General features: G+C 46.2%; 113 protein-coding genes, 1 tRNA gene, 1 pseudogene and 2 riboswitches (2 of these 117 running past the window's edge). Of the genes and pseudogenes, 83 read left to right on the top strand and 32 right to left on the bottom strand.

All coding sequences use genetic code 11. The features are described 5' to 3' along the window. The 10 genes from BLQ44_RS08845 to BLQ44_RS08890 all read left to right on the top strand — a co-directional run. Window positions 1-720, top strand: the 3' portion of a protein-coding gene (locus tag BLQ44_RS08845; protein WP_093193530.1) for a sensor domain-containing diguanylate cyclase. The gene continues 222 nt to the left of window position 1, outside the view; the window shows 720 of its 942 coding nt (coding positions 223-942); its start codon lies beyond the left edge, outside the window; the stop codon is at window positions 718-720. Further along, a complete protein-coding gene (locus BLQ44_RS08850) occupies window positions 717-1,364 on the top strand; it encodes a cobalamin B12-binding domain-containing protein (RefSeq protein ID WP_093193531.1) in 648 nt (215 codons plus the stop codon). The genes BLQ44_RS08845 and BLQ44_RS08850 overlap by 4 nt, the downstream gene beginning before the upstream one ends. Before the next feature lie 163 nt (window positions 1,365-1,527). Then, entirely contained in the window at window positions 1,528-2,037 is a 510-nt protein-coding gene (locus BLQ44_RS08855; protein ID WP_093193532.1) for a DoxX family protein, read from the top strand. A 60-nt stretch (window positions 2,038-2,097) separates the two neighbouring features. Beyond that, the gene (locus BLQ44_RS08860) at window positions 2,098-2,547 is read left to right on the top strand and encodes a hemerythrin domain-containing protein (RefSeq protein ID WP_093193533.1); all 450 of its coding nucleotides are present in this window, start codon (window positions 2,098-2,100) and stop codon (window positions 2,545-2,547) included. Window positions 2,548-2,654: 107 nt separating this feature from the next. Further along, a tRNA-Gly gene (locus BLQ44_RS08865) sits at window positions 2,655-2,728 on the top strand. A gap of 139 nt (window positions 2,729-2,867) precedes the next feature. Continuing rightward, window positions 2,868-4,574 (top strand): ABC-ATPase domain-containing protein, encoded by a 1,707-nt coding sequence (locus BLQ44_RS08870; protein ID WP_093193534.1) that lies wholly within the window; start codon window positions 2,868-2,870, stop codon window positions 4,572-4,574. A 16-nt stretch (window positions 4,575-4,590) separates the two neighbouring features. After that, window positions 4,591-5,724: a tRNA epoxyqueuosine(34) reductase QueG gene (gene queG / locus BLQ44_RS08875; protein ID WP_093193772.1), complete on the top strand. Its 1,134-nt coding sequence runs from the start codon at window positions 4,591-4,593 to the stop codon at window positions 5,722-5,724. A gap of 16 nt (window positions 5,725-5,740) precedes the next feature. Further along, window positions 5,741-6,262: a methylated-DNA--[protein]-cysteine S-methyltransferase gene (locus tag BLQ44_RS08880; protein ID WP_093193535.1), complete on the top strand. Its 522-nt coding sequence runs from the start codon at window positions 5,741-5,743 to the stop codon at window positions 6,260-6,262. A 40-nt stretch (window positions 6,263-6,302) separates the two neighbouring features. Next, the gene (locus tag BLQ44_RS08885; RefSeq protein ID WP_093193536.1) at window positions 6,303-7,073 is read left to right on the top strand and encodes an amidase domain-containing protein; all 771 of its coding nucleotides are present in this window, start codon (window positions 6,303-6,305) and stop codon (window positions 7,071-7,073) included. Between the two features lie 43 nt (window positions 7,074-7,116). Next, on the top strand, window positions 7,117-7,593 hold the full coding sequence (locus tag BLQ44_RS08890) for a tRNA (cytidine(34)-2'-O)-methyltransferase (protein WP_093193537.1): 477 nt from the start codon (window positions 7,117-7,119) through the stop codon (window positions 7,591-7,593). Between the two features lie 496 nt (window positions 7,594-8,089). Here the strand turns inward: BLQ44_RS08890 and lipA are convergent, their stop codons facing one another. Both lipA and BLQ44_RS08900 read right to left on the bottom strand, forming a co-directional pair. Beyond that, a complete protein-coding gene (gene lipA / locus BLQ44_RS08895; protein ID WP_093193538.1) occupies window positions 8,090-9,076 on the bottom strand; it encodes a lipoyl synthase in 987 nt (328 codons plus the stop codon). After that, on the bottom strand, window positions 9,054-9,890 hold the full coding sequence (locus BLQ44_RS08900; RefSeq protein ID WP_176757482.1) for a lipoate--protein ligase family protein: 837 nt from the start codon (window positions 9,888-9,890) through the stop codon (window positions 9,054-9,056). Before BLQ44_RS08900 ends, lipA begins: the two co-directional genes overlap by 23 nt. A gap of 132 nt (window positions 9,891-10,022) precedes the next feature. Here BLQ44_RS08900 and BLQ44_RS08905 point away from each other — a divergent pair, with 132 nt between their 5' ends. The 12 genes and pseudogenes from BLQ44_RS08905 (at window position 10,023) to BLQ44_RS08960 (ending at window position 27,261) form a co-directional block, all read left to right on the top strand. Beyond that, on the top strand, window positions 10,023-11,918 hold the full coding sequence (locus BLQ44_RS08905) for a PrkA family serine protein kinase (RefSeq protein ID WP_093193540.1): 1,896 nt from the start codon (window positions 10,023-10,025) through the stop codon (window positions 11,916-11,918). A 351-nt stretch (window positions 11,919-12,269) separates the two neighbouring features. Continuing rightward, entirely contained in the window at window positions 12,270-15,080 is a 2,811-nt protein-coding gene (locus BLQ44_RS08910) for a 2-oxoglutarate dehydrogenase E1 component (protein ID WP_245688147.1), read from the top strand. After that, the gene (odhB, locus tag BLQ44_RS08915) at window positions 15,077-16,408 is read left to right on the top strand and encodes a 2-oxoglutarate dehydrogenase complex dihydrolipoyllysine-residue succinyltransferase (RefSeq protein ID WP_093193542.1); all 1,332 of its coding nucleotides are present in this window, start codon (window positions 15,077-15,079) and stop codon (window positions 16,406-16,408) included. The genes BLQ44_RS08910 and odhB overlap by 4 nt, the downstream gene beginning before the upstream one ends. A gap of 112 nt (window positions 16,409-16,520) precedes the next feature. Further along, complete coding sequence (yhbH, locus tag BLQ44_RS08920) at window positions 16,521-17,672, top strand: sporulation protein YhbH (protein WP_093193543.1); 1,152 nt, start codon at window positions 16,521-16,523, stop codon at window positions 17,670-17,672. Window positions 17,673-17,846: 174 nt separating this feature from the next. Continuing rightward, on the top strand, window positions 17,847-19,322 hold the full coding sequence (locus BLQ44_RS08925) for a potassium/proton antiporter (RefSeq protein ID WP_093193544.1): 1,476 nt from the start codon (window positions 17,847-17,849) through the stop codon (window positions 19,320-19,322). Window positions 19,323-19,540: 218 nt separating this feature from the next. Beyond that, window positions 19,541-20,350 (top strand): pyrroline-5-carboxylate reductase, encoded by an 810-nt coding sequence (gene proC / locus BLQ44_RS08930; RefSeq protein ID WP_093193545.1) that lies wholly within the window; start codon window positions 19,541-19,543, stop codon window positions 20,348-20,350. A gap of 132 nt (window positions 20,351-20,482) precedes the next feature. Then, a complete protein-coding gene (safA, locus tag BLQ44_RS08935; RefSeq protein WP_093193773.1) occupies window positions 20,483-21,058 on the top strand; it encodes a SafA/ExsA family spore coat assembly protein in 576 nt (191 codons plus the stop codon). A gap of 132 nt (window positions 21,059-21,190) precedes the next feature. Further along, entirely contained in the window at window positions 21,191-22,141 is a 951-nt protein-coding gene (locus tag BLQ44_RS08940; protein WP_093193546.1) for an ABC transporter substrate-binding protein, read from the top strand. A gap of 70 nt (window positions 22,142-22,211) precedes the next feature. Continuing rightward, the gene (locus tag BLQ44_RS08945; RefSeq protein WP_093193547.1) at window positions 22,212-23,210 is read left to right on the top strand and encodes a FecCD family ABC transporter permease; all 999 of its coding nucleotides are present in this window, start codon (window positions 22,212-22,214) and stop codon (window positions 23,208-23,210) included. Further along, window positions 23,207-24,172 (top strand): FecCD family ABC transporter permease, encoded by a 966-nt coding sequence (locus BLQ44_RS08950; protein ID WP_093193548.1) that lies wholly within the window; start codon window positions 23,207-23,209, stop codon window positions 24,170-24,172. The genes BLQ44_RS08945 and BLQ44_RS08950 overlap by 4 nt, the downstream gene beginning before the upstream one ends. 191 nt (window positions 24,173-24,363) lie before the next feature. Next, window positions 24,364-25,497 (top strand): annotated as a pseudogene (locus BLQ44_RS08955) (NupC/NupG family nucleoside CNT transporter). A 333-nt stretch (window positions 25,498-25,830) separates the two neighbouring features. Beyond that, the gene (locus BLQ44_RS08960; RefSeq protein WP_093193549.1) at window positions 25,831-27,261 is read left to right on the top strand and encodes an aldehyde dehydrogenase family protein; all 1,431 of its coding nucleotides are present in this window, start codon (window positions 25,831-25,833) and stop codon (window positions 27,259-27,261) included. Window positions 27,262-27,309: 48 nt separating this feature from the next. Here BLQ44_RS08960 and BLQ44_RS08965 read toward each other — a convergent pair whose 3' ends face one another. Next, window positions 27,310-28,656: an MATE family efflux transporter gene (locus BLQ44_RS08965; RefSeq protein ID WP_093193550.1), complete on the bottom strand. Its 1,347-nt coding sequence runs from the start codon at window positions 28,654-28,656 to the stop codon at window positions 27,310-27,312. A 64-nt stretch (window positions 28,657-28,720) separates the two neighbouring features. Here BLQ44_RS08965 and BLQ44_RS08970 point away from each other — a divergent pair, with 64 nt between their 5' ends. Genes BLQ44_RS08970 through BLQ44_RS08980 form a run of 3 tightly spaced genes read left to right on the top strand, consistent with a single transcriptional unit; the run spans window position 28,721 to window position 30,985 of the window. Continuing rightward, complete coding sequence (locus BLQ44_RS08970) at window positions 28,721-29,794, top strand: undecaprenyldiphospho-muramoylpentapeptide beta-N-acetylglucosaminyltransferase (RefSeq protein WP_093193551.1); 1,074 nt, start codon at window positions 28,721-28,723, stop codon at window positions 29,792-29,794. Window positions 29,795-29,797: 3 nt separating this feature from the next. Further along, window positions 29,798-30,142, top strand: coding sequence for a hypothetical protein (locus tag BLQ44_RS08975; protein ID WP_093193552.1), 345 nt, complete (start codon window positions 29,798-29,800; stop codon window positions 30,140-30,142). Window positions 30,143-30,154: 12 nt separating this feature from the next. Further along, window positions 30,155-30,985 carry an aldo/keto reductase gene (locus tag BLQ44_RS08980; RefSeq protein ID WP_093193553.1) on the top strand — a complete coding sequence of 277 codons (831 nt, stop codon included), beginning with the start codon at window positions 30,155-30,157 and terminating at the stop codon, window positions 30,983-30,985. Window positions 30,986-31,031: 46 nt separating this feature from the next. Here the strand turns inward: BLQ44_RS08980 and BLQ44_RS08985 are convergent, their stop codons facing one another. Genes BLQ44_RS08985 through BLQ44_RS08995 form a run of 3 tightly spaced genes read right to left on the bottom strand, consistent with a single transcriptional unit; the run spans window position 31,032 to window position 34,746 of the window. Further along, the gene (locus BLQ44_RS08985) at window positions 31,032-32,168 is read right to left on the bottom strand and encodes a Ger(x)C family spore germination protein (RefSeq protein ID WP_176757483.1); all 1,137 of its coding nucleotides are present in this window, start codon (window positions 32,166-32,168) and stop codon (window positions 31,032-31,034) included. Beyond that, the gene (locus tag BLQ44_RS08990; protein WP_093193555.1) at window positions 32,165-33,274 is read right to left on the bottom strand and encodes a GerAB/ArcD/ProY family transporter; all 1,110 of its coding nucleotides are present in this window, start codon (window positions 33,272-33,274) and stop codon (window positions 32,165-32,167) included. Before BLQ44_RS08990 ends, BLQ44_RS08985 begins: the two co-directional genes overlap by 4 nt. Next, window positions 33,271-34,746 carry a spore germination protein gene (locus BLQ44_RS08995; RefSeq protein WP_093193556.1) on the bottom strand — a complete coding sequence of 492 codons (1,476 nt, stop codon included), beginning with the start codon at window positions 34,744-34,746 and terminating at the stop codon, window positions 33,271-33,273. The genes BLQ44_RS08990 and BLQ44_RS08995 overlap by 4 nt, the downstream gene beginning before the upstream one ends. 115 nt (window positions 34,747-34,861) lie before the next feature. On the opposite strand from BLQ44_RS08995, the gene BLQ44_RS09000 reads away from it, so the two are divergent. The 3 genes from BLQ44_RS09000 (at window position 34,862) to BLQ44_RS09010 (ending at window position 37,782) form a co-directional block, all read left to right on the top strand. Further along, on the top strand, window positions 34,862-35,653 hold the full coding sequence (locus BLQ44_RS09000) for a S1 family peptidase (RefSeq protein WP_322787525.1): 792 nt from the start codon (window positions 34,862-34,864) through the stop codon (window positions 35,651-35,653). Window positions 35,654-35,872: 219 nt separating this feature from the next. Further along, the gene (gene sigI / locus BLQ44_RS09005) at window positions 35,873-36,610 is read left to right on the top strand and encodes an RNA polymerase sigma factor SigI (RefSeq protein WP_093193557.1); all 738 of its coding nucleotides are present in this window, start codon (window positions 35,873-35,875) and stop codon (window positions 36,608-36,610) included. Beyond that, the gene (locus BLQ44_RS09010) at window positions 36,607-37,782 is read left to right on the top strand and encodes an anti-sigma-I factor RsgI family protein (RefSeq protein ID WP_093193558.1); all 1,176 of its coding nucleotides are present in this window, start codon (window positions 36,607-36,609) and stop codon (window positions 37,780-37,782) included. The genes sigI and BLQ44_RS09010 overlap by 4 nt, the downstream gene beginning before the upstream one ends. A gap of 83 nt (window positions 37,783-37,865) precedes the next feature. Here BLQ44_RS09010 and BLQ44_RS09015 read toward each other — a convergent pair whose 3' ends face one another. Continuing rightward, a complete protein-coding gene (locus tag BLQ44_RS09015) occupies window positions 37,866-38,588 on the bottom strand; it encodes an SDR family oxidoreductase (protein ID WP_093193559.1) in 723 nt (240 codons plus the stop codon). 328 nt (window positions 38,589-38,916) lie between these two features. Here BLQ44_RS09015 and BLQ44_RS09020 point away from each other — a divergent pair, with 328 nt between their 5' ends. The 10 genes from BLQ44_RS09020 (at window position 38,917) to BLQ44_RS09065 (ending at window position 48,110) form a co-directional block, all read left to right on the top strand. Continuing rightward, entirely contained in the window at window positions 38,917-39,375 is a 459-nt protein-coding gene (locus BLQ44_RS09020; protein ID WP_093193560.1) for a hypothetical protein, read from the top strand. Window positions 39,376-39,444: 69 nt separating this feature from the next. Beyond that, window positions 39,445-39,996, top strand: a complete 552-nt coding sequence (locus tag BLQ44_RS09025) for a YhcN/YlaJ family sporulation lipoprotein (RefSeq protein ID WP_093193561.1) — start codon at window positions 39,445-39,447, stop codon at window positions 39,994-39,996. A 132-nt stretch (window positions 39,997-40,128) separates the two neighbouring features. Continuing rightward, complete coding sequence (locus BLQ44_RS09030; protein ID WP_093193562.1) at window positions 40,129-41,352, top strand: SpoVR family protein; 1,224 nt, start codon at window positions 40,129-40,131, stop codon at window positions 41,350-41,352. Between the two features lie 58 nt (window positions 41,353-41,410). Further along, window positions 41,411-41,457, top strand: a riboswitch (PreQ1 riboswitch). A 70-nt stretch (window positions 41,458-41,527) separates the two neighbouring features. Continuing rightward, a complete protein-coding gene (queF, locus tag BLQ44_RS09035; protein ID WP_407690371.1) occupies window positions 41,528-42,019 on the top strand; it encodes a preQ(1) synthase in 492 nt (163 codons plus the stop codon). A 40-nt stretch (window positions 42,020-42,059) separates the two neighbouring features. Then, window positions 42,060-42,683, top strand: a complete 624-nt coding sequence (locus BLQ44_RS09040; RefSeq protein ID WP_093193775.1) for a queuosine precursor transporter — start codon at window positions 42,060-42,062, stop codon at window positions 42,681-42,683. 126 nt (window positions 42,684-42,809) lie between these two features. After that, the gene (gene dat / locus BLQ44_RS09045) at window positions 42,810-43,694 is read left to right on the top strand and encodes a D-amino-acid transaminase (protein WP_093193564.1); all 885 of its coding nucleotides are present in this window, start codon (window positions 42,810-42,812) and stop codon (window positions 43,692-43,694) included. A gap of 79 nt (window positions 43,695-43,773) precedes the next feature. Beyond that, the gene (locus tag BLQ44_RS09050) at window positions 43,774-44,217 is read left to right on the top strand and encodes a hypothetical protein (protein WP_093193565.1); all 444 of its coding nucleotides are present in this window, start codon (window positions 43,774-43,776) and stop codon (window positions 44,215-44,217) included. A 205-nt stretch (window positions 44,218-44,422) separates the two neighbouring features. Next, window positions 44,423-45,412 (top strand): TAXI family TRAP transporter solute-binding subunit, encoded by a 990-nt coding sequence (locus BLQ44_RS09055; RefSeq protein ID WP_093193566.1) that lies wholly within the window; start codon window positions 44,423-44,425, stop codon window positions 45,410-45,412. Window positions 45,413-45,501: 89 nt separating this feature from the next. Continuing rightward, window positions 45,502-46,011, top strand: a complete 510-nt coding sequence (locus tag BLQ44_RS09060) for a DUF1850 domain-containing protein (protein WP_093193567.1) — start codon at window positions 45,502-45,504, stop codon at window positions 46,009-46,011. Next, window positions 46,008-48,110, top strand: coding sequence for a TRAP transporter permease (locus tag BLQ44_RS09065; RefSeq protein WP_093193568.1), 2,103 nt, complete (start codon window positions 46,008-46,010; stop codon window positions 48,108-48,110). The genes BLQ44_RS09060 and BLQ44_RS09065 overlap by 4 nt, the downstream gene beginning before the upstream one ends. A 223-nt stretch (window positions 48,111-48,333) precedes the next feature. On the opposite strand, the gene BLQ44_RS09070 is transcribed toward BLQ44_RS09065, so the two are convergent. After that, window positions 48,334-48,966 carry a YczE/YyaS/YitT family protein gene (locus BLQ44_RS09070; RefSeq protein ID WP_093193569.1) on the bottom strand — a complete coding sequence of 211 codons (633 nt, stop codon included), beginning with the start codon at window positions 48,964-48,966 and terminating at the stop codon, window positions 48,334-48,336. Window positions 48,967-49,044: 78 nt separating this feature from the next. On the opposite strand from BLQ44_RS09070, the gene BLQ44_RS09075 reads away from it, so the two are divergent. Beyond that, window positions 49,045-49,803 (top strand): (S)-benzoin forming benzil reductase, encoded by a 759-nt coding sequence (locus tag BLQ44_RS09075; RefSeq protein WP_093193570.1) that lies wholly within the window; start codon window positions 49,045-49,047, stop codon window positions 49,801-49,803. Window positions 49,804-49,850: 47 nt separating this feature from the next. Here the strand turns inward: BLQ44_RS09075 and BLQ44_RS09080 are convergent, their stop codons facing one another. The 3 genes from BLQ44_RS09080 to BLQ44_RS09090 form a co-directional block, all read right to left on the bottom strand. Beyond that, window positions 49,851-50,741: a DMT family transporter gene (locus tag BLQ44_RS09080; RefSeq protein WP_093193571.1), complete on the bottom strand. Its 891-nt coding sequence runs from the start codon at window positions 50,739-50,741 to the stop codon at window positions 49,851-49,853. Between the two features lie 96 nt (window positions 50,742-50,837). Further along, entirely contained in the window at window positions 50,838-52,466 is a 1,629-nt protein-coding gene (locus tag BLQ44_RS09085; RefSeq protein WP_093193572.1) for a putative ABC transporter permease subunit, read from the bottom strand. Beyond that, the gene (locus tag BLQ44_RS09090) at window positions 52,459-53,181 is read right to left on the bottom strand and encodes an ABC transporter ATP-binding protein (protein WP_093193573.1); all 723 of its coding nucleotides are present in this window, start codon (window positions 53,179-53,181) and stop codon (window positions 52,459-52,461) included. Before BLQ44_RS09090 ends, BLQ44_RS09085 begins: the two co-directional genes overlap by 8 nt. Before the next feature lie 143 nt (window positions 53,182-53,324). Between BLQ44_RS09090 and map the strand changes: the two genes are divergently transcribed. Next, entirely contained in the window at window positions 53,325-54,077 is a 753-nt protein-coding gene (gene map / locus BLQ44_RS09095) for a type I methionyl aminopeptidase (RefSeq protein WP_093193574.1), read from the top strand. Window positions 54,078-54,178: 101 nt separating this feature from the next. Here map and BLQ44_RS09100 read toward each other — a convergent pair whose 3' ends face one another. The 3 genes from BLQ44_RS09100 to nhaC form a co-directional block, all read right to left on the bottom strand. Further along, window positions 54,179-54,379, bottom strand: a complete 201-nt coding sequence (locus BLQ44_RS09100; protein WP_093193575.1) for a cold-shock protein — start codon at window positions 54,377-54,379, stop codon at window positions 54,179-54,181. Window positions 54,380-54,467: 88 nt separating this feature from the next. After that, window positions 54,468-55,241, bottom strand: coding sequence for an MBL fold metallo-hydrolase (locus tag BLQ44_RS09105; RefSeq protein WP_093193576.1), 774 nt, complete (start codon window positions 55,239-55,241; stop codon window positions 54,468-54,470). 90 nt (window positions 55,242-55,331) lie between these two features. Next, window positions 55,332-56,726 (bottom strand): Na+/H+ antiporter NhaC, encoded by a 1,395-nt coding sequence (gene nhaC / locus BLQ44_RS09110; RefSeq protein ID WP_093193577.1) that lies wholly within the window; start codon window positions 56,724-56,726, stop codon window positions 55,332-55,334. Between the two features lie 201 nt (window positions 56,727-56,927). On the opposite strand from nhaC, the gene BLQ44_RS09115 reads away from it, so the two are divergent. Continuing rightward, a complete protein-coding gene (locus BLQ44_RS09115; protein ID WP_093193578.1) occupies window positions 56,928-57,662 on the top strand; it encodes an AzlC family ABC transporter permease in 735 nt (244 codons plus the stop codon). Next, window positions 57,659-57,964 carry an AzlD domain-containing protein gene (locus BLQ44_RS09120; RefSeq protein WP_093193579.1) on the top strand — a complete coding sequence of 102 codons (306 nt, stop codon included), beginning with the start codon at window positions 57,659-57,661 and terminating at the stop codon, window positions 57,962-57,964. The genes BLQ44_RS09115 and BLQ44_RS09120 overlap by 4 nt, the downstream gene beginning before the upstream one ends. On the opposite strand, the gene BLQ44_RS09125 is transcribed toward BLQ44_RS09120, so the two are convergent. Next, window positions 57,952-58,818 (bottom strand): cation diffusion facilitator family transporter, encoded by an 867-nt coding sequence (locus tag BLQ44_RS09125; protein WP_093193580.1) that lies wholly within the window; start codon window positions 58,816-58,818, stop codon window positions 57,952-57,954. The genes BLQ44_RS09120 and BLQ44_RS09125 overlap by 13 nt on opposite strands. A gap of 153 nt (window positions 58,819-58,971) precedes the next feature. On the opposite strand from BLQ44_RS09125, the gene BLQ44_RS09130 reads away from it, so the two are divergent. The 5 genes from BLQ44_RS09130 (at window position 58,972) to BLQ44_RS09150 (ending at window position 62,828) form a co-directional block, all read left to right on the top strand. Continuing rightward, window positions 58,972-59,190, top strand: a complete 219-nt coding sequence (locus BLQ44_RS09130) for a hypothetical protein (protein WP_093193581.1) — start codon at window positions 58,972-58,974, stop codon at window positions 59,188-59,190. A gap of 122 nt (window positions 59,191-59,312) precedes the next feature. Further along, complete coding sequence (gene wrbA, locus BLQ44_RS09135) at window positions 59,313-59,915, top strand: NAD(P)H:quinone oxidoreductase (RefSeq protein WP_093193582.1); 603 nt, start codon at window positions 59,313-59,315, stop codon at window positions 59,913-59,915. A gap of 153 nt (window positions 59,916-60,068) precedes the next feature. Continuing rightward, window positions 60,069-60,311 (top strand): IDEAL domain-containing protein, encoded by a 243-nt coding sequence (locus BLQ44_RS09140; protein ID WP_093193583.1) that lies wholly within the window; start codon window positions 60,069-60,071, stop codon window positions 60,309-60,311. 197 nt (window positions 60,312-60,508) lie between these two features. Continuing rightward, complete coding sequence (locus tag BLQ44_RS09145; protein WP_093193584.1) at window positions 60,509-61,969, top strand: methyl-accepting chemotaxis protein; 1,461 nt, start codon at window positions 60,509-60,511, stop codon at window positions 61,967-61,969. Window positions 61,970-62,045: 76 nt separating this feature from the next. Further along, complete coding sequence (locus BLQ44_RS09150) at window positions 62,046-62,828, top strand: M15 family metallopeptidase (protein ID WP_093193585.1); 783 nt, start codon at window positions 62,046-62,048, stop codon at window positions 62,826-62,828. A gap of 64 nt (window positions 62,829-62,892) precedes the next feature. Here BLQ44_RS09150 and BLQ44_RS09155 read toward each other — a convergent pair whose 3' ends face one another. Further along, window positions 62,893-63,513: an NAD(P)-dependent oxidoreductase gene (locus BLQ44_RS09155; protein ID WP_093193586.1), complete on the bottom strand. Its 621-nt coding sequence runs from the start codon at window positions 63,511-63,513 to the stop codon at window positions 62,893-62,895. 151 nt (window positions 63,514-63,664) lie between these two features. Between BLQ44_RS09155 and fumC the strand changes: the two genes are divergently transcribed. From fumC to BLQ44_RS09195, 8 genes are all read left to right on the top strand, one after another. Beyond that, a complete protein-coding gene (fumC, locus tag BLQ44_RS09160; protein WP_093193587.1) occupies window positions 63,665-65,056 on the top strand; it encodes a class II fumarate hydratase in 1,392 nt (463 codons plus the stop codon). Between the two features lie 98 nt (window positions 65,057-65,154). Continuing rightward, entirely contained in the window at window positions 65,155-65,364 is a 210-nt protein-coding gene (locus tag BLQ44_RS09165) for an alpha/beta-type small acid-soluble spore protein (protein ID WP_093193588.1), read from the top strand. 302 nt (window positions 65,365-65,666) lie between these two features. Continuing rightward, entirely contained in the window at window positions 65,667-70,313 is a 4,647-nt protein-coding gene (gene gltB, locus BLQ44_RS09170; protein WP_093193589.1) for a glutamate synthase large subunit, read from the top strand. After that, entirely contained in the window at window positions 70,282-71,769 is a 1,488-nt protein-coding gene (locus BLQ44_RS09175) for a glutamate synthase subunit beta (RefSeq protein ID WP_093193590.1), read from the top strand. Before gltB ends, BLQ44_RS09175 begins: the two co-directional genes overlap by 32 nt. A gap of 438 nt (window positions 71,770-72,207) precedes the next feature. Further along, window positions 72,208-73,242, top strand: coding sequence for an N-acetyl-gamma-glutamyl-phosphate reductase (gene argC, locus BLQ44_RS09180; protein ID WP_093193591.1), 1,035 nt, complete (start codon window positions 72,208-72,210; stop codon window positions 73,240-73,242). A 24-nt stretch (window positions 73,243-73,266) separates the two neighbouring features. Continuing rightward, entirely contained in the window at window positions 73,267-74,484 is a 1,218-nt protein-coding gene (gene argJ / locus BLQ44_RS09185; protein WP_093193592.1) for a bifunctional glutamate N-acetyltransferase/amino-acid acetyltransferase ArgJ, read from the top strand. Further along, window positions 74,447-75,253: an acetylglutamate kinase gene (gene argB / locus BLQ44_RS09190; RefSeq protein ID WP_093193593.1), complete on the top strand. Its 807-nt coding sequence runs from the start codon at window positions 74,447-74,449 to the stop codon at window positions 75,251-75,253. The genes argJ and argB overlap by 38 nt, the downstream gene beginning before the upstream one ends. Then, a complete protein-coding gene (locus BLQ44_RS09195) occupies window positions 75,250-76,398 on the top strand; it encodes an acetylornithine transaminase (protein WP_093193594.1) in 1,149 nt (382 codons plus the stop codon). Before argB ends, BLQ44_RS09195 begins: the two co-directional genes overlap by 4 nt. A 42-nt stretch (window positions 76,399-76,440) precedes the next feature. Here BLQ44_RS09195 and BLQ44_RS09200 read toward each other — a convergent pair whose 3' ends face one another. From BLQ44_RS09200 to BLQ44_RS09210, 3 genes are all read right to left on the bottom strand, one after another. Then, a complete protein-coding gene (locus tag BLQ44_RS09200) occupies window positions 76,441-77,919 on the bottom strand; it encodes an aldehyde dehydrogenase family protein (protein ID WP_093193595.1) in 1,479 nt (492 codons plus the stop codon). A 387-nt stretch (window positions 77,920-78,306) separates the two neighbouring features. Next, window positions 78,307-79,404, bottom strand: coding sequence for an ABC transporter ATP-binding protein (locus BLQ44_RS09205; protein WP_093193596.1), 1,098 nt, complete (start codon window positions 79,402-79,404; stop codon window positions 78,307-78,309). Between the two features lie 123 nt (window positions 79,405-79,527). Further along, window positions 79,528-80,409: a PucR family transcriptional regulator gene (locus tag BLQ44_RS09210; protein WP_093193597.1), complete on the bottom strand. Its 882-nt coding sequence runs from the start codon at window positions 80,407-80,409 to the stop codon at window positions 79,528-79,530. Between the two features lie 87 nt (window positions 80,410-80,496). Between BLQ44_RS09210 and BLQ44_RS09215 the strand changes: the two genes are divergently transcribed. The 5 genes from BLQ44_RS09215 (at window position 80,497) to BLQ44_RS09235 (ending at window position 84,316) form a co-directional block, all read left to right on the top strand. Beyond that, window positions 80,497-80,778, top strand: coding sequence for a metal-sensitive transcriptional regulator (locus tag BLQ44_RS09215; RefSeq protein WP_093193598.1), 282 nt, complete (start codon window positions 80,497-80,499; stop codon window positions 80,776-80,778). A gap of 133 nt (window positions 80,779-80,911) precedes the next feature. Next, complete coding sequence (locus tag BLQ44_RS09220; RefSeq protein ID WP_093193599.1) at window positions 80,912-81,310, top strand: hypothetical protein; 399 nt, start codon at window positions 80,912-80,914, stop codon at window positions 81,308-81,310. A gap of 63 nt (window positions 81,311-81,373) precedes the next feature. Then, on the top strand, window positions 81,374-82,513 hold the full coding sequence (locus BLQ44_RS09225) for a DUF445 domain-containing protein (protein ID WP_093193600.1): 1,140 nt from the start codon (window positions 81,374-81,376) through the stop codon (window positions 82,511-82,513). 72 nt (window positions 82,514-82,585) lie between these two features. Then, a complete protein-coding gene (locus tag BLQ44_RS09230; RefSeq protein ID WP_093193601.1) occupies window positions 82,586-82,945 on the top strand; it encodes a YlbF family regulator in 360 nt (119 codons plus the stop codon). Window positions 82,946-83,548: 603 nt separating this feature from the next. Then, a complete protein-coding gene (locus tag BLQ44_RS09235) occupies window positions 83,549-84,316 on the top strand; it encodes an enoyl-CoA hydratase (RefSeq protein ID WP_093193602.1) in 768 nt (255 codons plus the stop codon). 41 nt (window positions 84,317-84,357) lie between these two features. Here the strand turns inward: BLQ44_RS09235 and BLQ44_RS09240 are convergent, their stop codons facing one another. Further along, a complete protein-coding gene (locus BLQ44_RS09240; RefSeq protein WP_093193603.1) occupies window positions 84,358-84,543 on the bottom strand; it encodes a YhzD family protein in 186 nt (61 codons plus the stop codon). A 116-nt stretch (window positions 84,544-84,659) separates the two neighbouring features. On the opposite strand from BLQ44_RS09240, the gene BLQ44_RS09245 reads away from it, so the two are divergent. The 5 genes from BLQ44_RS09245 (at window position 84,660) to BLQ44_RS09265 (ending at window position 88,689) form a co-directional block, all read left to right on the top strand. After that, entirely contained in the window at window positions 84,660-85,556 is an 897-nt protein-coding gene (locus BLQ44_RS09245) for an ABC transporter ATP-binding protein (protein ID WP_093193604.1), read from the top strand. Continuing rightward, the gene (locus tag BLQ44_RS09250; RefSeq protein WP_093193605.1) at window positions 85,549-86,778 is read left to right on the top strand and encodes an ABC transporter permease; all 1,230 of its coding nucleotides are present in this window, start codon (window positions 85,549-85,551) and stop codon (window positions 86,776-86,778) included. The genes BLQ44_RS09245 and BLQ44_RS09250 overlap by 8 nt, the downstream gene beginning before the upstream one ends. A 161-nt stretch (window positions 86,779-86,939) precedes the next feature. Then, window positions 86,940-87,503, top strand: coding sequence for a GbsR/MarR family transcriptional regulator (locus BLQ44_RS09255; RefSeq protein ID WP_093193606.1), 564 nt, complete (start codon window positions 86,940-86,942; stop codon window positions 87,501-87,503). Continuing rightward, the gene (yhaM, locus tag BLQ44_RS09260; RefSeq protein WP_093193607.1) at window positions 87,500-88,447 is read left to right on the top strand and encodes a 3'-5' exoribonuclease YhaM; all 948 of its coding nucleotides are present in this window, start codon (window positions 87,500-87,502) and stop codon (window positions 88,445-88,447) included. The genes BLQ44_RS09255 and yhaM overlap by 4 nt, the downstream gene beginning before the upstream one ends. Window positions 88,448-88,506: 59 nt before the next feature. After that, a complete protein-coding gene (locus tag BLQ44_RS09265; protein WP_093193608.1) occupies window positions 88,507-88,689 on the top strand; it encodes a sporulation YhaL family protein in 183 nt (60 codons plus the stop codon). Between the two features lie 62 nt (window positions 88,690-88,751). Here BLQ44_RS09265 and BLQ44_RS09270 read toward each other — a convergent pair whose 3' ends face one another. Next, a complete protein-coding gene (locus BLQ44_RS09270; RefSeq protein ID WP_093193609.1) occupies window positions 88,752-89,714 on the bottom strand; it encodes a peptidylprolyl isomerase in 963 nt (320 codons plus the stop codon). 167 nt (window positions 89,715-89,881) lie between these two features. On the opposite strand from BLQ44_RS09270, the gene BLQ44_RS09275 reads away from it, so the two are divergent. Beyond that, on the top strand, window positions 89,882-89,965 hold the full coding sequence (locus tag BLQ44_RS09275) for a YjcZ family sporulation protein (RefSeq protein ID WP_093193610.1): 84 nt from the start codon (window positions 89,882-89,884) through the stop codon (window positions 89,963-89,965). 148 nt (window positions 89,966-90,113) lie between these two features. Here the strand turns inward: BLQ44_RS09275 and BLQ44_RS16715 are convergent, their stop codons facing one another. Beyond that, on the bottom strand, window positions 90,114-90,302 hold the full coding sequence (locus BLQ44_RS16715; protein WP_093193611.1) for a hypothetical protein: 189 nt from the start codon (window positions 90,300-90,302) through the stop codon (window positions 90,114-90,116). 82 nt (window positions 90,303-90,384) lie between these two features. Beyond that, entirely contained in the window at window positions 90,385-90,936 is a 552-nt protein-coding gene (locus BLQ44_RS09285; RefSeq protein ID WP_093193612.1) for a DUF3267 domain-containing protein, read from the bottom strand. Between the two features lie 198 nt (window positions 90,937-91,134). On the opposite strand from BLQ44_RS09285, the gene BLQ44_RS09290 reads away from it, so the two are divergent. Beyond that, a complete protein-coding gene (locus tag BLQ44_RS09290) occupies window positions 91,135-91,464 on the top strand; it encodes a DUF1878 family protein (protein ID WP_176757484.1) in 330 nt (109 codons plus the stop codon). A gap of 45 nt (window positions 91,465-91,509) precedes the next feature. On the opposite strand, the gene BLQ44_RS09295 is transcribed toward BLQ44_RS09290, so the two are convergent. Then, complete coding sequence (locus BLQ44_RS09295; protein WP_093193614.1) at window positions 91,510-92,034, bottom strand: GbsR/MarR family transcriptional regulator; 525 nt, start codon at window positions 92,032-92,034, stop codon at window positions 91,510-91,512. Window positions 92,035-92,299: 265 nt separating this feature from the next. On the opposite strand from BLQ44_RS09295, the gene BLQ44_RS09300 reads away from it, so the two are divergent. From BLQ44_RS09300 to BLQ44_RS09310, 3 genes are all read left to right on the top strand, one after another. Next, window positions 92,300-93,502, top strand: coding sequence for a quaternary amine ABC transporter ATP-binding protein (locus BLQ44_RS09300; RefSeq protein ID WP_093193615.1), 1,203 nt, complete (start codon window positions 92,300-92,302; stop codon window positions 93,500-93,502). After that, a complete protein-coding gene (locus BLQ44_RS09305; protein WP_093193616.1) occupies window positions 93,486-94,337 on the top strand; it encodes an ABC transporter permease in 852 nt (283 codons plus the stop codon). The genes BLQ44_RS09300 and BLQ44_RS09305 overlap by 17 nt, the downstream gene beginning before the upstream one ends. A 63-nt stretch (window positions 94,338-94,400) precedes the next feature. Continuing rightward, window positions 94,401-95,354 carry a glycine betaine ABC transporter substrate-binding protein gene (locus BLQ44_RS09310; protein ID WP_093193617.1) on the top strand — a complete coding sequence of 318 codons (954 nt, stop codon included), beginning with the start codon at window positions 94,401-94,403 and terminating at the stop codon, window positions 95,352-95,354. A 127-nt stretch (window positions 95,355-95,481) separates the two neighbouring features. Here the strand turns inward: BLQ44_RS09310 and BLQ44_RS09315 are convergent, their stop codons facing one another. From BLQ44_RS09315 to BLQ44_RS09325, 3 genes are all read right to left on the bottom strand, one after another. After that, on the bottom strand, window positions 95,482-95,871 hold the full coding sequence (locus BLQ44_RS09315; protein WP_093193618.1) for a YtxH domain-containing protein: 390 nt from the start codon (window positions 95,869-95,871) through the stop codon (window positions 95,482-95,484). Between the two features lie 124 nt (window positions 95,872-95,995). Continuing rightward, complete coding sequence (locus tag BLQ44_RS09320; protein ID WP_093193619.1) at window positions 95,996-96,523, bottom strand: tryptophan transporter; 528 nt, start codon at window positions 96,521-96,523, stop codon at window positions 95,996-95,998. Window positions 96,524-96,624: 101 nt separating this feature from the next. Beyond that, window positions 96,625-97,047, bottom strand: a complete 423-nt coding sequence (locus tag BLQ44_RS09325) for an HIT family protein (RefSeq protein WP_093193620.1) — start codon at window positions 97,045-97,047, stop codon at window positions 96,625-96,627. 124 nt (window positions 97,048-97,171) lie between these two features. Here BLQ44_RS09325 and BLQ44_RS09330 point away from each other — a divergent pair, with 124 nt between their 5' ends. The 5 genes from BLQ44_RS09330 to BLQ44_RS09350 all read left to right on the top strand — a co-directional run bounded on the left by BLQ44_RS09330 (window position 97,172) and on the right by BLQ44_RS09350 (window position 102,388). Beyond that, window positions 97,172-97,915, top strand: coding sequence for an ABC transporter ATP-binding protein (locus BLQ44_RS09330; protein WP_093193621.1), 744 nt, complete (start codon window positions 97,172-97,174; stop codon window positions 97,913-97,915). Continuing rightward, window positions 97,908-99,122: an ABC transporter permease gene (locus BLQ44_RS09335; protein ID WP_093193622.1), complete on the top strand. Its 1,215-nt coding sequence runs from the start codon at window positions 97,908-97,910 to the stop codon at window positions 99,120-99,122. The genes BLQ44_RS09330 and BLQ44_RS09335 overlap by 8 nt, the downstream gene beginning before the upstream one ends. 84 nt (window positions 99,123-99,206) lie before the next feature. Further along, a riboswitch (SAM riboswitch) is annotated at window positions 99,207-99,313 on the top strand. A 76-nt stretch (window positions 99,314-99,389) separates the two neighbouring features. Further along, a complete protein-coding gene (locus tag BLQ44_RS09340) occupies window positions 99,390-100,508 on the top strand; it encodes a methionine biosynthesis PLP-dependent protein (RefSeq protein ID WP_093193776.1) in 1,119 nt (372 codons plus the stop codon). Further along, on the top strand, window positions 100,505-101,557 hold the full coding sequence (locus BLQ44_RS09345) for a homocysteine S-methyltransferase family protein (RefSeq protein WP_093193623.1): 1,053 nt from the start codon (window positions 100,505-100,507) through the stop codon (window positions 101,555-101,557). Before BLQ44_RS09340 ends, BLQ44_RS09345 begins: the two co-directional genes overlap by 4 nt. Before the next feature lie 117 nt (window positions 101,558-101,674). Continuing rightward, window positions 101,675-102,388: a phosphatase PAP2 family protein gene (locus BLQ44_RS09350; protein WP_093193624.1), complete on the top strand. Its 714-nt coding sequence runs from the start codon at window positions 101,675-101,677 to the stop codon at window positions 102,386-102,388. Between the two features lie 49 nt (window positions 102,389-102,437). Here the strand turns inward: BLQ44_RS09350 and BLQ44_RS09355 are convergent, their stop codons facing one another. Together BLQ44_RS09355 and BLQ44_RS09365 are read right to left on the bottom strand one after the other, a co-directional pair. Beyond that, window positions 102,438-103,613, bottom strand: a complete 1,176-nt coding sequence (locus BLQ44_RS09355) for a M20 family metallopeptidase (RefSeq protein WP_093193625.1) — start codon at window positions 103,611-103,613, stop codon at window positions 102,438-102,440. A gap of 1,098 nt (window positions 103,614-104,711) precedes the next feature. Continuing rightward, window positions 104,712-105,137 (bottom strand): ferritin-like domain-containing protein, encoded by a 426-nt coding sequence (locus tag BLQ44_RS09365; protein WP_407690372.1) that lies wholly within the window; start codon window positions 105,135-105,137, stop codon window positions 104,712-104,714. A 171-nt stretch (window positions 105,138-105,308) separates the two neighbouring features. Here BLQ44_RS09365 and BLQ44_RS09370 point away from each other — a divergent pair, with 171 nt between their 5' ends. Next, a complete protein-coding gene (locus BLQ44_RS09370) occupies window positions 105,309-105,719 on the top strand; it encodes a disulfide oxidoreductase (RefSeq protein ID WP_093193628.1) in 411 nt (136 codons plus the stop codon). A gap of 7 nt (window positions 105,720-105,726) precedes the next feature. Beyond that, window positions 105,727-106,200, top strand: coding sequence for a thioredoxin family protein (locus BLQ44_RS09375; RefSeq protein WP_093193629.1), 474 nt, complete (start codon window positions 105,727-105,729; stop codon window positions 106,198-106,200). Window positions 106,201-106,315: 115 nt separating this feature from the next. Here the strand turns inward: BLQ44_RS09375 and BLQ44_RS09380 are convergent, their stop codons facing one another. After that, a complete protein-coding gene (locus BLQ44_RS09380; RefSeq protein ID WP_093193630.1) occupies window positions 106,316-106,822 on the bottom strand; it encodes an antibiotic biosynthesis monooxygenase family protein in 507 nt (168 codons plus the stop codon). An 82-nt stretch (window positions 106,823-106,904) separates the two neighbouring features. On the opposite strand from BLQ44_RS09380, the gene BLQ44_RS09385 reads away from it, so the two are divergent. The 4 genes from BLQ44_RS09385 (at window position 106,905) to hemY (ending at window position 112,533) form a co-directional block, all read left to right on the top strand. Then, window positions 106,905-109,064: a transglycosylase domain-containing protein gene (locus tag BLQ44_RS09385; protein WP_093193631.1), complete on the top strand. Its 2,160-nt coding sequence runs from the start codon at window positions 106,905-106,907 to the stop codon at window positions 109,062-109,064. Window positions 109,065-109,166: 102 nt separating this feature from the next. Then, a complete protein-coding gene (hemE, locus tag BLQ44_RS09390; protein ID WP_093193632.1) occupies window positions 109,167-110,204 on the top strand; it encodes a uroporphyrinogen decarboxylase in 1,038 nt (345 codons plus the stop codon). A gap of 15 nt (window positions 110,205-110,219) precedes the next feature. Continuing rightward, on the top strand, window positions 110,220-111,155 hold the full coding sequence (gene hemH, locus BLQ44_RS09395) for a ferrochelatase (RefSeq protein ID WP_093193633.1): 936 nt from the start codon (window positions 110,220-110,222) through the stop codon (window positions 111,153-111,155). A 1-nt stretch (window position 111,156) separates the two neighbouring features. After that, window positions 111,157-112,533 carry a protoporphyrinogen oxidase gene (gene hemY / locus BLQ44_RS09400; RefSeq protein ID WP_093193634.1) on the top strand — a complete coding sequence of 459 codons (1,377 nt, stop codon included), beginning with the start codon at window positions 111,157-111,159 and terminating at the stop codon, window positions 112,531-112,533. A 565-nt stretch (window positions 112,534-113,098) separates the two neighbouring features. On the opposite strand, the gene BLQ44_RS09405 is transcribed toward hemY, so the two are convergent. Beyond that, entirely contained in the window at window positions 113,099-113,602 is a 504-nt protein-coding gene (locus BLQ44_RS09405) for a peroxiredoxin family protein (RefSeq protein WP_093193635.1), read from the bottom strand. A 179-nt stretch (window positions 113,603-113,781) separates the two neighbouring features. Further along, window positions 113,782-113,910 carry a protein YhfH gene (gene yhfH / locus BLQ44_RS09410; protein WP_176757485.1) on the bottom strand — a complete coding sequence of 43 codons (129 nt, stop codon included), beginning with the start codon at window positions 113,908-113,910 and terminating at the stop codon, window positions 113,782-113,784. Window positions 113,911-114,030: 120 nt separating this feature from the next. Between yhfH and BLQ44_RS09415 the strand changes: the two genes are divergently transcribed. Next, window positions 114,031-114,765, top strand: coding sequence for an MBL fold metallo-hydrolase (locus BLQ44_RS09415; RefSeq protein ID WP_093193636.1), 735 nt, complete (start codon window positions 114,031-114,033; stop codon window positions 114,763-114,765). A gap of 62 nt (window positions 114,766-114,827) precedes the next feature. Then, a protein-coding gene (locus BLQ44_RS09420) for a lipoate--protein ligase (RefSeq protein ID WP_093193637.1) crosses the window boundary here: on the top strand, window positions 114,828-115,343 show its 5' portion. 483 nt of this gene lie beyond the right edge of the window; 516 of the gene's 999 nt are visible here — the first part of the coding sequence; it begins with the start codon at window positions 114,828-114,830; its stop codon lies beyond the right edge, outside the window.

A 115,343-nucleotide genomic window follows, 5' to 3' on the forward strand; every position in this document is an offset into this window, starting at 1 on the left:
GAAGATGAGACGGTTGAGACGGAATTGAATCTTTACAGTAAAAGCGATGAGCAGAATTCCTACTATGCATTTGTGAAAGTGGTCGCTCAAAAGCAGACACTCTATATGTTCATTCCGGTGTCTACGGAGTACTTCCAGATTACCGAGCAGTTGCTGGAGATCAATTCTGATTTCTCCAATTTGTATTCAGAGCTCTACAAAAAGAATGAGATCATCGAACAGCAAAAGCAGGATTACTATATGTTAAGCGTCACTGACTCCTTGACGAAGCTATTCAATCGACGATATTTTTATGACATCGTAGAAGAAGAAGTGAAGAATTCCTGGAAGGAGCAACGATCACTAAGCTTTTTGATGATTGATATCAACGATTTTAAGAAAGTGAATGATCAGTACGGCCATCATGCTGGAGATAAACTTCTTGTATCTATTGCCGATATGTTACTTGAGAACCTTCACGAGGAAGAGAAGGCTTTCCGTTTCGGGGGAGACGAGTTTTTGATTGTATTGCATCGTTCCAGAGAGGATAGCTTGAAGTGGGCAGGACATATCAGTGCAATTTTTACTACGCTTACTTCGATCGCCACTCTTTCTTATGGAGCGGTCGAATATACAGGAGAGATAGAAGATATTCCTAAACTGTTGAAAGAAGCGGACAAGCACATGTATGTATTCAAGAAGAATGCGAAAGGAAGATTGGAAGGGAGGAAACGCTCATGAATCAGGCTGAGTTTTCAGAGGAATACTTGGGATATATCATGGATTCAGATAAACAGGCGGTATTTAATTTGGTGAAGAACGAGCTTGAGAACGGGGTACCAGTGGAAAAAGTTTATCAGGGAATCGAAGAAGCGATGTATGAAGTAGGAAGGAAGTGGCACAAGAATGAGATTTCGATTGCTCACGAACATTTAGCCACAGCTATTACGCAGTGGGTACTGATGACGGCTTTCCCTCAGCTGATCCATGATTATGCGAGTGAACAACCGAATAAGAAGGTGATGTCCTTCACGGTAGCAGGAAATAATCATGACTTAGGGATTAAGATGGTCAATGATATTTTAGAGAACAAAGGTTTTTCCGTGACGTATCTCGGTACCAACCTTCCTATCAAAGGGGCTCTGGAATTCATTAAAGCTCATGGACCGGATTATATTCTCATTTCAGTAGCTCTTCCTGTAAATGTTCCTTATGCCAAAGAAGCTACTCAAATCATCAGGGAGACAGAAGGGTTGAAGAGTGTAAAGATTATCGTAGGGGGATACTGCTTTAAACAGTTCCCTGATTTACTGGACAAGATGAATTATGACTATTATGCATCTGACCTCGACGAATTCATCGAGCTTGCCGATAAACTAGGATAGAAAGAGGTTCACAAGTTGTTCACAAAGTGTTGAACAACTTGTGAAATGTTGAACAATATTATTTTTTTTATAAATTCCTGTGCTACACTGTAAATGTAATAAGAAATCATCACATCCAATCATGTGAAACATTGAGCAAGTAAAAAACAAAGGAGGAATCGAAATGTTTACAGATGTCCTAAGAAACAACAAGGTAGTGGCGGCGGTTCTTACGTTTTTGAGAGTGTATATCGGATATCAGTGGATGGTCGCGGGCTGGGGTAAAATTACTGGAGGACAATTCGATGCGAGTGGATTCATTCAAGGAGCCATCGGAAAAGCAGGTGGGGAACATCCGGCTGTTCAAGGCTGGTGGGCAAGCTTTCTTGATGCGGTAGCTCTACCGAATGCAGGGCTGTTCACGTACATGGTCATGTGGGGAGAGTTACTGGTAGGGATTGCGCTTATTCTTGGATTATTCACGAACTTCGCAGCATTGATGGGGATTGTCATGAATTTCGCTTTTCTATTCAGTGGAACCGTCAGCACGAATGCTCAAATGGTAGTATTGACGATTTTCCTTCTCGTTGCAGGATTCAACGCAGGAAGATACGGGCTGGATCGATGGGTCATCCCTTTCCTTCGTACCCAGACAGAAACCAGAATCAGAAAGCACAAAGTTCAGACAGCATAAGCGGGTGGTTCACACCCGCTTTTTGCGGGTATAGAAACGAGTGGAAGGAGGTGACAGGATGTGAAAAGGCATGAAGCGCTGATTCCTTTATCACATCACCATCATCACGGCCTGGTGCTTGCTCAGAAGCTGAAGAAAGTGGAAGAGAAAGATAAGTTCCGGGAATTTATGAAAGAAATCGATGCTTTTTGGGAGAAAGATGGGCGGGCTCATTTTCGGGAAGAAGAAGAGATTCTGGTTCCACTTTATAGCTGCTATGCTTCGATTGAAGACGATTCCGACATACAAAAGATGCTTACCGACCATGCTGAGATCCGCGGACTTATCAAGAAGATTAAAAGAACAGAAAGGTATGACCATGAATTATTCAAGGAACTCGGAGAGAAATTACACGACCACATACGACTCGAAGAAAGAGTGATTTTTCCGAAGATGGAAGCAGCAATTCCCGATAAAGAACTCTATAAAGCCGAAGGGCAGTTCCACATCGATTCTCATAGTGGCAGGTAGAGCAACTTTCATAAAAGTTGCTTTTTTTTCTGAAAAAAGGTTGCAACCCTTAAGTTCGATTGTTACAATGATAATTGTCATTTCGAAAGTTGTTCATACATCTACACGCGGGTGTAGTTTAGTGGTAAAACCTCAGCCTTCCAAGCTGATGTCGGGAGTTCGATTCTCCTCACCCGCTCCATTACTATTTGAATTAATAATTCCATACCACGTGCCAACGCAGTGTTTCGTTTAAAAAGAACGAAGCATTGCGTTTTTTCTTGAGGAAAAAAGGAAAGATATACTGTAGCGAAAAAATAAGGAAAAGGAGTGTCCACCACATGCAACAGTTGAAAAAACAACTCCAACAAATAGATGGAAAAAGCTATAAAGGGTATAAGCAGATCCAGGGGACCTATTCGTTCCAAGATTACAAGCTTCATATAGATTATGTACAGGGAGATCCTTTTGCGGCTCCTTCTAAAATAAGATTGCGCATTCCTGATGCGAAGCGTACCATCAAAAAGGAATGGACAAGCACAAAATCGAGAAGGATTTTCACAGAAGACATTATCACTCGTCAAGTTGCAGCAACGGTGAAGAAAAATAAATCCGACGTCAAAGGGTCCGGAAAGAGTGGGAATGTCGGAGTCGATCAGCCTGGCCAGGAAGTTCTTGAGCGGACGGCAGTTATGATCGAGCAGGATTCCACGGTGATCTGTTTGACTGTAGGACTACCGGCGAATGGACGTCGGATCAATGGAAAAGAAGCGGAAAAGTTGTTCTTCGATGTTCTTCCGTCTATCGTCAGTCAGTCGATCATGGCCATGAAAGATGAAGAGATAGAGGAAGCTTGTGAATTGGCGGATCAATACGACGCCATCCGTGAAGAAATGAAAAAGAATGAATGGGAAGCATTTATCGCAGACGGCTCTATTTTGCCAAGAGAGAGTGGTATCAGCCAACGTCCGATGAAAAATGCTGTTCCATTCGAAAGCCCGGAAGAGAACCGCGTATCTATTTCTATTCCACACAGGAAAGAGCCGATCACCGGAATGGCTATCAAAAAGGGAATCACGCTGATCGTCGGTGGCGGTTATCACGGGAAGAGTACGCTGCTTCAGGCTATTGAGCGAGGAGTATATCCGCACAAAAAGGGAGATGGCAGAGAGTACGTCATCACCGATCCGCAAGCGGTGAAAGTGAGAGCGGAAGATGGACGGAAAGTGTCGAACGTAGATATCTCTTCTTTCATCAAAAATCTCCCTCATGGTACAGATACATCCACCTTTACGACCGAAGACGCAAGCGGTAGTACATCCCAGGCAGCCAATGTCGTCGAAGCGCTGGAAGTCGGAGCTAGTGCTCTCTTGATTGATGAGGATACGAGTGCGACCAACTTCATGATCCGTGATGAACGGATGCAGGAATTGGTAGCGAAAGAAAAAGAGCCGATTACCCCATTTATTGATAAAATAGAACAAATGAGAGATGAACTCGGAGTCTCTACGATTCTTGTCATGGGAGGATCAGGAGAGTACTTCCATGCTGCGGACCACGTCATCATGATGGATCAATACGTGCCTCACGACGTGACAGGTCAGGCGAAAGATATCGCCTCCCGCTATCCGAGTGAACGGAAGAAAGAAGAGAATGAGTTCGGCAGACTCCCTGCGCGTTCTTTCCTTCCTGCTACCATCCAGGCTCAACGTGGCAAGAAAGATAAAGTACAGGCGAAAGGGCTGTACCATATCATCATGGGTAGGAATGATATTCAGATCGAGGGGCTTGAACAGCTCGTGGATCCATCACAGACAAGGTTCATTGCGGATCTGCTCGCTCACATGAACAAAAAAGGAATGCTGAAGAAGAAGCAGACATTGAAGGAACTTGTGCAGGCGATCGATAAAGAAATTGATGCACAGGGACTATCGTTTGTTGCTCCATTCCAGGGTCAGCATCCCGGGGAACTGGCAAGGCCGAGACCGTTTGAAATTGCAGCTACGCTGAACAGAATCCGCACAGCCAGGGTGGATGATTTTAGATAAAGGAGGCAACCGAATGCTGGATGTTCATCAGTTGAAAGAAGACATCATCGCTTATAGTAAGGACATCGGTATCGATAAAATCGGTTTTGCGAGTGCGGATGTATTCGGGGAATTGAAATCCCGACTTATTCGACAGGAGCAGCTCGGGTATCAGTCCGGATTTGAGAAGGGGAGTGTAGAGGAGCGCACGGAGCCGGAGCGCCTTCTGCCTACTTCCCAGTCCATCATTTCGATTGCTCTCGCTTATCCTTCAAAGATGAAAAACCCTCCTAAGAACGAAAAGGGAGCGCGACGTGGCCAGTTTGCCCGTGCTTCCTGGGGAGAGGATTATCACACGGTGCTGAGGGAAAAACTGCAGCTTCTCGGTACATTCCTTCAGGAGAAAGTGCCGGATGTCGACCTGAAATGGATGGTGGATACCGGAGAGCTGTCTGATCGGGCGGTAGCTGAAAGAGCCGGGATAGGGTTCAGTGGGAAAAACTGTGCCATCATTACACCGGAGTACGGTTCCTACGTCTACTTGGGCGAACTCGTCACCAATGTACCTTTTGTGCCGGATGAGCCTATCCAGGACGGTTGTGGTGACTGCAACATCTGTGTGGATGCCTGTCCCACCGACGCACTCGTCCAGGGGGGACAGCTAGATGCCAATCGCTGCATAGCCTTTCTTACGCAGACGAAAGGCTTCCTCGAGGAGGAGTATCGGACGAAGATCGGTAACCGGCTTTATGGCTGTGACACATGTCAGACCGTTTGTCCGATCAATCGTAAGAAAGATTTTCATAATCACGAAGATTTTGAGCCGGATCCCGAGAAAGTGAAGCCGAAACTCCGTCCACTTCTCCGTATATCGAACCGTGAGTTCAAAGAACGGTTCGGACGTATGGCAGGGTCCTGGAGAGGGAAGAAGCCGATTCAGCGGAATGCCATTCTGGCGCTCGGTCATTACAAGGAAGTAGAAGCTGTCGATGACCTTATTTTCCTTATGGAGAACGACCCGCGTCCGGTCATCCGTGGTACAGCGGCCTATAGTCTAGGCAAGATCGGCACATCCCGCTGTTACGAAGCGATCACGGAGGCTTTGGATAAGGAGAAGGAAGAAGAAGTGAAAGAGGAAATGGAAAAAGGACTCGCCTTTCAAGTGTCCTGAGAAAGGGGAAAGACATATGAGGCAGTTTTACCAACAGAAAATACGTACGCCACTGGGTCCGATGCTCGCAACAGCAGATGAAGAGAAGCTGATTCGTCTGGATTATGGGAGTTTTTCAGACAAAGGAGAGCTCCATGAAGCACATATTCGTAAATTCCTGGACGATGATCCTCACTTTTCAGAAGAGAAGATCGGGGTGCTTCAGGAAACAGAAAAGCAGCTGGCTGAATATTTCCATGAAAACCGTCAAATCTTTTCTCTTCCGTATGAATTTCACGGAACTACTTTTCAAAAAAAGGTATGGGAAACCCTGGCAGAAAACGTGCCGTTTGGGCATACCTGTTCCTATAAAGAGCTTGCAGCATCTGCGGGCAATGAAAAAGCGATCCGTGCTATTGGAGGGGCGATGAACAAAAATCCTTTCTCCATCATCGTCCCCTGCCACAGGGTGGTAGGACATAACGGGAAACTGACCGGTTATGGCGGCGGTGTCGATAAGAAAGTATACCTTCTGGATATGGAAACCACTCGCATGTAGCGGGTGGTTTTTTCGTAAAGATAAAGCAGGAGGGAGAGCGATGACCGATTGGTTGTGGAGAAAAATTGCCTGTTGGGAAAATAGAGGAGCCAGTCCTCAGCGACTCACGTATGAGCACGTCCCTTATTTGAGAGTACGAAGAGAAGAGGGGGAGGATATCTTTTCTTCGATATCTTTTGAACTGCTGGTGAAAGACGGCCGAGAAATGTTTCTCGAGGAAGGTCGTTTTTTTCAAAGAAATGAAGAGATGTACGAGAAGCGGGCTTTTCTGCATGACCCTGCATCAAGAGAGAACTCTTCCAGCTATCGACCACAGCGTGCTACGTATAATCGCCGTCAAGCGGTCCGCTATGCGGAAAGGTGGTGGGACGGAAGAAATCCTGCTTATCCGGAATTCCAGAATGACTGTACGAATTTCATTTCCCAATGCTTGCGTGCCGGTGGAGGGGAAATGTGGGGGAGTCCTGATCGAAGCAGAGGGTGGTGGCTGCAAGAAGGGAATTGGAGCTATAGCTGGTCGACAGCTCATGCTCTGAGGTGGTATTTGAGTGGAGCAAGACAGGGGTTACGTGCAAAAGAGGTGGAGACTCCCGAACAGCTCAGACCTGGAGATGTAATATGCTACGATTTTACGGGGGACGGCAGGTTCGATCATACAACCATCGTCGTCAGGAAGATGAATAATGGGATGCCTCTCGTCAATGCCCATACGACAAACAGTCGACATCGTTACTGGTCTTATGAAGATTCAGCGGCTTATACGGGAACGATCCAGTATAAATTTTTTCAAATCATCGATTGGGAGATGTGATATAATAACCGGGTTGAACAAATAAATGTCAGAGGTGAAACAAATGCCGAACCATGTGGTATTATTTCAACCGGAAATCCCGGCGAATACCGGAAATATAGCGAGGACGTGCCTCGCCACAGATACCTCTCTTCATCTGATCCGCCCCCTCGGCTTTTCGACAGAAGATCGGATGGTGAAGCGTGCCGGGCTCGATTACTGGTACGATGTCACGATCCATTACTATGATTCTCTCGAGGAGTTATATGAGAAATATCCGGAAGGAGAATTTTATTACATTGAGAATTTCGGAGGGAAGTCTTTCACGGATGTAGATTATACGGACACTTCGAAAGATCAGCTCTTTGTATTCGGAAGGGAAAGTGATGGGATTCCGCATGAATTGTTGGAAGGGCTGGAAGAGCGCTGCCTTCGTATTCCGATGACGGATAAAGTGAGATCTCTGAATCTCGCAAATACCGTATCGATCATGCTGTTCCATGCATTGCAGGAGCAGGGATTTCCAGGGCTTATCAAGTGATGAATTTTATTAAAAAAAGATCGCCTTTTCAGAGGGCGATCTTTTTCTATAGAAGCGGGCCTTCTCCGCTTTTCTTATTGTCTAGCTCCATCACCCAGAAACTCGAGCCATAAGCAACTCGGATCAAAGAAAGGAAGAGCGCCTTTCGTTGACCAAGTTGCTTATGACTGAAGTTTCTAAGCGGGGTGATGCCGCTTTTCATTATGTCTAGCTGCGAAGCCCAGAAACCCCGAGCCATAAGGAGAACAGATCAGAAAAAAGAAAGAGCACTTTTTGTCTGACAGTTCTCCTTATGGCTGAGGTTTCTAAACAGGGCTTCTCCGCTTTTCTTATTTAGGTGCGCCAGGTTTTTGGTCCCGGCCCGCAGAGAAGATAGATGCGAGGAATGAAATGCAAACCATCATAATCAATGTCATTTTCATGAGTTATGCCTCCTTCGTATTCCGATCAGTCTTCCTACATTATACATGAGGACATTTAGAAAGGGAATGACCCTCTAGAAATTCGTGCTGGACAACTGTTCGCCTGATGTCTCTTCATACCCTTTGGCATATTCCATTCTTCTTTGAGCGGTCGTTTTGTTCACTTGTTCATCCGCATGGTAAGAGGAACGTACGAGCGGTCCTGCTTCACAGTGACTGAATCCTTTTTCGAGTGCGATTTGTTTCAGCTCTTCAAATTCATCCGGATGGTAGTATCTTTCCACATTCAAATGCTTTTTCGTCGGCTGCAGGTACTGGCCGAGTGTGACGATATCCACGTTATTGGCCCTTAAATCGTCCATCGCTTCGATCAGTTCTTCTTTCGTTTCCCCGAGACCTACCATGATACTTGATTTCGTAGGTGTATTCGGACGCAATTCTTTCACGCGACGAAGCAACTCGAGGGAACGGTCGTACATAGCGATAGCCCGGACACGTTTAGTGAGGCGGCGTACCGTTTCGATGTTGTGGTTGAAGATATCCGGCTCCCCTGCAAGAAGCGTAGACAAACTCTCATAGTCGCCTTTCATATCAGATGGCAGGATTTCCACGGAACAGCTTGGGACCCTTCTTCGGATAGCGCGTACCGTTTCACCAAAAACGGCAGCCCCTCCGTCGTTCAAATCATCACGTGCAACAGAAGTGACAACTACGTGTTTCAGTCCCATGATTTCAACGGATTCGGCGACACGCTCCGGCTCGCCCCAATCGAGCTCGTTCGGAAGCCCGGTTTTGACAGCACAGAAACGACAGCCACGCGTACACGTATCTCCGAGAATCATGAAGGTAGCTGTCTTCCGTTCACTCCAGCATTCGTGGATGTTCGGGCATCTAGCTTCTTCGCAGACTGTGTTCAGCTTTTTGTCTTTCATCAGTTTCTTCAGTTTCATGTAGGATTGGTTCGTGTTCAGTTTGATTTTCAGCCATTCAGGTTTTCTGATGTGTTCGTAATATTTAGCCATGTTCCCGCTCCTTTGTTTATCGTTTGAGGTTCCATTCATCCGACGCATACTTGGTTTCTGCTAACGCTTCGACTTCTTTCCAATCATCCTTCGTAAGTTCCAGAGGTTCAAAGGCTACCTCTAGTCCTTCACGGAATCCTTGTAAAAATGCATCGTGGACGTATTCTACCGTTACCTCTTCGTCCATAGCGTCTTCAATGCTGACAGCTTTATGTTTGAAGCCGTTTTTCGCCCGTTCTTTCACTCGTTCACTCGGGTATGTGAACATATCGAAGAGTTTGGCTTCATCTGTCCGGATCGGTATGGATCCGTGTTGAAGAAGGACACCTTTCTGTCTGACCTGCGCACTACCTGCCGCTTTTTTCCCATGGATGGTCAGTTCATACCAGGACGGCTCTTCGAAGCAGACGGCCGATTGATTGTTCATTCGTTCTTCTTCCGGGATGGCATACTCCGCTTCGATTCCGAGTCTCGAATATCCTTTCATAAGACCTTCGGATAATACAAGGTACGCTTCTTTTACTGTGTTCGGAATCATTGGATGATCCTCTGCTATGATTACGCTATATGTAAGTTCATCGTCATGAAGAACCGCCCGTCCCCCGGTGAGGCGTCTTACTATGTCTACCTGATGCTCGCTTACCCCTTCTTTACTGATACGCCCGTCCGTTTTCTGGAAGTGACCGACGGAAAGTCCGGCGGGACTCCACGTGTAAAAACGTAATACGGGAGCGATTTTTTTCTCCCGGTGCCATTTCATCAAGCTTTCGTCCAAAGCCATGTTCATGGCAGGTGTCAAATCTGGGGTGTAAAGGAAGCTCCATGTGTCCAAACTATTCACTTCTTTCTTCATTTAAAGGATTAAACGCTTCGATTCTAACAGCCTATGTAATAGATGTCAAAAGAAGGTAAAAGACTTCTCGGACATGAATAGGTTTCTCCTTACATAAGATAGAGTAACTCAAATGTCCAAGGAGGGGTGGCCGTGGATTTATTAAAGAAGGTACAGGATTTTCGGAAACGTGCAAACGAATTGAGATGGGAAGGGACATTTGCTGAATATTTACGTTTATTGAAAGAAAAACCATATTTGGCTCAGTCAGCCCACTCACGTGTATATCAGATGATCAAAAGTTCAGGAATCCGTGAAGAAGGTGGACAGAAGCATTATAACTTTTTCGATGAAGAGATCTATGGGCTCGAAGAATCGATGGAACATCTGGTGGAGGAATATTTTCATCCGGCAGCCAGAAGACTTGATGTGAAGAAGCGTATTCTCTTGCTCATGGGCCCTGTGAGTGGAGGGAAATCGACCATCGTGCAGCTTTTGAAAAAAGGGCTTGAGCAATATTCGTACACAGACGAAGGTGCCGTTTACGCTATAAAAGGGTGTCCTATGCATGAAGATCCACTGCATCTTATTCCGCATTCCCTTAGGAAAGATTTCGAAGAGGAGTACGGAATCCGTATAGAAGGTAGTCTTTCTCCATTGAATACGATGAGACTCGAGGAAGAATATGGAGGGCGCATGGAAGATGTGATGGTAGAGAGAATCTTTTTCTCCGAAGATAAGCGCGTTGGAATCGGAACGTTCAGTCCTTCCGATCCTAAATCACAGGATATCGCTGACCTTACGGGGTCGATCGACTTCTCTACGATAGCGGAATATGGATCGGAATCAGATCCGAGAGCGTATCGGTTCGACGGGGAATTGAACAAAGCGAACCGCGGGATGATGGAATTCCAGGAGATGCTTAAATGTGATGAAAAGTTCTTATGGCACTTGCTGAGCCTTACACAGGAAGGGAATTTCAAAGCTGGACGGTTCGCACTGATTTCTGCAGATGAGTTGATCGTGGCCCATACGAACGAAGCGGAATACGAATCGTTCATCGCCAATAAAAAGAATGAGGCGCTTCATTCGCGGATGATCGTCATGCCTGTGCCTTATAATCTGAAAGTCAGCGAAGAAGAGCGGATTTATCATAAGCTTATCGATGAAAGCGACATGAGGGACATTCATATTGCCCCGCATACCCTGAAGGTGGCTGCGATTTTCACTATTCTCACCCGTCTGAAAGATTCGAAGAAAGCGGATGTGGATCTACTTAAGAAAATGCGCCTCTATAATGGGGAAACGGTAGAAGGATTCAACGATAATGATGTGGAGGAACTGAAACGGGAGTACACGGATGAAGGAATGAGCGGAATCGACCCGCGTTACGTGATCAACCGTATTTCTTCGACGATCATCAAAAAGGAAATGTCCTCCATCAATGCTCTCGACGTGCTCCGGTCACTGAAAGAAGGGTTGCATACGCATCCTTCTATCACAAGTGAAGACCAGGAGAGGTATCTTGATTTCATTTCCCTTGCAAGGAAGCAGTATGACGATATTGCTAAGCGGGAAGTCCAGAAAGCTTTCGTATATTCGTATGAAGAATCGGCAGTGACCCTCATGGACAATTATCTGGATAATGTGGAGGCCTACTGCAATCAATCGACGATCAGGGATCCGCTCACAGGAGATGAGGTGACTCCGGACGAACGGCTGATGAGGTCAATAGAAGAGCAGATCGGGGTATCGGAGAATGCGAAGAAAGCATTCCGTGAAGAACTATTGATAAGAATCTCGGCATACGCAAGAAAAGGGAAGAAATTCGATTATCGTTCACATGAGCGATTGAGAGAAGCCATCCAGAAGAAACTGTTCGCCGATCTGAAAGATATCGTGAAGATAACGACGACGACGAAGACACCGGATGAACAGCAGTTGAAGAAGATCAATGAAGTGGTCGCTACCCTTATTGATGAACACGGCTACAATTCGACCTCCGCGAATGAACTGCTTCGGTACGTAGGAAGTCTGCTTAATCGTTAGTTCAGGGCCCTTTCCAAGGGCTCTTTTTCTTTCTGTTTATCTTCCGTGTTTAAACGGGAAAGAAAAAGGGTTAAGTAATAGGTGTAGAATTTGTCATTTCGTGTTCACATTATCCTTTTCTTGTTATAATGATAGAAGAAATGGCTATAGTAGGATAGTAATCAGGAAAAGCGCATGAAAAAAGAAAAAAGTGCTAATAGCTATTGAAGGTTCATGGTTACAATTCTATAATAGAGTTTGAATTTGCAAACGTTTACGTTTTACACATCATCCAAGACAAATTTGGGGGTAATTTTCGTGTCGAATCCAGAATCCAAAGAAACATTTTGGTCTACATTTCATGGTCCCAATATGGGATACATAGAAGAACAATACGAGCGCTACCAGGAAGATGAGACAACGGTCGACGCTTCACTGAAAGAGCTCTTTGATAAGCACGGAGCACCGGTGCAGGCGAATGGTGCAACGACGCAGACCGGAGAAGGGTCAGCTCCGTCATCTCAGGATATAGTGAAAGTCTCCGCAGCATTGAAGCTTGTAGAGGCTATCCGCCGGGACGGTCATTTGGCTGCAGATATTTATGCAGTAGGGGGATTTGACCGTCCGGACGCAGAATTGTTGGAACCGGAAACGTATGGAACATCGAAAGAAGAACTGGAGCAACTGCCTGCAGAATGGGTTTGGCCGGAAGCGAACGTCAAGCTTGAGAACGCATGGCAGGCGATTCAGACATTGAAAGAGAGATATGCGGGAACACTCTCGTTTGAATACGAACACGTACACAACGAAAACGAACGTTCCTGGTTGAGGGACCGTGTGGAATCGGGATCTTTCAACGTCAACCTTTCCAATGAAGAGCGCAAGCAGCTTCTATACCGCCTCGTGGAAGTGGAAAATTTCGAGCATTTCCTTGCCAAGACATTCGTAGCTCAGAAGCGTTTTTCTATCGAAGGTCTCGATGTCATGGTTCCGATGCTTGATAAGATGATCCAGGGAGCAGCAGGCGATCATATTCAGCACGTAATGATGGGGATGGCCCACCGCGGGCGCCTCAACGTATTGGCGCACGTTCTTGGCAAGCCTTACGAAAAGATTTTCTCTGAGTTCAATCATTCTCCGGAGAAAGAATTGATGCCTTCAGAAGGTTCTCAGGGAATCAACTACGGTTGGACAGGCGATGTGAAATATCACTTCGGTGCCAAGCGTGAAGTGAAAAACGGTGACGATAAACACTCCACGCGCGTAACCTTGAGTCATAACCCTTCTCACTTAGAGTTCGTGAACCCTGTTGTCCAAGGGTTTACAAGAGCTGCTCAGGATTACCGGGAAGAACCGGGTAATTCTGTCATCGACGAAGACGCTGCGCTCGGTGTATTGATTCACGGGGACGCTGCATTCATCGGCGAAGGTGTCGTTGCAGAGACATTGAACTTAAGTGACCTTGAGGGGTACCGTTCGGGTGGAACGGTGCATATTATTGCGAACAACCTGGTCGGATTCACAACGAATAGAAAAGATGGAAGATCCACGCGGTATGCCAGTGACCTGGCCAAAGGCTTCGAGATCCCTATCATGCACGTGAATGCAGATGATCCGGAAGCTTGTCTTTCTGCTATGGCGCTTGCCTATGAATACCGTCAGAAATTCCATAAAGACGTATTGATCGATCTCGTGGGCTATCGTCGTTTCGGACATAACGAAATGGACGAACCGAGAGCGACACAGCCTCGTCTTTATAACGAAATTGACGAACATCCGACAGTGGCGGACGTTTATGGCGAACGACTTCTTAAACAGGAGGTCATTGAAGACGGGGAGCTGGATGAATATAAAGAGAAAGTGACCTCGAACCTGAATGACATCTATAACAGTATGAAAGAAGAAGAAACCCATGAGCCGGATGTCCAGAGCCGTCCTCAAGGGGTGGAACGGTCCCTTCAGGAATTCGACACAGTAGTCGAATTGGACCGGTTGAAAGCATTGAACGAACAGATGCTAAAACGTCCGGAAGGGTTCAACGGCTTCAAAAAACTCGAAAAAATTCTCCAGAAACGACAGAATATGCTTGAAGAAGGCAACAAAGTCGACTGGGCTACAGCAGAAGCTCTCGCTTTTGCGACCATCCTCGAGGAAGGTCAGCCGATCCGGGTGACCGGTCAGGATACACAGCGCGGAACATTTGCACACCGTCATATGGTACTCCACGATGTGGAAACAGGGGAAACCTACTGTCCGCTTCATGGCATCGAGCAGGCGAAAGCATCTTTTGATATATTCAACAGCCCCTTATCGGAAGCAGGAGTGTTAGGGTTCGAATACGGATATAGCGTCCATTCTCAGGAAACGCTCGTTATTTGGGAAGCGCAGTTCGGTGACTTCGCTAACGCCGGACAGGTGATTTTCGACCAGTTCGTATCATCGGGCCGTGCAAAGTGGAACGAACAGTCGAATATGGTGTTCCTATTGCCACATGGCTATGAAGGGCAAGGACCGGAGCATTCCAGTGCCCGTTTGGAACGTTTCCTCCAATTGGCTGCTGAGAACAACTGGACGGTGGCTAATGTTACATCAGCCGCCCAGTATTTCCATTTACTTAGAAGGCAGTCAGCCATCAGCTGTAAAGAAGAAGAACGACCGCTTGTGCTGATGACACCTAAGAGTCTGCTCCGGAATCAGCGGGTAGCTTCGGCAGCCGATGAGTTTACGGAAAGTGGCTTCCATACGATTGTCAGACAGCCAGGTCTTACGAAAGAGAAGAAGAAAGACAAAGAGAAAGTGGAAACCCTACTTCTCGGAAGCGGGAAGATTATGGTAGATATCGAAGACCGCACGGAGAAAGAAGAGGCTTCTTTCGAGAAAGTGGATGCTGTACGTGTCGAGCAGATCTATCCTTTCCCTAAAGAGAAACTGAAAGAAATCATGAAAGAATATCCGAAACTGAAAGAGCTTGTATGGGTACAGGAAGAACCGCAAAACATGGGAAGCTGGTACTTTGTGGAAGGCATCCTGTATAATTTGCTCGGAGAAGGACAGATTCATCGTTATGTAGGACGCCCACATCGTGCTTCTCCTTCTGTCGGTGAGCCGAATATTCATAAAACAGAACAGAACCGCATCATTCAGGAAGCTCTTCAAATCTCTAAAGGAGGCAATGCACAATGAAGGAAATAAAAGTACCGGAACTGGCAGAATCAATTACAGAAGGAACGATAGCGGAATGGCTCGTAGGCGAAGGGGACAAGGTAGAGAAAGGCGACCCTGTTCTTGAACTTGAGACGGATAAAGTGAACGTGGAAGTCAACGCAGATACAGGTGGTGTCATCACGGAACTCCTTAAAGGGGAAGGGGATGACGTCGAAGTCGGCGACGCGATTGCCAAGGTAGACGAGACTGGGGAAGCTTCCGGGGATTCCGGATCCGACAGTGGCTCCTCTGAAGAGGATACTTCTAAAGAAGAAAAAGAGGAATCCGATCAGGAAGAGAAGCAGGAGGCAAAAGAAGAATCTGAGCAGGAAGAAAAGAAAGAACAGAAGGAACAGTCGAAAGAGGATGACTCTTCCGGGGACGATAAGAAGAAAGAAGATGTCATCGCTACACCGGCAGCCCGTAAACGTGCGCGCGAATTGGGAATCGATCTCAGCGAAATCTCTGCCCGTGATCCTTATGGCCGTGTTCGTCCGGAAGACGTGGACGAACATGCCAAAGGCGGTTCGAAGAAAGAAGAGAAACAGTCCTCTAAGTCTTCTTCTGATAAGAAAGAAAAAGAAGAGCCGAAAGAAGAATTCGATAAGCCGGTAGAGCGTGAAAAAATGTCCCGTCGTCGACAGACAATCGCTAAGCGTCTCGTAGAAGTGCAGCAGGAATCTGCTATGCTTACAACGTTCAACGAAGTGGACATGACCAACGTTATGAAACTTCGTAAAGAGCGGAAGGAAGCGTTCCAGGATAAACATGGCGTGAAGCTTGGATTCATGTCCTTCTTCACCAAAGCAGCCGTCGGAGCTTTGAAAGAATTCCCGCTTTTGAATGCGGAAATCCAAGGCAAAGAAGTTGTGAAGAAGAAATTCTATGATATCGGTATGGCTGTATCAACAGATGAAGGCTTGGTAGTACCTGTCGTTCGTGATGCTGACCGTATCGGCTTTGCAGGTATCGAAAGTGAAATCATCCGCTTGGCAGAACGTGCCCGTAATAAAGAACTCGGACTGGAAGACCTTCAGGGAGGTTCTTTCACAATTACGAATGGTGGTATTTTCGGTTCCATGCTCTCTACACCGATTCTGAACTCTCCGCAGGTCGGAATCCTTGGACTTCATAACATTGAGAAGCGCCCGAAAGTCATGCCTGATGATTCCATCGAAGCGCGTCCGATGATGTACATCGCGCTTTCCTACGATCACCGCATTGTAGACGGAAAAGAAGCGGTGCAATTCCTGCGCCGCATCAAAGAAATGATCGAAGACCCATATGACCTTCTTCTTGAAGGGTAAATGACTTAAGGTTACGTGAAGACGACCCATCTCCGGGTCGTCTTTTTTTGTATAAGTTTTTCTTCCCCTTGCATAGAATGGAGTAAGCTATGACGATAGGGAGGAAATATAAATGGGAGGAAAAGTAGTCGTCACCGAAGATGATTGGTCCCTGCACCGAAAAGGGTACGATGACCAGAGACGCCATGAAAAGAAAGTGAAAGAAGCATGGAAGAAGCAACTCCCTGACTTGATTACAGAAGAAAACATCATCATGTCTCATGGAGATAAGATGATCAGAATCCCGATTCGATCGTTGAATGAGTATAAAATCAAATACAATGATGAAAAACGGAAACATGCCGGACAAGGAGATGGAAACAGTGAGGAAGGAGATGTGCTGGGCAAAGCAGATACAGGAGGAGATAAGGGTCAGCAGGCCGGTGAGGAAGAAGGGAAAGATTATTATGAAGCAGAGGTAACGATATCCGAGATAGAAGAAGCGGTATTCAAACACTTATCTCTGCCGAATCTCGAAGATAAAGAAGTGGATATGATCTCCGAAGAATCTTATGAATTTACTGATGTCCGGAAAACCGGCCTTGAAGGGAATATGGATAAGAAACGGACGCTCATCGAAGCATATAAGCGTAATGCACGGACCGGGAGTCCCGAGTTCACTCCGATCCTGCCGGAAGATCTACGTTACAAAACATGGAGAGAAGAAGAGAAGCCGATCCACAAAGCTGTCGTTCTGGCTATGATGGATACCAGCGGGTCGATGGGGAAATGGGAAAAATATATGGCTCGCAGCTTTTTCTTCTGGATGACCCGTTTCCTCAGAAAAGAATACGAAACCGTGGAAATCGAATTCATTGCCCACCATACAAAAGCGAAGGTGGTAACGGAAGATGATTTTTTCTATAAAGGAGAGAGTGGAGGAACCGTATGTTCTTCCGCTTACGAGAAAGCACTTCAACTGATTGAAGAAAAATATTCTCCTTCCCGCTATAATATTTACCCGATCCATTTTTCAGATGGTGATAATTTATCCTCGGATCTGAATAAATGTTTATCCTGTATTGAGCAACTGATGCAGAAATCACAACTGTTCGGTTACGGAGAAGTGAATCAGTACAATCGTCTTTCGAACCTGATGCAAAGTTACCGCAAGATTGATGATGACAAATTCCGTTCTTACATCCTCCGTAAGAAGAAAGATGTGTTCTACGCTTTGCAGGCAATGTTTTCAGAGACAGGAGAAGAACTTAAAGTCCAGAGATAAATGTAGCGCTCCGCACACAGGGAAAACGTGTCCGGGGCGTTTCTTTTGCTTTTGAAAATAAGTCTGTTTTCCCGTCCGAAGAAAGGGGAATTCTATGTGGTAGGAAAAGGGGAGCAAGCCCCATTTTCTGAAGCGGATTATAATAGAGAAACAAGGGTGATGGGAGATACATAAATGATACAGGAGCTTTTGGAATCGAATCAGTTTTTGTTGCTTATTGCTTTACTTTTGATCATCAGTGTCGTCGTGACGAAGTTCTCAAGCCGTCTCGGCGTACCGTCGCTTGTCCTGTTCATCGCTGTCGGAATGATCATCGGCAGTGATGGTCTCAAGATCGTTTACTTCGATAATGCGGAAGTGGCACAGTTGATCGGGGTAATGGCGCTGGTGGTCATACTCTTTGAAGGGGGAATGCAGACGGACTGGAAGGATATAAGAGCGGTGGCTGTCCCCTCCGTGGCACTGGCGACCATAGGGGTGCTTCTGACGACTGCGATTGTTGCAGTGACGGCAAAGTTCATCATCGATCTCACCTGGCTGGAGTCCTTCCTCGTAGGTTCTATTGTCGGTTCCACCGATGCAGCGGCAGTATTCGCCGTTTTAAAAGGGAAGAATATTCGTGAAAAAGTCTCTTCCACGTTGGAAGCGGAATCAGGGACCAACGATCCGATGGCAGTGTTTCTGACTGTGACATTTATTCAGTTGTTAGCCTTTGAAGATACCAACGTTTGGGTCGCGATCGGTTCTTTCTTTTGGCAGATGGGAGCAGGGGCTCTTACCGGGGTACTGATCGGGTACGCAGCCAGTAAGGCGCTGAATCACATCAATCTGGATTCGAGCGGTCTGTATCCGCTCTTTGCCCTGGGATTCGCCTTTCTCGCTTACAGTGTAAGTTCCCTTATTGAATCGAGTGGGCTTCTTGCCGTCTATGTAAGTGCTGTCGTTATCGGAAACGGGGAGCTTGCTTATCGTTATTCCATCCTTCGTTTCCATGAAGGATTCGGGTGGATGGCTCAGATTCTCATGTTCATTCTCCTGGGGCTGTTCGTTTTTCCTTCCGATGTGTTTACAGGGAACGTGATGTGGAATGGTATTATAACGGCACTTGTTCTCATCTTCATCGCTCGTCCGATCGCGGTCCTTTCGATCCTGAGTTTTTTCAGATTTACGGTAAAAGAAATGCTGTTTCTTTCCTGGGCCGGTTTGCGGGGAGCAGTGCCGATTGTTCTTGCCATCTTCCCTATGCTCGCAGGAATTGGGAATAGCCAGACGATTTTCAATATTGTATTCTTCATCGTGTTGATATCCGCCCTGTTCCAGGGATCGACGATTATGTGGGTGGCTGAAAAGTTCCACCTTGTATCCGAGAAGAGGATCAATCCGATTCATTCTCTTGAAGTCATCTCTATAGGGAAAGCGAATGTAGAAATGCTGGAGTATGAGGTGACTGAACAGAACCAGATCGCAGGAGAAACGCTCGAGGACTTATCGCTGCCGGACCGGGCGCTGATCAATGCTATAATACGAGATGGGGACATGATTACCCCATACGGACAGACGATCATCCAGCCGGGGGATACGCTTTATATACTTGTTGCACGCAAGGCAAAGAAACAATTGAAGAAAAGGCTCCAGGCCGAGAAGGAATAGAAGGCATAAGTAAGAGCCAGGTGTAGAAGGGTACCTGGCTCGATTGCAGTGGTTATGATATTTGGGGTGAAGCATTATGATATGATTACGGTTTCTATTATAAAGGTCCCCCTACATTTTGTAAACCTTTTCTCAGAAATTATAACTTTTTCCGAGAGGAGATTGTTATGGCAATCATAATTCGTTAAAATGAAAATCATTAAAGGAGGCGATCGATTTTGGTAAAAAACATAGGCTTTATTGGCTGCGGTAACATGGGGCAGGCAATGATTCAGGGAATGATCCGATCAGGAAGCGTCTCTATCGATCAGATTGCAGCAACTGCAATTACGGAAGAAACGATTGATTTCGTCAGTGGAGAGATTGGTATACGCATTTCGGATGACAACAAACGACTGGCTGCCGAAAGTGATATTCTGTTTCTCGCTGTCAAGCCATATATCTACCAGGGAATCATCGAAGAGATCAAGTCTGAGCTTTCAGAAGATACCATTATCGTTACGATAGCTCCAGGTATTAATCTTGAAACCATGAGGAAATACTTAGGTAAACATGTGAAAGTCATCCGGTCGATGCCGAACACCCCGTCTCTTGTCGGAGAGGGAATGAGTGTATTATGTCCGAACAATCTGGTTACAGACGAAGAGCTGAACCAGGTATTAGAGTTGTATGAAAGCTTCGGGGAAGCGGAAGTCATCAAGGAGAACCTTATGGACGCTGTGCCTGCCGTGAGTGGTTCTTCTCCAGCTTTTGTCTATATGTTCATCGAAGCGATGGCGGACACTGCCGTGCAGCAGGGTTTCCCGAGGGACAAAGCCTATAAGATGGCAGCCCAGGCGGTGAACGGTGCAGCCAAGATGATATTAGAAACAGGAGAGCATCCTGGGAAATTGAAAGATGATGTCTGTACACCAGGAGGAGTGACGATCGAAGGTGTCACTGCTCTTGAAAAACACGGACTGAGACGAGCTATCATCGAAGCCATGAATGCCACGACGGAACGCTCCGAATATTTATCAGGACACTGATTGGAAGAACCTCTCTTTTAGAAGAGAGGTTTTTTGTATAAAATTCCTTCCCTTTTCCAAACTAAGCGTAATGTTTTTGGAAAAGGAGAGACTACAGTGAAAATATGGTGGTTGTTAGCGGCCGTACTCACGATGATGGTAGCTGTACCAAGTGTTGACGCGGCTGAAGATACGTACACGGTAAAACGAGGGGATACGCTATGGAAGATCTCTGTCAGATATGAAATAGGTCTTTCGGAAATCATTAATGCCAACCCTCAATTCGAAAACCCTGATCTCATTTATCCTGGAGATGAAGTAACGATCCCGCTGAAGACAGAAACGAAATCGATCGAACAGCTGGCGGTGGAGAAAACGAATGAACAGCGAAGGGCGAATGGACTCGCTCCTCTGGAGATCGATTGGCAGCTGGCAAGGGTGGCGAGATATAAATCCCAGGATATGAGGGATAAAGGATATTTCTCGCACCAGTCTCCTACCTACGGTTCTCCTTTTGAAATGATGAGGCAGTTCAACATCTCTTACAGAAAAGCTGCAGAGAATATTGCTGCAGGGCAATCTACAGCGGAAAGAGTCGTGAATGGCTGGATGAATAGCCCGGGACACAGGAAAAACATCCTGGATCCTGATTTTACTACAATCGGTATCGGATATGTGGAAGGCGGATCATACGGTCATTATTGGACGCAAATGTTCATTACGAAATAAGTCGGCAGATGCCGGCTTATTTTGTGTTTTACGTTGCCGAGGTTAAAATGTTAAAAAACACCTTTACAATTAGGGGTGGAGCGCTTACTATGTTATTGATAATGATTTTCAATTAAACGGGGAGGAAAAAGGATGAAACGTTATGTTGCACTTTTAAGTATGATTGCTTTTGTACTATTCCTTGCTGCTTGTGGAAGCAGTAATGATAATACTTCTAACGACTCTGGTGACGATTCCTCAGAGGAGAGCGAAGAATCTCGTAAGATTGAACACGAAATGGGAGAAACGGAGATCACAGGAACTCCTGAGAATATTGTAGCTCTTGAGTTTTCTTTCGTAGATAACTTAGCCTCCCTTGGGATCACTCCTGCGGGAATCGCTGACGACGAAGATTCCGAACGGATTATCGAACCGATTCGGGAAAAGATCGGAGACTATACGTCTGTAGGTACGAGGAAACAGCCATCACTCGAGGTGATAAGCTCCCTTCAACCGGATCTGATCATAGCTGATTACCAGAGACACCAGGATATATATGACCAACTTTCAGAAATTGCTCCTACCATTATTCTTCCATCTTTGGCTGCGGACTATCAGGGAATCGTTGATAGCTTCGAGACAGTAGCGAAAGCGGTAGGAAAAGAAGAGGAAGGTCAGGAAGTTTTAGAAGAACACAAGAGTAAAATGGAAGAACTCCGCTCTCAGGTTCCTGAGGATGAGTCACGCACCGTTCTACCGGCCGTCGTAGCAGATAGTGGTTATTTCGCCCACAACTTCGAGTCTTATACAGGTTCTCTTCTCGAATCGATAGGATTAGAGAACGCTATTCAAAGCGGGGATGCAAGATATAATAAGATAAACCTCGAGCAGATTGTCGAAATCGACCCGGATGTCATGTTCCACATGGTTGCCGGCGATCAGACAGTCGTCGATGAATGGAAAGAGAATGATCTATACCAGCAGGTAAGTGCCGTTCAGGAAGAACAGGTCTACGAAGTGGACCGTAACATGTGGTCAAGGTTCCGCGGCCTGATTTCCTCCGAGCAGATCCTTGAGGATGCTATCAATCATTTATACGAATAAGCAGTAAGAGCGGAGACGAGTGCTCCGCTTTTTCTTGGTTACATAAGAAGTTTGAATAGGGTGGATGTTTATGAAGAAATCCAATCGAATGATTGCAATGACTGTGTTTTCGGGGGTTCTGCTTTTGTTTCTGTCCCTGTTCTTCAGTCTCAGTATCGGTGCTTATACCGTGCCTTTTTCTGACTTATGGGGAGGTCTGACAGGCACCTCTTCCACAGAAGCGGCTGAAGTGATCAGGACGTTGAGGTTACCGCGTGCTCTTGTAGCTATTCTGATAGGAGCAGGGCTTGCGGTGGCCGGCGCTATTATGCAAGCCATGACGAATAACCCTTTGGCTTCGCCTCAGATTTTTGGTGTGAATGCTGGGGGGTCCCTTTTGGTTGTTATAGCTGTCGTGCTTTTCCCGGATTTCTCACCTTCCGAAATCGTCTATTTTGCATTCATTGGTGCAGCTCTCGGAGGAGGACTCGTCTTCTTCGCCGCTTCTTCCGGAGGAGGGATGACTCCGGTGAAGTTGGCGCTAGCGGGAATTACGATTCATATGTTCCTTACTTCTCTCATCCAATCAGTTGTCATTTTCAACGAAACCTCTACAGAAGATGTACTGTTCTGGCTTGCCGGCGGAGTGGATGGAACGAATTGGGGAGATGTACAGCTTCTATTGGTATGGGTTGGAATCGGTCTTCTCATTGCATTAATGTTTTCCCCGTCTTTCACCATCATGAGCCTGGGGGAAGAGGTGGCTCGCGGCCTGGGACAGCGCATTGCACTGATGAGGATCGTTGCCTCCCTCATCGTGGTACTCTTAGCAGGGGCTGCAGTAGCTGTAGCAGGACCGATCGGATTTGTAGGACTGATTGTACCGCACATTGCCCGCAAATTGGTCGGGACTGATTATAAAATCGTGCTTCCTGTCTGTGCGTTATTCGGAGGGATTCTCTTATCAGTGGCCGACGTTTTGTCCAGGTTCATCGCGTTTCCTGCTGAATCACCGGTCGGTATCGTAACAGCATTGATCGGCGCTCCATTCTTCTTATATCTCGCCCAGAGAGGAGGACAAGCTTCATGAAAACAAAATCTCCTTTCTTCATCATCAGTGTACTGATCGGAACCGTCATCGTCACCGGATTGTTATCAGCGGGAGTAGGGGCCGTGTATGTATCGCCTGTAGCGATTTTGAGTGGAGAACAATCATTCCTGTTCATGAATTTCCGCTTGCCCCGTATTGTTCTTGCTCTTCTCGTGGGAGCGGGACTGGGGATCTCCGGAGCTATTCTGCAAGCAGTGATCCGGAACCCACTTGCTTCTCCTGATGTGATCGGAATTACCAAGGGTGCCGGTTTCGCAGCGGCAGCTACGATTATTCTATTTCCAAGTTTGCCACCTGTAGCTCTTCCGGTCGCTGCATTTTTGGGAGCGGGACTGGTCACGGTCGGACTTTATCTGTTCGCTTTTCGGCAAAAGGTGCAGCCAGCTACGCTCGCCCTGGTAGGGATAGCGCTCGGAGCCATTTTTCAGGCGGGCATACAATTTCTCACGGTTCGTTACCCTGTAGAGACGAATGCGGCACTCGTCTGGTTGACTGGCAGTCTGTGGGGAAAAGACTGGAGCGACATCTGGATGTTATTGCCATGGATTCTCGTATTTTTCGGAATAGCCATGTTTCTGACAAAGAAAATGGATCTATTACAGCTCGGGGATGATGTTGCCGAAGGTCTCGGGGAAAGTGTCAGAGGAGCAAGGATTCTTCTGCTTCTCGTATCCGTCGTCCTGGCCGGTGCTTCTGTGGCTATTGTGGGTACGCTCGGTTTCGTAGGTTTGATAGCTCCGCACATTGCACGGCAGCTTGTCGGAAACAAGCATGTGGTACTGCTTCCGGCTTCCGCCCTTACAGGTATGGCCTTGCTACTTGTTGCCGACGGGTTGGGCAGAGGGCTGTTTCCACCTACAGAAATACCGGCTGGGATCATTACAGCAGTGATCGGGGCTCCGTATTTCCTATATTTGCTAAGAAGGATCCAAAAGACTTAAGTAATATTAGAAAATTGAATCTATTTATTTATTTCTTGCATGACGTCTGACAACCTGATAAAATTCTCTATGAAAGCGTTGCATGAAAGTGTTTTCATTTTGATCTATAAATTATTAAGGGGGATGTACACGTGGTCAGTATTCTACTAGGCTTAGCAGCCATCGTTGTCGTTATCGGGATTGCCTTTCTCATGTCCAATGATAAGAAAAACATCAACTTTGTAGGCGTCGGTGTTATGCTTTTGGCTCAATTGGTTACGACTTTCTTCATGTTCCAGACACCATGAGGAGAAGCGTTGATTAAGGGAGTCTCTGCTGTTTTCAATAAATTGATCGAGTTCGGAACGGAAGGGGTCAACTTCATCTTAGGAGGAGTTGCAGTCGAAGAAGGAGGATCCGTATTCTTCTTCAACGTCCTATTGTTGATCGTATTCTTCTCAACTATTCTTTCCGTTCTTACACACTTGAAAGTGTTACCATTCATCATCAAATATTTGGGACTCGGACTATCTTTCATTACCCGTTTGCCGAAAGTTGAATCGTTCAACGCCGTGAACAGTATCTTCTTCGGTCAGTCCGAAGCGATCATCGCGATCAAATCACAATTCCAGCACTTGAACAACAACCGTCTTTATATTGTAAGTGCTTCGGCAATGGGCTCTGTATCGGCTTCGATTGTAGGGGCTTATCTTGAAATTCTGCCTGAACAGTTCGTTCTTGTAGCTCTGCCACTTAATATGTTCAGTGCTCTGATTGTAGCTTCGATCATCGCACCTGTGAAAGTTCCGAAAGAAGAAGACCACGTGGATATCCAGGAGGTTTCCAATTCGAAAAGTATCTTCGAAGCCATGGGTAACGGTGCACTCGATGGTGGTAAAATCGCCCTTATCGTTGCAGCGATGCTTATCGCATTCATCGCGTCTCTAGAGCTGGTGAACTTCGTCATCTCCGGTATCTTTGCAGGCGTAACATTGCAGGAGATTCTCGGTTACGTTCTAGCTCCTATCGGATTCTTGATGGGGATTCCAGCATCTGAAGTTGTTGAAGCAGGATCCATCATGGGTACGAAGATCATCACGAACGAATTCGTAGCTATGCTTCAATTCCAGGGAATGCTTGAACAGGTATCTGATAAAACTATCGGAGTGGTAACGGTATTCCTTACAAGTTTCGCTAACTTCTCCTCGATCGGTATCATTGCCGGTACGGTTCAGGGGATCGACGCCGAAAAGGGTGCGAAAGTATCCGGTTTCGGTATGAAACTTCTTATCGGTGCTACACTCGGATCCATCCTTTCCGGTACTATGGCCGGTCTATTCCTATAATGGACAAGAACCTGACTGCCTCGCGGGCGGTCAGGTTTTATTTTTGCCGGGAATGAGGTAGTTTTTGAACGGTGAGAAGTAATTTTTGTCTTATATTACCAAGTACAATGCAATTTTGGTTCCCCGCGGAGAAAAAATGTAGGTTTCTCTGATTTATCAGATGTTTTCTTCGCTGACCCCGGGAAAAATCACCGCATAACTGAGACACGAAATCTTCAGAACGATCTTCTTCACTTTTTTGATCAGTGTGATTCCGCTTTCAGTCATTTGTTTACTCCATAAGAAATAAGGAAATATAACGACTATAAACAAATGGATCAAAGGAGTGGAACCATGGAAGAATTCAAACTATACATCAACGGCGAATGGACTGCTACGAGTGAACAGTCAGACGTTCTCGATAAATATTCAGGGGATACTTACGCAAGTGTGCACCAGGCTTCCGAGAAAGAAGTGGATCAGGCTGTGAAGGCTGCGGATGAGGCGTTCCGTGAAGGACCTCTCCCTCCATACGAGCGGTTCAAAGTGTTAAAAAGGGTCAGTGAGCTGATGCAGGAGAGGAAAGAAGACCTGGCGCAGACCATCACGAAAGAGGCCGGCAAACCTTTGAAGCAGGCACGTACAGAAATCGATCGTGCCACCCAGACGGTAGAACTCTCCGCAGAAGAAGCGAAACGGATCAACGGGGAAGGGGTCCCGGTAGAGGCCGCTCCCGGGTCTGAGAATAGAATGGCCTTCACCATCCGCGTACCTGTAGGAGTGGTCGGTGCGATCAGTCCTTTCAACTTCCCACTCAATCTTGTCTGTCATAAGATAGCACCGGCTATTGCAGCGGGGAACGCTGTCGTACTGAAACCTGCGAGCAAGACACCAATTACAGCACTTAAGCTGGCTTCGCTTCTTCATGATGCAGGTCTTCCGAAAGGATTCTTCAACGTTGTAGTCGGCTCAGGCTCTACGGTCGGGAATCAGATGATGAAGGATGAAAGGATTTCCCTTTACACATTCACAGGGAGTGCGGAAGTCGGACTGAAGTTGAAACAGAACACCGGTATGAATAAACTAATTCTCGAACTGGGCAACAACTCTCCGGTCATCATAGACAAGCATGCGGATATCGAGAAAGCAGCGGAGAACACGGCAGCGAAGAGTTTTGCGTTCGCCGGTCAGGTATGTATTTCCGTTCAGCGTCTCTATGTCCATGAAGAGGTACGTGAAGAATTCCAGAAGAAATTCATCGAAGCGATTAAGAATCTCAACGTCGGCGATCCGAATGACCCTGATACCGATGTCGGACCGATGATAGGGGAGGACGAAGCGAAGGGTGCTGTCGAGTGGATAGAAGAGGCGAAAGAGAACGGGGCAAAAGTGCTTCATGGTGGTAAAAGAGAAGGAGCACTCCTCGAACCGACAGTACTTACAGATGTGGATGAATCGATGAAAGTCGTCTGTGAAGAGATCTTCGCCCCGGTCGTCAGTATTTTGCCATTTTCCGATATCAAGGAAGGTGTCAAAGAAGTGAATAAGTCGAAATACGGGCTGCAGGGTGGCATCTTCACCCAGGACGTGGACACCGCTTTTTATGCTGCGAAGAACGTACAGGTCGGCGGATTCATGGTGAATGATTCTTCCCAGTACCGTGTGGATCTCATGCCGTATGGCGGAGTGAAAGAAAGCGGCTGGGGGAAAGAAGGTCCGAAATATACTATCGAAGATATGACAGAAGAACGGCTGATTGTGATGAACTTGAACAATCCATCTTAAAGGGTAAGGCAAAAAAGAGAACGCTGTTGGTGCGGGCAGCGTTCTCTTTCAATAGTTTGTTTTAGACTGAAGACGTATCATCCTTAAGAGGAGGACGATAGCTCCCACAGTCAATCCGATGATGAGACTCATCCAATAGCCATAGGGACCAAGAGTCGTATAATTGGCCAGCAAATAGCCACTGGGAAGACCGATGATCCAGAAAGAAACGAAGGCCATCACAAGGGTGATATTCACATCTTTGTATCCTCTGAGCACTCCCTGGATCGGAGCCCCGATAGCGTCAGAGAGCTGATAAAAGATGGCGAGGAACAGGAAGTTTTTCGTCCATTCCATCACTTTGTCGTCATTACTGTAGAGAGCGGCTATCTGATCATCTAATACATAAAGGATCAGCCCGGCAAATACAGATAACAGGATGGCTCCTGTGATGCCGATCCATGAGTAGGTTCTTGCTTCTTTGTGTCGTCCCGCCCCAGCTTCATAAGCTACAGCAATCGTAAGAGCAAAAGAGATGCTGAGCGGAATCATATACAATAGAGAAGCGAAGTTCATAGCTGCCTGGTGTGCGGCAATTATGGTAGTGTTATACACAGTCATGAATAAAGTGACCGCGGCAAAGATACTCGTTTCAAAGAAAATGGCGAGACCGATTGGCACTCCGATTTGTAATTGTTCTTTGAAATGTGGAAGGGAAGGACGGTGCCAGTCACGAAATACCCGGTAGGATTGCAGGGATGAAATAGTCTGGATACAGATGAATGCAATGAATAGAGCTGTCCAGTAAGTCAGGGAGGTAGCAATCCCCGCTCCGATACCGCCTAAGGCAGGAATCGGCCCTTTCCCGAAAATCAGCAGATAGTTGAATAGGAAGTTCAGAGGCACAGTCATAAGAATGATCATCATGGAAATCCGCGTTTTCCCTAAAGCATCAATGAACGAACGGAGCAAATTGAACAGAAATAATGGTATAATACCAGTGCCTAGAGCAATCAGATAATAGTAGGCGATGTGTCTTACTTCAGCCTCGAGCGAAAACCATCCGAGCACTGTTTCAAGAACGGAGTACCCGATGAGGCTGAGCAGCAGAGCCAGGATGAGGGATAGATATAACCCCTGTTTGATGGAAGAGGAAATGCCTGCTTCTTCTCCTTTTCCTTTTAACTGGGATACGATTGGGGAGATGGCGATAATCACTCCGTTGAAGAAGGTGAAGACGGGCATCCACAAATTCGAACCTACAGCGACACCCGCGAGATCCTGAGCGCCGAACTGTCCGGCCATCACCGTATCGAAGAAATTCATAGCATACATACCGACCTGTGTTATTAGAATCGGAAGTAGCAAATGAAAAAGTAACTTTATTTTTTCTTTGTTTGTTTGAGTCGGATACATAACCACTGCCCTCCTGTAAGCATAGAGGATTATAGCAGAATAGATGAGGAAAGGAAAGATTTTCATGAAACGGATTTTATTCACCGGTGGAGGAACAGCCGGTCATGTCATCGTTAATACAGCTCTCATTCCTTCTTTCCGGGAAAAAGGATATGAGATTGATTATATCGGTTCTTATGAAGGAATCGAGAAGGAATTGATCGGACATATGGACGATGTCACTTATCATGGCATCTCCACAGGGAAATTGAGAAGGTATATGTCGAAAGAGAATGTGAAAGACCCCTTCAAAGTGGCGAAAGGCATCCTGCAGTCCCTATCTATCATTAAAAAAAGAAAGCCCGGAGTCATTTTCTCCAAAGGAGGATTCGTCAGTGTTCCTGTCGTCATCGCAGCGAAATTGGCAAGGGTTCCTGTCGTCATCCATGAATCGGATTTCACTCCGGGACTCGCGAACAAGCTTTCTTTCCCATTTGCCAACCGTATTTTGACCACGTTTCCGGAGACGACAGAACATGTACCGGAGAAAAAGGCGGAATACATCGGTGCGGTAATCCGGGATGAACTTTTTCAGGGAGAGGAAGAGAAAGGGAAGGAAATGACCGGGTTCAAAGACGGCAAACCGGTACTTCTCGTGATGGGAGGAAGTTCAGGCTCTGAGAATATCAACGAAGCCATACGTCATAACCTTGAAGCACTGACGGAGAGATATAATATTGTCCACCTTACAGGAAAAGGACATAAAGACGATTCATACAGCCGAAAAGGGTATGTGCAGTTCGAATATGTCACGGATGAATTGAAGGATTTATTGAAACTTGCCGATTTAGTCGTGTCACGTGCCGGGGCCAACGCCATTTTTGAATTCGTGGCCCTCAAAAAACCGATGCTCCTCATCCCCTTGTCCAGAAAGGTGAGCCGGGGCGATCAGATCCTTAATGCAGAATCTTTCGAACGCCAGGGGTTTGCCCATAGTTTGGATGAGGAACAGATAACAGATGAAACATTTCTGCAGGCAGTGAACAAACTGGAAGAGGATAAGGAGAAGTTGAAGGAGAACATGAACCGGTACGAGGTGCAGAAGTCCAAGGACCGGGTGATAGAGTTGTTGCAGCATTATGAAAAAAGGAAGGGGTAAGCGATGAGCCACGTTTGTCACTATTGTAAAAAGGAGATACGTGACAGGGATGAACTGGTCACAGCCTCGAAATGGTTGAGTATCCGTCCTTATCACTATCGCTGTTATGATCTGGCCATTCAGGAAATAGAAACGATAGGAAATAACGAAAAACCATTGAATAACATCCCGAATACTGTCATTTCTATCGTAATGCTGGTTGTAGCTGTATATTTTCTTGCTACAGCTGCCCTCGGTTCTGTCGGAGATCTTCTCGGTGTTCTCTCCCTTTATCCGATAATCATGAGGTTGATCTCTTACTTCAGGTACGAACGCTCTCTGCCTGCATTTGTGGAAAATAAACGCTAGAGGAGTGGTCATTTGAATATTGCATCTACCGTTACGTTATCAAATGGAGTGAAAATCCCCCAATTGGGACTTGGTGTATACAAAGTCGACGAATCAGAAGCGAAGGATACGGTTCTATCTGCTCTGGACCTTGGTTATCGTCACATCGATACGGCATCCTTCTACGGAAATGAGCGTCAAGTAGGTGACGCGCTTCAAGAGACCGATATCCCAAGAGAAGACATCTTCGTCACGACGAAAGTGTGGAATGACGAGCAGGGATATGAGGAGACGATGAAAGCTTTCGAGCGAAGCATTGAGAAATTGCAGACCGATTATGTTGATTTGTACCTCATTCATTGGCCGGTACCCGGTAAATTCCAGGATACGTGGCGCGCGCTCGAACATCTGTATGAACAGGGGCGAGTCCGGGCAATCGGTGTCTGTAACTTCCAGGAACATCACTTGGAGAAGTTGCTTGAGACAGCCGAAGTCACTCCAGTCGTCGATCAGGTGGAGTTTCATCCCCGTCTTTACCAAAAAGGTCTTCTCGATTTCTGCCGGGAGAAAGAAATGCGGGTGGAAGCGTGGGCGCCACTTGGAAGAGCTAAATATTTTGACGCTCCTGTGCTGCAGTCTCTTGCAGAAAAGCATAAGAAAACCCCGGCTCAAATCATCCTTCGCTGGGAACTTCAACATGGAATCATTACCATTCCAAAGTCCACGAAGCGACAGAGACAAAAAGAAAATGCCGAGGTCTTCGACTTCGAGCTCAGCCCTGAGGATATGAACGAAGTCGATGAAATGAACCGGGATGAGCGTTTGAGCAAGCACCCGGACGATTTTCCTTACAATCAGTCATAGAAAGTATATACGAAATGAGAACCGTCCGTGACCTATGGACGGTTCTTTAGTCTATAATGCCGTATCTTTGCAGTTCCACATTTACTTCGAAGGTAACGTCCAAATCTTTGATCCGGCTCCGCCATTCTTCATCGTTCAGAAGATTCTTCCCATGGGCGGAACGATAACGTTTGCCGAAACCTATAGGGTCGGTTTCGTGGTCCTTCAGTATCTCCATGAATTCCTCCAGTTTTTCTTTCACTTCTTCTTCAATTGCTTGTTCAAGTTTTTTGATTAATTGTTCATCCTGAAAATGAAGCTGTAATGTCGACTCCAGCAGTCGCTGTTTCAAACTGATACGAACAGTCTGCTTCGCAGGTTCCCCTTTTCGGGAATGAAAAGTGGATGAGCTTCTGATTTGCTGTAGAGCGATATCTAGAGGTGTATCTTTATTTTCTTCATAAGATTCCTCGCGTATATAATCTTTGAAATCTTCTGCATCAAGAGAAAGTTGCAATTTCCCTTTTCTGTAGGGATTTTTGAGAAGGAGCAAGTAGAAAATCATATCTGGATCAAGGGCTGTCACCATCCTGTCGTCCTGAAAAAGAGCTACGCTGTAGACTTTTGTTTTCTCTTCTTCAATATCCAACAGAGGTAGTACAGGATCGATGCCTATATCGTATAAGTCATGGTTGAATTTGTGCAGGTTCGATTCCGGTAACTGCTCATTCGCTACGTTTTTTTCGATAAGCCTTTGGATATAGTTACCCGGAGTAGGTGCCCCTTCAGTACTTTCTGGCTGTAACAGTTTTCCTGCCTCGCCTTTGGCTATGGTTAGGTAAAGCAAATCTGTGATATTGGGGTCTCTAGCCAGTGTATCCGTCAGAGAAAGCAGGCCGTTCTCTGCAAGTGCCGTACTATAGAGAACCACACGTAACTGGCCCATGACTATCTCGTGACTGGCTTCACGATCTGCATGAATGCGTATTCCTTTAGTCGTATCATTTTCCCCGGTAATGATATGAGAGATATTCGGAGAAGCGGGATCGAATTGCAAAATGGACAATGTTCCTCTAAGGAGGTTTTCTTCCCCTTTATCATAAGCGATTCCTGTAACAATACTCATTTTTTCAAGATAATTTTTATCTGCACATCCACTGACAAGAATGCAGATGATACATAGGGTGATGGTCGTTTTCTTCATGACGATGATCTCTTCTTTCTGAAGCGGAATGACAAAGAGACGACGAGAAATAAGAAAACAGGGTATATGAATACAAGCCAGAGTCCTGCCAAAGAAGCCCATTCGCTTATTCGAGTAATCGTCTGTCTGGTATCTATTATAATCGTACTTGTAATAAGGAAAGTCGCAGTGGCAATCATAGAATACATGGGCTTGATATTTTTCAGGCGGCGCAGATTTTCCGTTATTATCCATAAGAATAAAGTGATGTTCGGAAGGATGACCGCCATCCATAATGCGACTGCCACAAAATCGAATCGTTCAATGAACGTATAGTGAATGATTTTAAACATGGAGAGTGTCGGCCATACCGTGTGCTTAAGCTGATCCTGACTGAAATAACCGATGGATGCGACGGTTACGAGTATCAGTATAGAAATGGTTGCTATAATCGCGATGTGAGCATAGCGTCCGACTTTATCTTTGTTTAAGATGTAAGGATATACGAAGAAGAGCACTTCTATTCCAAGGAGCGAATACACTGATTTATGTGCGCCTCTAAAAATGTTCTCCCACGGTTGCTGAAGAATAGGTGTAAAGTGGTTCCATTCCATAAGACGGATGGGTTCAGCTATAGTGAAAGTAAGCCAGATGGCACCGAAGAAGAGTAAGAAAGCGATACCCGTCACGACCCGGAACCCGCCGCTCACCCCGTACACGGCCAACGTGAGTATAAAGGTAGCAACCAGCCAAGTAGGAAGCGAAGGGAAAATGAATACCTGGACCACTTCTATATAATTCATCATTACGGATAGAAGAATCAAAAAAATATAACCTGTAAATAGAAGGGTGAGCATCGCGCCTATCCATTTTCCGAACACATCCGCATGAATACCTGCAAGGTCGGCATTATCATAAAAACGAAGTGTTTTTATGATAATCCAGGCGATGAAATGGACATACACTGCTGCAATCAAAAGAGCTGCCCAGGCATCGGGACTCACTTCATCAGCAATCGTTCTGGGCGCAGTCATGATCCCGGCTCCTACCTGGAGGGTATGAACGAGAAAAAATATATACAAGGCATTTACTTTTACGTCTTTGGAAAGTGTAACGTTAACTTTCATGTCCGTCTCACATCTTTTTTCGCCTTCGCCTTATCGAAGTTAGCTTTGTAGGTGTCTTTAGGCATATTCGTGTAAGGACGATTTATATTCCGGGAAGGCGGCAGGCGGAACAGGGATTTATTTAAATCTTTCCATTCAAAAGGATATAACGGAGCAAGGTAAGGTCGCCCGAGGGATGTAACTTTCAAAAGATGAATTATAAGGAAGCATAGACCGAACACGGTACCGAGAAACCCCCACATTCCCGCCAAGATAATCATCGGGAAACGTATGATGCGGATTGCCGTTCCCATTAAATAGCTCGGAGCGGTAAAAGAAGCGAGAGCACTTAAGGCCACGATGATAATCAGGATATTACTGGTGAACCCTGCTTGCACAGCTGCCTGACCAAGTACGATACCTCCCACGATACCCATCGTCTGTCCGACTTTTGTGGGCAGACGTGCGCCTGCTTCACGTAATAACTCTATAAGGAGTTCAAGTAAAAGAGCCTCAAATACAGGAGGAAAAGGGACAGTGGCTCTGGATTGGCCAAGGGATACAAGTAAAGAGGCGGGAATCACCTCGTAATGGAAGGAAAGGGCCGCTACGTATAAAGGTGTCAAAAGCACAGAAACAAACATGGCAACGAAACGGAGCATGCGAATGAAACTTCCCATATTCCATCTCATGTATGTGTCTTCTGTCGATTCAAAAAAACTGAAGAGAGACATAGGAGCAATCAATGATGTCGGACTTTTGTCGACCAGTATTCCTATCCGTCCTTTCTCAAGACTATGGCAAAAGCGGGAAGGCAATTCCGTAACAAGAATCTGAGGAAAGATGGACAGCGAACTGTCTTCGAGCATCTGCCCGAGAACGGTCGTGTCTTCAACTGTATCGATTTCAAGATCTTTGATCCTCTGTCGGCACGTATCCACATTCTCTTCATTCGCAAGAGACTTCATATAGATAAGCCGTACTTCTGTCGGAATGCGTTTTCCCACTTTGAACTTCTCTATGTGAAGATCATTTGTATGAATGCGCCAGCGGACAACATTGAGGTTGGTTCGCAAAGACTCTGTGAAAGCCAGTTGCGGTCCAAGAACGAGAGATTCCGTTTCTGCTTTTTCAAGGGCCCTGCTTTCTCTTTTCTCCATACCGAATAATACTACAGAGGGAGATCCTTCGATATAAACGCTGACACCGCCCCGTAGGAGTTTGCTGATGATTTCATCTATATCTGTAACAAGAGCGCTGTCCGCAATCGGAGCTGTATTCTTCAATTCTTCTGACGTCCACCGCTTTCTCGAAGACGTAAGGAACGTCAACAACTCTCTTTCTAGTTTCTCTTTGTTTGTCTGGTAGGAGATAAAATGGACGAGGATGGTGATTTGTTTATGTTTCAGTTTCAATGTTTTTAAATCGCATCCATCCATTTTAGCCTTCATAAAATTATCGTATGTTTGCACATCCATTGGAAATATACTCATCGCACGCTTCCTTTCCCGGGAATTGAGACGATTATACAAGTAGTATTTCCCGGGAAATGTTTGTTTATGTAGAAAGCTTGTAAGATGATAAACTGAAGGAAAGAGGTGAACCCAAGTGCGTAAAGATGACATGGATGAAGATCTGAAAGAAAATATTGACGAAGAAGAAATGCTGGAACTGATAGAAGAAGAACGCCGAAAAGCTTGGGCGAAGAAAGAAGAGGCGAAAGAGGAGAAGCGCCCCTTTCCGAAATGGCTCATACTGCTGATAGCGTTCTCTATGTTTTTCAGCGTCATGAGTGCTATTCCTCAGACATTTTCTATCCCTGCTATAGACTTTCTTATAACCTCAGCGAAGCTGTATACGGATGAAGACGTAAGAGAATACAAACAATCGGTCGTGGTCGTCGAAGCTGGAGATAGCAAAGGGACGGGCTTTGCTTATACGCCGGGTGGGAAAATTCTCACGAATCATCATGTAATCGAAGGAGAGCCGAGGATTTCTGTTTCTTTTGAAGAACAGGGATTGTACCAGGCTGAAGTAGTGGAGGAATATGAAGATATCGACCTCGCAGTCCTGGAAGTGGAAGCCGAGGATCTTCCTCACTTGTCGTTGGCGGAAGAGGCTGATATATCCGAAACTCCCCCGATCACGTTCATCGGAAATCCTCTCCGTTTCATTCGTATTGCGAATGAGGGCGAAGTGATAGGGAAGAGGGACCTGAAGGACTGGTCGAAGAAAGTGATGGTTCTCGATGCTCCTATTTATAGAGGGAACTCAGGAAGTCCGGTCATCAATGAGGAAGGGGAAGTGATCGGTGTCGTATTCGCGACCCTTCGAACGGATAAGGAAGGGAAAGTTGGTCTGGCGGTTCCCATCGATTACTTTCATGAAATGAATAAGTAAAAGGGATTATTTTTTGCAATCGAAAATTAAAAAAATGTAATCCCTATGTACTCGCTTGTCCTTTCGCCATTCAGTACAATAGTCGTGTTCTGGAAAACACACATCCCTTACACGCTTCATCTGATACGAAACTGTAATCTCATTGAAATATTTTTGATAAAGACCACCATAAATACGTTGCTCGCAACGAAAATTCTTAATAGTCGGGGGTGAAAAAGGTTGATCAGACGTCTGTTTAAAAAAGAGGACACCTCCCTGCACAATCAGGTGATCGCTGCCCAGGAAGGCGATGAGGAAGCACGGGATGACCTGATTTCCAAATATCAACCTTTTATAGCCAAATGTGCTTCCGAAGTATGCAAAAGATATATCGATCCTAATCAGGATGACGAGTTCAGCATTGGACTCATCGCTTTCAATGATGCTATAGACTCTTATGCGAAAGACAAAGGAGCTGCATTTTTGTCATTTGCGAAACTGATTATAAAAAGAAGGATCATCGACTTTATTCGACAGCAGAAATCCCATGTAATGTTCACCTCCCTTGATGAAACACAAGAAGATGAAGAACAGATGGAAAATTCCGCGGAGGTACGTCTTTCCAAAGAGAAATTCTCCGAAGAGATCGAAGCCTGGTATCGACGTGAAGAAATACAGGAATTCCAGAGTCACCTGCAAAAGTTCGGACTAACTTTTCTGGACGTGACAGAGGCTTCTCCTAAACACGCAGATGCCAGAGAATCTGCTATTCGTGTCGCTTATATCGTTTATGAGGATAAAGCATTACGGTCGAAAGTCCTTGAAAAGGGGCGGTTGCCAATCAAAGAACTTGATGCAAAAGTCGACGTCAGCAAGAAAACACTGGAGCGGAATCGTAAATATATCATCGCTCTTGTACTCATCCTATCGGGAGATTACGTTTATCTGAAAGATTATCTGAAGGGGGTGAAGGTGTGAGGAAAGGTGTGGTCCTGGAACATAAATACCGCTCTACTATAGTGATGACGAAGCGTGGAGAGTTTATCCGTGCAAAAAAGGTCACTGGAGCGGATGTAGGGGAAGAAGTGACGTTTGAACCGAAACCGTCCCCTTCATTGGGATTTTTCACCCATAAGAAAGTAAGTGTAGCCACCATAGCAATCATAATGATATTCAGTATGTTTCCTGCTTATTTCTGGTATGGGAATAACCAGGCATATGCTTCTGTAAGCATTGATATAAATCCGAGTATTGAAGCGAAAGTGAATCGTGATATGGAAATCATCTCTATCCGTTCTATGAATGAGGACGGTAAATCTTTACTTGCAAACCTTCCTGATTTTGAAGGCGAAAAACTCACTGCGGTGACATCGAAGGTTTTCCGTTTTGTGGAGGAAAAGGGGCTTTTATCAAATGGTAAAAGTGCACTTATAGGGGTTTCTTATCTTACAGATCATAAAAAGGTAGATGTCTCTGAAGAAATACAAGGGTTTTTTGATAAAGCGAACGACTCGTTCAAAGTAGCTACTTATACCATTCCTTATGAGTGGATGGAAGAAGCTGAAGAAAAAGGAACATCCGTCCATTCCGTTGTGAATGAGCGAATGGACAATGACAGAAAGATGATTGACCTCGAAGAAGACGATCGGGAACTGATCCGTTCCTTTTTTCAAAAAGATGATGATTCCGAAAAGCTGAAGGACACTACAACGGAGGAATCGACTCCTGCGAAAGAAGATGGAGAGAAGGAAAAGAATCCAACTCAAGAATCTACCGAGCAGCCTTCGACTGATAGAGAGGAAGTACCTGCTAAGCAGTCATCTGATGCCGAGGAACAGAAGCGGGAGACATCGCCATCGAAAGCGAATTCTTCTTCCGTAGAAAAGGAAAACAAGGGAAAAACGACTCCTGAACCCGATTCAAAAGGGAAAGACCGTTCGAAAGAAGAGAAACAACCGGAGAACAACAATGGAAACGGAAACGGTCCACCTTCAAAGAATGGAGATCACCCGGGTAATAATGGAAATGGCCACGGTCCTCCAACTGAAGGGGAAGATCATCCGAGTAAGAAAGGGGAAAACCATCCCGGCAACAAAGGGAAAGATCATCCGAGTAGCAATGGAAAAGGGAATGGTCCTCCCCATAATTGATATCCCGTTGTTCATTATAATAATAGAAAGCCTCACGGGTGCAATTTTTCCGGGAGGCTTTCTTTTTGATGTCTATGGTATTGTCAGGTGCGCGGGTAGTCCTGGATCATCGGGTGAAGGTGCATTTCATCGATTTGCATGTGTTTCGGAGCGGAAGCCATATGAAGGAGTCCTGCTGCAACATCATCCGGCTTTAGCCAGTCTTTCTTGGATTCGTCCCCTTCCGTACCGCCTGCGAAATAGGTGTCCGTCATCCCTGGATTGATGGTGCCGGCTCTGATTCCGAATGGTTTCAGTTCCTGGGCGATAGAACCCATGAATCCCTGAACGGCATATTTCGTTGAAGTATAAAGAGCTCCGTTTTCAGGAATGGTATAGCGGGAAACATCAGAAGCCACAGTAAGGATGGTACCTGATTTCTGTTTCTTCATTTGCGGAAGTACAGCTTTCGTAGCAAGAAACACACCCTGCACGTTGATTTCGAACGTTTTCTTCCATTCTTCGAGTGTCACTTCTTCGACAGGTTGAAATTTCCCTACTCCTGCATTGTTAATGAGTGTATCAATACGACCATACGTATTAAGAGTGGAATGGATGGCTTGTTCAATTTCCTCCTCGCTCGTTACATCTCTTGTCAATGCCACAACTTCCGGGAATCCGGCTTCTTCTAGCGAAGCCTTCGTGTCGTGAATGTCATCAGAACTCCCGATAATCGTAAGTTTAGCTCTTGCTTTGGCAAAGTGGAAAGCAGCAGCTCTCCCAATCCCTCGGGAAGCTCCAGTGATTACGACTACTTCATTATTCATACCTTTGTTCCTCCTACTCCTTGGATTGTTATCAAAAATAATTTTTCAGTAGCTCTAATTTTTACGGACTCCGTTCTGCCTTATCATGTCACTTGTAGCAGGCTTGTAATCGTTAACTCAGAATACCTTCATTTTATCATTACAATGTATCAAATAATAGTGGAGAGCGATTCATGAGTGACACTTCCTCCCGCAAATGGAAGGCTTGTCACGGTTAGGGAAAAACGAGGTTTAGTCAATAAATAGTAAGGGGAAGAAAATAAGGAAAATGTCGGATTTCCTGTGATATAATGAATGAAGTTTGTATGAGTGAGGGGGAGACTAACGTATGAAGGAAAAGAACTGGCTGTGGCTGGTCGTTGCAGGCGTTTCTTTGTTCGGGATATTTGTGATTCTAAGTGTAGTGACGCTGAACACTGATACGGTTCAAAGGGTTTTTGTCATTCTTAGCGAAGTGTTCGGTGTAGTGACTCTTGCTTTTTCTATCTGGGGATGGGTCAAGATTCCATCTCAAAAATGGTTATATATTGCTCCGGTCGCTTTTTTGGGCAGTTGGCTCATGATCGGAATCGCTTATGAAATCGGGTTTGATGCCACGATGGATCATGGATGGGTCTGGTTCCTCGTGTATTATATTGTAGCAGTTGCCAGTAGCGTGCTGCTTCGATTTTCCATAGGAAAAACAGAAGGGAAACAGGCGCTGATGCCGATTTCCATGTTGTTCGTTCAGAGTATACAAATCGTTTATGTCATCATAATACATATTATCTGGATGCTTCCGTTTTAGCTTTTTTTGTAAAGTATATTTCTTTCTTCCGCGCTCAAACTAAGCACAAGCTGCTTAGGAGGTGTAGGAATGAATTGGAAAATACCGATGATTGGACTCTTGTCCCTTTCAGCTCTGACGGCATGTCAGGCCGATCAACAGGCCACGGACAATGACGCGGGCTATCAAGGTGTAGAAAACACCAGGTTCGAACGTATGGCCGACGATTTGACCGATACGAATAACGGGAATAATCGGGCGGATACGGATCTCGACCGTACGAACGCAGGTGATAATAATTATCAGCTTGCAGATAAAGCCGCTGATAAAATTGAACAGGATGTCAAAAGTGTGGAAGGCGCATCTGTCCTGAAGACAGATAACAACGCCTATGTAGCTGCCGAAATCGACAATGAAGGCGGCGACGAAAATGTCTCCGATCAGGTGGAACAGCAGATCATAAAAATCGTCAAAAGTGTCGATCAGGACGTCGATCATGTCTACGTGTCATCGAACCCTGATTTTGTCGACTTGACGAACCAATATGCAGATGATGTAGATAATGGGGAGCCGATGGAAGGGTTCGCCCGTCAATTCGGAGAAATGGTCGACCGCATCTTCCCGGATGCAGACCGTGGATAAGAACTTTCAGATGAGCAGCTCTCGACTGTCGATGGAACAGTTCGGGAGCTGTTCTTAATTAGTGAGGAGGGAGCAAGGTATCTCATTTTCAGGAAGTCTGCTTCATATAGTGGAAGCAGGAGGGGAACTACCATGGAAAAACTTGTACAGGCGATTGAAGAAATTACGGAGATTGCGGACGACTTCGGCCTTGATTATTTTCCGATGCGATATGAAATATGTCCGGATGATGCGATATATACATTCGGAGCTTATGGCATGCCGACACGCTTTTCCCATTGGAGCTTCGGTAAGCAGTACCATAAAATGAAAGTGCAATACGACCTTGGGTTAAGCAAAATTTATGAACTGGTAATCAATTCTGATCCATGCTACGCGTATTTACTAAATTCGAACAGTCTTGTGCAGAATAAGATGATCGCTGCCCACGTACTTGGTCATTCGGACTTCTTCAAGAACAATGCGTACTATGGCAGAACGAACCGGGAAATGGTGACTAGTATGGCGGCGACGGCGGAGCGGATACAGGCGTATGAGTACGAATATGGAAAGGATGAAGTGGAGCAGTTTCTCGATGCTGTTCTATCCATCCAGGAACACATAGATCCTTACCCTCGAAAGGAAAAAGATAAGGAACTGCCGGATAAAGACCTGTTGTATTACATCCAGGAGAACAGCAGATACCTTAAGGATTGGCAAAGGGATATCATTACGATGATGAGGGAAGAGATGCTTTACTTCTGGCCTCAGATGGAAACGAAAATCATGAATGAAGGCTGGGCGAGCTTTTGGCATTTGCGTATCATGCGGGAGCTTGATCTTACAGAAGAGGAAACGGTTGAATTCGCTAAACTTCATGCAGGGGTCATTTCTCCGCAACAGACTTCGATAAACCCTTACCGCCTCGGTCTCCGGATTTTCGAAGACATAGATGAAAGGTACGGGCGTGAGAAAGTATTCGAGGTGAGGGAAGTCGAATCTGATACATCTTTCCTCAGGAATTACCTGACGAAGGAGATCGTGGAGGAAGAGGACCTCTATTTATTCCAAAAGCAGGATGACAAGTATGAAATCGTAGAAAAACAATGGGAATCCGTTCGGGACGAATTGATTGATATGAGGGTGAACGGTGGTTTCCCCTATCTTGTCGTCGAAGACGGAGACTATTGTAAAAACGGGGAGCTTTATATCAGGCATGCATTCGAGGGGATAGAGCTTGACGTATCCTATCTCGAAAAGACGATTCCCTACATCTATGAACTGTGGGGACGAACGGTCCATATCGAGACGGTCATCGATGATCGGGAGGTCGTTTTTTCAAGTGGAGGAGGAGACGTAACGAAGCGATACATCTGACTTATTGACATGCAGGGAACGGATGATATACTTGATTGGAAAAACGGAATACCCCGCTTCGGGAGAGGTTCTTAGCCGAAACCCTCTTTAAAAAACTAAGGATGTATGACGCCATATCCCTTAGGATGTGGTTTTTTTTATAGTAAATACTACATATCGTTAAAGGAGAATTTTCATGAAAAGAGATGAAGAATTGAAAGATCTGTCCCTGCTTGGAAGTCAGGATACCGCGTATTCTTTTGATTATACACCTGAAGTACTCGAGACGTTCGACAATAAACATCCGAATCGCGACTATTTCGTAAAGTTCAACTGTCCGGAATTCACGACCCTTTGTCCGAAGACGAACCAGCCTGATTTCGGAACGGTCTATATCAAGTACATTCCGGATGAGAGAATGGTGGAGAGTAAATCACTGAAGCTTTACTTGTTCAGCTTCCGCAACCATGGAGATTTTCACGAGGACAGTATGAACATCATCATGAACGATCTCATCGAACTTATGGAACCGAGGTATATCGAAGTACTGGGGAAATTCACTCCCCGCGGCGGAATCTCCATCGATCCGTTCTGTAACTACGGGAGGCCGGGGACGAAATATGAAGAAATGGCGGATTACCGTATGATGAATCACGATCTATACCCTGAAAAGGTGGATAACAGGTAACACTATATATTTTCTCTAAAAGAAGAAAGGGTTAAGAATGATGCTTTTATATTTGAATGCGCTGTTCGTAGGATTGCTTGTGGTCTCCAATATACTCGGTGTGAAATTATTCAGTATAGGGGAGTTCGTGCTGCCGGCAGCGGTAATCGTTTATGTGGTGACGTATATAATAACGGATGTCATCGGAGAAGTATATGGGAAAGATGCGGCAAGACAGACGGTCCAGGCCGGCTTCTTCACTCAGCTTGTCGTGCTTGTGTTCATATTGATAGCGATTGAACTTCCGGCCGCTCCCGTATTCGGTGCTCAGGAAGAGTTTTCGACGATACTGGGAGGGAGTTTCCGGGTGATGGTTGCAAGTCTTCTTTCCTACCTGGTGAGTCAGCATCTGGACGTTTCCCTTTTCCATGGCCTGAAAAAGAAACATGGTTCCCGTAAGCTGTGGCTTCGTAATAATGTGTCTACAGCGAGCAGTCAATTGGTGGACACGTTCATCTTCATAACAGTGGCTTTCGCCGGCACGGTACCACTCACAGTATTGATAGGCATGGCAGTTACTCAATATGTATTTAAACTTATTGTGGCTATCGTCGATACGCCGATCACTTACTTGCTCGTCAGAATGGCGAAGAAGGAAAAGCAGCCATACGAACGTGCCGCATAACGTTCTCTTTTTCATAATAGAATCAGAACAGGGAAGTTGCTCTTTAGAGTAAAAATACCCTGTGCAGGTGCTTCTCTTCTGGTAAACTGGGAGGTACAACTACGAAGAGCAGAAGGAGGAGAAGGAATGGGACTTTATGATGTAATGTTGACCGAAAAAGGATTCGTACAAAAGGAAGAGCTGACGTATCCCTTCGAAGAGAGAGGTTTGCAATTCGGGGACGGGGTTTATGAAGTCATCCGTATCTATGAAGGAAGGTATTATCTCTTAAAGGAGCATGTGGAGCGTCTGTATCGTTCTATGGCAGCGATAAAAATCTATCCGCCGTTTTCCGAAGCGGATCTGTATGACTACCTCGATCAATTGTTGAAGAAGAACGGTGTAGTTTCGGACGCTAAGCTATACTTGCAGGTGACGAGAGGGTCTGCACCGAGGAATCACGAATTCCCATTGAATACAGGCGCTAACCTGTATGCGTATGTGAAAGATTTCTCCCGGAATACGGACTTGATGCGTAATGGGATCAACACGATAACCCTTGAAGATATAAGATGGGAATGGTGCTATATCAAAAGCCTGAACCTCCTTCCGAACGTCATAGCCAAGCAGGAAGCCAAAGAGAACGATGCCCAGGAAGCCATTCTCCATAAAAACGGTCTGGTTACGGAAGGAAGTTCCTCGAATGCTTATCTCGTCAGGAACGGGAAGGTTTATACCCATCCTGCGACGAAACGTATCCTCGGCGGGTGCGTCCGCATGAAAATCGAAGAATTATGTAACAGGCATCAGATTCCATTCATCGAAGAGGCGTTTCAGGTGGAGGATATCGCGTATGCGGATGAGGTATTCATGACGAGCAGTACGGCTGAAATCCTTCCTGTTCTGAAAGTCGATACTGTCACTGTCGGAGATGGAGAGCCAGGAAGGATAACGAGAGAGCTACAGCGTCTGTACGAAGAGGACGCAGGCATCCGAACAGAGAAATCGTTGTTCTCTAAGAACGAGTCTTAGAGGAATATGGTTTTTTTATGTGTAATTGTATAGGATTGGAAAGGAAAAAATAGTATAATCAAACAAAGGAGGGAAGAGTGTGACGTATCATACATTGGAAATCACGAAAGACCAACTTCGTACCATGGTAGCCTCCATGTTTCTATCTACATGGGTAGTGAATTATCCGAAACAGGAGTTGGACGAAGAATTCGAAGAAGTACGTAACCTCGTTCTTAGTAAGTATCATGAAACTGATCCTCAGGGAGAAGTGGAGTATCAGTCGTTTGCTGATGTGTATGAAGTAAATCAGGAAACAGAGAACGGTTGGATGGAGAAGTACATTCAGGAATACGAAGAGCACAGTTTCTGGGATCAATTGATCGAAAAATTGACTCAGAAAGAAATGGTGGACGAACTCGGAGAAGAAATTCTGAACCGCCCCCTTTCTGAAGAGGAAGTACAGAAGCAGTTGCAGATAGAACAGAAGGTGGAAGAGAAGCTCGAAAGGAATGGTTTATGGGCGCTCACGTGGGATGAGTGAATCGTCGAATATTCAGAAGATTATCTCTTATTTCGTGTGTGCGGTTTCACCGAAAAAAATACTTTTAAACTGGTGCAATTTCGTGTAGAATATTGCTTGTTGCCGACGTCTACCATTTGGAATCGGTGACTATATTTTTTATTTGCTCAACCGTTTATACCTCGAAATGAGCGGTTTAATCATTTTATTATAGGAGGGTTTTTTTATGAAAAAAGGTTGGTTATCAATCTTGCTTGTGACAGCGCTTTCCGTTATTCTTGCTGCCTGCGGAGGCGGTACAGCGGATAATAGCGGTGAAGACTCCGGAGACGGAGAAGGAAGCAGTGAAGGCGGTACGGAATTCGTTCAGATTCTTACTGGTGGGACACAGGGTACATACTACCCGCTAGGTGGAGCTTTTGCGAACATTCTTAACAGTGAACTTGATAATGTAGAAGCGAACGCAACATCCACAGGTGCATCCGTTGAAAACATGAAGTCCATGCGTGATGGAGATGGACAGCTTGCATTTACTCAGACAGACATCGCTTCTTATGCGAAGAATGGAGAGGTTATGTTCGAAGAGCCTGTAGAAAATCTTCAGGCGATCGGTACGCTTTATCCTGAGACGATCCAAATCGTAACGACAGCGGATACAGGTATCGAATCCGTAGAAGATCTTGAAGGGAAAGTCGTTTCTGTAGGAGCTGTAGGTTCAGGTACACGTGCCAATGCCAACAACATCCTTGATATCCATGGCCTTTCCATCGAAGATGATATTGAAGCGCGTAACCTTGCTTTCGATGATTCCACTTCCGGTATCCAGGATGGCACGATTGATGCAGCGTTCATCACATCCGGTACGCCTACAGGTGCGGTAGAAAGCCTTGCTGCGACTTCCGACGTGAACATCGTTCCTGTTACAGAAGAGAAGGTTCAGGAATTGATCGATGAGTATGGCTACTATGCCCAGGACAGAATCGCCGAGGGCACTTATGGACTTGAGTCTGAAGTGAGCACAGTCGCTGTTCAGGCGATGCTCGTGACAGATTCCAACTTGAGCGAAGACCTCGTCTACAATATGACGAAAGCGATCTTCGAGAACACGGATCAGGTCCAGCATGATAAAGGTGAACAGATCACTGCTGAAAGTGCTCAGGAAGGTGTAGGAATCGAACTTCACCCGGGAGCGCAGAAGTATTACGATGAACAATAAAAAATAGCTATAGGGTAATAAGAAAGGGACTGTCAGACAGGGTACTGTCCGATACAGTCCCTTTTCTTCTCTATAGGAAGGTATGAGATATGAAGAAATTTGGGATTATCGCACTCATTGTCGTGTCAGGAATCGCCGGCTGGTGGTGGATCTTCTCCCCGTCTCACTATATCCTGGCGATTGAACCTATGCCTGAAAAAGAAGAATTGTATTTTTTGCCTGTATCGGAAAGTGATCACTTTCAATTGCAATTCATCCACTCTGTCCACCTATCCGAAGTCGTGGAAGAATATGAATTGCAGAAAGACATGCTGGACCCTGTCCGGCTCATCTACGAAGACACAGCTATTGGAATGCCTTCCAATGCAGGCGAAGGAGAAACGTTTGAAATGAAAAACGGGAAATATTACATTTCCGATCTTCAGGGAAGTCATTCCAGTCTGGATTTGAATATCGGGCAAGTGGAAGCTGAACATACGATCAATTATAAAGGTCGTTCCCACTTATTGAAGGACACCATCGAGGCAGGATCCTGGGTGCGAATAGAACCGAAACGAGTATCTTATTGGGAGTTGTGGAGAGGAGTGGAACTCAAGTGAGTGAAAAAAATGAAGCGATAGAAAAACAACAGGAAGTGATGGAGAAATACGACCCGGATTCCAGTGTCCGAAAGTTATCCGGTAAGATAGCGAAAGTGGTATTCGTATTATTGCTTGCGTTTTCTCTGTTTCAATTATTGACATCAACCGTTTATCCGATACAGGCACAGATTTTGCGATCTGTTCACGTCGGTTTTGGTCTCGTTCTCATTTTCCTTTTGTATCCCGCAACAAGAAAAAACAGGGATAAAGGAAAAATCGGATGGTATGATATCAGCCTCTCCATATTAGGAGCAGGCGTCGGATTATACTGGCCATTATTTTACGAAGACATCGTTCTTCGTGCAGGTGATATGACACAGCTCGATTTCTATGTTGGAGTGCTGGCTGTCGTGCTTGTACTCGAAGCCACAAGAAGAGCTGTCGGCATACCCATCACCGTCATAGCGATTTTGTTCCTCGCTTATGCTTATTGGGGAAGGCAGATGCCTGGTTTCCTTGTCCACCGGGGAGTGGATCTCGATAATCTCGTGCAGGCTATGTTCTTCACGACAGAGGGGATTCTCGGCACACCGATCGCCGTATCCTCGACCTTCATCTTTTTATTCCTGTTGTTCGGTGCGTTTCTCGTCAAGACGGGAGTAGGCCAGTATTTCAATGATCTGGCGGTCGCCCTGGCAGGAAGAAGGACCGGGGGACCTGCGAAAGTAGCTATTTTCTCGAGTGCTCTACAGGGAACGATCAGCGGTAGTTCGGTAGCGAACGTTGTTACATCCGGGTCTTTCACCATCCCGATGATGAAAAAACTCGGCTACCGTCGTGAATTTGCAGGTGGGGTAGAAGCTGCCGCTTCCACCGGGGGACAATTGATGCCGCCCATCATGGGTGCAGCCGCCTTTCTGATGATCGAGTTCATCGGTATCGACTACTGGTCGATTGCCAAAGCGGCTCTGATTCCTGCAATCCTTTATTTCACCGGTATTTGGATCATGACTCACTTCGAAGCTAAGCGAACGGGCCTCAGCGGACTTCCGGAGGAAGATATTCCGGATAAGAAAGAAGTATTGAAGAAGCTGTACCTATTGCTTCCTATCGTTGCCACCGTCGTGTTCCTTGCTAGTGGACTGAGTGTCATGCGTTCTGCTCTTTACGGAATTCTGACGGTGATACTCGTCGGCCTGCTGCGGGAGGAGAAGTTCAGGAAGATTTACCTGATCGCTTTTGCCGCAGGGTTCGTAGGGTTCGGCATCTACAGCATGACTCAGGGCGGATTCTCCATACTGAATTCGCTTGTAGCTGCTACGATTGTCACGATCGTCGTCAGTTACTTCTTTGATGGAAACTTCACGGATTCCATCGAGGCGCTGGTCGATGGTGCAAGAACGGCTCTCGGGGTCGTTGCAGCTACAGCCGCTGCCGGTATCATCGTCGGGGTCGTTACGAAGACCGGCCTCGGTCTGAAGATGGCGAACAGTCTTGTATCGCTCGCGGACGGGCAGATCCTGATTACGCTATTCTTTACGATGGTAGCAGCGATCATCCTAGGGATGGGATCCCCGACGACGGCTAACTACGTCATCACTTCGACGATTGCGGCACCTGCCGTCATTCTTCTGGGAGTCCCTGATCTCGCGGCTCACTTGTTCGTGTTCTATTTCGGAATCATCGCGGACATCACGCCGCCGGTAGCTCTTGCAGCATTCGCGGCATCCGGGGTCGCTTCTTCGGAACCGATACGGACCGGGGTGAATGCGGCCAAGCTGGCGATTGCCGCGTTTATCATACCTTATATGTTCGTACTATCGCCGGAACTACTGATGATCGACACGAATATCGGAGAAGTTTCCTGGATTCTCTTCACCGCCATTTCCGGTATGATGGCGATCGGCGCCGGTCTGATCGGATACTGGTTCAGAAAAGTGGAATGGTATGAACGGATTCCAGCTGTTCTGGGCGGATTGACACTCATTTATCCAGGGTTGTGGAGTGATATCATCGGTTTGAGTGTATTCGTCATTCTGCTTGCCCTGCAGTTCCTTGTCAAAAAGGACCAGCTCGGTGTCCCTGTCAGCAGACCGAACCGTGAACCTGCCAAGTAGACAAGAAACAAATCGTTTGTGAATGGTTTAAGAGGTGTTTTTGCACAATTCGAAAGTCGAAAGCATCTCGTGAAAGTAGCAATGGAATACTTTCCGTTTTCAATCACTGGTAACTATCTCATTAAAATGTTTATGCGATAGTTCTCCCTGGGATTTACTGAAACTCACCGCATAAATGGAAAGTGTTTCTGAGAGATTATAAAAAAGCAAGGGATGCAGAAAATTATTCTGCGTCCCTTGCTTTTTGTGCATCTGTCCATAAAAAGGCGACTGGTCGCGCCAAAGGAAAAGACCACTGGATGAGAGGACCGAGTAAAAATACGACGAGCACTGTCCCTACGCCTACCGGACCACCTAACAAGTAACCGGTCAGTGCCATAGCCCCTTCCATCAGGTTCCGGACGACGCCTTTCGACTGCTTCGTCTTCGTGTTCATGACCATCATGAAATGATCGAGAGGAATCCGGGGGAATGGCGTGCGCAAATAGAACGAAATGCCGACAGCGGTAGCCAGGATTCCGATGGCGAAAATCAACGCCTGCATATACCAAGTTTCAGGATTTACGTTTTCGAGGGAGCCATAAAGGAAAATATCTAGTGTACGTCCCCGAATAATGCTAGGAATCAGTGATTCATACTGAGGTCGTTTTTTCTCTACAATCGCATTGACGATGACGAGAATCGCGAATGCGATAATCATGAACGTTCCGACCGTAACAGGTGTGTGATAAGATAATCCTACAGCGATGCTGTCGCCGGGACCTGCACCCAGGTTGGACTTGATGATCAGGGCGAGTCCAAGACTCGAAACGAGAAGCCCTGCTGTATATATCAATGCTAAAACGAAATAGACCATAGACGACTCCTTTAAGATTAGCTGATAATAGCATACTTATTTGCAAGAAAAATGTAAAGGAAAGAGGAGGAGAAGAACATGAATTTTGTCATAATTACCGGAGATTCGAAAGGACTTGGAGAGTCAGCTGCTAAACGTTGGCTCGAAGATGGGAATCATATCCTGGGGATTTCCCGTACGTACAATGAAGAATTAGAGAAGGTCGCCAAGGATAACTATGTTTCTTATAATCATTTCGAGTGTGATCTGACGGATGAAGCAGAAACGAACAACACCCTTGCTTCCATTCATAACCTGCTTCAACGAGAAGAAGTCGAATCACTTACGCTGATCAACAATGCCGGGATGGTCGAGCCTATAGAAAGAGTAGGGAGCCTTGATATACCTACCGTAGATCGACATGTCAGGCTGAATGTCTCCGTACCTATTTTATTTTCCAATTACATTCTCGGTCTCGCTGACGAATGGGAAGTTCCTCTGACACTTGTGAATATCACTTCAGGAGCTGCAGAGAAGACCACGGAAGGGTGGAGCGTATATAGCGCTGGAAAAGCGGCCATCAATCGCTTCACGGCTGTCACTGCCAAAGAGCAGGGAGGAAAAGGTCACACAATCATCGCATACAGTCCGGGAGTGATGGATACAGAAATGCAGGAAGAGATACGCTCCGCTTCGAAAGATTCTTTCAAAGATGTAGATAAGTTCAGGGAGTTGAAAGAGTCAGGAAAGCTTACTTCCCCGGACCGGGTGGCAGAAGTATTGAAGAATCTGTTGAGTCAGGAACCTATCCAAAACGGAGAAGTGTACAAGCTTTATGATTATATCGATAAGTATTAATGAAAAATCATCCGCCGGCCCTAAAGCCGTGAGCGGATGATTTTTTGTTACGAGGTTTTGGTTTTCACTTTGTTTTCGACTTCCTGTTTCGCTACATGATTGTTTTTCAAGAACATATAAAATGAAGCGCTGAAAATGATGACGTACCCGAGAACGCTCCAAAGTGTCGGAATCTGACCGAATAGAATGACACTCAAGAGGGCGGAATAAACGACGGTGGAGTAAAAGAAAATGGAGATTTCACTTGCCGGAGCGTACTTATAGGCAAGCGTCACCCCGAATTGACCAACAGTCGCGAATGCCCCTGCGAGTAACAGGAAGACCCACTGAGTCAGACTCATCGGCTCGTAGAAGAAAATCGTAAACGGTAGTAAAAGGACGGTTGTAAAGAAAGAGAAATAGAACACGACTGTATAGTGTTTCTCTTTATTCCCCAGGACCCTCAGCATCGTATAGGCACCGGCTGCAAAGACCGCACCAAGCACACCGACGATATAAGGGATGATTTCCACTGAAAACTCGGGCTGAATAATGAATAACGTCCCGATGAATGCGACAATGATGGAAATGATCTGATATCTTCTTGCATGCTCCTTCAAAAAGATGGCAGAGAAAATGATCAGAATGAACGGGCTCAGCTTATTGAGCATCTCGGCGTCCGACAATACCAGGTTGTCAATGGCGTAGAAATTAAGAACGATTCCGACGGCACCAAGAGCAGACCTGGATAGAAGAAGTTTCTGGTTCTCTTTCTTTCCGAAGACCCGCTCTTTATGCTTCAGAACGAAACCGAGTGTAATAGCTGCAGCGACGATATTACGGAAGAATGCTTTCTGAGTAGTGGGCACATCCCCCGATAATTTTACGAAAGCTCCCATCATCGAAAATCCGAGAGCTGAAATTAGTAGTAGTAAGATTCCTTTATTTCGATCGGACATGGCTCGTCCCTCCTGTTTCTAGCCTGTCGAAAAATCACTTTTACTATCCTAGTACAAAACAGGAAGAATGGAAAGGGATTTGCTTCTTCTGACAGGTCATCCGCTCATCCGTTCAAAGGAAAGGCGTGCCCGTTTTTTCAGTATCCTTGTTCCGATATAGCTATAGAGAGATAGCGCAATAAAAACGAATGGCAGGGAAACCAAAAGGTGCTCCATATAAGGAAGTTTCCATAATAAAAGGAGCATCGGTGCAAAAGCGAAAGCCGCGAACAGTAATAGAAGCAGATTGATGAGTCGATGCTGAAACACTTCTTCTTCGCTGGACCAGTGGAGCTTCGGATTATCAGTATCAAGGGCCACTCCTATCAAAGTAGTGACAAACAGGATCATATAAGAGAAGAGAAGCCAGCTCACCCATAATATAAGCGGCAAAGGTACAAAGACCAGGAATGCGACACCGAATAAACTCATAGCCAGTGCAGGCACCGTCCATGCTACAGCCACTTTACTGTAAAGAAGCTGTTCGAAAGTCACTGGAACGTAACGGAAGTGCGCAAGCGTCTGACCCTCTCTCGAGAAGGAACTTGTTGATGCTGTGCTCGTCGCTCCGATGACCGCGGAAAACCCGAGAAGAATGGCGAGTACAGCATTTCCATTCAGGTCGTCAGCTCCCGCTCTCCAGAAAGAGAAGGAGTTGCTTTCAAGGAAAAGCAATACGAGTAAAAACAGAGGAGCGAAGAACTGATGACCGATGATCTGGGTGAAGAACACAGGGGTGCGGATGATCGTTTTGATATCCCGGAAACTCAGTGTGAGGAAAATGCTCTGCTGTTTGCTTCCCCGTTTCTTGTCAGAGGACGAAGAACGATTACCTCCGGATAGCCCCCGTACTCCCTTGAAGTACAGTTTTTCACTGAAATACAGAAAGAAAAATATGCCAAGAACCGTTATACTTAGAAATCCGACGAAAGCCAGAAGTCCTTGCAGCGATAAGGGGTTACCCAGAGCGACAGCTGCAAGTTCTGCATTCGGAACATATGTCGTAATATAAGAAAGCAACCCGCCTTCCTGTAACATAGGAGTAAGTACATCTTCATCATTACCCCCGTTGTCCTGTCGTATTACGATATTGATGCCGAGAATGAATAGAAAAGAAAGAATACCTCCCATCGCTTTCGCCCGGTCTTTATACTTCGAAATGTTGATAAACCGCATCACAATCATCAGTAAGGTACTAAGCAGCACGAAAGGAAGAATCGGAAGTGTTGCCCAGATGACAATCACATAAAGGAAAAAGACGACTCCGCTATCGGCCTGAAGCATATACATAAGCAATAAGGGAGCAGTAATGGTCAAATTCCACAGATATATCGTCAATAAAGGGTTAGCGGCCTTCCCTAACATAATCTGATAAGGCTTCAGTGGTAAAGGGAGATAGGCTTCCACATTTTCTGATAAATAAAAGGAGTTGATAGCCGGGACGAACCCTGTGAAGATAAAAAGAACGGTCATCATGAGAAAGATCAAGCCGAGTAACGCGGTTTCGTTTCCTGTGACGGCAAGCGTCTGGTACATATCTTTGAATAAAGCATAGAACAGATTATATAATAAAATAGCGAACGGTATAGCAAGCACAAGGAAAAGCCCTCGCCACACCCCTCCTTTTTCCTTCCGTAAGAACTCCATTTTGACCATGATCTCCATCAAAAGATAAGCGTTACGCATCTCCGGTCAGCTCCAGGAACAGGCTTTCCAGGTTTCTTCCTTCCCGGAATTCTTCTTTCAGTTCATGCATGTCTCCCTGGAAGCGGAGGGTCCCCTTGTCGATGATCGCCACTTCATCACACAATTGTTCTACCACTTCGAGAACGTGAGAGGAGAAGAAGACGGTTTTTCCGGCATCCGCCTGTTCTCTCATCAGTTTCTTTAATGTGTGCGCCGATTTAGGATCGAGTCCGGTGAGCGGCTCATCCAGGATCCAGACGTCCGGTTGATGCAGCAGAACACCACAGAGGACGGCTTTTTGGCGCATGCCGTGTGAATACGTATGAATCTGGTCCTCGAGCGCATCGTGGATTTCAAGTTCCTCCGTATAGTAGGCGATTCGCTCTTTCCGCTTTTCTTCTGTCACGCCGTAGAGATCTGCAATGAAATTCAAGTACTCTCTCCCTTTCAGTCTAAGGAAGGAATCCGATTTATCCGGAACGTATCCGAATTGACGTTTCGCCTTCAGCGGCTCCTCTGTTATATCTGCACCGTTAATGACGATATGTCCTGTGTCCATCGGGAGGACGCCGGTCATCATTTTGATCGTCGTCGATTTCCCTGCTCCATTAGGTCCGAGAAACCCGAATATTTTCCCGTCCGGAACATGGAGATTGAGGTTATGTACAGCGGTTTTTCCGCCATAATCTTTAGTGATATCGGTGATTGTAATCATAGAAGACTCCTTTCTCTTCCCTAAATAATACGATTTACGTAGGCGATGGTTTCAATTCTCGCCCGGATATTATAATATAAGTAATGGAATAATTGTTCAAAATGAATAAACCATAGAGAGAAGATTAAGAAAGGATGGGAGTCATGATTAAACGTAAAAGCAAGAGAGAAATCGAAAAGATGAAAGAAGCCGGAGAATTGCTCGCTTCTGTTCACAAAGAATTGCGTTCGTTCATTAAGCCTGGGGTAACTACGATGGAAATCGAACAATTCGTAGAACGCTATCTGAAGAAGCATGGAGCGACCGGGGAACAGAAAGGGTATCAAGGGTACGAATTCACGACATGTGCCAGTATCAATGATGAAATCTGTCACGGGTTCCCTCGTAAAGAGAAGCTTGAAGACGGAGATATCGTAACCGTCGATATGGTCGTCAATTTGAACGGCTTTCTTGCAGATTCTGCATGGACTCATGCAGTCGGAACTATCAGTGATGAGGCTCAAAAGCTGATGGACGTATCGAAGCAGGCCTTGTACAAAGGGATTGAAGCTTCCAAGGTCGGTAATCGAATCGGCGACATCGGCCATGCGATCCAGTCTTATGCAGAAGGGGAAGGATACTCTGTGGTTCGTGATTTTACTGGTCATGGAATCGGTGAATCGATCCACGAAGATCCTTACATCCCTCATTTCGGAGAAGCAGGGAAGGGTGCCCGCTTGAAAGACGGTATGGTCATCACAATCGAACCGATGATCAACATCGGTACCTGGCAGAGTAAGATGGACGATAACCAGTGGACGGCAAGAACGGTAGATGGGACGCTTTCTGCACAATATGAGCACACCATAGCCATTACGAAAGAGGGACCGATCATCCTTACAGAGCAGGATGACTAAAAGGACATTCGAACAGCCCAATCGGAGAGAAAGCGGTTCTTCCTCTGGTTGGGCTGTTTCTATGGATTATTGAACAAAAGAAAAAACTGCTGGAACAGCAGTCATTTTTGGACGTTGGAGGCCTGCAGGCCACGGCGTCCTTCTTCGATTTCGAATGTTACGGTTTCTCCCTGTTTTAATGTCTTGTATCCATCCTCATTGATAGCGGAAAAATGAACAAAAATATCCTCATCCTGGTCATCAGATTCGATGAACCCGAAACCTCTGTCATCACTGAACCATTTAACCCGTCCTTTCAGCATGAGAATTTCCCCCTTTGTTCCTGATTGATAATTATTTTAGCATTTTTTTCGTCAAATAGGAACGAAATTTTTCAGTATTTTCAAAAAATTAATCAATATTTAAAGAAGGATTGACTCCGGCGAGAGCATCGAGTTCCTGTTTCATCTTTTTGCCTTTCATCGGTGTTCCGTGTCCGGGAACGACTATGGATGGGGAAAGCTTCTGGAGTTTCTGAATGGAATGTTCGGCTTCCGCTTCATCCATCGTGAAGTAAGCAGGAGGACCATGCAGGTGCTGGTACTGAGTAATGACAGAAAGAAGTGATTCCTGATTTACGGTAAGTAGCGCATCCCCACTTATTAGCAGGCGGTCCCTGGAACGGAACAATGAAATGTGTCCCGGCGTGTGACCAGGTGTTTCAATATATTCCCACTCATCAAGAAAGGGAAGAACTCCTCCCGGGGACAGATGTTCTACGTGTTTTAGATGTTTCGGATTCGTAGGGTAAAAGGGGGAGAGTAATGTAAAAACTCCACCGCCTACGGTCGCATTTCCGACGGGGTAATGTTTTTTTCCGGTAACATAAGGTTCTTCTTTTTCATGGACATAGATAGGAACTTTCCAGTGGCGGGATAGCTTAGCTGCGGACCCTGAATGATCGAAGTGTCCGTGGGTCAACACTATAGCTCTTGGGGCAAGTGTTCCATAGCGTGATTCTGCTGCGTGTATGATTCGTTTTTCATATCCTTCGATCCCTGTATCGACAAGGATCCACCCAGGTGTGTGTTCTTTTCCTATAAACACGACATTGACGATCCGTGCCCGATAAAACGCGACGTCATCGGTGACCGGTTCTGCTACAGCGTGCGACATGTGATCCATGATTACTCCTCTTTTCCGTTCTGTGATCTGAATCGTTCTATGAACAGTTTGACCGTAATAAAGAGGAGTTATACAACAAAAGCAGAAGCTCTAGGAAGCTTCTGCTTTTGATTCAGACTTTTTTGTAAGTGTTTTTCCTGTAAAGCCGAAGATGATGGTAAGGATCGGTGATAACAGGCAGAAAAAGGCGAATGGAAGATATTCAAGAACAGGTACCCCCAGTACGCCGGAAAGAAAGACTCCGCAAACACTCCAGGGTACGAGCGGATTGATGACGGTTCCTGCATCTTCGAGAGTTCTGGAAAGGTTCTTCTTGGCAAGGCCCGTTTTTTCATAAATATCCTGGAATGCTTCTCCGGTCAGAAGAATGGATAGATATTGTTCTCCTACGGAAATATTGATTCCGATGGCGGTGAAGGCAGTAGCCAGCGTAGCTGAACGAGCTGTCCGCAGTCCGTCCTGAACGTTTCTGAGAATGCTCGGAATGATACCTGTCGTAAACAGCAGCCCACCGAGAGCCAGTGCGAGTATCACGATAGAGATGGTGAAGAACATGCCATTCATCCCTCCTCGAGAAAGCATCTCCGTTACTGCTTCGTTTCCGGACTCGGCCTGGAACCCACTAAACCAGGAACCGAACAGAGCACCCCATTCCATGGTTCCGCGTACCCCTGCAATGACTGTAGCTGTGATGCTTGTAACGGCCAGGGAGATGAAAGCGGGTTGTTTGGTCACTGTGAAAAGGATGAGAACGACGAGAGGAATCCATGAACTCCAATGAATCAGTCCCGTTTCTGCAAGCCCCTGCTCGAAAGGTGACAGAGCCGACTCCTGGTTTGCGTCAGGAGAGAGGAAGATGAACAGGATGAAAGTGATGACAAAGGCTGGAAGCGTCGTCCACGTCATATTTTTGATGTGTTCGAACAGATCGACTTTAACCACGGTGGAGGCAAGGTTCGTCGTATCAGAGAGCGGAGACATTTTGTCACCGAAGAAAGCCCCGGACACGATTGCACCGGCCATGATCGGAAGCGACAGGTCCATGGACTGCGCGACTCCGATGAATGCCACACCGACAGTTGCTGCAGTAGTGAAAGAACTGCCGAGGGCGACTCCTGTAATAGCTGTAATGGCAAACACCAGAGCATAGAGCCATGGTCCTCCCGTCAAAGAAAAAGCGACGTCCATCAATGCAGGGATCGTACCACTGGCCATCCAGCTGGCGATAAGAATGCCGATGACGAAGAACAAAAGAACAGCAGCCATGCCTGATTGGGCACCCTGGATCATGCCGTGCTGAAGGTTGTCAAAAGTGAATTTCCTGATCAGTCCGTAAGTGATAAGAATAAGAATCCCTATAAGAATCGGAGTATGGGGGCTGGTCCCCACACCGATGATGAAATAGCTTATAACTGCAAGCACCAGAGCAAGCATAAGAATCGATTCTGCAAGTCCTGGGAGTTTTTTTGGTTGTAGATGAAGCATAAAATCCCTCTTTTCGAAAAATTCACACGCCTTTTTTACTTAGACGCTTTTATGTAATGAAGAATATGGTGTAACTATAGAGCAGGAAGGCAGGTATGTCAACGACTCCGACAAATTCTTTCCTTCTTTCGAAAAATTTTTTTCTGTATGTATTTCTTAATGATGTATAATAGTAGAAAATTTCAAGTTAGGAGGGGGATTATGGATACATACGAAGAATCACTCCCTTCCTCCGGCAGAATTCAAATGTTCAGAAAAGGAATGGCCGCAGGGTCTCCGATTATTCTCGGTTATATACCTATCGCCCTGACATACGGAGTGCTTGCTTATCAGGCGGGTTTGTCGTTGTGGGAGCTTACGTTCATGAGCATAGCGGTATTCGCAGGGGCTGCTCAATTCCTCGGGGTCTCGATGATTGCAGCAGGTGTCACAGCCGCGGAAATCATTATCGCTGTGTTCGTATTGAATTTCCGGCATTTCGTCATGAGTCTTTCTTTTGTGAATCAGATACAAGCCGAAGGAAAGAAAAAGCAGTTCCCATTAACTCTTTTATTGACGGATGAAACGTTTGCCATGTCTTCGATCCATAAAAGAGAAGCCAACAAAGTGGATGCCTTCTGGTTTTATGGAGGGATCATGATTGCTGCTTACAGCTCGTGGGTACTCGGCTCCCTCGCTGGAGGGCTCCTTGGAAATGTCATGCCTCCGTCGCTGAGTGACAGTATGGGCATTGCTCTTTATGCTATGTTCATCGGGCTTCTTGTCCCTTCTATGAAGAACTCGCTTGCTGTTACTGGCATTGCGCTCACAGCTATGGCTATCAATAGTTTGGGGCAGTGGGCCGGAATGACGTCCGGATGGGCGATTGTCGCCGGTACGATCCTTGGGGGAGCTTTAGGGATTTTCGTGTTGCCGGATGAGGAGGGTGAAGAATGATGTTGTGGACTATTGTAGGAATGGCACTCGTTACTGCCGTGCCGAGAGTTGTGCCTGTGTTCATTATGGAGAAGCTTAATCTTCCCGGGTGGGGGAGAAAGTGGCTTGCCGCTATTCCCTATGCTGCACTCGGGGCCCTCATTATCCCGGGTATATTCACCGTCATCGAAGGACAACCGTGGATCGGTATGGCAGGAGGCGGAGCTGCTTTGACAGTAGCATGGCTCCGGGCTCCGATTATGGTGGTCGTTCTGGTAGCGATAGCTATAGTATTCATTTTGAATGGATTTCAATCGTTGTAAGGTTCAGTGTGGATGTGAGCGTAATGGATATGATGTTTCTGTTCGAGAAGGATTTCAATTTCATCCGTAATGTCATGAGCCTTTTGTACAGTAATGCCTGGTGATACGAGGATGGTGGCGTCTACGAGCGTTTCATTACCTTGAAGTCTCGCCTTCACATCTTCCACTTTCTTGACACCGGGGTGGGCGTCGATCGTCGCTTTTATTTCTTCGAGTTCTTCTTCGTCAAAGCCATCTGTCAATAGGTGGGTGGCATCTGTGAAAATGTCCCAGGCCGTTTTCAGAATGACGACCCCTACGATGGTAGCTGCTGCAGGGTCGAGCCAAAGAATCCCTGCCATTGCACCGAATATACCGACGGCCGCTCCTATGCTGACAAGGGCATCGGAGCGGTTATCCTGAGCCGCCGCATACAATGCGCGGCTTTTCACTTGTTTTGATAGTCTTAAATTGAACCTGTACACCCCGTACATAATGAAAGCGGAAATGATAGCTGTCCATCCGGTCAGCGAGGAGGGAGTGCCGAATTCCTGATTGATGATCGTTTCCCCGGCTCCGATCAGCACTTCGATCCCTATCGTGGTCATAATGAAAGCAGCTATCAGAGAGGAAATGGTTTCAGCTTTCGAGTGACCATAATGGTGGTCGCTGTCCGCAGGTTTCCTGGATATACGTAACCCGATGAGAACAGCCAGTGAGGCGATGATATCCGTTGTATTGTTGAGCCCATCAGCGCGAAGAGCATCAGAAGTACCGATTTCTGCGATGATCAATTTTGATACAGCGAGGATAAGATAGGTGATGATACTTACCCAGGCCCCTATTTCACCTTTTTTCCATTGGTTATTTGCCATGGCTATACATCTCCTTGTCATCTCTTCATCATAGCAAATATTTACTTTCGAAGCCATCTGACTGATAAAAGACAGAATAAATAGAAGCTTCTAAAAAAGATTAATATTTCCTTTTACGGGGTAATAATATGGAAGAAGAGGGAGGGATCTTTGATGAGGAGAGAATCGATCGTCATTGAAGGGGAAGTCAACGGCATGCGATTTGAGAAGTATATCAATGTTTATGTCGAGGGCTGGGAAGATGTGGAACATGCTATACTCCGGTTTTACGGATCTTCAGCTGATTCGTTCTCGAAGCTGATGATGGAACAAGGTTGGAGAAATGGTGTATGGACCTATGCGATGGAAGAAAGGATTTCCGTTGTTCAGTAAAAAATCTCGATGACGAGTGTTTTTAATTTGAGATTAACTACTCTAAGATATATAATTGTGTATGTATCCATATAAGAAACAGAAACTAAAATCAGAATGAGGAAATTCAAGGAGGATTATGCATGACAACAAAACTGGCAATCATTTACTACAGTTCAACAGGAACGAACTACCAGATGGCGAAATGGGCCAAGGATGAAGCGGAGAAACAAGGGGCGGAAGTGAAACTTGTACGTGCTCCTGAACTTGCACCAATGGAAGCTATTGAACAGAACCCGGCATGGAAAGAACATTTCGAAGCTACCAAAGATGTAGTACCGGAAGCGAAAGTCGATGATCTCGAATGGGCGGATGCTTTCATCATAAGCGCTCCGACCCGTTTCGGAAATGTACCGGCACAAATCAAGCAATTCTTTGATATGGCCGGAGGACTCTGGGCTCAAGGTAAACTCGTGAATAAAGTAGCGAGTGCTATGTCGTCTGCGCAGAACCCTCACGGTGGTCAGGAAGCTACGATTCTGAACATTTACACGACGATGTACCACTGGGGAGCGATTGTCGTTTCTCCCGGTTATTCCGATGACGCCATCTTTGCTGCGGGAGGAAACCCGTACGGCACAAGTGTGAGTGTAGACGGAGAAGGTAACATGAAGGAAGATGTAGAAGGAGCAGTTCGTCATCAGGCGAAGCGTACACTTGAGGTAGCAACGAAATTGAATCAGTAATGGATGAAGCCGGCAGATGTTATTTCGATCTGTCGGCTTTTCTGACGTTTCAAAAATATAATTCGGGGAATATTATAATTAAATATTCAGAAAATTGTTGCTAAATCACTCGTTATCTTGCATAATGAAAAAAAGAGTTGAGGGGGTAATCTCATGAGGAAGCAAAAAAGTGTTTATGTCCTTCGTCGTTTCCCGTCTTACAGGGGTAGAACTATTACTGCGAAACGTGAGTTGTCCTATGGAATTAAGTTAGCCTCCCGGTTGTTTCTTGATCAAATGATGTATGAATTCAATAAATCCCGTTTAGACGCTGCTATCAACGAAGCGATTGACAATGAGGACAGAGAAGCGTTTGAGAAGCTTTCTGTCCACTATCAGCCTTATACGTGGGAATAGCATTACGTTCGGTCAACAAAAAGTGTACCTGCATGCAGCGGGTGCACTTTTTGTTTTGCGGAAAATGCGGATTTTGATGAATTCCGTTAGAGTTTGTAGACCTTTGTAGTATCATAAAAAAATCCAAGGAATTTTATTGAAAATAAATGAATGTTCATTCAAATTGATATACAATAGGTGGAAAGGAGGGGGAAGAAATGAGTGAATTGAAGAGAACATTGATGGAAAGGCAGAACAAGGTATTGACGAATATTTTGGTAGTGTCTGTCATTTTGGGTTTAACGGTAGAAATACTTGTAGGAGCTCCACTCCCAGTTATGATGACGATAGGTGTGGGAGGCGGCGTAAGTATACTACTTATACTTTTGATGCAAAAGTATAAGAAATATGAGACCTTGGTGCCCGCGGTCATCATTGTAGGAGAAGCGAGCGTCGCGTTTATGGTCGTATTGAATTCTTCATATGTGACGAACATTCTTTTTGCATTTTTCCTTATCGCTATTGGAGCGCTCTCTGTTTCCAACCGATCTCTTTCTCTCTCCGCTTTGTTCAGTTCAGGTATTCTTTATAGTTTTTACATATTCCAGGGAGAAGCGGCAGGTTTCAATACAAGAGCATTATTTATGAGCATGTTGTTCCTTCTGCTGGTTTATCTTGTCTTGTTTATGCAGGTGAAAATTACCGGCACATTAGTGAGAGACGTAGAAACACGTGCTACAGAGAACGATCGACTGCTACGACATAATGAAGATAGAACAACCCGTCTGCTTCATGTCTCCGAGGAAGCAGGAGTGCAACTGAACGAAATGGAGCAAGCCGGAGATAATCAAAAGCAGCGAATGAACAATATGCTCCATGCCTTCCGGGAAGTAGCGGAAGCTTCTTCGTCACAGGCTTCTACAGCACAGACGATAACAGAAGAATCATCCCGGACAGACCAGGTCGCCAAGGGGATGATCCGATCTTTCGAAGAAGTGAAAAAGCAGGGAGAACGTGCCAATGAGCAAACACAAATCGCTGAGGAGAATCTGGAGAAATTGAACGAAGTCATTCATGACCTGAAAAGCATTTTCACGATGATGCAAAGAAGAACGTCCGAATTGAGTCGTGAAGTGTCGGAAAGTGTGTCCTTTACGACTGAGATCCAGAACATTGCGGATCAGACGAATCTTCTGGCGCTTAATGCGAGTATAGAAGCAGCTCGTGCCGGAGAGGCAGGGAACGGGTTCGCTGTCGTGGCAGAAGAAGTGAGAAAGCTTGCTGAAACGTCGAAAGGGACAGCGGATAAGATCAGTTTGAATCTTACTTCCATCAAAAGTCATGCTCAGGAAACGAATGACCAGGTGGAAGAAAACGGAGAAAGGCTTGAAGATGGCCTCACCCTTACGAAGAGAACTACGGAATCTTTGCAGCACGTGCGGGAGGACATGGATCATCTGGCGAATCGAATGAGCGACTTTGAAAGAGAGGCGTCTTCTGTCGAACAATCTTCCGTAGCTATCGATCAGTCCATCAATGAACTTGCCGCAGTATTCGAAGAAACAGCTGCCACGATTGATGAACTTGAACAAGCGGTCTCCCATGGAAACAAAGACCAGGAGAGACTTGCGGAAGCGATCCGGGAAGCGAACCGGACCATGGAAAGGCTTAAGGAGTAACCCGACGATATACAAATCAGGAGTATCCGTGGTATAGTATGTAAGGATATTTTTTACACAAGGGGTACATACAATCATGAAAAAGTGGATCATACCTGTTTTAGTAAGCATAGCAGTTTTCCTTACAGCGTGCTCGGAAGATACATCTGAGCAGGAAAAAGAGGACCCAGAAAAGGCTGCTCCGAAAGAAACGGAAGTCTCTGAGAAAGAAGAGCCTGATCTGCCGGCATCAGCAGGGGACAGAAAGGTGTCGGAAGATGGCAGTATGATTGAAGTCGAAGAACCGGAACGAATCGATGTCATCGTGAATAAGCAGCGGAAGTTACCGGACGGGTATGAACCTCCGGATTTGACGGAGCCGGATGTTCCTTTTTCCTTTGAAGAATTCCATCCTAAAAAGCAGATGAGGGAAGAAGCTGCGAGAGCTCTTGAAGCTCTGTTCGAGGCTGCGGAGGAAGACGGGCTGGACTTAGTGGCGGCATCCGGATACCGCTCTTATGAACGTCAGAAGACGATTTATGAGAATTCGGTCGCTGAAAACGGAGAAGAATATGCAAATCGGTATTCTGCTAAGCCGGGTACGAGTGAACACCAGACAGGGCTTGCGATGGACGTGACGTCTGCTGAAATGGCTTTCCGTCTGGAACAATCGTTCATCGAAACGGATGAAGGAAGCTGGCTTGAGGAGAATGCTCACCGCTTCGGATTTGTGATCCGTTATCCGGAAGGGAAGACCGATATTACCGGATACGCTTATGAGCCGTGGCACCTGCGTTATATCGGAGAAAAACTGGCTGCTGAGGTACATGAACAAGAAGAAACGTTAGAAGAATTCTTCGGGCTTTACCCGACGAATTAGGAATAATCGTATAAGAAATGGAAATGAATCTCCCACAGTCAGTAAACGGCTGTGGGAGATTTTTTTAAAGGGCGAGGCCGACACGGACATTTTTATAAGAAGGGGAAAGTATTTCCCTGATGGCGATGTCAGCTACATCCTGCACCGGAGCTTTCTTTCCTTCTTCAGGCAAATAGTCGATTTCTTCCCGGAGTGGTCCTTGAGTCTGTTCGTCCGGCAGATAAGTCGGGCAAAGGATAATCCATTCTCTGTCCTCTTCGGCGAGAGTACGAAATACTTTCTCGTGTTCTTCGGCAGCGAAGGTCAGGCGACGCTTGGATTCATTCGTCTCGTATCTGAGTTTCCCTTCTTCGGTTCGGCTGTTCAGAATGCCGGCTGTACCGATCGTGATGATCCGGGGGACACCGTTTTCTTTCATGATTCTTATGACTTCAGGGATGGATTCGGATAAAGTCGTGGTCTTGTCGGTGCTGAGTCCGCTGAATACAACGTCTTTATTCACCAGGGCCTGGGTCAGGGATTGTTCATCGAGTACATCACCTTCGATGAGGGAGATGTCCGAATCGAGCATCTGATGGGCTTTATCCATATTCCTCACGAGAGCCGTCACGTTATGTTCTTTTGCCAGGGCGTTCGCGACTGCGCTCCCTACACGCCCTGTTGCTCCTAATATTGCTATGTCCATGAAATTCCTCCTTTTCTACCCATACCTTTTCCCTGTATAAAACAGAAGTATGCCGTGGTCCATGATTTCTGAATGTTTTTACAGGAATAGATGATAGTTGAGCGGAAAGTTGATACAATAAATAGGAACCATTTTTAGGGAGGGACCACGAATGGATTATCGCATTGAAAAAGATACATTGGGTGAAATGAAAGTACCGAATGATAAGTATTGGGCTGCACAGACGCAGCGAAGCAAGGAGAACTTCCCGATCGGCGAGGAACGTATGCCGAAAGAAGTTATCGAAGGATTTGCCATTTTGAAAAAGAGTGCAGCGCGCGCTAACGAAGAGCTGGGTCTTCTTGAAAGAGATAAAGCGGCTGCCATCGCTCATGCAGCAGACCGGATTGTAGCAGGGGAACTGGATGAACATTTTCCTCTTGTCGTCTGGCAGACAGGCAGTGGTACACAATCCAACATGAACGTGAATGAAGTGATCGCTTATGTCGGTAACGAGTGGCTGGAGAAAGAAGGAAAAGAAGTACGTCTCCATCCGAATGATGATGTCAACAAATCACAAAGTTCCAATGATACGTATCCTACAGCGATGCACGTAGCAGCGGTGCGCAAAGTGGAAGATGTTCTCCTGCCTTCATCCAAGCAGTTGAAGCAGACGTTAAAGGAAAAAATGGAAGCGTTTAACGAAATCGTAAAAATCGGACGGACCCACTTGCAGGACGCTACTCCTCTGACGCTGGGGCAGGAAATCAGCGGGTGGCACCGTATGCTTGAGAAGACGGAACGGATGCTCGAGGAGAGTGTTACATACGTAAAAGAGCTGGCCATCGGCGGAACAGCGGTAGGTACAGGATTGAACGCTCATCCTGATTTCTCCGAGAAAGTGGTTTCCTACATTAATGAAGATACCGGAAAAGACTTCATTTCCGCTCCGAACAAATTTCATTCTCTTACTTCCCATGATGAACTCGTTCATACGCATGGGGCGATCAAAGCACTTGCGGCGGATATGATGAAGATAGCGAATGATGTGCGCTGGCTCGGAAGCGGACCAAGATGTGGCATCGGTGAGATCACGATCCCTGCCAATGAACCGGGAAGCTCCATTATGCCGGGGAAAGTCAATCCGACGCAGAGTGAAGCGGTCACGATGGTCGCAGCTCAGGTCATGGGGAACGATGCGACGATCGGTTTTGCTGCCAGTCAGGGGAATTTTGAACTGAACGTATTCAAACCGGTCATCGCTTATAATTTCCTTCAGTCGGCCCAAATCATGGCAGACAGCATCAGAAGCTTTGATGAGCGTTGTGTGGCAGGGTTGGAGCCGAACATGGAGAAAATCGACGAATATTTGCGCGATTCCCTTATGCTGGTGACGGCACTTAATCCACACATCGGCTATGAAAATGCAGCGAAAATCGCGAAGACAGCTTTCGAGAGAAGTCAGACACTCAAAGAAACGGCGGTAGAACTTGATATATTGACAGAAGAGCAGTTCGAGGAATACGTTAATCCGAAAGAAATGACCAAGCCGAACGCTAAATAACGTGCCATTTTTCACTTCCCTGTAATTACCATGAATCTTTTCTCATAAAAAATTGAAAGAGAGTTCATACTACGATTACACACAGGAGGTGAGATACAATGGCAACTAGAAATAATTCTTCTAACGAACTAGTCGTACCTGGTGTACAGCAGGCTTTGGATCAAATGAAATACGAGATTGCTCAGGAATTCGGTGTACAGCTGGGTCCAGACGCTACTTCCCGTTCGAACGGTTCTGTCGGCGGTGAAATCACGAAGCGTCTTGTGCAAATGGCTGAGCAACAATTCGGAGGCCAACAGCAACAATAACGGTGAAAGGGAGAAAGGGCTCAGCCCTTTCTCTTTTTTTATGTCTGAAATGTATAAAAAAACGTTTTCATGTATATTTATTTCTGTCTTGAATCGATGGTTCGGGGCTCGTAAAAAATTTTTTAAAATTTAATGATAGCGATTACATACTTGATATTGCAAAGTTTCTCGAAAACGAAATAAGTTACCTGGCGTGCAAAAAAAGTGATTTTATACTATAATTATGCGATACAACGAATTAAACAGAATTTTTCTAATTTTAAACAACTTACTTATTTATCATATTTAGGAGGTTTTGGGGTATGGAAAAACGAGGTTATCCTGCACCGCAGGGACTGTATCATCCAGATTTTGAACACGAAGCTTGCGGTATCGGAATGATTGCGAACATCAACGGTTCGAAATCCCACGATATCGTAAAAAATGCAGTAACCATCCTTTGTAATCTAGAGCACCGCGGCGGTCAGGGCGCGGACGTCAGTACCGGAGACGGTGCCGGTATCATGACTCAGATCCCCCACTCTTTCTTCGAGAAACAGTGTGAGAAAGAAGATATATATTTACCGGAAGCCGGGAAGTATGGGGTCGGCATGGTGTTTCTGCCGAAAGACAGAGACGCCAGAAAAGAAGCAAAGAAAATATTCGAAGATATCGTAGAGAAGGAAGGACAGGAATTCCTGGGATGGAGAACCGTTCCGATCAACGCATCTTACGTCGGGGAAAATGCGAAGACGACGATGCCGTTCATCTCCCAGTTGTTCATCGCTCCTTCAGAGGATATCGAAAGTCGCATAGAGCTCGAGCGAAAGCTTTATATCATACGTAAGCAGGCACTGCAGACGCTTGAAAAAAGTGAAAAGTTCAAGGAATTCTATATGTGCAGCCTTTCCACGACAACGATCGTCTACAAAGGAATGCTTATTCCAGAACAGCTCGATTCCTTCTACATCGACTTAAACCACCCTACATTCAAAACTGCTTTCGCTTTAGTCCATTCCCGTTTCAGTACGAACACATTCCCTTCCTGGAAGAGATCTCATCCGAACCGCTACACCATCCATAATGGTGAATTCAATACGCTTCGCGGAAATGTGAACTGGATGCGTGCCAGAGAGAAAATGTGTCAATCGGAAGCTTTCCATAATGAGGATCTTCAAAAGATCTTGCCTGTTATTGACGAAGATGGCAGTGACTCTTCCATGTTCGATAACGCTCTTGAATTCATGTATTTGTCAGGGAGATCTCTTGCTCATTCCGCAATGATGATGATTCCGGAACCTTGGGCGAACGACGAAACGATTCACCCGAAGAAGAGAGATTTCTACGAATACCACAGTACACTTATGGAACCATGGGACGGACCTTCTGCCGTATGTTATACAGATGGAAAGCAGATCGGTGCCTGTCTCGACCGTAATGGTCTGCGTCCGGCCCGTTATTATGTAACGAAGGACGGAATGATTGTGCTCGGCTCTGAAGTAGGGGCACTTGATATTTTTGCGGACGATATCGAATACAAAGATCGTCTTCATCCAGGGAAGATGCTTCTTGTCGACCTTGAAGAAGGGCGGATTATTCCGGACGAAGAAATCAAGCTCGGCATTGCTGAGGAGAAACCGTACGGGAAGTGGCTCGAGGAGAACAAGTATGATCTCTCCGATCTTCCTGAAGCGAAAGAAGAAGCACCGAAAGTCGAAGTCGATCAATTGATTGAGCACCAGCTCAATTTCGGATATACGACGGAAGAATTGAATAAAATCATCAAACCGCTCGTCATGGATCAGAAAGATCCGGTAGGTTCCATGGGTTACGATTCGCCTCTTGCTGTGCTTTCGAAGAAACCGCAGCTATTGTACAGCTACTTTAAACAGCTGTTCGCACAGGTGACGAACCCGGCAATCGATGCGATTCGTGAGAAGATCATCACGATGGCGGAGACGACGATCGGAAAAGAAGGAAGTCTTGTCGCTCCCCAACCGGCCAGCTGCCGTCATATCCGACTGGAAACGCCGATTCTTACAAATGAGGAGCTTCAGAAACTTAAAGAACAGACGATTGAAGGATTCGGCACGGAAACCCTTTCGATTTTATTTGATGTGCGCGACGAAGACCTACCGATGAAAAAAGCGATGGATCGTTTGTGTGCGCAGGCGGATGAAGCTGTTGAGAACGGCAGTACGTTCCTCGTCCTCTCAGACAGAGGGATTGATGAGAACCATGCAGCTATTCCTGCATTACTCGCTGTATCCGGCTTGCACCACCACCTTATCCGTCAGGGAGTTCGTACGAAAGTCAGTCTGATTCTTGAATCAGGAGAGCCGAGAGAAGTCCATCACTTCGCTACGCTACTGGGTTATGGAGCGGAAGCTATCATCCCTTACCTGGCGTACGAGACGCTCCGTGATCTCGTAGAACGTAAAGAGATCCCTGATCAGACGTATGAAGAAAGCGTATTGCAATACGTGAAGAGTGTGACTGATGGCGTCGTCAAAGTTCTCTCTAAGATCGGAATTTCCACCATTCAAAGTTATCGTGGTGCTCAAATATTCGAAGCAGTGGGAATCAGCCCGGAGGTTATCGAACAATATTTCACGAGAACAGCTTCACGTCTCGGTGGAATCGGTCTTGAGACAATCGAAAAAGAAGTACGCCTGCGACACAAGAATGCCTTTGAAGAGAAGCGTGTAAATATGAAAACGCTCGACCCGGGTGATGAGTATCAGTATCGGATGAACGGGGAAGACCATCAGTACAACCCGCAGACCATCCATACCCTTCAACGTGCAGCTCGTACTAATGATTATGATCTTTTCAAAAAGTATACCCAAATGATCACGGATGAAACGAATAATCTTCAATCCCTTCGTGGTTTGATCAAATTCAAGGATCGCCCTTCTGTACCACTGGATGAAGTGGAACCGGTCGAGGAGATCGTGAAGCGATTCAAGACAGGAGCCATCTCTTATGGTGCTATCAGTCAGGAAGCACACGAAGCACTTGCAGTGGCTATGAACAGTCTTGGAGGCCGCAGTAACAGCGGGGAAGGCGGAGAATCTTCAGACAGATTCACGCCGGATGACGACGGAAAATCGAGAAGAAGCTCCATCAAGCAGGTAGCATCCGGTCGTTTCGGTGTAACGAGTCATTACCTCGTAAATGCTGATGAAATTCAGATCAAAGTATCTCAGGGGGCGAAGCCGGGAGAAGGTGGTCACCTTCCGGGTAAGAAAGTCTACCCGTGGATCGCTGAAGTTCGTGGTTCGACGCCGGGAGTGGAACTGATCTCCCCGCCACCACACCATGATATCTATTCGATCGAGGACCTGGCGGAACTGATTCATAACTTGAAAAACGCCAACCCTGAAGCTCGCGTCAGCGTGAAACTCGTATCCGCTGTAGGAGTTGGAACCATTGCAGCCGGTGTTGCCAAAGGTCGTGCCGATCTTGTTCTGATCAGTGGGTATGATGGCGGTACAGGTGCTGCCCCGCGCACAAGTATCAAACACGCAGGAATGCCTTGGGAGATAGGTGTGGCGGAGACCCACCAGACGCTTCTGCTCGACGGATTGCGTGACAGAATAACAATTGAGACCGACGGAAAGCTCATGACAGGACGCGATGTCGTAACTGCTGCGCTTCTCGGAGCGGAAGAGTATGGGTTCTCAACGGCGCCATTGGTCGTTCTCGGTTGTATCATGATGCGTGTCTGTCATTTGGATACGTGTCCGGTAGGAGTAGCGACACAGAACCCTGAGCTTAGGAAGAAATTCATCGGAGACGCCGAAGACGTGGCCAACTTCATGCGTTTCATCGCGGAAGAAGCACGTGAGCTGATGGCTGAACTCGGATTCCGTACGATGAACGAAATGATCGGACGTAATGACGTTCTTGAAAGAAAAGAAGAGATTGATCACTGGAAAGCGAAAGATGTCGACCTTTCCGCCCTTCTTTACCGTCCTGAGGTCGGTTCGAATGTCGGCCATTATGCACAGATCGAGCAGGATCACGGCCTGGAGAAATCCCTGGACGTACAGGAATTGCTGCCGCTTTGTAAAGAAGCGATCGAAACGGGCAAACCTGTCGAAGGTACAGGCTCGATCCGAAACATTCACCGTGTGGCAGGTACGATTCTCGGAAGTGAAATCTCTAAGAGACATGGAGAGAAAGGCCTGGCTGAAGATACGATCCGCCTGAAATTCAAAGGATCCGCAGGGCAGAGTTTCGGGGCCTTCGTTCCTCGAGGTGTCACGATGCGTTTGATTGGAGATGCGAATGATTACGTCGGAAAAGGACTATCCGGAGGTAAGATCATCGCTCATCCGTCTCCACGCTCTACGTTCAAAGCGGAAGAGAACATTATTGCAGGGAACGTCTGCTTCTATGGTGCGTCCGGAGGGGAAGCGTATCTCAACGGGAAAGCCGGAGAGCGTTTTGCGGTACGTAACAGTGGTGCGAAACTGGTCGTCGAAGGTGTCGGAGACCATGGTTGTGAATATATGACCGGTGGCCGCGTAGTTGTCCTCGGCGAAACGGGACGTAACTTCGCTGCCGGTATGTCCGGAGGAATCGCTTATGTACTGGATGAAAAAGGAGACTTCGGCAGAAAGCTGAATAAAGAACTTGTCCTGTCAGAAGAGATCACGGATGAAGAGGAAGAGCGTGAGCTTTACGCTCTCATCGAAACGCATGCCAATTACACGCAAAGTGAAAAAGCCCAACGTATTCTGGACAACTGGGAAGAAATGCTGCCTCGCTTCAAACGCGTCATTCCTGTAGCGTTCCTTGAAATGAGAAGTCGGATTGAAGGCTTCAGAAATGAAGGAAACGACAAATTCGAAGCGGAAATGAAAGCATTTGAACTCAGTCAGAAGAGCGAAGAAGAACAGCGTACAGAAGAAGAGAAGGAGGAGGAGCATAATGGGGAAGTCGACCGGGTTTATGGAGTATGAGCGTCAGGGCCGTCCTGAGCGCGATCCACAAGAAAGAGTGAAAGATTGGAACGATTATACGATCCCTATGTCAGATGAAGAGGCTCAAAGGCAGGGCGCCCGCTGTATGGACTGCGGGGTCCCGACCTGTCATACCGGTACGGAAATGGCAGGCGGTACCTCCGGGTGTCCGGTGTACCACTACATTCCGGAATGGAATGATCTCGTATACCGCGGACAATGGAAAGAAGCATTGTTCAAAGCTCATGAACAGAACAATTTCCCTGAGTTCACAGGAATCGCCTGCCCGGCACCTTGTGAAGGGGCATGCGTCCTCGGCCTGAACGAGAACCCTGTAGCTATTCGATCCGTAGAACGCTCTATCGTCGAGAAAGGGTTCGAAAATGGCTGGATCGTTGCAGAACCACCGAAGACACGTACCGGCAAAAAGGTGGCTGTCGTCGGTTCCGGTCCTGCCGGTCTGACGGTTGCCGATCAGATGAATAAAGCGGGGCACACGGTTACCGTGTATGAACGTGATGATCGCCTCGGTGGTTTGTTGACGTATGGAATTCCTGAGATGAAGCTTTCTTATGACGTTGTCCTGCGCCGGATCCGTCTGATGGAAGAAGAAGGGATCACGTTTGTCACAAATGCGGAAATCGGCAAAGACATTCCTTCCGCTCAACTTGAAGAAGAGAACGACGCAGTAGTTCTATGCGGAGGTGCTGCCAACCACCGCAACATCGACGTCGAAGGTCGTGACCTGGATGGCGTGCATTTCGCTATGGATTTCCTTCATGCGAACACGAAGAGTCTTCTTGATTCCGATCATGAAGACGGCCAGTACATTTCCGCTGAAGGAAAAGATGTCATCGTCATTGGTGGTGGAGACACAGGTACGGACTGTCTCGCTACATCGATGCGTCATAACTGTAAAACACTGACTCAGTTCGACATTTATGATAAAAAGCCTGCGGACAGAGATGAAGCAGTGAACCCTTGGCCACAATATCCAGTCATTCACCGTATTGAATATGGACAGAAAGAAGCAGAAGCAGTGTTCGGAGACGATCCTCGCGCTTACGCTGTTCAGACGAAGAAATTCGTAGGGGATGAGAACGGACAGATCAAGGAAGTTCACACGGTTAACGTGAAGCTGAAGTTCGACGAGCAGGGGAACAAGTACCGCGAAGAGATTCCGGGCACAGAGAAGGTCTGGAAAGCGGATCTCGTCCTTCTTGCTATCGGTTTTACAGGACCGGAACAGCAGCTCATTGAAGAAATGGGCATTGAAACGACGAAACGTACCAATGTCAAAGCAGACTTGAACACGTATCAGACGAACAAAGAAGGAGTCTTCGCAGCTGGAGACATGCGTCGCGGCCAGAGCCTGATCGTATGGGCGATCAACGAAGGGCGTGCCGCTGCAAAAGCTTGTGACGAATACCTCATGGGCGTTGCTGAGCCAGTTTAAGAAAGAAAAGCGGAGACATCCCGCTTAGAAGCTCTGGCATAAGCAGGGGTTTCTCTTTTCAGGGGTTCTTTCCTGAAAAAGAAATCACTGCTTGTGACATGTGCTTCTGGATGTCGTAGCTAGACAAGAAAAGCGGAGACGGCCGTTTAGAATAAACCCTGGCCAGGTCCGCAAAATTCGGCTGATGGTCCGCAAATGACTGTCGAAGCTTGTCGAAAGTCCGCAAAAAAGCGACCCAGGTCCTCAAAAATGATTGATACGTCCGTAACTGGACTAAGAAAAGAAAATGATAGCAAAGAACGACCCGTCTGAAAAGATGGGTCGTTTCTGTATCAAAAATCAGCACAGTGTATTGACATTTTTCTAAAAAGATATATCATAGGCATAAATATACGTTTTTATAAATATTTATTCATAACTCAGAGGAGGAGTCTCAATTTGGTACACGTTGGTATTGTAGGAGCCACCGGTTATGGTGGAAGCGAATTATTCCGACTATTACACAATCATCCGCACGTGGGTGACGTTTCTTTATATTCCTCTTCCCAGGCAGGGGAGCCTTATTCATCTTTTATGCCTCAGGTATCCGGATGGTTTCAGGAGGAGCTGCGACCCATAGAGGAAGCACAGATGAAGAAGGACCTGGATGTATTATTCCTTGCTACTCCGGCGGGTGTGTCCAAGGATCTTACCCCTTCTTTTCTCAATAGTGGAGTGAAAGTGATCGATTTATCCGGAGATTTGCGTCTTAAAAAAACCGAAGATTATGAAAAATGGTACAAAAAAGAATCCGCTTCCGAAGAATTACTCACAGAAGCGGTATATGGATTGGTTGAAACGAATAGAAAGAATATCGAAGCATCTGAAATTGTGGCAAACCCCGGATGCTACCCCACAGCAGTACTCCTTGGTACGGCTCCATTGGCGCACCGGGAAGGGTGGAACGGGGATTCGTTGATCATTGATGCAAAATCAGGTATATCCGGAGCGGGTAAAACCCCATCGGATAAGACGATTTATGCGAATACAGAAGAGAATTTCAGAATCTACAAAGTGAATGAACACCAGCACATTCCGGAAATTGAACAGCAACTGGAATGGTGGGGAGGAGAAACATCTCCGATCACTTTCAGCCCTCATCTGGTGCCGATGACCCGAGGAATCATGGCTACGATGTATGTCCAGGGCGATGAAAATGTATCGGCGCAGGAATGGCTGAAGATTTATCGTGACTTTTATGAAAACAGTCCTTTCGTCCGGATAAGGGAAGAATTTCCGTCGACGAAGGATGTGTATGCTTCTAATTTTTGTGATATCCACCTGACCGTAGACGAACGGACCGGACGTCTGACGATTGTTTCTGTCATAGACAATCTGTTAAAAGGAGCTTCCGGGCAAGCGGTGCAAAATATGAATCTAATGCTAGGGTTTGAAGAAACGGAAGGGTTGAAACTCTTACCACTTTACCCGTAACAGTGAGCAGAAAGGAGTCAACAGTTGATCGATACGCTAGAAAAGTTGGAAAAGGTGAAAGAAGGTACCATTGTCACTCCGAAAGGGTTCAAAGCCGGAGGGGTTCACGTAGGGCTCAGAAAGACGAGAAAAGATGTAGGTGTCATTATGAGTGATGTTCCGGCTGTGAGTGCTGCTGTGTATACGCAGAGTCATTTTCAGGCGGCTCCTTTAAAGGTGACGCAGGATAGTCTGGCGGATGGGATGATCCAGGCAGTGATTGTGAATAGTGCTGTAGCGAATGCATGTACAGGAGAGCAGGGGATGAAAAACGCTTTTCAGATGAGACAGTGGCTGGCAGAGTACCACGGAATCCCTGAAACTGCTGTAGCTGTATCATCGACCGGGGTTATCGGAGATCAGTTGCCGATGGACCTCGTGAAGAAGGGGTGTTTCGGAGTGACTCCGACAGATGATGGGGGCGAAGATTTCGCTTCTGCTATTTTGACGACGGATAAAGAAACGAAATCATCCTGCTACCGGATGAAAATAGGAGAGAAAGTGGTTACTGTTGCAGGAGCCTCCAAAGGATCCGGGATGATCCACCCTAATATGGCAACGATGCTAGGGTTTATTACGACGGACGCAAACATAGACCCGGATGCCTGGAACCGCCTGTTGAAATCTACGGTTGACCATTCTTTCAACCAGATTACTGTGGACGGGGAAACGTCGACGAACGACATGGTCCTGGCTATGGCTAACGGCATGGCGGAGAACGAAATGTTGGATGAATCACATGAAGACTGGCACGTCTTCGCTTCTGCTTTTTCGGAAGTATGCTGTGAACTCGCCAAGAAAATCGCTGCGGACGGAGAAGGTGCTACGAAACTCGTAGAAGTCCAGGTCAATCAGGCACGTTCGGAGGAAGAAGCGAGAGAAGTGGCTAAGAAGATCGTCGGCTCCAGTCTGGTCAAAACGGCCATTTACGGAGAAGATGGGAACTGGGGAAGGATCATCGGAGCGATGGGGCACAGTAAAGCGGAGTTCGAAGCTGATCAATGTATCGTTTCCGTCGGTCCTTATACCGTATTTGAAAAAGGCGGAGGCGTCGATTTCTCAGAAGAAGAGGTTTCTGATTACCTTTCTCAAAATGAAGTACGGATCACCGTGGATCTCCAGGCAGGTACGGCATCCGGAACAGCCTGGGGGTGCGATCTGACGTATGACTATGTCAAAATCAACGCCAGCTACCGGACATAAACCACTGCTCGTTCTGAAAATAGGCGGCAGTATGCTTGATGAACTGGAAAAAGAGTTCCTGCAGAGCGTAAAGGAATTGAAGGAGCACTACGACTTTATCGTGGTTCACGGAGCAGGTCCTGATATTTCTTCGAAGTTGAAAGCGTTAAACGTGAACGCCCCTTTTATACAGGGACTTCGTAAGACGACAAAGCCGGCTATGGAAGTGGTGGAGACCGTACTCAGTGGTACGAAGAACAGGGAGCTCACGGGTAAGTTCATTGAGGAAGGAGTTCATGCTGTCGGGCTGAAAGGGTGCGACGGCATGATCCGTGCCGATTACCTTGATTATGACGCTTACGGGTATGTAGGAACGTCCCCTGAGGTGGAAACAGAGCTCCTGTCCCACCTTCTGAGTGGAGGCTTCTTACCTGTCGTGGCTCCACTTGGACGCACGGAGAGTGGAGATATCGTAAATATCAATGCAGACACGGCTGCTGCCGGAATCGCGCGAGCGCTTGATGCAGAAAAGCTGATTTTCGTTACAGATGTTCCGGGCGTGATGAAGAATAAGGAAGTATTGACTAAGCTTACTTCCCGGGATATCAATCAGCTCATCGAAGAGAAGACGATCGATGGAGGCATGATTCCCAAAGTGAGAGGAGCGGAAGAAGCTCTTTCCGAAACGCTGGAGGAAGTGATGATCACCAGCGGCAAACAGCCGATTATACAGAACAACGCGTGGCAGGGAACCATTATTCATAAAGAGAGAAAGGAGACGATGACATGAGTCTATTTCCTACCTACCCTCGTCTCCCTATTACGATTACGGATGGAGAAGGAACGATAGTCCGGGATGAGAATAACGATGAGTATTTGGATTTCATGGCGGGGATCGGTGTGAACAATCTTGGACACCGGCCGATCATGGTACAACGGGCGATTGAGGAGCAGATGAACCGGGTATGGCATGTCTCCAACTTGTTTCCGATACCGGCTCAGGAAGAAGCTGCTAATCTTCTTACAGAGCACTCGTCCATGGATGCTGTGTTCTTCTGTAACAGTGGGGCGGAGGCGAATGAAGCTGCCATCAAACTGGCACGTAAGCATACGTGGAAAGACAAAATCGTTACGTTCCATCAGTCCTTTCACGGACGCACGTTTGCTACGATGGCAGCTACCGGCCAGGAAAAAGTGCGGACCGGGTTTGGTCAGATGCTCGAACCATTCGAATACGCTGTATGGAACGACAAGGCCAGTGTAGAAGCTGCCATCGATGAAAATACAGCAGCGTGCCTACTGGAGGTTGTCCAGGGAGAAGGTGGAGTCCGTCCTGGAGATCAACAATTCCTCGAGTACGTGCAGGCTGTATGTAACGAAAAAGGTGTACTCCTTATCGTCGATGAAATTCAAACGGGCATAGGCCGTACCGGAGAGTTGTTCGCTTATCAGACAGTCGGACTCGATCCTGACATTATAACGGCAGCGAAAGGGCTCGGCAGCGGTTTCCCGATAGGTGCGATGCTTGGAAAAGAATATTTGAAGGATGACTTCGGACCTGGGGCACACGGGTCCACATTCGGAGGGAATCCACTGAGCGCGACAGCGGCAAAAGCGACGCTTGAAGAAATACTGCGTGAAGATTTTCTGGAGGAAGTAAGAGCGAAAGGCACGTATATCAAACAGAAGCTAGAGAAAATCGTTTCTGATCTCCCCGCGGTCAAAGAAGTCCGCGGTCTCGGATTGATGATAGGCATCGAATGGGACCACGAAGCGAAACCTTTGATCGAAGCGGCCAGAGAGAAAGGACTGCTGGTGCTGCCGGCGGGACCTAACGTTATCCGTCTCCTGCCTCCGCTGACGGTAACCACCGAACAGTTGGATGCAGCATTGGCTATACTTGATGAAATATTTCATGACAAGAAATCCACATGAAAAAACAGCGCTCCTCAATGGGGCGCTGTTTTTTTGAGTCCATTATTCCGGAATGAACGGTAGATCTTTTTCGTTCGGGTTGTTGATGACGTGAGTGTTGACGTAGGAAGTCAATCCTTCTTCTCCGTATTCACGACCGAGACCGGATTGCTTCACACCACCGAAGGCATAACGTACGTCCAGTCCCTGGATAGCTGCTGTGTTGATCATCGTCGTTCCTGCTTCAATCCGACGTGCGACTTGTAAAGCTTCTTCTTCCTCGCCCCATACCGAACTAGTGAGGCCGAAAATACTGTCGTTGCAAAGGTCCACACCTTCATCCACATCTTCATAAGCGACGATAGGGATGGTAGGGCCAAACTGTTCTTCGCCGACGATTCGGGAGTCGTGGTTCACCCCCGTCACGAGGGTCGGCTGCATATAGTATCCCTGATCGAAGAGTTCTTCGTCCATGATTTTTCCTAACTTGGTTACCTCCGCACCATTTGCTTTGGCATCGTCGACCAGTTCCTGAACGAATTCCACCTGTTCTTTATTGTTGACCGGCCCAAGCGTTACGTTCTCATCCGATGGATCTCCTACACGTATCCACTTATCAGCAGCCTCTTTATACTTTTCCACGAATTCGTCATGCATCGACTGTGGCACATAAATGCGTTTGGCAATCATGCATATTTCTCCCGCTGTTACAAAATTGGAGATGACAAGGCGACGCATCGCTTTCTCATCATTAGGATCAAAGCTCGGAAGAATGAGAGCAGGGTCGTTCCCTCCGAGTTCGAGGGTAAGCTCTTTGATAGTATCAGCAGCGGATTCCATGATTTTTCGTCCTGTAGCTGTCCCCCCGGTAAAGGCTATCTTGCTCACTTTTTCATTCGAAGTGAGTTCAACACCAATGTCCGCTTCTCCGTTAAGGGAATTGAGGACTCCGGCAGGGAATTCACTTGCAATGATTTCGAGCACTTTTTGGACTGCAAGTGGTGCCAAAGGACTTGGCTTCACTATTATAGTGTTCCCTGCTAATAGGGCGGGAGCGACTTTGATGGTAGAGAGAGCAATCGGATAGTTCCACGGAGAAATAGCGGAAACGACTCCTATCGGATCTTTGGCAATTATGGTTTGTCCGTCTTCTGTGTTTTTCACTTCATCTTTCAAAAGGTCTTCCGCCATACTGCAGGCGTGCTCCATCCACATGATCGAGATTTCCATTTCGCCGTTCGCATCATAAACGGGTTTCCCGTGTTCCCTCGAGAGCAGTCCGGTGATTTCCTCTTGAGATTCACGCAGTTTGGAAATGGCACGCTTCATGCGTTCTACCCGGTCTGAGATCTCCGTATGTCTCCATTTCTGAAAAGCCTGATCGGCAACGTCAACAGCGTGACGGGTGTCATCTATCGTATTGAGCGGGGCATACCCCACAATCTCTTCAGGGTTTGCAGGGTTCTCCCTGGTGATGGAGTCTTCTGTTTCCAAATGTTTTCCATCTACAAATGCATGCATCGTTACAGGTTGGTGCGTCATTTTAAATTTCCCTCACTTTCGAAATATTGTAGTTAGAGGTTTTCCCAAAGGAAGGAATATGCAAACATTTGTATCCTTGTTGAAGGGTGCGCTTCGCCTTTATACGATAGTTTTTCATTGGGGAAATAAGAAAAACGCCGCAAAAAATTCTTTTGCGACGTTTTTCCATAACATAAGCAGCCACCCCTGTTTAGAGAAAGGACACTCGAAACCAGGGCCGTCTGCTTATCTTTGAGCTTCTAAACGTTTCACCGCTTTTCTTATTGTCTAGTTACGACACCTAGCCCTTAGCGACATAAGCGAAAACCACCCATAAAGAAGTAGGGCGCTTCTTTAGGCTGATTTTCGCTTATGCGATAAGGGCTGAGCGAGGTGTCTTCACTTTCCTTACCTAATCCGTAGTTCGCTGTCTTTGTCGAAGAAGTGGGCTTTGTTCATGTCGAGGCCGAGTTCAATCGTTTGTCCGCCGTGGACCTCAGAGCGAGCATCGACACGGGCAACGAATTCCTGCTCTCCGACTTTCGAGTATAGGTAGGATTCCGCACCCATGAGCTCTGCCACTTCGATGTACGCTTCGATTTTCTTATCAGCGTTCGCATCGAGGAAAAGCTGCTCATCGTTCATGTCTTCAGGGCGGATGCCGAGAACGATTTCTTTTCCGACGTATCCATGTTCACGAAGGGTTTTCATTTTCCCTTCCGGTATTGCGACTTTAATACCGTCGATCTCCATACTCCCTTCTGAAAGTTCTCCGGAAAGGAAGTTCATGGCAGGGGAGCCGATGAACCCGCCGACGAACATGTTCTCAGGTTTGTCGTATACTTCTTTCGGTGCACCGACCTGTTGGACGATTCCATCTTTCATGACGACAAGGCGGGTTGCCATCGTCATCGCTTCTGTCTGGTCGTGAGTTACGTAGATCGTTGTCGTCTGAAGACGCTGGTGAAGTTTTTGGATTTCTGCACGCATTTGTACACGAAGTTTCGCATCAAGGTTTGATAGCGGCTCATCCATAAGGAATACTTTTGCGTCACGTACAATCGCACGACCGAGAGCTACACGTTGACGCTGACCACCGGATAGGGCTTTCGGTTTACGGTCGAGCAGTGCTTCAAGACCAAGGATATCTGCGGCACGTTTGACGCGCTCATCGATTTCTTTCTTATCCATTTTACGAAGTTTCAGTCCGAATGCCATATTGTCGTAGACATTCATGTGCGGGTAAAGGGCGTAGTTCTGGAATACCATCGCAATGTCGCGATCTTTCGGTGCCACATCGTTCATGCGGTCCTCATCGATCATGAAATCGCCATCTGTGATATCTTCAAGACCGGCGATCATACGAAGTGTCGTGGATTTTCCGCAACCGGAAGGTCCTACGAATACGACGAATTCCTTGTCATCGATATGTAAGTTGAAGTCTTGTACCGCGTGCACGTTTCCATCATATACTTTCTGGATATTATTCAGATTAATTTCAGCCATCGGGTGATCCCTCCATGTGTTTGTTTGAAATCGCTTTCTCTGTATTTCATAGTCTATCGCAGATGGGGGGATATGAAAATGGACAAAGTGAACAAGAATATTCAGAAGGTTTTGTGCACGTTGTCAGGTACGCACGTGCAAGATGGATAAATAAACGAGGACTCCCGTCGGGAAGTGCTTGATGTCCATCCCCGTCACTTCTGAAAATTTATCTATCCGGTACTGAAGACTATTTCTGTGCATGTAAAGTTCTTTTGCTGTAGCAGAAACGTTCGCTCCGTGTTCAAGAAATACTTTGACTGTATCGAGAAGTTCTGTATCTTCTCTGGCTTCCCCGAGTATGAAAGAGGAAAGCATGTCTCTTCTTTCTTCTCTGACACCATCCATATAAAGGTAGAAAGCGGAATCGAGAGGAGTTGCAAAAGTTCCCGGCACATAGCGTGTTGCGATTTCTGCCATTTTCTCCGCAAAAGAGAACTGTCCCTGTACGCTGTGGAAGTCATGGAAGAATTCACTTACATAAAAGCGGATTTTCATATAGAAATCGCTCATAAGTACGTCCATCACCTCTTCAAAAGAAATAGCCCCCTCTCCGCGACCCGATTGTTCTTCTATGAGAATTCCTTCTCTGCTGTTTCTCCATAATATGGGCACCTTGAAAGGGAAAAGTGCCTGGAAGGCTTCGTGTAGCGTATCCTGGTCTTCAGTCTGGTGCTCAGCGGTAAAAAAGATGAAACGGTATCGCTTCGGGGGTGGGGTTAAGGTCACTTCTTCCTGATGAAAAAGGAGACGTCTCCACTGCTCCTCACGAGTGGCTTCCCCGGGGTGTGCTTTTGGAAATAGTTCAAGGAGGAAGGTGTGCTCTCGTTCTGTTACTTCTTCACGGGAAAGGCCGACCTTACCTTTATCTGTTTCGAACCAAAAAAAATTGTCATAATCCTTGCTCGAAATATCTTCGATTGGGGTATAAGAAGAGTAGAGTTTTTTTAACTGTGATGCATTCATAAAATGATATCCTTTCTTTTGTATAATCCCGAGTGATGTAGTAGTATTAGAAGAAATTAGGTGAACAACAAGATGAGGGGGCTCCTTATGGAAGATATAAATAAGAAAAGCGAATATGACCAGGACGTAAAAAACCGCCTGAAACGGGTCGAAGGTCAAGTCCGCGGCGTGCTTAAGATGATGGAGGAAGGGAAAGAGTGCAAAGACGTCGTCACTCAGCTATCCGCTGCGCGTTCTGCGATGGATCGTTCCCTAGCTTATATTGTAGCAAAGAATCTCGAAACATGTATCCGTGATGCAGAAGATCAGGGAGAGAATGCGGATGATGTCATCGGGGAAGCTATACAGATGCTCGTGAAGAGTCGTTGATACGTACCGTACTTACGGTACGTATTTTTTTGTGGCAAAACGGACACTTGGACGTACCCGTAGTCACTTTCGGATTTTTGATGTTCTATCTCTCCCGCTTGCTATGTAGGATAGTAGAAAGGGGGAGATCCGTGTGGAAGAATGGACCGGACAACTCAAGGAAATAATCCATGGAAAATGGTCGGATTATTTATTATCGGAGAGGCTGGTAGAGATAAGGGATGAGTCGTGGGAGCAGGAGTGCATCCGGCAGATCATGAATGATGAGAAGCATCATTACGAAGCTTTTCAAAGGCTTCACCATCAGATTACCGGCGATTACTTTCGGTTCGAACCTGACTTTTCAAGAATTCAGGATTACAGAGGGGGACTGCACGAGGCTCAGCAAAAGGAGATAGAGAACTACCGGTGGTACAGACATATGCTGCTTACAGCTCCATCCTCGGAAGTATCGACGCCATTTTATATCGCAATGACAGATGATATCGGGCACGCTATCCTTTTTGGTACGCTGATTGCAGCAGCGAACTGATTGCACCGATTTCCTCGCTTCGCTTATACTTAAAGGAGTATAAGCGGAAATGGGGATTTTTTTATGAACCCGATATTATTTACGATTATGATGATGGCCATTGGCGCATTGATTGGAGGGGTGACGAATTCGTTGGCGATCCGTATGTTGTTTCGTCCATATCACCCTATATATATAGGAAGATTCAAGCTCCCATTCACTCCGGGTCTTATTCCTAAGCGCCAGGGAGAATTGGCAAGACAACTCGGTAATATGGTGGTAGAACATCTGGTGACACCCAGTGGACTAAGGAATAAATTGCTTAATGAAACATTCAGGGATACATTGATCCGTAAATCGAGGAAAGAAGTGGACGGTTTTCTGCAGTCGGAGATTACACTCGGTGAGCTTCTCGCACCTGTAGCCCCGGAACTGACAAAAGATAACGTGCACCTCGAACTCGAGAAACAGTTGAAAGATAGAATAGGTGGCTGGCTGGATAGGAGAAAGGACAAACAATTGAGGGAGCTCGTTCCAGGAAAATGGGAAGAGCAGGGAGAAATCGCTACAAAGCGTGCAAGTCGTTATGTCCAGCAGAAAATCGCCTCCTATCTTGAGAGTGCAGACGGCAGATATCGTGTGAAAGCACTGATCAATGATTATTTCGAAAAGCATGGGATGTTCGGGCAACTGCTCTCTTCTATATTCGGTTCGAAGAGTATCAGTGAACGTCTGCATGGAACGATGGTCCGCTATGCGAGCAAGGAAGAAACGAGGCAATGGATCGAAGATATCATGCTTGAGGAATATGACTATCTGCTCGGGCTCACCGTAGAAGACGTAGAGAAGAAAGTGGATAGAGAGGAAGTACTCACTTCTTTTGCCGAAGCCTTGACCAGTCTCGTTCCGCTTGAGAGATACTGGGACAAACCGCTCTCTGAAATTTCCTCACCGATCCGGGACCGGGTCGTAGAAGACGGGGTCGCTTTTGTCGTGCCTAAAGCGATCGATTTTCTGTCTGCCCAGATGGAAAGTATCATCAAACATCTGCATTTATCCGACATCGTGAAAGAACAGGTGGAAGCTTTCGAAGTAGCGAGGCTCGAGGATCTGGTGCTCGGCATCTCCCGTCGTGAATTCAAAATGATCACCTATCTCGGGGCGATGCTCGGAGGGTTTGTCGGGTTGTTACAGAGCGGTATAGTACTACTTATAGGATTGTAGGTTTTTGGCTATACAGATAGAAACTCGTTTGTTATAGTGGGGAAAGAGTCAAACTTAGGAGGTAATTGTTCAATGGCTAATATTTATGATTACGCATATGATCTAGAGAAAGCACTTCGCAACAGTGAAGAGTTCACTGCACTTAAAGATGCTTATGAAAAAGTAATGAGTGACGAATCCTCGAAGCAGATGTTCGAAGATTTCCGTCAGACACAAATGACACTACAACAGAAACAGATGCAAGGGGAAGAAATCTCTGAAGAAGAAGTAGAAAAAGCGCAAAGTGTTGTGCAGCTTGTTCAGCAGCACCCTGACATCTCCAAGCTCATGGAAGAAGAGCAGCGTTTGAATACAGTGATCAATGACGTAAGTCAGATCATCACAAAACCACTGGAAGAGCTTTACGGCACTCCAGGACAGGAAGAACAATAAAAAGTCGCCAACCGGCGGCTTTTTTTGTGCGTAAAAATAGGTGCGTTGTCGTAAAAGTTGTTCATTTTGCATGAGCCAGGTTCATACGGAATCGCATTTACGGACGTACCGGGCGTTTTTGCGGACCATTGGCGCTTTTTTTAGGACTTTAGACAATATTCGACAGTCATTTGCGGACCCTGAGGCGAATTTTACGGACCTGGTCAGGATTTCTGAGCGGGGCTTCTCCGCTTCGCATTTGTCTAGCTTCTAAACGTTCTTCTCCGCTTTTCGTGTCTAGCTGCAAAGCCCAGAAACCCCGAGCCATAAGGAGAACAGATCAGAAAAAAGAAAGAGCGCTTTTTGTCTGACAGTTCTCCTTATGACTGAGGTTTCTAAGCGGGGCTTCTCCGCTTTTCCTTTTCATGATCTAGCTGCACCATCCAGAAATTCGTGTCATAAGTAGTCCGGATCAAAAAAGAAAGAGCACTTTTTGTGACCGGTCTACTTATGCCAGTATTTCTAAGCGGGATGCCTCCGCTTTTCTATTAAAATGAAGGAATATTCAGTTTCCTGTCGAAATACACAGGGGAATAGGTTTTTACAAAAAAAGGGGGAAGCAGGTTGAACTATTTTCGATTAGAAGAAAAGGAAACGTACGTGCATATTCAACTGGCAAGACCAGAGAAATATAATGCTCTGGACGCTGCTATGCTGAAAGAGTTCCGTGAGGTCCTTGAGAAGGTTCAGGGGTATGACCAGAAGCTTGTGCTACTTTCTGGAGAAGGGCCGGGCTTTTGTGCCGGTGGCGATATTTCCATGATGAAGGATTTCTCGAATGATGAAGCTTATAATGAACTGATGGATAATATAGATGCGATCGTGACTACCATCTATACGATGCCGAAAATTGTAGTGGCATCTGTGCACGGAGCAACAGTAGGTCTCGGGTTAAGTATCGCTCTTAGCTGCGATTATATCGTCGCGAAGAAAGATGCTGTTCTTTCCATGAATTTCATAGGTATCGGACTTGCTCCGGATGGAGGGGGGCATTACTGGTTGAAAGAAAGACTCGGCGTTCATCACGCAAAACAGTATGCCTGGGAAGGTTCCAAGCTCTCCGGAGAGGAAGCTGAACACCTGAAGCTTGTAGACATGGTCACAGAAGAACCGGTGGAGCAGGCGGAAGCCCTGATTCTAAGTTGGAGTCGCAGACCTCTGCAATCCATGATTGCGACGAAGACCCTTTACCATCAGGCCGGCAAAGATGAATTGGCCTATTACCTCAGTCAGGAACGTTCCAACCAAAGAAAATTGAGCGAGACGAAAGATCATCAGGAAGCGGTACGTGCTTTCATGGAGAAACGAAAGCCTGAATTCAGAGGAGAATAAAAAAACGGCCCTTCCTCATTGTGGTGAGGAGGAGCCGTTTTTTATCTGTGAAAGAGAACCAGGTGCCCTTCAGGAGCTGCGCACCGGTGAGTCATTTCGTCATATCCCTGTTCTTCGAGTTTCTGTTTGCCGATTTCGCTTGCTTTTTCGTCGTTCTCCGCTTCGAATGTTTCATCTACTATATTCGTACCATCCTTTTCAAAGACCGTGAGAAAATACGTTTTCATGTCATGTCTCCCTTCAGAAAAAATGAATACTCATTCACATTATAAAAGTTTTCTTCGAAAAATGAAACGGTTTTCTTATCAGAAACGTAGATAATTATGGAAGGAGTGAGGAAACCTTGTTGAAATTAGAAAATGTAACGAAGAAGTTCGGGGATTTCACTGCTGTCGACGATCTTTCCTTAGAGATACCGGAAAAGCAGATGTTCGGGTTTCTCGGGGCAAATGGTGCGGGCAAAACGACGACGTTCCGTATGGTGCTCGGATTGTTGGATCAGACGGGAGGAGAGATTTCCTGGAACAATGGAAAGATTGGGTACGGCGAAAGTCATCTTGTCGGGTATCTACCGGAAGAACGGGGGCTCTATCCGAAATTGAAAGTGGAAGACCAGCTCGTGTATTTAGCGAAACTGAGAGGGATGAAAAAATCGGAGTCGGTACCTGAAATAGAGAAGTGGCTGAACCGCTTCAAAGTACCTGAATACCGCTCCAAGAAAATCGAAGAACTTTCCAAAGGGAATCAGCAGAAAATCCAATTCATATCTGCCGTCCTACATAAGCCTAAACTGTTGATTTTGGATGAGCCGTTCTCGGGACTCGACCCGGTCAACGTAGAAATGCTGAAAGAAGCCGTCGTTGAATTGAAAGAGGCGGGAACATCGATCGTCTTTTCCTCTCACCGCATGGAACATGTCGAGGAGTTGTGTGAAAGCCTCTGTATCATGCACAAAGGAAGACCTGTGCTGCACGGAAACTTGAGGGATATCAAGAGATCATTCGGAAAGAAAAACGTCCGTATCGATGCGGACTTCGATCTCGGGTTCCTTGAGGAGAAGGAAGAAGTCATTCATTACAAGCATACGGCAGAAGGTGCCATGTGTCAGGTAAGGGAAGAGAAAGACGCCCAGGTTCTTTTTGAAGCATTGCAGGGGAGAGGGTTTGTGAGAAGGTTCGTTCTCGAAGAGCCTTCGCTTGAAGAAATTTTCATTGAAAAGGTAGGGGAGTCATATGAATAAATTTTTCGTAATCTTATCCCACACCTATAAAAATCGTGTAAAGTCCAAGGCATTTATCATTACGACAGTCCTGACACTTGCGGCTATCCTGATCATGACGAACATTCAGACAGTCATGGACACTTTTTCCGGGGATGGAGAAGAGGACTCATCGATTGCCATCATTGCCGAAGAACCTGTAGCTTCCACTCTGACCTCTTCGCTTGCCGGTGGTGAGTTGTTCGAAGGGGGAGAAGAAGAAGGGAAAGAAGCCGTGCTCTCCGGAGAGTATGAAGCGCTTCTCGTAGTAGACCTGCAGGAAAGTGGACTACCGGAAGGTCATTACTACACGGAGCAGCTTACGTCTTCTTCCGATGCGGAAGCGAGACAGGTCCTGCAGCAGATAAAGACGAACATCGCTGCGGAGAATCAGAATCTTTCCGGCGAGACACTGACTGCCATTTCTTCACCGGTCGCTTTTGAAAGAACAGCCCTGGAAGAAGGAGCTAAATCAGAAGAAGAGTTGAATCAGGCGCGTGTTATCGTCTATATCATGCTGTTTGTGATGTATTTCGCTGTCATCATGTATGGAAATATCATTGCTACGGAGGTGACCACGGAAAAATCCAGCCGGGTCATGGAAATTCTGGTCTCGAGCGTATCTCCCGTGACACAGATGTTCGCGAAGATCACCGGAATCGCTCTTCTCGGTTTAACCCAGTTCGCTTTATTCATTCTTGTCGGTTATTTGGGAATCACCCTTGCGGATAGTACGGAAGGATCCCTTATCCAGATGGTAGGGCTCAGCAACCCGGATTGGGGAGTCGTCGGCTACGCCGTCCTATTTTTCATTCTGGGTTATTTCCTTTATGCGACGCTTGCAGCAATGCTCGGGTCTCTTGTCAGCAGAGTCGAAGATGCCCAGCAGACAGTGACCCCTATGATGATGATGATCATCGTAGCTTTCTTTCTGGCTATTTCTGCTCTTGGAGCTCCGGAGGCGACTTACATTGTTATAACCTCCTATATTCCTTTCTTTACTCCCTTTGTTATGTTTACAAGAATGGGGATGGTGGATGTCGCTTTGTGGGAGACGTTGCTTTCCCTCGGTATCCTTGTCGGAACCATCTTATTGCTTGGGTTCATCGGAGCAAGGATCTATCGAGGCGGGGTTCTGATGTACGGAAAAGCTTCTCTATGGAAGAATGTCAAAGAAGCTCTGCAACTTTCGAAAAAAGAATAAGGAAGATGTTTCCCTGTCCCCGCGACAGGGAATTTTCTTTAGGAAGGAAACAGGCCGAAAGTAATATTTGGAGATTGTACGGAAGGAAGCGAGCATTCCGGAGGATTTTTTGTTAGAATTAATGGACAAATAAGAAATGAAAGTACAGGAGGGGTCCTCCATTGGAATATAAAGATTGGAAGCAGTATGAGGAGACCAAGGAAAAATTCATCCAGGTGATAGCGAAAAATATGAATCTATATGGAGTAACGCCATCAATCGGTCGTTTGTATGGCGTACTTTATTTTGCCGAGGAGCCGATGACCCTCGACGACATGAGGGAAGCTCTCTCTATGAGCAAAACAAGTATGTCTACAGGCGTCCGAACATTATCAGATATGAAGATGGTGGAACCGGCCTTCAAAAAAGGAGTAAGAAAAGACTTATACAAATCGGAAGAAGATTGGTATAAATCATTCACTTCTCTCTTCGGAAGCAAGTGGAAGAGAGACACCGAAACGAACATCGAAGAAGCGGATGAAACGATCGAAGAGTTCAGAACGTTACAGGAAGAGACAGACGATCCGCAATTGAAAGAGCGTATCGAAGAAGATATAAATAAATTGGAATACGCTAAGAATTATTACAAGTGGCTGATGAATTTCATCCGTGTTGTAGAATCAGGGGAAATTTTCAACTACGTCCCTAAAGTGAATCAGTCTGTCGGGAAAGGGGAAAGTTCATGAGTGAAGGAATTGCCCATTATCAGGTAGGGGAAACATTCGATGATTTTTTGCTGATCACTTCTGCCACTAAAAGCATTGCCAGTAATGGGAAACCTTTTCTCGCTCTGCTGCTGCGTGATGGTACAGGAGAGATCGACGCAAGACTATGGGCTGCCAAGAAAGAAGATGAGACCCTGTTCAAAAAGGGAGTAATCGTGAAGGTGAACGGGGAAATCGGACAATTCAGAAATAAGCCCCAGTTGAAAATCCATCATATCCGTCAGGCTCAGGAGGGAGATAACGTAGAGGTAAAACAATTCGTCGAGAAGGCTCCTGTAAGTGTGGAATGGCTCGAGGAGCAGATCAAAGAATTTATGTTTGAGATGATGAACGCCAATCTTCAGAGATTGACGCGTTATTTCGTCAAGGAATACCATGAGGAACTATTCGCTTACCCCGCAGCGACGAGAAATCATCATAATTACGTATCTGGACTCGCACATCATATTGTCACAATGCTTAGATTGGCACGGGAAATTGCGGGAATTTACCCGGAAGTGGACAAAGACCTTCTTTATGCAGGTATCATCGCCCATGATCTCGGTAAAATCAGAGAGCTTTCAGACCCGGATTCTCCGACATATACGACAGAAGGCCGCCTTCTCGGACATATCTCCATGATGGTGGAAGAAGTGGAGAAAGCAGCCAAAGAACTTCAAATCGAAGGAGAAGAAGTGATGGCACTGAAACACCTCGTACTGAGCCACCATGGAAAGAATGAATGGGGAAGTCCGAAAACTCCTCATATCCGTGAAGCGGAGATTCTCCATTATATCGATATGCTGGATTCCCGGATTCAAATGATGAACAATGCTCTTCAAAAGACGAAGCCGGGAACGTTTACGGAAAGAATCTATCCTCTTGAACAGCGATCTTTTTATAAACCTGCATTTCACTCCGAGTGAATAATCTATTTTTCCTCTCATAGACTAATAGTAATACTACCGAGGAGAGGAAGGATATCTTGTTCGGAATACCGTTATGGGTGCTCGCCTGTATGTGTCTATTGGTTTTCAGTGGAATCATGACAGTCAGGACAATGAGGCAGGAACAGACGAAAGAAGAGAAATTCATCGAACGCGAAGGCCAGATGTACATGCATCGGATGGAAGAGGAGAGGAAGCGTAGACAATCCTCTGCTGAATAAAAAAAGACAGACAGGAGGCATTTATTCGCCTTCTGTCTGTCTTTTTAGTTACCTGGATTCATTTATTCTTCCGAAGAGCTGTCCTCTGAAGAATCTTCGCTTCCTTCTGAGGAATCACTGCTTTCACTGTCTGAAGAACCGCTGTTTCCGTTACCCTGACCAGAGCTCTGTTGCTGTTCGAAGAGCCCCTGGAATTCTTCGATTTTCACATCGATGTCAGCGTCCGCCATGATTTCGTTCATGTGCTGCTGAAGCTGTTGCTGGTCGACCTTCTGGCTTACAAGCGTACGCTTGATTTCAGCTTTCGCTTCTTCGTAAGGTTTCACATCTTCTGCTTCCCGTTTATCCGTCACTTTAATGATATGGTAACCGAACTGTGTCTGTACCGGCTCACTTACCTCGCCGGCCTCAAGGTCATAAGCGGCTGCTTCGAATGCCTGAGCCATTTCCCCTGGACCGAAATAACCGAGTTTCCCGCCTTGCTGAGCGGATCCGTCTGTAGAGTACTCGCTTGCAAGATTACCGAATTCTGCTCCGTTATTAAGTTCTTCAAGAACCTTGTTCGCTGTTTCTTCATCTTCTACGAGGATGTGGCTCGCCTGAACTTCCGTTTTCATGCGTTCGTAGTAGTCTTTCATTTCTTCTTCAGAAATATCTACCGTTTCAGCGGCTGCCTGCTCCTGAAGAAGGCTCATACGAATCGTTTCTTTGAAGGCATCTTCGTTTTCAAAGCCGCTCTGCTGAAGGACCATTTCGAATTGATCTCCATACTGCTCTTTAAGGGAATCGAGTTCGCTTTGGACAGCTTCGTCGCTCACCTCATACTTCTCGGAAAGTACTTTATTTGTAACAAGTTGCTGAAGCACTTGTTCTCCGTGCTTACTCTTCAACTCATTATAGAATTCTTCTTTTGTGATTTCACTGCTTCCGGTTTCTACAACTGTTTCAGAAGACTCATCGGAACTGCATGCTGCGAGTCCGAAGATGCTTGTAGCCAAAACAGTAGTCAGTATCGCTTTTTTCATTTCTGTCGTACACTCCTTGTATATAATTTGTAGAGGTCGGCTGTTTGACTGCCTAAAAGATAATATAACATACATTTCCTTCTACTTACTACTGCAAAATGTAGGAGGGTGCCTATTCCTGATCCCTACTGAAGCATAGGATAGTAAAGGAAAAGGGGGTGGAGTGAATGGGTAAAGATTATGGAGGACATTTTGCGTTGATCGTGGTGTTGTTTATCCTTCTGATCATTGTAGGTGCAGCCTGGTTCTAAAATAGAGAAGAATGAACTTCCCGAGAAACATGAAAAGACCTCCGCAGGAATCCCTGCGGAGGTCTTGTTTTTAAACAGTATAGAAATGCTCAGCCCATGGTCAGACTTAGCGGCAAGCGGAACATTTCCCCTTAGTCATGTCTTCTCACTATAGAACATTGAGGACTTCTACATATGAAGAAATCAATAGGATAGTAATGAGTATATTGATAGTACGAAAAACGCGAGATTGTTTTTCCTTCTCCATTTTCGCTTTTAGACATAGGGAGTGTGTTAATGAGTTGAAAATGAATAGTACGACTAATGCAAATACACCAAATACGACTGCAAAGCTCACAGACAGCCCCTCCTTTACTCTTACCGATACTTTATCAAAAACTTGAACAAATGAAAAGACAGCCCTCTTTGAGGGACTGTCTTTAAGCTTCTTTTCGGTGGATCAAAATATCATAACCATCTTTGGCATTCTCTATGATACAACGACGCGGAGCTTTCATGAAGTGATACAGATAGAGAAAATCCGTGAAAGACATTGCGACGTTTACAGATGTGATGATCATAAAGTAAACGAAGTAGTCGGGGAACATGAACGCCATCATATAAGAAGGGATGGTAATGAACAATGTCGGCCCGAGAGCCATAAGAATGGAAGTTCGTTTTGAAAGTTTCGATTTGCACTGATAAAAGAACGTCGGGAAGAAGCGTCTTCTGAATTTGAAGAAGACTTTCATCCGTTTATACGTCAGCATCAGTGGCAACATATGCATCAATCGATGCAACAAAGGGAGAAGGAACAATACAACGACTACTGGCAACAGCCCATAATCTTTTACATCGTTCGTTCCGTGATACATAGATAACGGGATGAACAGAAACAGAAAAGATAGTAGTCCGATCAATACGGAAAATAGATAAATACGGTTCAGGCCGAATTCTTTATTGATGTTCACTGATTTCCAGCAGTTCATCATAGAGAATCCCTCCTTTGTTATATAAATTAGTGGGAATTTTGCTTTATACTGGGTATGATAGGAATAACAAACGTTTGTTTTTTCAAGGTCACAAAAGGAATAATAGTATGTTTACGAGGAAAAAGCAATAGTTTTTTCGTAAAGAATTTTAAAGGCGGCAGGTCGGGGGTTGAAAGGTCTTCAGAAAGGGGGAGCGAGATGTCTGTCTGGAAATTGGAAAGTCTTCTTTTTTATATGGAGTTATGGATGAAAAAAGGGACGTCGGATCGTTTTCCCTTTCTTGCTTACCTGATTGAAAAAGAGGCGGATAAAGAGGTGTATGATGAGGTTATGAAGCTCCTTGATCTATTGGAGAAGCAGTGGAAAGCGGAGCAGGAAGAAGGGTTGCTCTGCTTTGAATCGCTTGCCTTTCATTATGTAGGGATGCTTCCCCCTGAACTTGAGCCGGTGGAAACATTGGAAAAGTTAAAGGAAGAAAATATACATAAAGAGATAGTGGAAACATTATTGGAATGGATACAAAAATAATCGGCGAAAAGCCGATTATTTTTTTGAGGAGAGGGTATAGAAGAGTTAATCATTACCCCGTTTTGTTGAATCAAGCATGTTACAAAAAGCATCAGCGACCCATTCGTGGAAAGCCTTCATTTCTTCAGTGCGTTCGTACAAGTAATTGGCATGTTCTGCGATGTTTTCCTGGTGAAACTTTTGATAGTCTGTCTTCATTTCTTTTTGTATCTGATCGAGGTTCATCTTATGTGTGTTGGCGGATTGTATCCATTTTTCGATGAAGCAAGATAGAAAGCTGCGATAGAGTTCTTCATTGGCCTGGTAGAGATCTTTTCGAACTCCTTTGACCCATACCCGTTCGACAAGGCCCTGTTCTAGTAAGCTTCGAATACCTGTACTCATGGAAGTTTTACTTTTTCCGAGAGTAGCACTCATATCATCGAGAGTCATTGGAGAGGGGTTGATATATAGAGTGGTGAATAATCGGGCATCTCCGGGAGCGAGACCGAACATTTCCAGGGTTTTTGAAAATTCATGAATCGTTTTTGTCTGAAATTCTTCTAATGCAGGATTGTTCATTATTATCATAGAATCCTCCTCCAGTGACGGTCTAGTAATAGGTTACTATAAGGTAGAAAAACTCTAAAATAGAAATGTGCCCAGTATTTTGTCGAAAATCGAAGAAAAAGTAAGCAAAACCTTTTGTCTATTGTGTACAGTTTAAACTGTACGTAATTTTTGGACTGAATCAGTTGTGTATGTTGTTTGAATTATATATATCAAATAGGTTACAGTATTACACGTGCTTAACAAAAACGTAACAGAGACGCTGATAACAAAAGAGGTGAGGAATATGCCAGTAATCGACGTTAAAGATTTGTCGAAGATATTTGGAAAGAATGCAAAAAAAGCAACCAAATATCTGGATGAAGGATTATCAAAAGAAGAGATTTTGAAAAAGACAGGAAATACGGTTGGGGTCAATCGTGCCACTTTCAGTGTGGAAGAAGGTGAGATTTTTGTCATAATGGGACTTTCCGGGAGTGGTAAGTCTACCTTGGTTCGTCTTGTGAACCGCCTGATCGAGCCTACAGAAGGAAGTGTCATGATTGACGGCCAGGACTTGGCAAAAATGGATAATAAGTCCTTGAGGGAAGTTCGTCGTAAGAAATTAAGCATGGTCTTTCAACGTTTTGCTTTATTTCCACACCGCACTATTCTGGAAAACGCGGAATTCGGACTTGAGATTCAGAACATAGACAAAGAGGAACGCCGTAAAAAGGCACAGGAATCTCTCGAAATGGTAGGACTGGGAGATTATATCCATCAATTTCCGGGTCAATTGTCCGGTGGGATGCAACAACGTGTAGGACTGGCAAGAGCGCTTGCGAATGATCCGGAAGTTCTTCTTATGGATGAAGCATTCTCTGCGCTTGACCCGCTTATCCGTAAAGAAATGCAGGATGAGTTGCTTGAACTTCAGGAATCGATGAAGAAAACGATTCTGTTCATTACGCACGATCTGGACGAAGCACTCCGTATCGGAGATCGCATCGCCCTGATGAAAGACGGGAAAATCGTTCAGATCGGTACACCGGAAGAGATTCTGATTAATCCGGCCAACGATTATGTAGAGAAATTCGTAGAAGACGTGGATCGTTCGAAAGTACTCACTGCCGAACACATCATGAAGCGTCCGGAAACGGTCGATATTGAGAAACACGGTCCACGCGCTGCGCTGGAACGTATGAGGAAAGAAGGACTTTCGAGCATCTACGTTACTGATGCGAAGCGGAACCTTAAAGGGTACGTAACAGCTGATGACGTGTCGGAGGCTGTGAAGAACGAAGAAGATAACCTTAAGAATATATTGCGCACGGATATCGTGGAAGTCTCCGAAGATACGTCGATGCATGAAATATTCAATGTGATTCATGATGCAACAGTGCCTGTTGCCGTGACCGAAGATGGAAGACTGAAAGGAATTATTGTGCGTGGTGCAGTTATTGCAGCACTTTCTGGAAGCGAGGTGAGTCTGAATGGGGATCTTTCCTGAAATTCCGGTAGCTGAGTGGATTACAGCGGCTACAGAAGGAATCCAAGAGGCACTAAAACCCATTTTTACGTTTTTACGTGAAGATTTCGGGGATTTTATTGAAGTATTTGCGGAAGACTGGTTAATGAATGTACCTATATGGCTATTCATTCTCATCGTTGCTGTTCTGGCATTTTTCGCTTCAGGCAAGAAATTCGGACTGGTCGCTTTCACAGTCATTGGGCTTTGGTTCGTAGCCAACCAGGGGCTTTGGGAAGAGTTGATGAATACCTTTACGCTTGTCATATTCGCCAGTCTGATTTCGGTGATCATCGGTGTACCTTTCGGGATATGGATGGCGAAGAGCAAAGCCGTCGAAAACATTTTGACTCCGGTGCTCGATTTTATGCAGACGATGCCGGCTTTCGTTTATCTGATTCCGGCCGTTGCATTCTTCGGTATCGGGATGGTACCCGGGGTGTTCGCATCTGTAATCTTTGCGACTCCACCGACAGTTCGTTTCACGAACCTGGGTATTCGCCAGGTTTCCGGTGAATTGGTCGAAGCAGCTGATTCTTTCGGTACGACTGGCGCACAGAAGCTATTTAAGGTCCAACTACCTATGGCTAAAAAGACCATAATGGCTGGTATCAACCAGACAGTCATGCTGGCACTTTCCATGGTTGTTATTGCATCCATGATCGGTGCGAAAGGACTTGGTCAATCTGTTATTACCGCACTTCAACGTGCGCAGGTAGGACCAGGTTTCGTTGCAGGTTTTGGAATTGTTATTTTGGCTATCATCATTGATCGCTTTACGCAGAATCTTAATACCCAGCGTGGCGACAACCCATAATACTTGGAGGAAAGGCGTAAGCAGCCTTTGCTATATATTAATTTTAAAAAAGGGGAGATTTACATGTTTAAATTAGACTGGAAACGTCTAAGTATGACAGCTGGTTTGTCATTGACACTACTCGCAGCAGGTTGCGGATCCGACGAAGGATCTGAATCCACAGACGGAGGAGACTCCGGATCTGAAGGAAGTGGAGGAGAATCCACGGAAGAAATGAATTATGGTGAAGAAATGGGCTACGAAATTACAGGAATCGAAGCGGGAGCCGGTGTAGTAGCTGCATCCCAGGAAGCAGTAGAGACATACGATAGTCTTTCCGGATGGGAAGTTGCTACATCTTCCTCCGGTGCGATGGCAACAGCTCTTGGAGAAGCCATTGAGAATGAAGAACCGATCATTGTTACTGGTTGGACGCCTCACTGGAAATTCGCTGAATATGACTTGAAGTATCTTGAAGATCCAGAAGGTGTATTCGGAGATGCTGAACAGATCAAGACAATGGCGAGATCTGGACTAGAAGACGAGAAGCCGAATGCTTATATGATTCTAGACCAGTTCATGTGGGAAACTGCTGATATGGAAGAAGTTATGCTTGAGATCCAAAACGGTGCTTCCCCTGAAGAAGCAGCGCAGAACTGGATTTCCAATAACGAAGATGCCGTTTCTTCCTGGACAGAAGGTACAGAGGAAGTAGATGGTACAGAGGTTGAACTTGTATACGTAAACTGGGATTCTGAGATCGCTTCTACGAACGTAATTGCTGAAGTTATGAAAGAACAAGGCTTCGAAGTGACGATTACTCCATTGGATAATGGTCCGATGTGGAGTGCTGTTGCAAACGGTGAAGCTGATGGTATGGTAGCTGCATGGTTGCCGGCCACTCACGGTTCCCAGTATGAGCAGTATGGAGATCAGCTGGAAGACCTTGGTGCGAACCTTGAAGGTGCAAAAGTGGGACTTGTTGTTCCTGAGTACATGGATGTAGATTCTATCGAAGATCTTCAGCCAGCTGAATAATGGATGAATGACAGAGAAGACCTCCGGAATTGACGGAGGTCTTCTTTTTTGTAGTATTCTACGAATTCGATGGTCGGGGAGGATCCTGTAAAGAAATTTAAAAAAAGCACCCCGCATAGGGATGCTTTTATTGCTGAGGAGTTTCGGATTCAGTTGTGCGGTGCTGTCTTGCTTTTTCTTCAAGGTCGGCAAGACTATCTTCAATCTGTTCAAGGTAGTTTTGGATGTTTTTCTGGTGAGGGGCAATCGTTCTTTTCCAACCTTCAATCGAAGTACTTATGTCTTCGCTTAAATGACGGATAAGTGATAATGTTTCTTTCGATGTCTTCGTGACTTGATCCTTGAATTGGTTTCCTTCTTCATTGAGTCCGTTCAGGACATTGCTCAGTTCTTTGCTTTTCAGCACGGCATTGGACCGGAATTCTTTACCGGAAGAAGGGGTGCTTAAGAGTACATACAAGGCTCCAGCCGCTCCTCCGGAAACAATGCCAAGAATAAACGGTTTGACTTGGACCATGGTGATTCCTCCTTTACTCACTAACGTGAACCTACTTATTAATTTCTCCTAATATGTATGCGTTTAAACCTTTTCCTGTGAAAATGGGTATACGACCGCGGGTAGCGGCCGTCCCCCAAATGAATCAGGATGCGCGTAGTGCTTTGGACGGAGAACGCCTGAGGATCTTTTCTGCTACAGGCTGTAGTACCATCATGAGCACCGTATTCAGTAGCGCTGTTGGAAGTACTACGGTAAGGAACATAGCTATGAAGCCAGCTTCCATCAGACCGATGACGAACAAAACGAGACTGAGGAAGATGGAACCGCTGATGATTGTCCCTGCTGCCGTGATAACAGCTGCTTTCACACGTTCCTGTGTGACTTTCTGCATTGCGAGGACCGCTCCGAAAACGATGATTCCGGTAATCGGTTTTTCAATAAGGTTCGCAATCTGTCCTCCTGGCACCGTCGTGGTAAGAGCCGATACGAACCCTGTCGCTACAGAAAGAACAAGGACATAGGATAGCTTAGGAAACATAAGGATCCCTAAGAACATCATAGCAAGTAACATATCCGGACGCATTCCGAAGAATATCGGTGGCATCACAGCATGCAGCACAGCTCCAATCCCTACAAACAACGACAACAACACTAAAACACGAGTATTCATCTAATCTCTCCTCTTCTAACCTGAACTATTTTTCGCTCCAGCCGTATCCTCATGATCGGCTGCGAACGTGTTATAAGTATAACAAAAGACCCGGAAACTTTCTAAGAAATCTTCTCTGAAATCGATTGAGCGGCTTCCTGAAGTTGATCCTGGGTATATTTCTCGCTGTTATCTTCCCATTTAAGACCGAATCCATCTCCATCTCCGTATCTTGGAAGAACATGAATATGTAGATGGAACACGGACTGGTGGGCTGCTTCATCATTATTATTGACGATGTTCACACCATCTGCTCCGAATGCTTCTTTGACAGCTGAAGCGATTTTAGGAAGGCGTGCGAATAAATTAGAAGCTACCTGCGGATGGGTTTCATAAATGTTTTTCGTATGCTGTTTAGGAATAACGAGGGTGTGACCTTTCGTCACCTGACTGAGATCAAGGAACGCGTACACCTCTTCGTCTTCGTACACTTTCGCGGATGGAATATCTCCATTCACGATTTTGCAAAAAATACAATCTGTCATAAAATTCCCTCCTTAAGGAATATTGTATCATAGGGAGGAGGGGAAACTGTATTAGGACGGCAAACTGTGATACTATTTTTTCAGATGGGACGGAACTATAATTTTTAAGGAAAGAGGGATTGGATTGCAATCATTGTTACATATAGAAGAATTGCACGGAGGATATACACATAAGAATGTTCTCCACGGTATTTCTCTTCGTGTAGAGCCGAAGGAGATCGTTGGACTGATCGGGTTGAACGGTGCAGGGAAGAGTACGACGATCAAGCACGTCATAGGAATGATGGAAGCGAAACAGGGCACCGTATCCATCAATGGTACGTCTTTCAGAGAAGAGCCGGAAACCTACCGGAAGCAACTGGCGTACATCCCTGAGATGCCGATTCTGTATGACGAACTGACTCTCGAAGAACATTTACGACTCACAGCGCAGGCTTATCACATTGATGAAGAAACTTTCAAGAAAAGGTTACCTCCTTTAATGAAGGAATTCCGGATGGAAAAGCGATTACACTGGTTCCCTGTCCACTTCTCAAAAGGGATGCGCCAGAAAGTGATGATCATGTGCGCTTTTCTGATTGAGCCTTCTCTTTATATCGTGGACGAGCCGTTTGTAGGGCTCGACCCACTTGGGATCCAATCCTATCTCGAATGGATGGAAGAAATGAAGCAGAACGGGGCTGGAGTGCTCATGTCCACGCACATCCTTGCAACAGCAGAAAAATATTGCGACAGATTCGTCATTTTGCATGAAGGAGAAGTGAAGGCTGAAGGTACGCTACAGGAATTACAACAAGCGTTCTCCATGCCGGGGGCTTCCCTTGACGATATCTATGTCCGGCTGACGAAGGAAGAGTCCTATGATTGATGCGAAACAGTTTTGGAAAGAAAGGATGGGAGAGCATGTAAAGGAACTGAACCGATATATGCGCTATATATTCAATGGGCATATTGCGGTTGTTCTTTTCTTTCTCTTTTCCGCCGGTGCATACTTCTACCAACAGTGGCTGCAAACGATTCCTGAGGATTTTCCGGCAGCCTGGGTGGTAGCGGTCGTTTTCGGGAGCATCGTCACCTATAGCCCGGTGCGTACCATGGTCAAAGAACCGGACCTCGTCTTTTTATTACCTGCAGAATATGAACTGAAGGATTACTTCAGGCGTTGTCTGTATTACAGCTACACCGTGCAGCTATATGTCATTTTTCTGGCTGCTGCTGCACTGGGCCCGCTATATTTTACGGTTTATCCTGAATTCGGCATGAGCCATTACCTGCAGATTGTTGCAGGGATGCTCGTAATCAAGGCGATGGTTATCCTGTCCAACTGGTGGATGCTCCAGGAACGGGAACCGCGCATACGTCTGTTGGACCAGGCGGTGAAGTGGGTCCTTTCTGTATTCCTCTTCTACTTTGCGGCTGTAGGGTCATGGATCTTCACAGCTATTGTGTTGATCTTACTTGTTGGACTGGTCTATTATACGAGGTACGTATCCAGGCAAAAAGCCGCCCTTGCCTGGGACCTTCTTCTTGAGAAGGATCAGGCTCGAATGAGAGCATTCTACCGGCTCGCGAATATGTTTACGGATGTCCCACACTTGAAAAGCAGGGTGAAAAAGAGAAAGTGGCTGGTGTCCGTGCTTACGACTCGACTTCCGTTCACCAATGAGAAAACGTACACGTACCTGTATAGGATCACTTTCGCCCGTTCCGGGGATTATATTGGCATGTATGCCCGTCTTGTCGTGATAGGCGGTCTGGCTATCTGGATGGTGCCAAATACATGGGTCAGTGTTATCATCGGCGTTCTGTTTCTTTACCTGAGCGGATTCCAGATGATTACGTTGTGGCATCATCACCGTACCATTGCCTGGCTCGATATATATCCGGTATCGTTAAAACAGCGAAGAGAAGCACTTGTCACCTTTTTGAAACAGCTGCTTTCCACGCAGACATTGATCTTTGTTCTCCTATTCGTTTTTCAAGCCGAATGGGTGGCTGGTCTTCTTATGGCTGTCGGTGGAGGTTTATTCAGCATACTATTTGTCGAGACGTTCGTTCGTAGCCGTCTCGAGTAGTTGCAATAGAAAAAGTTTTCAGAAAGTATTGACGTCGTTCCTGTTACCAGCTATAATTGGAAAAAATTAAACAAATTACATGGACTCTTATCCAGAGAGGTGGAGGGACTGGCCCTTTGAAACCTCGGCAACCGTCGCATAATGCGGAATGGTGCCAAATCCAGCAAAGCGTATGCTTTGAGAGATGAGAGGCCGGCGGTATACATACGTGTAGAAGTCGACCTCTTTATAGGAGGTCGACTTTTTTTGATGGAAAGGAGCAGGAAGATGCCATACGAAACGGATACGAGACTGGCGCAAGTCGGAAACAGAACAGATGCAAAGACAGGAGCTGTAAACCCTCCCGTTTATTTTTCCACAAGCTATGCCCATCCCGGTATGGGGGAATCCACAGGATTCGACTATACGAGAACGAAGAATCCGACAAGAGCTATCCTGGAAGAAGCGCTGGCTGATCTCGAGAAGGGAGACGGCGCTGTTGCCTGCAGTTCTGGAATGGCTGCGATTCATACGGTGTTCGGACTTTTCCGTTCCGGGGAAGAGGTCGTCGTCCCTTACGATTTGTACGGAGGTACGTATCGACTGTTTGAAGAGGTGTTGTCGAGATACGGAATACATTTCAGATACGCGGAACTTACAGATGTGTCTACTTTCGAAAAACAAATCACGGCACAGACGAAAGCTATTTTTCTCGAATCACCGACCAACCCGCTCATGAAAGAGGCGGATCTCAAAGAATATGCGGCTCTTTGTAAGAAGTACGGCCTGTGGCTGATCGTGGATAATACGTTCTATACGCCTCTCCTGCAAAAACCTCTCGAAGAGGGAGCGGATCTCGTTATCCATAGTGCAACCAAATATCTGGGAGGACACAACGACGTGCTCGCCGGAGCTATTGTTGCGAAAGGGGAAGAGCTTACGGAGAAAATCGCCGCCTTGCAAAACGGAATTGGAGCAACACTTTCCGCGATGGACTCCTGGCTTTTGATGCGAGGAATGAAGACACTCCACCTCCGGATGAAGCAGCATGAAGAGAATGCTCGACACGTCGCAGAATTTCTTGAGAATCATGAAGCAGTGAAAGACGTATTGTACCCGGGACGGGGCGGAATGCTTTCCTTCCGGGTGAATAGCGAAGAACAGGTACCGGTTTTACTGAGGTCTCTTGGGCTGATCACGTTTGCGGAAAGTCTCGGGGGTGTGGAAAGTTTCATTACATACCCTGCTACCCAGACACATGCTGATGTACCGAGAGAAAGGCGGATGAAATACGGCGTCGATGACTGTCTTCTTCGTTTTTCCGTAGGTATTGAAGATTGTGAGGATTTGAAGAAAGATTTGGCACAGGCTTTAGGAAATTCACTGATAAAGGAGAGAGAAGCATGACGAAAAGAAGCTTGGAACAACGATTGGAAGATGGAACAGTGATTGTAGGAGAAGGATACTTATTTGAACTTGAACGAAGAGGTTACCTGCAGGCAGGTTCCTTCGTACCGGAGGTGGCCATCGAGAATCCGGAAGCCTTGAAACAGACGTACCGGGATTACATGCTTGCTGGATCAGACGTAGTCCTGGCTTTCACCTATAACGCTCATCGGGAGAAGATGAGGATCATCGGAAAAGAAGACCTTCTCGAACCACTGAATAGAAACGCGATCCGCCTTGCGAAAGAAGTAGCCAAAGAACACCCTAGGGAAGAAGCGCTTGTAGCCGGGAACATTTCTAATACGAACGTTTTCGACCCGGAAGATGAACAGAGCAAACAACAGGTTCGTGAGATGTTCCGGGAAATGGTGTCCTGGTGTAAGGAAGAAGGGGTGGACTTCGTGAACGGAGAGACGTTCTACTACCATGAAGAAGCGCTCATCGCCCTTGAAGAAATAAACAAAGCCGGCTTACAGGCGGTCATTACGTTAGGTCTGATGGGAGAGAATATTCTGCGTGACGGCTACACGGTTGAAAAATCCTGCGCTTCCCTGAAGGAACACGGGGCACTCGTCGTAGGCATGAATTGCTTCCGCGGTCCTGATACAATGCAGCCTTATATCGAAAGAATCAGAGAAGAAGTGGACGGCTACGTAGGAGCGTTACCGATTCCGTACCGCACGACAGAGGAGCATCCGACGTTTTTCAATCTTCCTGACGGAGGGTGCAGCTGCACTTTGCCGACGGAAACGACCTTCCCGACATCACTCGACCCCCTCTACCATAACCGTTATGAGCTGGCGGAGTGGGCGAAAGAAGCACATGGCATCGGAGTGAACTATCTTGGTCTCTGTTGCGGAGCTTCACCGGCGATGATCCGCTCCGTCGCGGAGGCTGTGGGAATCGAAACGGTGCAGTCCAAGTATTCCCCTGATATGCACAAGCATTTCCTGTTTGGACAGGAAGATAGCCTGAACAAGGAAAATTTGAGTTACCGTTCAAAAGCATAAGTGCACAGGAACCCGAAATTCCGGAAATCACCCGGAGCTTTCGGGTTTTTTGTTTGCTCACTGGGACGGAAGGGAAGGAGAGTAGGAAAGGAAAGCAGAGTAGAGGAGGAAAAGCTGTTGTTATTTAAAGGGACACATATTTCGAATCCTACACGGGCTTCCATCATACTGATGATTGCAGGTTTCCTTGTGATCGGAGGAGGATTCTTTTTCGTCGCTTCTCTCGGAGAGGAAGTGTTGGAACAGGAAAAATTCGCTGTGGACGGGTTGGTGAGCGATTTTGTAAGCACAATCAATCCACCATGGATGGCTGAGACGATGGGCTATATTACAGAGGCCGGTTCCGTATGGTTTCTGACATTGCTGTCGGTTCTGGTAGTAGCTTATCTTTTGTTCATTTCGGATAAAAGCAAATGGGTAGCCCTGTTTTTGGCAGTGAACATGCTCGGAATCAGTGGACTCACGAAAGGGTTGAAGCTGCTATTCGAAAGACAGCGCCCGGAAGTGATCGAGGCTTATGACGGCGTCGGTTACAGCTTCCCAAGTGGTCATTCGACGGGAGCAATCACCTTCTATGGATTCATGATCTATTTGGTAGTGGTCAGTCGTTTCAAGAACAGTACTAGATGGATACTCGGTATACTTCTTGGTCTGTTCGGCGTGACGGTTGCAGTAAGCAGGATTTTCGTCGGCGTCCACTATTTCACAGACGTTATGGCAGGAATCGCTCTAGGCACTGCGTGGCTGCTCGTATCTATTGCCGGGCTAGAGATTATGCTCTTTAGAAAGAGAAGGAGAGCGAGGAAGAAAGAAGAAAAGGTAACATCATGAAAGAATCCTGTAGAGGCAGATGCCTGCTCTACAGGATTTTTGTCTTGTATCAAGAATGGTTTTGATAACTGAGGTACGCCTGCATCAATGTTTTAGCCCCGTGCAGCATCGCACGTTCATCGAAATCGAACTTAGGGTGATGATGAGGATAATAGTGATTAGGAAGCTTGGCGCCGGTGAAATAGAAGGCGCCCGGCTTTTCCTGAAGGTAGTAGGCGAAATCTTCCCCGGCCATCGAAGGTTCCACTTCTCTAGTCTTCAGAGAAGCATCGGCATGGGACGCTTCTTCAAGGATGAGCGAAGCTTCTTTTTCATGGTTGACCACAGGAGGGTAGCCCTTCTGGTAGGAGAATTCGTAATCTGCTCCTGCAGCTGTGCAGACGCCCTTGATGATCCGCTCCATTTCTTCGATGATCGTATCCTGGACTTCTGTTTCGAACGTTCGCACGGTTCCTGTAAGTGTTGCGGTGTCTGCAATCACATTGAACGCAGTTCCGCCTTCGATCGTTCCAGTCGTAACAACAGCGGTTTTAAGAGGGTCGATTCTTCTTGCGACGATCTGCTGCAGGGAAGAGACCAGATCGGAAGCGATGACGATTGCGTCCTTAGTCTGGTGGGGCTGGGCTCCGTGCCCGCCCTTTCCTTGTATTTTGATTTTGAATCCATCTGCTCCGGCCATGAAAGCTCCCTTGCTGACATCAATCGTTCCATAGTCCGTATTCACCCACAGATGTGTGCCGAAGACAGCATCCACATGGTCGAGCGCACCGGATTCGATTATAGGTTTTGCTCCTCCGGGGGTGAACTCTTCGGCATGTTGATGGACGAGTACAAGAGTGCCGGGGAGGTCTTGTTTATGTTGCCATACGGCTTCTGCGAGACCGAGCAATTCCGCTGTATGGCCATCATGACCGCAGGCATGCATGACGCCCTCATTTTTCGAACAGAAAGAGAGGTGGTCATTCTGTTCCTGGATGGGAAGTGCATCGAAATCTGCCCGAAGTGCCACTGTTTTGCCTGGCCTTCCCCCTTCAATCGTGGCGATGACACCATTGCCTCCAACATTCGCTTCATAAGGAATACCGAGGTCGCTATATGTATCAGCTATGTATTTCGCTGTTTCTGTTTCGTGAAAAGAAAGTTCCGGATATTGGTGGAGGTATCTTCTTGTTTCCACCATTTTGTCGTACAGGGTATCGATTGTTTCAAAGATAGAGTGATCCATGCATCTATTCCTCCATTTTTTATCGTTATATATCCAGCTGTGCAGCTCTGCAATTTAATCTGAGAGTTAGGTCTTCACTTTTCCTTTTGTGTCTAGCTACGAAGGCCAGAAACTCGAGCCATAAGCAACTCGGATCAAAGAAAGGAAAAGCGACTTTCGTTGACCAAGTTGCTTATGACTGAAGTTTCTAAGCGGGGCTTCTCCGCTTTCCCATTTTGTCTAGTTGCGACATCCAGAAGCCCGTGTCCTAAGTAGCCCGGATCAGAAAAAAGGAAAAGCACTTTTGTCTGACCGGTCTACTTAGGCCAGGACTTCTAAACGGGATGTCTCCACTTTTCCTTTTATGTCTAGCTACGAAGGCCAGAAACTCGAGCCATAAGCAACTCGGATCAAAGAAAGGAAGAGCGACTTTCGTTGACCAAGTTGCTTATGACTGAAGTTTCTAAACGGGCCTTCTCCGCTTTCCCTTTTACTATATCATTATATGGAAAAAAAGAAAAAAGCGGGCGCCTTGGAGGAGGTTCCGCTTGTCTGTGTTCTGTTGCGCTTTTCATAATCAGAATCCTTCGTAAATGGGACAATCTTCAGAAGGGGATCATAAAAAGTGTCGCAAAAGTATCGGTACGAGATAGATATGAAATTTTGCGATATAAAAATGTATCATATCATTTTTAATGCGACGGTTTTTGCAAAGGAAGTATGCAATAACACTTCATTTCCAAGCCCCAGTCAGGAATCCTAAATGAAGAAGCCCCTCTTAGAGTAGATCTTTTAAGAGGGGCTTGTATGCTTTTCTTTTCATTCAAGTCCAGCTATGGAAATTCCGAGCCATAAGTAGATCGGATCAGATTCCCGAGGGGAGGGCGAACGTCCTACCCGGCTACTTAAAGAATATCCCAGAAAAAATAGGTCAACCAGATAAACTGGTTAACCTTATAATACGAAGCGGGGTGATTCCACATTTCATTCATGTCTAGTTCCGAATTCCAGAAACCCCGAGCCATAAGGAGAACAGATCAGAAAAAAAGAAATAGCACTTTTTGTCTGACAGTTCTCCTTATGACTGAGGTTTCTAAGCAGGACTTCTCCACTTTTCATTTATTCATGCAGGCGGGAGTCACGTAGTAAACGGTCGATTTCCTCCATGTGGCCTGTTTCATCTGCGATCATGTCGTCGAGTTTGACGGATAGTTCAGTAAGGTTGAGGTCGTCTGCTTGTTGTTTTCTTTTTTCGTAACGTTTGATGGTCGCTTCTTCAGCGTCTCTCGCAGCTACTAGCATATCTTTTACGTGGGATTCCTGCGGTACATCGGCCGGCTTCGTCGTCGGAGTGCCACCAAGGGTGCTGATTTTTTCTGCGAGATAGAGGGCATGTCCCTGTTCGTCGGCGATTTCCCCTTCAAAGAATGGTTTCAATACAGATCGGTACAGTCCTGAAACGACGGCAGCGTTATTTGTGTACATAATAGAGGCTGCATACTCGTGAGACAAGTCTTCGTTCAGTCCATCAATCAATTCCTTCATTTGCTGATCCACGACTAATCATCCTTTCTGTTTAAAAATACTTCTAATATTTGTATTCCCAAGCCTAAGGAAGTTAAACGGAGAAAAAATGTCGATTTCGTGAATTGGAGTCCCTTGTTTTCAATTCCTCCCGTTCCCTTGTATAATACAAAAGGAGAGGATGAAGAGAGCATGGAAAGTTCCAATCGTTTATTCGCAGCATGGGCTGTAGCTCTTACGGCTATGCTTGGAAGTTTGTTCTATTCCGAATTTATGGGATACACGCCATGTGAGTGGTGCTGGTATCAGCGTATCCTTATGTACCCGCTTGTAATCATCTATGGGGCTGCTCTTTTGAAGAATTCGAAAGAAATGGCTTTCCCCGGGCTGATTCTCAGTGGAATCGGGGTTCTGACATCTACGTATCATTATTTGATGCAGAAAGTGTCTATACTTCAGCCACCAGGCGGTAGTTGCGGAGCGGTTCCGTGTACGGTGGAGTACGTCAATTATTTCGGTTTTATTACCATCCCGTTTTTGGCGGGGACAGCATTTATCATTATCTTTATCAGCCATGTAACGATGTTAGGGAAGAAGGAGTAGTGTACAAATGAAGAAAAAAATGATTATATTCGGTTCTGTATTGGTCGTATTGATTGCTGCTCTGGCAGTTGTCGTAAGCCTTCAGAACTCAGAGAAAACAGCAGATAACCCTTACAACAAAGATGACCTGGAGCAGTCGACTATCGATCAGCTCGACGATCCGAACTACGGCAATCAGATTCTTCCGGATGAACTATCGGAACGAGTGGAGTCCGGCGACCCGGTAACCGTCTATTTCTACAGTCCGGAATGTGTGTATTGCCAGAATACCACCCCGTACCTTGTACCACTGACAGAAGATATGGGCGTGGATATGAAGAAGATGAACGTATTGGAATTCCCGCAGCAGATGGCTGAATATGGAATTGAAGCGACCCCTACGGTCGTCCATTTCGAAAATGGGGAAGAACAGGACAGAATCGTCGGGCAACAACCGGAACAAGCCTTCCGTGACTTCTTTGAGAAGAACGTAACGGATTAAGGCAAACCGGAACGGCAACTGTTGCATAGACGAGAAGTAAACCAGCCTCAGGTCGAAAACAAGCACCTTAATAAAAAAAGTGAGCGGTACAACCGCTCACTTTCCCTTTATATTATTACGACTCAGGATCAATCATGTGATAGTGGACGATGTAAGCATCCCCGTCGATAAAGGAAGGCTTCTGTTTGTGGTCAGGACCTGATTTCTTGTGAGCCTGCTCAAACGACTGGGAATTACGCCAGTTCTCGAAACTTGCGTGATCACGCCACTGCGTAAGGACCACGTATGTTTTCCCTGATTTCGGACGAAGAATCCGTATCGCCTGGAACCCGTCCATCCCTTCGACGTTCCCTTTACGATTTTTGAACCGATCTTCGAATGTCGGTCGCCCTTCTTCGGAGACAGGGATATTGTTGGTGACGACGAATCCTTCCTCTTCTACCGTTCCGACGGAGTCTACGATTTCGTAATCCCGTCCTTCGGAGAATACGGAAGGGGAGTCGCCTTCGTAATAAGCAACAGTGGAATCGCTGCCCTGCATGAAGCGGATGTTCTGGTCAGGGTGCTGGTCTTTTACTTTTTTTAAGAAATCAATCGTGCCGTTTGTCATCGATACTATCATCTTAAAGATTCTCCTTTCCTCTTAGGTAGATTTTAGCAAGAGGAGGAGAGGAACTGCAAGCAGGAAGAAAGGATGGCCGAGCTTGAAACGTGAAGAATATAAACAACTGAGAAAGCGCAGGATACGATTCAGGAACGCCTTCATCGGCGCAGGGGCTTTGTTGTTTGTGGCAGCAATGGGGCTTCTGGCACTTATGTTCGGAGGAGCTCTATTCGTATCGGACGATGATCTGATGCTCGATACGGCCTCTACAGTTACAGCGGATGGAGAAGAGATAGAGCAGATCTATTCGGTTAATCGGACACTCGTGAATCTGGATGAAGTACCTGAATTTTTGCAGCAGGCCTTCATCGCTACAGAAGACAGCAGATTTTATGAACATTCCGGGATTGACCCACGTGGAATAGCGAGGGCTTTATACAGGGACATCATAGCCTGGGAGAAGGTCGAAGGTGCCAGTACGATTACCCAGCAGGTTGCGAAGAACCTGTTTTTCACGAACGAAAAGTCCTGGATGCGAAAAACGAAAGAAGTCATGGTCGCTCTTTATCTGGAACGGAACCTGACTAAAGAAGAGATTCTTGAACTCTATGTAAATTCCATCTATTTCGGAGAAGGAACCTACGGAGTAGAGGCGGCATCTGAGCGCTACTTCGGTACTTCAGTATCGGATGTTACACAATCTCAGGCAGCTCTTCTGGCCGGTATGCCAAAAGCTCCCAATAGCTATTCCCCCGTCAATGATCCGGAAGCTGCGAAGGACAGACGGGATGTAGTGCTTATGCGGATGGAAGACGAGTCTTATATTTCCGGAGAAGAAAGAGAGAATCTTTCGAATCAACGTCTGGAGTATAAAGAAAAAACACAGCCTGAAGAAACATGGTCCAATGCTTATGTGAACGCAGTAGTACAGGAAGCAGTGGAGAGGTATGGGATTTCAAGAGAAGCGCTGAAGACGGAAGGATACCGGATTGAAGTAAACATGCACCCGGAAGCACAACGAATAGCTTATGACACGATGCAGGACGCTTCCTATGCTTCAGGGTCCGTGAAAGGGGTGGAAGGTGCATTCGTTCTTACCGATCAATCAGGAAAGGTTACCGCTATCGTAGGTGGAAGAAGTTATGAACATGGAGAGAGTAACCATGCACTGACGAAGCACCAGCCGGGATCCGTGATGAAACCTCTGGCTGTCTATGGTCCTGCTCTCATGAGTGACCGGTATACACCGTACTCCGTTTTGAAGGATGAAGAAACAAGTTACGGGGACTATACGCCTTCGAATGTCACCGGAGGTTATGAAGGGCAAGTTACGATGTACGAAGCATTGGTAGAATCCAAGAATGCGCCAGCCGTATGGTTGTTTGACCAGATTGGTGTCGGGGAAGGGAAGACTTACCTTGAAAAACTCGGGTTGTCCACCGAGGACGAAGGACTTTCCATCGCCCTTGGGGGTTTGTCTGAAGGTTTCACTCCAATGGAAATCGCAGGAGCTTACCAGACGATTGGCAATGGGGGAGAAAGAAGACCGCTTCAGACCATTGCAACGATAACGGATCGTAACGGAGAAGCGGTAGAACCGAAAGAACAGGCAGAAGCGACTCGGGTTTTTAATGAAGAAACAGCTTTTCAATTGAGAGAAATGATGGAAACCGTCGTTTCTGAAGGAACGGCAACAAGCGGCAGCTACCAGGGGCCCCTTGCCGGAAAAACAGGGACAGCGGGGCACCCCTCTGTAGAAGGACAGAACCGGGATGTGTGGTTCGCCGGCATAACCCCTAATTATACGATGAGTATGTGGATGGGCTACGAGGCTTCCGGCGAAGACTATTACCTTACAGATTCAAGCAGTGTCCCGACTTCTCTCTCGAAGGAACTGATGACGAACCTGAAAGAAGTAATCGATCCCGGTACGGAGTTTACGAACCCCGAAGGAATGGATTCCCTTCAAAAACCGGTGGAACTTCCGGATTCCACTGAATTGCAGGGTACTTTAGATATCGGGGGATGGGCTTTTGTTCAAGGAGAATTGAACTGGGAAGCACCCGAAGATGAACGGGTTACCTACAGGGTATACCGGGCACGTGGCAACGACCCGGAACTGATTGCAGAGACAGAAGCGACGAGCCATACCGTTCAGGCTTTCGGCCTGCTGGAGTCCCGCACGTACTTTGTAGTTCCTTATGACCCTACGACCGGGCGGGAAGGGGAACGATCGAATGAAGTAACCCTTTCATGGTAGGAAAAGGTACAAAATCGTGACAGATGGACCTTAACGCTATACAGAAAGATGAATCATCCGTTATAGTTGAAACGGATAGAAAACAAAGGAGTCAGGTACTATATGGGGAACACGTTTAACGACACAATTCTTAAAGCATTCCGTGGAGAGAAGACGGAGCACACACCCGTCTGGTATATGCGTCAGGCAGGACGTTCTCAACCGGAATATCGGAAGTTGAAAGAGAAATATTCATTGTTTGAAATCACTCATCAGCCTGAGCTGTGTGCTTATGTCACCCGTCTGCCGGTGGAGAATTACGGAGTGGATGCAGCCATTCTGTATAAGGATATTATGTCGCCGCTTCCGGCTCTCGGGGTGGACGTAGAAATAAAGAAGGGCATTGGTCCCGTCATCCATAACCCGATCCAATCCCGTCAGGATGTGGAACGGCTTGGAGAGATCGACCCGCAATCGGACGTACCTTACGTACTCGATACGATACGCCTGCTCACCGAAGAGCAGCTGAACGTACCACTTATCGGTTTCAGCGGTGCTCCGTTTACGCTTGCGAGTTACATGATTGAAGGGGGACCTTCGAAGAATTATCATAAGACGAAATCCCTCATGTACAGTGATGAAGAAACGTGGTTTCTGTTGATGGACAAGCTTGCGTCGATGATCATCACCTACGTGAAATCTCAAATCAAGGCAGGCGCACGAGCGATTCAGATTTTCGATTCCTGGGGAGGAGCGCTTCATGCTCCTGATTACCGGAAATATATCAAACCATCGATGGATCGTATTTTCAGAGAATTGAGGAATGAAAATGTGCCGCTTATCCTGTTTGGTGTCGGGGCCCGTCATCTGATTACAGAATGGGATGATCTTCCGATTGATGTGCTGGGTCTTGACTGGCGTACGTCGATCAAAGAAGCGAGAGATCTCGGAGTGAAGAAACCGCTTCAGGGTAATCTCGATCCTGCCGTTTTACTTTCCGATTGGGAGGTAATAGAGGAGAGAGCGAAAGCCATCATTGATGAAGGGAAGCAATACGGTCCTCATATCTTCAATCTTGGTCACGGGGTCACGCCGGAGATCGAGCCGGAAACATTGAAAAAGCTGACAACATTGATTCACACATATTCCAAAACAAACTAAGGGGTGTTCAGGAAAATGGCTAACAAACAAGTCGGTTTACTCGTAATGGCGTATGGAACGCCATACAAAGAAGAAGATATCGAACCTTACTACACACATATCAGAAAAGGGAGGCAGCCATCGGAGGAAGCGCTTCAGGATCTGAAGGATCGTTATGAAGCGATCGGGGGAATTTCTCCGTTGGCGCGTATCACAGATGAACAGGCAGAGGCTCTTCGTGATGAGCTTAATGATATGCAAAATGAGGTAGAGTTCAAACTTTATATCGGGTTGAAACACATCGATCCGTTCATCGAAGATGCTGTCGATCAAATGGCGAAAGACGGAATCGAAGAAGCGGTATCGATCGTTCTTGCTCCACACTATTCTTCTTTCAGTGTGAAGTCTTATAATGGGCGAGCTCAAGAGAAGGCGGATGAGCATGGCATTCGCATCAGTTCTGTGGAGAGCTGGTATGATCACCCGACCTTCATCGACTTCTGGAAAGATGGAATCCTTGGAGAGTATGAGAAGATGAGCGAACAGGAAAAAGAGAAAGCATGCCTGATCGTTTCTGCTCACAGTCTACCGGAAAAGATTCTTCAGGGAGGAGACCCTTATCCACAACAGCTCGAAGAAACGGCGAAACTCCTCTCCGAAGCCACAGGAATCACCCAGTACGAAATCGGCTGGCAAAGTGAAGGGAATACGCCTGATCCGTGGCTTGGTCCGGACGTACAGGATTTGACGAGGGATCTGTTCGAGCAAAAAGGGTACACTTCTTTCGTTTACGCTCCCGTAGGGTTTGTTGCGGACCATCTGGAAGTGTTGTATGACAATGATTACGAATGTAAGGTAGTGTGTGACGAGGTCGGTGCCAACTATTATCGTCCTGAAATGCCGAACACCAACGAGAAATTCATTGAGACGCTGGTGGATGTAACCTGGACGAAATGGAAAGAAGAGAAGTAATATGAGCAAAAAAGTATTAGTTGTAGGCGGCGGGATGACGGGGTTATCCGCCGCCTATTATTTACAGAAGGCAGGAATCGAAACAGAGCTTGTGGAGAAATCCGACCACCTGGGTGGAAAGATTTCGACGATTCATAAAGATGGATTCACGATCGAACGGGGACCGGATTCTTTTCTCGCGCGTAAGACGAGCATGCTGAAGCTTGCGGAAGAAGTAGGTATGAGTGAGCATGTAGTCAAGAATGCGACGGGAACAGCATACATCCTTGCGAAAGGTCGTTTGAACCGTATGCCCCAAGGCTCCCACATGGGAATTCCTACTCGACGTCGTCCATTGTTGAAGTCCTCTTTGTTTTCTCCTGCTGGTAAAGGGAGAGCTCTACTTGAGCCATACCAGCGGCTGAGACTGAAGAAGGAGGATGAAGCGCTGGGGTTATTTTTGAGACGTAGGTTGGGCAACCAGGTTGTCGAAAATGCAGTAGAACCGCTTCTATCGGGCATTTATGCAGGTGATATCGATCAGCTTAGTATGGATGCAACCTTTCCTCAGTTCAAAGAATTGACGAAGGAACATGGAAGTCTGGTTCGTGGCCTCAAAGAGACGGGAGCAGTACCGCGGCAGAAAAGGAATAATAGCAAGCCGAGTGCCTTCCGTGCTTTCGCAGGTGGTCTATCAAGTTTCGTTGAAGCTATCCATGCTCAATTGAAGCCCGGGACGGTCCAGCTTTCCGTCGGAGTCGATCATATTGAGAAGAAAGAGGAAGGCTACCATGTACTGATGAGTAACGGGGAAGTGAAGCACGCAGATGATATCATTCTCGCAGTGCCCGCTCCGGCTGCCGCTAAGATGCTTGCTCAATATGATTGGGTGGAACCGTTGAAGCAGATGAAAGCGACGTCTGTCGCTAACATCGCCATGGCTTTCGATCAGTCAGCCATCAAGAAGGATATTGATGGTACAGGTTTTGTGGTAGCCCGTACGAGTGATGAGTATCGGATCACCGCCTGTACGTGGACTCACAAGAAATGGGCCCATGCTGCTCCTGAAGGAAAAGCTCTTCTTCGCTGTTATATCGGAAAACCGGGAGATGAAGAAGTCGTAGATAAGACGGATAAAGAAATCGAAGACATCGTACTTCGTGATCTCGGAAAGATTATGGATATTACAGATCAACCTGATTTCTCTGTCGTGACCAGGTGGCACGATGGGATGCCACAGTATAGTGTCGGCCATAAGGAACGTCTTACGAAGCTCGAACACTACATGAAAAAAGATGTTCCAGGGGTCCAGCTTGCGGGAGCATACTATTATGGCATAGGCTTGCCGGACTGTATTAATCAGGGAAAAGCAGCGGCCAAACGGATCATCGAACGATAAAATTACAAGAGAAAAGCTTGTAGAGACTGTTAACAGTTTCTGCAAGCTTTTTCTATAGGTGTAGTTTACTGATGCGGCTATACGCTGATATTCACAGTCTGTATGGAAGAGAGGGGCAAGCTTTGCGACAGTTTTTAAGACTGAAATATGGCAAAGCACCGCAAAAGAATCTTTATCCGATACTTTTTGATCAATAGGAAGGACAAAGTATCTTATAGTATTTTTTATGCGGTGTTAATAGAAATATAGGAATGAAAAACGCCCCATATCCGCTTGGGGATAGGAGGCGCTTCTAAACGTTCTTCTTCGCTTTTCATGTCTAGCTGCGAAGAACAGAAGCCCGAAATATAAGCAGCCAACCCTGTTTCAAGAAAAATCACTTGAAGCCAGGCTCGTCTGCTTATATTTGAGCTTCTAAACGTTCTTCTCCGCTTTTCATGTCTAGCTGCGACATCCAGAAACTCGAGTCATAAGCAACTCGGATCAAAGAAAGAAAAGAGCGCCTTTCGTTGACCAAGTTGCTTATGACTGAGGTTTCTAAGCGGGATGTCTCCGCTTTCCTTTTTCATTTCAAATTTTTTCGTATATATTTGATCGTTTCTTTCAGTTCGTCGGCGTGTGGACGTCCGAATGGGTTTGTCTGACGTTGCTGGTAGAGTAGATTGCCGTGATTATCAACCAGGAAGTAAGCAGGCTCCGGATGGTTCCCGTGGTCTTCGTAGGGAGCTTCTTCCCCGTGATAGTATACTTCATAGTCCTTCAGGAAGGAATATTCCTCATCAAGCAGAATCGGGAAGGTCAGCCCGTGTTCATCGGCCATATCTTTGAGATTCTGTTCATCGTCATGAGTGATGGTAATGATATGGATGTCGTGTTCATTGAAATCAGCCTGTTCTTCCTGCAATTGCTTCAATTCCTTTTGACAGGCAGGACACCAGGAACCGCGGAAGTAAACTAGAAGGTGCCAGGCAGATTCAGCTTGTTGTACATCAGAGAAAGTGAAGTCTTCTCCTGTTACATTCTTTAATTGAAAATTCGGGACTTGCTGATTGAGTTGCATGGAAGTCATCAAAACACTCCTTTATCGTAATTACATGCATCTTACCCGTTTCAGGAGTGTTTTAGTGTTTTTTTCGTGAAAAAATAATCGGATTTTTGTTAAAATTAAAAAAGAAGCAGCCGCTACTGCTTCTTTTTATAGGAAGTGCTATATCTCAGGGTTAGCGTATGCCAGGAGCTGAAGCTTTCTTAGCGGGCAGGACCATCGCAGTCATGGCAAGTGTTACCGTAGCAGTCCGCCTGCTCCTGGATTACGCTTCCACATTTAGCACACTGTTTCTTAGGCAAGTTACGGAAAAATTCAACAACGTTCATCATAATGTAATTCCTCCTCTGTTTTGATGTTGAATTCATTGTATTATAACAGTATGAATAAATCAACACAATGTTATAAAACAACTCAAAATAAGACTAAAGTATTAGAAAAGAGGTAATTTTGTGAAAATTACAACAATAGGGTATTGGGGAGCTTATCCTGCCCAGAACAGTGCCACCTCCAGTTATCTCGTCGAAGACCAGGGATACAGGCTGCTCGTGGATTGCGGCAGTGGAGCACTGTCACGCCTTCAAGGATATATTTCTCTCAATTCTCTGGATGCTGTCATCATTTCTCATTATCACCATGATCACGTAGCGGATATAGGTGTTCTGCAACACGCGCGACTTGTGCAGACGAAGCTTGGTCACGTAGAAGGGGAACTTCCCATCTACGGCCATGAAGAAGATGAAAATGGGTTTGAAAGACTGTCCTCTTCTTATACAAAAGCGCACCCTTATGATCCTGAGTCTTCTGTGTCCATCGGCCCTTTCACTATTTCTTTCCTTAAGACGGTTCATCCGGTACCGTGCTATGGGATGAAGATTACAAATGGTGACGATACGATTGTATATACTGCGGATACAGCCTATCAGAAGGAGTGGATAGATTTTTCGAAGGGTGCCGATCTTTTGATTACGGATACGAATTTTTACAAAGGGATGGATGCAGCCCAGGCCGGGCATATGACGAGCGAAGAAGCGGCCTCTATCGCTGCGGGTGCAGAGGTGGAAGAACTCTGGCTTAGTCATCTTCCGCATTTCGGTAACCATTCCAGGTTGAAGCAGGAGGCTGCGGATGTGTTTCATGGAGAGGTGAAACTGGCTACCGAAGGGTTACGATGGAGCAGTGAATGATTGCGAAGAGAAATCGGCTCGCTTATACTTGAAGGGAGCAACGGAACGAAAGGATGAGAACAATGCTTTTTATTGATAACGAAGGAGTAAACGATCCGACAATCAATCTGGCTATCGAAGAGTATGCGCTGAAGAACCTGGATATCAGTGAAACGTATCTGCTGTTCTATATCAACGAGCCTTCGATCATTATAGGGAAGAACCAGAATGCCATCGAAGAGATCAACACGGATTTCGTAGAAGAGAACGGAATTCACGTGGTCCGCAGACTCTCCGGAGGCGGGGCCGTTTATCACGATCTTGGAAACTTGAATTTCAGCTTTCTGACGAAAGATGATGGAAACAGCTTTCATGACTTCGCCAAGTTCACAGAACCGGTTGTCGACGCTTTGAAACAACTTGGAGCTCCGGCTGAGCTTTCCGGTCGAAATGATTTGACGATTGAAGGACGGAAGATTTCAGGGAATGCTCAGTTCACGACTAAAGGCAGGATGTTCAGTCACGGCACCTTGATGTTCAATTCAGAAGTTGAAAATGTCGTGCGCAGTCTGAATGTGAAGTCGGAAAAAATCCGCTCG

It is taken from the genome of Salimicrobium halophilum, assembly GCF_900100295.1.
GTDB classification, from domain to species: Bacteria; Bacillota; Bacilli; order Bacillales; family Halobacillaceae; genus Salimicrobium; species Salimicrobium halophilum.

Excerpts from the sequence above, each read along its gene's own strand:
- BLQ44_RS08960 (WP_093193549.1), top strand. The coding sequence starts at position 25,831 with ATGGAAGAATTCAAACTATACATCAACGGCGAATGGACTGCTACGAGT.
- BLQ44_RS09225 (WP_093193600.1), top strand. The coding sequence starts at position 81,374 with ATGAACCCGATATTATTTACGATTATGATGATGGCCATTGGCGCATTG.
- BLQ44_RS09380 (WP_093193630.1), bottom strand. The coding sequence starts at position 106,822 with ATGATAGTATCGATGACAAACGGCACGATTGATTTCTTAAAAAAAGTA.
- BLQ44_RS09230 (WP_093193601.1), top strand. The coding sequence starts at position 82,586 with ATGGCTAATATTTATGATTACGCATATGATCTAGAGAAAGCACTTCGC.
- hemH (WP_093193633.1), top strand. The coding sequence starts at position 110,220 with ATGGCTAACAAACAAGTCGGTTTACTCGTAATGGCGTATGGAACGCCA.
- BLQ44_RS09040 (WP_093193775.1), top strand. The coding sequence starts at position 42,060 with ATGCTTTTATATTTGAATGCGCTGTTCGTAGGATTGCTTGTGGTCTCC.
- BLQ44_RS08995 (WP_093193556.1), bottom strand. The coding sequence starts at position 34,746 with ATGAGTATATTTCCAATGGATGTGCAAACATACGATAATTTTATGAAG.
- BLQ44_RS09090 (WP_093193573.1), bottom strand. The coding sequence starts at position 53,181 with ATGATTACAATCACCGATATCACTAAAGATTATGGCGGAAAAACCGCT.
- BLQ44_RS09060 (WP_093193567.1), top strand. The coding sequence starts at position 45,502 with ATGAAGAAATTTGGGATTATCGCACTCATTGTCGTGTCAGGAATCGCC.
- BLQ44_RS08870 (WP_093193534.1), top strand. The coding sequence starts at position 2,868 with ATGCAACAGTTGAAAAAACAACTCCAACAAATAGATGGAAAAAGCTAT.
- BLQ44_RS09200 (WP_093193595.1), bottom strand. The coding sequence starts at position 77,919 with ATGACGCACCAACCTGTAACGATGCATGCATTTGTAGATGGAAAACAT.
- BLQ44_RS09300 (WP_093193615.1), top strand. The coding sequence starts at position 92,300 with ATGCCAGTAATCGACGTTAAAGATTTGTCGAAGATATTTGGAAAGAAT.
- map (WP_093193574.1), top strand. The coding sequence starts at position 53,325 with ATGATTAAACGTAAAAGCAAGAGAGAAATCGAAAAGATGAAAGAAGCC.
- safA (WP_093193773.1), top strand. The coding sequence starts at position 20,483 with ATGATGGTAGCTGTACCAAGTGTTGACGCGGCTGAAGATACGTACACG.
- BLQ44_RS09100 (WP_093193575.1), bottom strand. The coding sequence starts at position 54,379 with ATGCTGAAAGGACGGGTTAAATGGTTCAGTGATGACAGAGGTTTCGGG.
- queF (WP_407690371.1), top strand. The coding sequence starts at position 41,528 with ATGAAAAGAGATGAAGAATTGAAAGATCTGTCCCTGCTTGGAAGTCAG.
- yhbH (WP_093193543.1), top strand. The coding sequence starts at position 16,521 with ATGGGAGGAAAAGTAGTCGTCACCGAAGATGATTGGTCCCTGCACCGA.
- BLQ44_RS09070 (WP_093193569.1), bottom strand. The coding sequence starts at position 48,966 with ATGGTCTATTTCGTTTTAGCATTGATATATACAGCAGGGCTTCTCGTT.
- BLQ44_RS09305 (WP_093193616.1), top strand. The coding sequence starts at position 93,486 with ATGGGGATCTTTCCTGAAATTCCGGTAGCTGAGTGGATTACAGCGGCT.
- BLQ44_RS09310 (WP_093193617.1), top strand. The coding sequence starts at position 94,401 with ATGTTTAAATTAGACTGGAAACGTCTAAGTATGACAGCTGGTTTGTCA.
- hemE (WP_093193632.1), top strand. The coding sequence starts at position 109,167 with ATGGGGAACACGTTTAACGACACAATTCTTAAAGCATTCCGTGGAGAG.
- BLQ44_RS09015 (WP_093193559.1), bottom strand. The coding sequence starts at position 38,588 with ATGAATAATGAAGTAGTCGTAATCACTGGAGCTTCCCGAGGGATTGGG.
- BLQ44_RS08965 (WP_093193550.1), bottom strand. The coding sequence starts at position 28,656 with ATGTATCCGACTCAAACAAACAAAGAAAAAATAAAGTTACTTTTTCAT.
- BLQ44_RS09130 (WP_093193581.1), top strand. The coding sequence starts at position 58,972 with ATGAGGAGAGAATCGATCGTCATTGAAGGGGAAGTCAACGGCATGCGA.
- BLQ44_RS09285 (WP_093193612.1), bottom strand. The coding sequence starts at position 90,936 with ATGATGAACTGCTGGAAATCAGTGAACATCAATAAAGAATTCGGCCTG.
- BLQ44_RS08880 (WP_093193535.1), top strand. The coding sequence starts at position 5,741 with ATGAGGCAGTTTTACCAACAGAAAATACGTACGCCACTGGGTCCGATG.
- BLQ44_RS09320 (WP_093193619.1), bottom strand. The coding sequence starts at position 96,523 with ATGAATACTCGTGTTTTAGTGTTGTTGTCGTTGTTTGTAGGGATTGGA.
- yhfH (WP_176757485.1), bottom strand. The coding sequence starts at position 113,910 with ATGATGAACGTTGTTGAATTTTTCCGTAACTTGCCTAAGAAACAGTGT.
- BLQ44_RS09105 (WP_093193576.1), bottom strand. The coding sequence starts at position 55,241 with ATGGATCACATGTCGCACGCTGTAGCAGAACCGGTCACCGATGACGTC.
- yhaM (WP_093193607.1), top strand. The coding sequence starts at position 87,500 with ATGAGTGAAGGAATTGCCCATTATCAGGTAGGGGAAACATTCGATGAT.
- BLQ44_RS08945 (WP_093193547.1), top strand. The coding sequence starts at position 22,212 with ATGAAGAAATCCAATCGAATGATTGCAATGACTGTGTTTTCGGGGGTT.
- BLQ44_RS09375 (WP_093193629.1), top strand. The coding sequence starts at position 105,727 with ATGAAGAAAAAAATGATTATATTCGGTTCTGTATTGGTCGTATTGATT.
- wrbA (WP_093193582.1), top strand. The coding sequence starts at position 59,313 with ATGACAACAAAACTGGCAATCATTTACTACAGTTCAACAGGAACGAAC.
- BLQ44_RS09345 (WP_093193623.1), top strand. The coding sequence starts at position 100,505 with ATGACGAAAAGAAGCTTGGAACAACGATTGGAAGATGGAACAGTGATT.
- BLQ44_RS08950 (WP_093193548.1), top strand. The coding sequence starts at position 23,207 with ATGAAAACAAAATCTCCTTTCTTCATCATCAGTGTACTGATCGGAACC.
- fumC (WP_093193587.1), top strand. The coding sequence starts at position 63,665 with ATGGATTATCGCATTGAAAAAGATACATTGGGTGAAATGAAAGTACCG.
- BLQ44_RS09210 (WP_093193597.1), bottom strand. The coding sequence starts at position 80,409 with ATGAATGCATCACAGTTAAAAAAACTCTACTCTTCTTATACCCCAATC.
- BLQ44_RS08890 (WP_093193537.1), top strand. The coding sequence starts at position 7,117 with ATGCCGAACCATGTGGTATTATTTCAACCGGAAATCCCGGCGAATACC.
- BLQ44_RS09155 (WP_093193586.1), bottom strand. The coding sequence starts at position 63,513 with ATGGACATAGCAATATTAGGAGCAACAGGGCGTGTAGGGAGCGCAGTC.
- BLQ44_RS08985 (WP_176757483.1), bottom strand. The coding sequence starts at position 32,168 with ATGAAGAAAACGACCATCACCCTATGTATCATCTGCATTCTTGTCAGT.
- BLQ44_RS08900 (WP_176757482.1), bottom strand. The coding sequence starts at position 9,890 with ATGAAGAAAGAAGTGAATAGTTTGGACACATGGAGCTTCCTTTACACC.
- argB (WP_093193593.1), top strand. The coding sequence starts at position 74,447 with ATGACTATGTCAAAATCAACGCCAGCTACCGGACATAAACCACTGCTC.
- BLQ44_RS09205 (WP_093193596.1), bottom strand. The coding sequence starts at position 79,404 with ATGGCTGAAATTAATCTGAATAATATCCAGAAAGTATATGATGGAAAC.
- BLQ44_RS09150 (WP_093193585.1), top strand. The coding sequence starts at position 62,046 with ATGAAAAAGTGGATCATACCTGTTTTAGTAAGCATAGCAGTTTTCCTT.
- BLQ44_RS09145 (WP_093193584.1), top strand. The coding sequence starts at position 60,509 with ATGAGTGAATTGAAGAGAACATTGATGGAAAGGCAGAACAAGGTATTG.
- BLQ44_RS09335 (WP_093193622.1), top strand. The coding sequence starts at position 97,908 with ATGATTGATGCGAAACAGTTTTGGAAAGAAAGGATGGGAGAGCATGTA.
- nhaC (WP_093193577.1), bottom strand. The coding sequence starts at position 56,726 with ATGCTTCATCTACAACCAAAAAAACTCCCAGGACTTGCAGAATCGATT.
- BLQ44_RS09295 (WP_093193614.1), bottom strand. The coding sequence starts at position 92,034 with ATGATAATAATGAACAATCCTGCATTAGAAGAATTTCAGACAAAAACG.
- BLQ44_RS09365 (WP_407690372.1), bottom strand. The coding sequence starts at position 105,137 with ATGAAGGAATTGATTGATGGACTGAACGAAGACTTGTCTCACGAGTAT.
- BLQ44_RS09085 (WP_093193572.1), bottom strand. The coding sequence starts at position 52,466 with ATGCGTAACGCTTATCTTTTGATGGAGATCATGGTCAAAATGGAGTTC.
- BLQ44_RS09175 (WP_093193590.1), top strand. The coding sequence starts at position 70,282 with ATGGGGAAGTCGACCGGGTTTATGGAGTATGAGCGTCAGGGCCGTCCT.
- BLQ44_RS09370 (WP_093193628.1), top strand. The coding sequence starts at position 105,309 with ATGGAAAGTTCCAATCGTTTATTCGCAGCATGGGCTGTAGCTCTTACG.
- BLQ44_RS08850 (WP_093193531.1), top strand. The coding sequence starts at position 717 with ATGAATCAGGCTGAGTTTTCAGAGGAATACTTGGGATATATCATGGAT.
- BLQ44_RS09120 (WP_093193579.1), top strand. The coding sequence starts at position 57,659 with ATGATGTTGTGGACTATTGTAGGAATGGCACTCGTTACTGCCGTGCCG.
- BLQ44_RS08910 (WP_245688147.1), top strand. The coding sequence starts at position 12,270 with ATGGGATACATAGAAGAACAATACGAGCGCTACCAGGAAGATGAGACA.
- BLQ44_RS08885 (WP_093193536.1), top strand. The coding sequence starts at position 6,303 with ATGACCGATTGGTTGTGGAGAAAAATTGCCTGTTGGGAAAATAGAGGA.
- BLQ44_RS08970 (WP_093193551.1), top strand. The coding sequence starts at position 28,721 with ATGAAACGGATTTTATTCACCGGTGGAGGAACAGCCGGTCATGTCATC.
- BLQ44_RS09115 (WP_093193578.1), top strand. The coding sequence starts at position 56,928 with ATGGATACATACGAAGAATCACTCCCTTCCTCCGGCAGAATTCAAATG.
- BLQ44_RS09405 (WP_093193635.1), bottom strand. The coding sequence starts at position 113,602 with ATGACTTCCATGCAACTCAATCAGCAAGTCCCGAATTTTCAATTAAAG.
- BLQ44_RS09055 (WP_093193566.1), top strand. The coding sequence starts at position 44,423 with ATGAAAAAAGGTTGGTTATCAATCTTGCTTGTGACAGCGCTTTCCGTT.
- BLQ44_RS09275 (WP_093193610.1), top strand. The coding sequence starts at position 89,882 with ATGGGTAAAGATTATGGAGGACATTTTGCGTTGATCGTGGTGTTGTTT.
- BLQ44_RS09165 (WP_093193588.1), top strand. The coding sequence starts at position 65,155 with ATGGCAACTAGAAATAATTCTTCTAACGAACTAGTCGTACCTGGTGTA.
- hemY (WP_093193634.1), top strand. The coding sequence starts at position 111,157 with ATGAGCAAAAAAGTATTAGTTGTAGGCGGCGGGATGACGGGGTTATCC.
- BLQ44_RS09270 (WP_093193609.1), bottom strand. The coding sequence starts at position 89,714 with ATGAAAAAAGCGATACTGACTACTGTTTTGGCTACAAGCATCTTCGGA.
- odhB (WP_093193542.1), top strand. The coding sequence starts at position 15,077 with ATGAAGGAAATAAAAGTACCGGAACTGGCAGAATCAATTACAGAAGGA.
- BLQ44_RS09355 (WP_093193625.1), bottom strand. The coding sequence starts at position 103,613 with ATGGATCACTCTATCTTTGAAACAATCGATACCCTGTACGACAAAATG.
- BLQ44_RS09250 (WP_093193605.1), top strand. The coding sequence starts at position 85,549 with ATGAATAAATTTTTCGTAATCTTATCCCACACCTATAAAAATCGTGTA.
- dat (WP_093193564.1), top strand. The coding sequence starts at position 42,810 with ATGGGACTTTATGATGTAATGTTGACCGAAAAAGGATTCGTACAAAAG.
- BLQ44_RS09195 (WP_093193594.1), top strand. The coding sequence starts at position 75,250 with ATGAGTCTATTTCCTACCTACCCTCGTCTCCCTATTACGATTACGGAT.
- BLQ44_RS09080 (WP_093193571.1), bottom strand. The coding sequence starts at position 50,741 with ATGTCCGATCGAAATAAAGGAATCTTACTACTACTAATTTCAGCTCTC.
- BLQ44_RS09240 (WP_093193603.1), bottom strand. The coding sequence starts at position 84,543 with ATGAAAACGTATTTTCTCACGGTCTTTGAAAAGGATGGTACGAATATA.
- BLQ44_RS09325 (WP_093193620.1), bottom strand. The coding sequence starts at position 97,047 with ATGACAGATTGTATTTTTTGCAAAATCGTGAATGGAGATATTCCATCC.
- lipA (WP_093193538.1), bottom strand. The coding sequence starts at position 9,076 with ATGAATGGAACCTCAAACGATAAACAAAGGAGCGGGAACATGGCTAAA.
- BLQ44_RS09025 (WP_093193561.1), top strand. The coding sequence starts at position 39,445 with ATGAATTGGAAAATACCGATGATTGGACTCTTGTCCCTTTCAGCTCTG.
- BLQ44_RS08925 (WP_093193544.1), top strand. The coding sequence starts at position 17,847 with ATGATACAGGAGCTTTTGGAATCGAATCAGTTTTTGTTGCTTATTGCT.
- BLQ44_RS09215 (WP_093193598.1), top strand. The coding sequence starts at position 80,497 with ATGGAAGATATAAATAAGAAAAGCGAATATGACCAGGACGTAAAAAAC.
- BLQ44_RS08855 (WP_093193532.1), top strand. The coding sequence starts at position 1,528 with ATGTTTACAGATGTCCTAAGAAACAACAAGGTAGTGGCGGCGGTTCTT.
- BLQ44_RS09075 (WP_093193570.1), top strand. The coding sequence starts at position 49,045 with ATGAATTTTGTCATAATTACCGGAGATTCGAAAGGACTTGGAGAGTCA.
- BLQ44_RS09125 (WP_093193580.1), bottom strand. The coding sequence starts at position 58,818 with ATGGCAAATAACCAATGGAAAAAAGGTGAAATAGGGGCCTGGGTAAGT.
- BLQ44_RS09340 (WP_093193776.1), top strand. The coding sequence starts at position 99,390 with ATGCCATACGAAACGGATACGAGACTGGCGCAAGTCGGAAACAGAACA.
- BLQ44_RS08975 (WP_093193552.1), top strand. The coding sequence starts at position 29,798 with ATGAGCCACGTTTGTCACTATTGTAAAAAGGAGATACGTGACAGGGAT.
- BLQ44_RS09315 (WP_093193618.1), bottom strand. The coding sequence starts at position 95,871 with ATGGTCCAAGTCAAACCGTTTATTCTTGGCATTGTTTCCGGAGGAGCG.
- BLQ44_RS09020 (WP_093193560.1), top strand. The coding sequence starts at position 38,917 with ATGAAGGAAAAGAACTGGCTGTGGCTGGTCGTTGCAGGCGTTTCTTTG.
- BLQ44_RS08990 (WP_093193555.1), bottom strand. The coding sequence starts at position 33,274 with ATGAAAGTTAACGTTACACTTTCCAAAGACGTAAAAGTAAATGCCTTG.
- BLQ44_RS09290 (WP_176757484.1), top strand. The coding sequence starts at position 91,135 with ATGTCTGTCTGGAAATTGGAAAGTCTTCTTTTTTATATGGAGTTATGG.
- BLQ44_RS09140 (WP_093193583.1), top strand. The coding sequence starts at position 60,069 with ATGAGGAAGCAAAAAAGTGTTTATGTCCTTCGTCGTTTCCCGTCTTAC.
- gltB (WP_093193589.1), top strand. The coding sequence starts at position 65,667 with ATGGAAAAACGAGGTTATCCTGCACCGCAGGGACTGTATCATCCAGAT.
- BLQ44_RS09030 (WP_093193562.1), top strand. The coding sequence starts at position 40,129 with ATGGAAAAACTTGTACAGGCGATTGAAGAAATTACGGAGATTGCGGAC.
- BLQ44_RS08940 (WP_093193546.1), top strand. The coding sequence starts at position 21,191 with ATGAAACGTTATGTTGCACTTTTAAGTATGATTGCTTTTGTACTATTC.